At 69.0% G+C, this 111483-nt stretch carries 113 protein-coding genes (1 of these 113 only partly in view); 41 read left to right on the top strand and 72 right to left on the bottom strand.

The features are described 5' to 3' along the window. Nucleotides 1-69: the 3' portion of a copper-binding protein gene (locus AAFO60_RS11590; protein WP_347956352.1), read on the top strand. 630 nt of this gene lie to the left of the window's left edge; 69 of the gene's 699 nt are visible here — the last part of the coding sequence; its start codon lies beyond the left edge, outside the window; its stop codon occupies nt 67-69. 183 nt (nt 70-252) lie between these two features. After that, entirely contained in the window at nt 253-1635 is a 1383-nt protein-coding gene (gene radA, locus AAFO60_RS11585) for a DNA repair protein RadA (RefSeq protein ID WP_347956351.1), read from the top strand. Between the two features lie 34 nt (nt 1636-1669). On the opposite strand, the gene AAFO60_RS11580 is transcribed toward radA, so the two are convergent. Then, the gene (locus AAFO60_RS11580; RefSeq protein ID WP_347956350.1) at nt 1670-2215 is read right to left on the bottom strand and encodes a PaaI family thioesterase; all 546 of its coding nucleotides are present in this window, start codon (nt 2213-2215) and stop codon (nt 1670-1672) included. Nucleotides 2216-2250: 35 nt separating this feature from the next. Between AAFO60_RS11580 and disA the strand changes: the two genes are divergently transcribed. Beyond that, nucleotides 2251-3333, top strand: a complete 1083-nt coding sequence (gene disA, locus AAFO60_RS11575; RefSeq protein ID WP_424308450.1) for a DNA integrity scanning diadenylate cyclase DisA — start codon at nt 2251-2253, stop codon at nt 3331-3333. 38 nt (nt 3334-3371) lie between these two features. Here the strand turns inward: disA and AAFO60_RS11570 are convergent, their stop codons facing one another. Continuing rightward, nucleotides 3372-4124: a hypothetical protein gene (locus tag AAFO60_RS11570; RefSeq protein WP_347956348.1), complete on the bottom strand. Its 753-nt coding sequence runs from the start codon at nt 4122-4124 to the stop codon at nt 3372-3374. A gap of 71 nt (nt 4125-4195) precedes the next feature. Continuing rightward, on the bottom strand, nt 4196-4813 hold the full coding sequence (locus AAFO60_RS11565; protein ID WP_347956347.1) for a carbonic anhydrase: 618 nt from the start codon (nt 4811-4813) through the stop codon (nt 4196-4198). Between AAFO60_RS11565 and AAFO60_RS11560 the strand changes: the two genes are divergently transcribed. Further along, nucleotides 4812-5732 carry an A/G-specific adenine glycosylase gene (locus AAFO60_RS11560; protein WP_347956346.1) on the top strand — a complete coding sequence of 307 codons (921 nt, stop codon included), beginning with the start codon at nt 4812-4814 and terminating at the stop codon, nt 5730-5732. The two genes, AAFO60_RS11565 and AAFO60_RS11560, sit on opposite strands and share 2 nt — an antisense overlap. Here AAFO60_RS11560 and AAFO60_RS11555 read toward each other — a convergent pair. Beyond that, a complete protein-coding gene (locus AAFO60_RS11555) occupies nt 5687-6520 on the bottom strand; it encodes an alpha/beta fold hydrolase (RefSeq protein WP_424327130.1) in 834 nt (277 codons plus the stop codon). The two genes, AAFO60_RS11560 and AAFO60_RS11555, sit on opposite strands and share 46 nt — an antisense overlap. Before the next feature lie 61 nt (nt 6521-6581). On the opposite strand from AAFO60_RS11555, the gene AAFO60_RS11550 reads away from it, so the two are divergent. After that, nucleotides 6582-6887 carry an antibiotic biosynthesis monooxygenase family protein gene (locus AAFO60_RS11550; RefSeq protein ID WP_347956344.1) on the top strand — a complete coding sequence of 102 codons (306 nt, stop codon included), beginning with the start codon at nt 6582-6584 and terminating at the stop codon, nt 6885-6887. 80 nt (nt 6888-6967) lie between these two features. After that, entirely contained in the window at nt 6968-8422 is a 1455-nt protein-coding gene (locus AAFO60_RS11545; RefSeq protein WP_347956343.1) for an aldehyde dehydrogenase, read from the top strand. A 908-nt stretch (nt 8423-9330) separates the two neighbouring features. Here AAFO60_RS11545 and AAFO60_RS11540 read toward each other — a convergent pair. From AAFO60_RS11540 to AAFO60_RS11485, 12 genes are all read right to left on the bottom strand, one after another. Next, complete coding sequence (locus AAFO60_RS11540) at nt 9331-9924, bottom strand: hypothetical protein (RefSeq protein WP_347956342.1); 594 nt, start codon at nt 9922-9924, stop codon at nt 9331-9333. After that, on the bottom strand, nt 9924-10799 hold the full coding sequence (locus AAFO60_RS11535; protein WP_347956341.1) for a hypothetical protein: 876 nt from the start codon (nt 10797-10799) through the stop codon (nt 9924-9926). Before AAFO60_RS11535 ends, AAFO60_RS11540 begins: the two co-directional genes overlap by 1 nt. Next, on the bottom strand, nt 10763-12187 hold the full coding sequence (locus tag AAFO60_RS11530; protein WP_347956340.1) for an MCE family protein: 1425 nt from the start codon (nt 12185-12187) through the stop codon (nt 10763-10765). Before AAFO60_RS11530 ends, AAFO60_RS11535 begins: the two co-directional genes overlap by 37 nt. Next, nucleotides 12187-13437 (bottom strand): MlaD family protein, encoded by a 1251-nt coding sequence (locus AAFO60_RS11525; RefSeq protein ID WP_347956339.1) that lies wholly within the window; start codon nt 13435-13437, stop codon nt 12187-12189. Before AAFO60_RS11525 ends, AAFO60_RS11530 begins: the two co-directional genes overlap by 1 nt. Further along, the gene (locus AAFO60_RS11520) at nt 13437-14693 is read right to left on the bottom strand and encodes an MCE family protein (protein WP_347956338.1); all 1257 of its coding nucleotides are present in this window, start codon (nt 14691-14693) and stop codon (nt 13437-13439) included. The genes AAFO60_RS11525 and AAFO60_RS11520 overlap by 1 nt, the downstream gene beginning before the upstream one ends. A 1-nt stretch (nt 14694) precedes the next feature. Beyond that, nucleotides 14695-15933, bottom strand: a complete 1239-nt coding sequence (locus tag AAFO60_RS11515; protein ID WP_347956444.1) for an MCE family protein — start codon at nt 15931-15933, stop codon at nt 14695-14697. Between the two features lie 26 nt (nt 15934-15959). Further along, entirely contained in the window at nt 15960-17015 is a 1056-nt protein-coding gene (locus AAFO60_RS11510; RefSeq protein WP_347956337.1) for an MCE family protein, read from the bottom strand. Then, nucleotides 17008-18192, bottom strand: coding sequence for an MCE family protein (locus tag AAFO60_RS11505; protein ID WP_347956336.1), 1185 nt, complete (start codon nt 18190-18192; stop codon nt 17008-17010). The genes AAFO60_RS11510 and AAFO60_RS11505 overlap by 8 nt, the downstream gene beginning before the upstream one ends. 5 nt (nt 18193-18197) lie before the next feature. Further along, the gene (locus tag AAFO60_RS11500; RefSeq protein WP_347956335.1) at nt 18198-19049 is read right to left on the bottom strand and encodes an MlaE family ABC transporter permease; all 852 of its coding nucleotides are present in this window, start codon (nt 19047-19049) and stop codon (nt 18198-18200) included. Between the two features lie 2 nt (nt 19050-19051). Then, a complete protein-coding gene (locus AAFO60_RS11495) occupies nt 19052-19816 on the bottom strand; it encodes an MlaE family ABC transporter permease (protein WP_347956334.1) in 765 nt (254 codons plus the stop codon). 95 nt (nt 19817-19911) lie between these two features. Continuing rightward, nucleotides 19912-20802, bottom strand: a complete 891-nt coding sequence (locus AAFO60_RS11490; RefSeq protein WP_347956333.1) for a 3-oxoacyl-ACP reductase — start codon at nt 20800-20802, stop codon at nt 19912-19914. Between the two features lie 84 nt (nt 20803-20886). After that, nucleotides 20887-21081 (bottom strand): ferredoxin, encoded by a 195-nt coding sequence (locus tag AAFO60_RS11485; RefSeq protein WP_347956332.1) that lies wholly within the window; start codon nt 21079-21081, stop codon nt 20887-20889. Nucleotides 21082-21204: 123 nt separating this feature from the next. Here AAFO60_RS11485 and AAFO60_RS11480 point away from each other — a divergent pair, with 123 nt between their 5' ends. The 3 genes from AAFO60_RS11480 to AAFO60_RS11470 are packed head-to-tail and all read left to right on the top strand — an operon-like array spanning nt 21205 to nt 25086. Then, on the top strand, nt 21205-22392 hold the full coding sequence (locus tag AAFO60_RS11480; RefSeq protein ID WP_347956331.1) for an acyl-CoA dehydrogenase family protein: 1188 nt from the start codon (nt 21205-21207) through the stop codon (nt 22390-22392). 27 nt (nt 22393-22419) lie between these two features. Further along, a complete protein-coding gene (locus AAFO60_RS11475) occupies nt 22420-23532 on the top strand; it encodes an acyl-CoA dehydrogenase family protein (protein WP_347956330.1) in 1113 nt (370 codons plus the stop codon). Nucleotides 23533-23559: 27 nt separating this feature from the next. Further along, nucleotides 23560-25086 (top strand): AMP-binding protein, encoded by a 1527-nt coding sequence (locus tag AAFO60_RS11470; protein ID WP_347956329.1) that lies wholly within the window; start codon nt 23560-23562, stop codon nt 25084-25086. A gap of 593 nt (nt 25087-25679) precedes the next feature. Here the strand turns inward: AAFO60_RS11470 and rpsR are convergent. From rpsR to rpmB, 4 genes are read right to left on the bottom strand one after another with little or no spacing between them, the layout of a single operon-like run. Beyond that, entirely contained in the window at nt 25680-25910 is a 231-nt protein-coding gene (rpsR, locus tag AAFO60_RS11465) for a 30S ribosomal protein S18 (protein WP_347956328.1), read from the bottom strand. Then, nucleotides 25910-26215: a 30S ribosomal protein S14 gene (gene rpsN / locus AAFO60_RS11460; protein WP_347956327.1), complete on the bottom strand. Its 306-nt coding sequence runs from the start codon at nt 26213-26215 to the stop codon at nt 25910-25912. The genes rpsR and rpsN overlap by 1 nt, the downstream gene beginning before the upstream one ends. Further along, nucleotides 26215-26385 carry a 50S ribosomal protein L33 gene (gene rpmG / locus AAFO60_RS11455; RefSeq protein ID WP_347956443.1) on the bottom strand — a complete coding sequence of 57 codons (171 nt, stop codon included), beginning with the start codon at nt 26383-26385 and terminating at the stop codon, nt 26215-26217. The genes rpsN and rpmG overlap by 1 nt, the downstream gene beginning before the upstream one ends. Next, entirely contained in the window at nt 26382-26618 is a 237-nt protein-coding gene (rpmB, locus tag AAFO60_RS11450; protein WP_347956326.1) for a 50S ribosomal protein L28, read from the bottom strand. The genes rpmG and rpmB overlap by 4 nt, the downstream gene beginning before the upstream one ends. 100 nt (nt 26619-26718) lie before the next feature. Between rpmB and mrf the strand changes: the two genes are divergently transcribed. Both mrf and AAFO60_RS11440 read left to right on the top strand, forming a co-directional pair. Beyond that, a complete protein-coding gene (mrf, locus tag AAFO60_RS11445; protein WP_347956442.1) occupies nt 26719-28035 on the top strand; it encodes a ribosome hibernation factor-recruiting GTPase MRF in 1317 nt (438 codons plus the stop codon). Further along, nucleotides 28032-28277, top strand: coding sequence for a type B 50S ribosomal protein L31 (locus tag AAFO60_RS11440; protein WP_347956325.1), 246 nt, complete (start codon nt 28032-28034; stop codon nt 28275-28277). The genes mrf and AAFO60_RS11440 overlap by 4 nt, the downstream gene beginning before the upstream one ends. A gap of 1 nt (nt 28278) precedes the next feature. Here AAFO60_RS11440 and AAFO60_RS11435 read toward each other — a convergent pair whose 3' ends face one another. Continuing rightward, on the bottom strand, nt 28279-29412 hold the full coding sequence (locus AAFO60_RS11435) for an NAD(P)H-dependent flavin oxidoreductase (protein WP_347956324.1): 1134 nt from the start codon (nt 29410-29412) through the stop codon (nt 28279-28281). Nucleotides 29413-29458: 46 nt separating this feature from the next. Beyond that, nucleotides 29459-31084: an acyl-CoA synthetase gene (locus tag AAFO60_RS11430; RefSeq protein ID WP_347956323.1), complete on the bottom strand. Its 1626-nt coding sequence runs from the start codon at nt 31082-31084 to the stop codon at nt 29459-29461. Between the two features lie 61 nt (nt 31085-31145). Between AAFO60_RS11430 and AAFO60_RS11425 the strand changes: the two genes are divergently transcribed. Then, the gene (locus tag AAFO60_RS11425) at nt 31146-31961 is read left to right on the top strand and encodes a crotonase/enoyl-CoA hydratase family protein (protein ID WP_347956322.1); all 816 of its coding nucleotides are present in this window, start codon (nt 31146-31148) and stop codon (nt 31959-31961) included. A 47-nt stretch (nt 31962-32008) separates the two neighbouring features. Here AAFO60_RS11425 and AAFO60_RS11420 read toward each other — a convergent pair whose 3' ends face one another. Next, a complete protein-coding gene (locus AAFO60_RS11420) occupies nt 32009-32647 on the bottom strand; it encodes a zinc ribbon domain-containing protein (protein WP_347956321.1) in 639 nt (212 codons plus the stop codon). 182 nt (nt 32648-32829) lie between these two features. On the opposite strand from AAFO60_RS11420, the gene AAFO60_RS11415 reads away from it, so the two are divergent. Beyond that, nucleotides 32830-33306 (top strand): hypothetical protein, encoded by a 477-nt coding sequence (locus AAFO60_RS11415; RefSeq protein ID WP_347956320.1) that lies wholly within the window; start codon nt 32830-32832, stop codon nt 33304-33306. 155 nt (nt 33307-33461) lie between these two features. Then, a complete protein-coding gene (locus AAFO60_RS11410) occupies nt 33462-34283 on the top strand; it encodes an endonuclease domain-containing protein (RefSeq protein WP_347956319.1) in 822 nt (273 codons plus the stop codon). Nucleotides 34284-34341: 58 nt separating this feature from the next. Here AAFO60_RS11410 and AAFO60_RS11405 read toward each other — a convergent pair whose 3' ends face one another. Continuing rightward, nucleotides 34342-35370 carry an LLM class F420-dependent oxidoreductase gene (locus AAFO60_RS11405; protein ID WP_347956318.1) on the bottom strand — a complete coding sequence of 343 codons (1029 nt, stop codon included), beginning with the start codon at nt 35368-35370 and terminating at the stop codon, nt 34342-34344. Nucleotides 35371-35429: 59 nt separating this feature from the next. On the opposite strand from AAFO60_RS11405, the gene AAFO60_RS11400 reads away from it, so the two are divergent. The 3 genes from AAFO60_RS11400 to AAFO60_RS11390 are packed head-to-tail and all read left to right on the top strand — an operon-like array spanning nt 35430 to nt 38682. Further along, the gene (locus AAFO60_RS11400) at nt 35430-36443 is read left to right on the top strand and encodes a Zn-ribbon domain-containing OB-fold protein (RefSeq protein ID WP_347956317.1); all 1014 of its coding nucleotides are present in this window, start codon (nt 35430-35432) and stop codon (nt 36441-36443) included. Nucleotides 36444-36469: 26 nt separating this feature from the next. Further along, on the top strand, nt 36470-37513 hold the full coding sequence (locus tag AAFO60_RS11395) for a thiolase domain-containing protein (protein ID WP_347956316.1): 1044 nt from the start codon (nt 36470-36472) through the stop codon (nt 37511-37513). Then, nucleotides 37513-38682, top strand: coding sequence for a thiolase domain-containing protein (locus tag AAFO60_RS11390; protein ID WP_347956315.1), 1170 nt, complete (start codon nt 37513-37515; stop codon nt 38680-38682). Before AAFO60_RS11395 ends, AAFO60_RS11390 begins: the two co-directional genes overlap by 1 nt. Nucleotides 38683-38804: 122 nt before the next feature. Here the strand turns inward: AAFO60_RS11390 and AAFO60_RS11385 are convergent, their stop codons facing one another. Further along, nucleotides 38805-39140 carry a winged helix-turn-helix transcriptional regulator gene (locus tag AAFO60_RS11385; protein WP_347956314.1) on the bottom strand — a complete coding sequence of 112 codons (336 nt, stop codon included), beginning with the start codon at nt 39138-39140 and terminating at the stop codon, nt 38805-38807. Nucleotides 39141-39269: 129 nt separating this feature from the next. Between AAFO60_RS11385 and AAFO60_RS11380 the strand changes: the two genes are divergently transcribed. Continuing rightward, nucleotides 39270-39719 (top strand): DoxX family protein, encoded by a 450-nt coding sequence (locus AAFO60_RS11380; RefSeq protein WP_347956313.1) that lies wholly within the window; start codon nt 39270-39272, stop codon nt 39717-39719. Nucleotides 39720-39820: 101 nt separating this feature from the next. On the opposite strand, the gene AAFO60_RS11375 is transcribed toward AAFO60_RS11380, so the two are convergent. After that, entirely contained in the window at nt 39821-40261 is a 441-nt protein-coding gene (locus AAFO60_RS11375) for a nuclear transport factor 2 family protein (protein ID WP_347956312.1), read from the bottom strand. After that, nucleotides 40258-41484 carry a cytochrome P450 gene (locus AAFO60_RS11370; RefSeq protein ID WP_347956441.1) on the bottom strand — a complete coding sequence of 409 codons (1227 nt, stop codon included), beginning with the start codon at nt 41482-41484 and terminating at the stop codon, nt 40258-40260. The genes AAFO60_RS11375 and AAFO60_RS11370 overlap by 4 nt, the downstream gene beginning before the upstream one ends. A 199-nt stretch (nt 41485-41683) precedes the next feature. Between AAFO60_RS11370 and AAFO60_RS11365 the strand changes: the two genes are divergently transcribed. Both AAFO60_RS11365 and AAFO60_RS11360 read left to right on the top strand, forming a co-directional pair. Continuing rightward, nucleotides 41684-42847 (top strand): steroid 3-ketoacyl-CoA thiolase, encoded by a 1164-nt coding sequence (locus AAFO60_RS11365; protein ID WP_347956311.1) that lies wholly within the window; start codon nt 41684-41686, stop codon nt 42845-42847. Nucleotide 42848: 1 nt separating this feature from the next. Further along, nucleotides 42849-43328 (top strand): nitroreductase family deazaflavin-dependent oxidoreductase, encoded by a 480-nt coding sequence (locus AAFO60_RS11360; RefSeq protein WP_347956310.1) that lies wholly within the window; start codon nt 42849-42851, stop codon nt 43326-43328. 665 nt (nt 43329-43993) lie between these two features. Here the strand turns inward: AAFO60_RS11360 and AAFO60_RS11355 are convergent. After that, nucleotides 43994-44245: a ferredoxin gene (locus AAFO60_RS11355; RefSeq protein ID WP_347956309.1), complete on the bottom strand. Its 252-nt coding sequence runs from the start codon at nt 44243-44245 to the stop codon at nt 43994-43996. Between the two features lie 2 nt (nt 44246-44247). Next, the gene (fadD8, locus tag AAFO60_RS11350) at nt 44248-45864 is read right to left on the bottom strand and encodes a fatty-acid--CoA ligase FadD8 (protein WP_347956308.1); all 1617 of its coding nucleotides are present in this window, start codon (nt 45862-45864) and stop codon (nt 44248-44250) included. A gap of 166 nt (nt 45865-46030) precedes the next feature. On the opposite strand from fadD8, the gene AAFO60_RS11345 reads away from it, so the two are divergent. Beyond that, entirely contained in the window at nt 46031-46687 is a 657-nt protein-coding gene (locus tag AAFO60_RS11345; protein WP_347956307.1) for a GNAT family N-acetyltransferase, read from the top strand. An 88-nt stretch (nt 46688-46775) separates the two neighbouring features. On the opposite strand, the gene AAFO60_RS11340 is transcribed toward AAFO60_RS11345, so the two are convergent. Beyond that, the gene (locus AAFO60_RS11340) at nt 46776-47369 is read right to left on the bottom strand and encodes a TetR/AcrR family transcriptional regulator (protein ID WP_347956306.1); all 594 of its coding nucleotides are present in this window, start codon (nt 47367-47369) and stop codon (nt 46776-46778) included. A 297-nt stretch (nt 47370-47666) separates the two neighbouring features. Between AAFO60_RS11340 and AAFO60_RS11335 the strand changes: the two genes are divergently transcribed. The 7 genes from AAFO60_RS11335 to AAFO60_RS11305 all read left to right on the top strand — a co-directional run bounded on the left by AAFO60_RS11335 (nt 47667) and on the right by AAFO60_RS11305 (nt 56024). Further along, complete coding sequence (locus AAFO60_RS11335; protein ID WP_347956305.1) at nt 47667-48521, top strand: SDR family oxidoreductase; 855 nt, start codon at nt 47667-47669, stop codon at nt 48519-48521. Continuing rightward, nucleotides 48505-50556, top strand: a complete 2052-nt coding sequence (locus AAFO60_RS11330) for an acetate--CoA ligase family protein (RefSeq protein WP_347956304.1) — start codon at nt 48505-48507, stop codon at nt 50554-50556. The genes AAFO60_RS11335 and AAFO60_RS11330 overlap by 17 nt, the downstream gene beginning before the upstream one ends. 54 nt (nt 50557-50610) lie before the next feature. Next, the gene (locus AAFO60_RS11325; RefSeq protein ID WP_347956303.1) at nt 50611-51807 is read left to right on the top strand and encodes an acyl-CoA dehydrogenase family protein; all 1197 of its coding nucleotides are present in this window, start codon (nt 50611-50613) and stop codon (nt 51805-51807) included. 5 nt (nt 51808-51812) lie between these two features. After that, nucleotides 51813-52580, top strand: coding sequence for an enoyl-CoA hydratase/isomerase family protein (locus tag AAFO60_RS11320; protein WP_347956302.1), 768 nt, complete (start codon nt 51813-51815; stop codon nt 52578-52580). Then, complete coding sequence (locus AAFO60_RS11315) at nt 52577-53980, top strand: MFS transporter (protein ID WP_347956301.1); 1404 nt, start codon at nt 52577-52579, stop codon at nt 53978-53980. Before AAFO60_RS11320 ends, AAFO60_RS11315 begins: the two co-directional genes overlap by 4 nt. Before the next feature lie 8 nt (nt 53981-53988). After that, nucleotides 53989-54615: an NUDIX hydrolase gene (locus tag AAFO60_RS11310; RefSeq protein ID WP_347956300.1), complete on the top strand. Its 627-nt coding sequence runs from the start codon at nt 53989-53991 to the stop codon at nt 54613-54615. Between the two features lie 1082 nt (nt 54616-55697). Beyond that, complete coding sequence (locus AAFO60_RS11305; RefSeq protein ID WP_347956299.1) at nt 55698-56024, top strand: GIY-YIG nuclease family protein; 327 nt, start codon at nt 55698-55700, stop codon at nt 56022-56024. A gap of 134 nt (nt 56025-56158) precedes the next feature. On the opposite strand, the gene AAFO60_RS11300 is transcribed toward AAFO60_RS11305, so the two are convergent. From AAFO60_RS11300 to AAFO60_RS11285, 4 genes are all read right to left on the bottom strand, one after another. Then, nucleotides 56159-56959, bottom strand: a complete 801-nt coding sequence (locus tag AAFO60_RS11300) for a crotonase/enoyl-CoA hydratase family protein (RefSeq protein ID WP_347956298.1) — start codon at nt 56957-56959, stop codon at nt 56159-56161. 24 nt (nt 56960-56983) lie between these two features. Next, nucleotides 56984-57352, bottom strand: a complete 369-nt coding sequence (locus tag AAFO60_RS11295; RefSeq protein ID WP_347956297.1) for a hypothetical protein — start codon at nt 57350-57352, stop codon at nt 56984-56986. After that, nucleotides 57339-58235: an SDR family oxidoreductase gene (locus AAFO60_RS11290; RefSeq protein WP_347956296.1), complete on the bottom strand. Its 897-nt coding sequence runs from the start codon at nt 58233-58235 to the stop codon at nt 57339-57341. The genes AAFO60_RS11295 and AAFO60_RS11290 overlap by 14 nt, the downstream gene beginning before the upstream one ends. Nucleotides 58236-58443: 208 nt before the next feature. Continuing rightward, nucleotides 58444-59220: an SDR family oxidoreductase gene (locus AAFO60_RS11285; protein ID WP_347956295.1), complete on the bottom strand. Its 777-nt coding sequence runs from the start codon at nt 59218-59220 to the stop codon at nt 58444-58446. Nucleotides 59221-59298: 78 nt separating this feature from the next. Between AAFO60_RS11285 and echA20 the strand changes: the two genes are divergently transcribed. Genes echA20 through AAFO60_RS11265 form a run of 4 tightly spaced genes read left to right on the top strand, consistent with a single transcriptional unit; the run spans nt 59299 to nt 62817 of the window. Further along, the gene (gene echA20 / locus AAFO60_RS11280) at nt 59299-60063 is read left to right on the top strand and encodes a (7aS)-7a-methyl-1,5-dioxo-2,3,5,6,7,7a-hexahydro-1H-indene-carboxyl-CoA hydrolase (protein ID WP_347956294.1); all 765 of its coding nucleotides are present in this window, start codon (nt 59299-59301) and stop codon (nt 60061-60063) included. Nucleotides 60064-60068: 5 nt separating this feature from the next. Next, nucleotides 60069-60974, top strand: coding sequence for a CoA transferase subunit A (locus AAFO60_RS11275; protein WP_347956293.1), 906 nt, complete (start codon nt 60069-60071; stop codon nt 60972-60974). Next, nucleotides 60935-61726 (top strand): CoA-transferase subunit beta, encoded by a 792-nt coding sequence (locus tag AAFO60_RS11270; RefSeq protein WP_424309669.1) that lies wholly within the window; start codon nt 60935-60937, stop codon nt 61724-61726. Before AAFO60_RS11275 ends, AAFO60_RS11270 begins: the two co-directional genes overlap by 40 nt. After that, nucleotides 61723-62817 (top strand): NAD(P)H-dependent flavin oxidoreductase, encoded by a 1095-nt coding sequence (locus AAFO60_RS11265; protein WP_347956291.1) that lies wholly within the window; start codon nt 61723-61725, stop codon nt 62815-62817. The genes AAFO60_RS11270 and AAFO60_RS11265 overlap by 4 nt, the downstream gene beginning before the upstream one ends. Nucleotides 62818-62988: 171 nt before the next feature. Here AAFO60_RS11265 and AAFO60_RS11260 read toward each other — a convergent pair whose 3' ends face one another. From AAFO60_RS11260 to AAFO60_RS11240, 5 genes are all read right to left on the bottom strand, one after another. Then, the gene (locus AAFO60_RS11260; RefSeq protein WP_347956290.1) at nt 62989-63879 is read right to left on the bottom strand and encodes a type IV toxin-antitoxin system AbiEi family antitoxin domain-containing protein; all 891 of its coding nucleotides are present in this window, start codon (nt 63877-63879) and stop codon (nt 62989-62991) included. 101 nt (nt 63880-63980) lie between these two features. Next, complete coding sequence (locus tag AAFO60_RS11255; protein ID WP_347956440.1) at nt 63981-64946, bottom strand: sigma-70 family RNA polymerase sigma factor; 966 nt, start codon at nt 64944-64946, stop codon at nt 63981-63983. 122 nt (nt 64947-65068) lie between these two features. Beyond that, on the bottom strand, nt 65069-65506 hold the full coding sequence (locus AAFO60_RS11250) for a VOC family protein (protein WP_347956289.1): 438 nt from the start codon (nt 65504-65506) through the stop codon (nt 65069-65071). Nucleotides 65507-65601: 95 nt separating this feature from the next. Continuing rightward, the gene (locus tag AAFO60_RS11245) at nt 65602-66144 is read right to left on the bottom strand and encodes an MOSC domain-containing protein (RefSeq protein ID WP_347956288.1); all 543 of its coding nucleotides are present in this window, start codon (nt 66142-66144) and stop codon (nt 65602-65604) included. Between the two features lie 28 nt (nt 66145-66172). Further along, nucleotides 66173-66553, bottom strand: coding sequence for a nuclear transport factor 2 family protein (locus AAFO60_RS11240; RefSeq protein WP_347956287.1), 381 nt, complete (start codon nt 66551-66553; stop codon nt 66173-66175). 70 nt (nt 66554-66623) lie between these two features. Here AAFO60_RS11240 and AAFO60_RS11235 point away from each other — a divergent pair, with 70 nt between their 5' ends. After that, a complete protein-coding gene (locus tag AAFO60_RS11235; protein WP_347956286.1) occupies nt 66624-67511 on the top strand; it encodes a LysR family transcriptional regulator in 888 nt (295 codons plus the stop codon). Here AAFO60_RS11235 and AAFO60_RS11230 read toward each other — a convergent pair. After that, a complete protein-coding gene (locus AAFO60_RS11230; RefSeq protein ID WP_347956285.1) occupies nt 67474-68751 on the bottom strand; it encodes a multidrug effflux MFS transporter in 1278 nt (425 codons plus the stop codon). The genes AAFO60_RS11235 and AAFO60_RS11230 overlap by 38 nt on opposite strands. 64 nt (nt 68752-68815) lie before the next feature. On the opposite strand from AAFO60_RS11230, the gene AAFO60_RS11225 reads away from it, so the two are divergent. Continuing rightward, nucleotides 68816-69922 (top strand): class I SAM-dependent methyltransferase, encoded by a 1107-nt coding sequence (locus AAFO60_RS11225; RefSeq protein WP_347956439.1) that lies wholly within the window; start codon nt 68816-68818, stop codon nt 69920-69922. Between the two features lie 62 nt (nt 69923-69984). On the opposite strand, the gene AAFO60_RS11220 is transcribed toward AAFO60_RS11225, so the two are convergent. The 10 genes from AAFO60_RS11220 to AAFO60_RS11175 form a co-directional block, all read right to left on the bottom strand. Beyond that, nucleotides 69985-70878, bottom strand: a complete 894-nt coding sequence (locus tag AAFO60_RS11220) for an alpha/beta hydrolase (protein WP_347956284.1) — start codon at nt 70876-70878, stop codon at nt 69985-69987. 162 nt (nt 70879-71040) lie between these two features. Then, complete coding sequence (locus AAFO60_RS11215) at nt 71041-71985, bottom strand: helix-turn-helix domain-containing protein (RefSeq protein WP_347956283.1); 945 nt, start codon at nt 71983-71985, stop codon at nt 71041-71043. A 63-nt stretch (nt 71986-72048) separates the two neighbouring features. Then, nucleotides 72049-72651, bottom strand: a complete 603-nt coding sequence (locus AAFO60_RS11210) for a TetR/AcrR family transcriptional regulator (RefSeq protein ID WP_347956282.1) — start codon at nt 72649-72651, stop codon at nt 72049-72051. A gap of 229 nt (nt 72652-72880) precedes the next feature. Then, nucleotides 72881-74407 carry an aldehyde dehydrogenase family protein gene (locus tag AAFO60_RS11205; RefSeq protein WP_347956281.1) on the bottom strand — a complete coding sequence of 509 codons (1527 nt, stop codon included), beginning with the start codon at nt 74405-74407 and terminating at the stop codon, nt 72881-72883. 99 nt (nt 74408-74506) lie between these two features. Next, a complete protein-coding gene (locus AAFO60_RS11200) occupies nt 74507-75493 on the bottom strand; it encodes an alpha/beta hydrolase (protein WP_347956280.1) in 987 nt (328 codons plus the stop codon). A gap of 84 nt (nt 75494-75577) precedes the next feature. Beyond that, nucleotides 75578-76285 carry a hypothetical protein gene (locus tag AAFO60_RS11195; RefSeq protein WP_347956279.1) on the bottom strand — a complete coding sequence of 236 codons (708 nt, stop codon included), beginning with the start codon at nt 76283-76285 and terminating at the stop codon, nt 75578-75580. A gap of 11 nt (nt 76286-76296) precedes the next feature. Beyond that, nucleotides 76297-76419: a hypothetical protein gene (locus AAFO60_RS11190; RefSeq protein ID WP_347956278.1), complete on the bottom strand. Its 123-nt coding sequence runs from the start codon at nt 76417-76419 to the stop codon at nt 76297-76299. A 281-nt stretch (nt 76420-76700) separates the two neighbouring features. Then, entirely contained in the window at nt 76701-77858 is a 1158-nt protein-coding gene (locus tag AAFO60_RS11185) for an acetyl-CoA C-acetyltransferase (protein ID WP_347956277.1), read from the bottom strand. 44 nt (nt 77859-77902) lie between these two features. After that, the gene (locus tag AAFO60_RS11180; RefSeq protein WP_347956276.1) at nt 77903-78709 is read right to left on the bottom strand and encodes an SDR family oxidoreductase; all 807 of its coding nucleotides are present in this window, start codon (nt 78707-78709) and stop codon (nt 77903-77905) included. Further along, entirely contained in the window at nt 78706-79968 is a 1263-nt protein-coding gene (locus AAFO60_RS11175) for an acyl-CoA dehydrogenase family protein (protein WP_347956275.1), read from the bottom strand. The genes AAFO60_RS11180 and AAFO60_RS11175 overlap by 4 nt, the downstream gene beginning before the upstream one ends. 41 nt (nt 79969-80009) lie before the next feature. Here AAFO60_RS11175 and AAFO60_RS11170 point away from each other — a divergent pair, with 41 nt between their 5' ends. After that, nucleotides 80010-81554, top strand: coding sequence for a FadD3 family acyl-CoA ligase (locus AAFO60_RS11170; RefSeq protein WP_347956274.1), 1545 nt, complete (start codon nt 80010-80012; stop codon nt 81552-81554). A gap of 66 nt (nt 81555-81620) precedes the next feature. Here AAFO60_RS11170 and AAFO60_RS11165 read toward each other — a convergent pair whose 3' ends face one another. Continuing rightward, nucleotides 81621-83159, bottom strand: coding sequence for an AMP-binding protein (locus AAFO60_RS11165; protein ID WP_347956273.1), 1539 nt, complete (start codon nt 83157-83159; stop codon nt 81621-81623). 47 nt (nt 83160-83206) lie between these two features. Between AAFO60_RS11165 and AAFO60_RS11160 the strand changes: the two genes are divergently transcribed. After that, entirely contained in the window at nt 83207-84082 is an 876-nt protein-coding gene (locus AAFO60_RS11160; protein ID WP_347956272.1) for a helix-turn-helix transcriptional regulator, read from the top strand. 36 nt (nt 84083-84118) lie between these two features. Here the strand turns inward: AAFO60_RS11160 and AAFO60_RS11155 are convergent, their stop codons facing one another. The 3 genes from AAFO60_RS11155 to AAFO60_RS11145 all read right to left on the bottom strand — a co-directional run bounded on the left by AAFO60_RS11155 (nt 84119) and on the right by AAFO60_RS11145 (nt 86972). Further along, nucleotides 84119-84883: a GAP family protein gene (locus tag AAFO60_RS11155; protein ID WP_347956271.1), complete on the bottom strand. Its 765-nt coding sequence runs from the start codon at nt 84881-84883 to the stop codon at nt 84119-84121. Between the two features lie 96 nt (nt 84884-84979). Then, complete coding sequence (gene lysS / locus AAFO60_RS11150) at nt 84980-86485, bottom strand: lysine--tRNA ligase (protein ID WP_347956438.1); 1506 nt, start codon at nt 86483-86485, stop codon at nt 84980-84982. A gap of 73 nt (nt 86486-86558) precedes the next feature. Beyond that, nucleotides 86559-86972 carry a rhodanese-like domain-containing protein gene (locus AAFO60_RS11145; RefSeq protein WP_347956270.1) on the bottom strand — a complete coding sequence of 138 codons (414 nt, stop codon included), beginning with the start codon at nt 86970-86972 and terminating at the stop codon, nt 86559-86561. Between the two features lie 554 nt (nt 86973-87526). Here AAFO60_RS11145 and AAFO60_RS11140 point away from each other — a divergent pair. Both AAFO60_RS11140 and AAFO60_RS11135 read left to right on the top strand, forming a co-directional pair. Continuing rightward, on the top strand, nt 87527-89194 hold the full coding sequence (locus AAFO60_RS11140; protein WP_347956269.1) for a TIGR03767 family metallophosphoesterase: 1668 nt from the start codon (nt 87527-87529) through the stop codon (nt 89192-89194). Nucleotides 89195-89855: 661 nt separating this feature from the next. Continuing rightward, a complete protein-coding gene (locus tag AAFO60_RS11135) occupies nt 89856-90440 on the top strand; it encodes a TetR family transcriptional regulator (protein ID WP_347956268.1) in 585 nt (194 codons plus the stop codon). Nucleotides 90441-90472: 32 nt separating this feature from the next. Here the strand turns inward: AAFO60_RS11135 and AAFO60_RS11130 are convergent, their stop codons facing one another. The 13 genes from AAFO60_RS11130 to hpt all read right to left on the bottom strand — a co-directional run bounded on the left by AAFO60_RS11130 (nt 90473) and on the right by hpt (nt 102186). After that, nucleotides 90473-90922, bottom strand: a complete 450-nt coding sequence (locus AAFO60_RS11130) for a MaoC/PaaZ C-terminal domain-containing protein (RefSeq protein WP_347956267.1) — start codon at nt 90920-90922, stop codon at nt 90473-90475. After that, on the bottom strand, nt 90919-91725 hold the full coding sequence (locus AAFO60_RS11125; RefSeq protein WP_347956266.1) for a type III pantothenate kinase: 807 nt from the start codon (nt 91723-91725) through the stop codon (nt 90919-90921). The genes AAFO60_RS11130 and AAFO60_RS11125 overlap by 4 nt, the downstream gene beginning before the upstream one ends. Before the next feature lie 14 nt (nt 91726-91739). Continuing rightward, on the bottom strand, nt 91740-92165 hold the full coding sequence (gene panD, locus AAFO60_RS11120; RefSeq protein ID WP_347956265.1) for an aspartate 1-decarboxylase: 426 nt from the start codon (nt 92163-92165) through the stop codon (nt 91740-91742). A gap of 6 nt (nt 92166-92171) precedes the next feature. Next, nucleotides 92172-93077 carry a pantoate--beta-alanine ligase gene (gene panC, locus AAFO60_RS11115; protein WP_347956264.1) on the bottom strand — a complete coding sequence of 302 codons (906 nt, stop codon included), beginning with the start codon at nt 93075-93077 and terminating at the stop codon, nt 92172-92174. Then, complete coding sequence (locus AAFO60_RS11110; RefSeq protein WP_424326081.1) at nt 93074-93979, bottom strand: Rossmann-like and DUF2520 domain-containing protein; 906 nt, start codon at nt 93977-93979, stop codon at nt 93074-93076. The genes panC and AAFO60_RS11110 overlap by 4 nt, the downstream gene beginning before the upstream one ends. Before the next feature lie 852 nt (nt 93980-94831). After that, the gene (locus AAFO60_RS11105; RefSeq protein ID WP_347956262.1) at nt 94832-95845 is read right to left on the bottom strand and encodes a DUF6779 domain-containing protein; all 1014 of its coding nucleotides are present in this window, start codon (nt 95843-95845) and stop codon (nt 94832-94834) included. 116 nt (nt 95846-95961) lie between these two features. Beyond that, on the bottom strand, nt 95962-96510 hold the full coding sequence (locus AAFO60_RS11100) for a DUF3180 domain-containing protein (protein WP_347956261.1): 549 nt from the start codon (nt 96508-96510) through the stop codon (nt 95962-95964). Continuing rightward, a complete protein-coding gene (gene folK, locus AAFO60_RS11095) occupies nt 96507-97028 on the bottom strand; it encodes a 2-amino-4-hydroxy-6-hydroxymethyldihydropteridine diphosphokinase (RefSeq protein WP_347956260.1) in 522 nt (173 codons plus the stop codon). The genes AAFO60_RS11100 and folK overlap by 4 nt, the downstream gene beginning before the upstream one ends. Beyond that, nucleotides 97025-97423, bottom strand: a complete 399-nt coding sequence (folB, locus tag AAFO60_RS11090) for a dihydroneopterin aldolase (protein WP_347956259.1) — start codon at nt 97421-97423, stop codon at nt 97025-97027. Before folB ends, folK begins: the two co-directional genes overlap by 4 nt. Continuing rightward, nucleotides 97416-98288, bottom strand: a complete 873-nt coding sequence (gene folP / locus AAFO60_RS11085) for a dihydropteroate synthase (RefSeq protein WP_347956437.1) — start codon at nt 98286-98288, stop codon at nt 97416-97418. Before folP ends, folB begins: the two co-directional genes overlap by 8 nt. A gap of 53 nt (nt 98289-98341) precedes the next feature. Further along, nucleotides 98342-99016, bottom strand: coding sequence for a GTP cyclohydrolase I FolE (gene folE, locus AAFO60_RS11080; protein ID WP_347956258.1), 675 nt, complete (start codon nt 99014-99016; stop codon nt 98342-98344). Between the two features lie 14 nt (nt 99017-99030). Further along, a complete protein-coding gene (gene ftsH / locus AAFO60_RS11075; protein WP_347956257.1) occupies nt 99031-101391 on the bottom strand; it encodes an ATP-dependent zinc metalloprotease FtsH in 2361 nt (786 codons plus the stop codon). Between the two features lie 231 nt (nt 101392-101622). Further along, the gene (gene hpt, locus AAFO60_RS11070; RefSeq protein ID WP_347956256.1) at nt 101623-102186 is read right to left on the bottom strand and encodes a hypoxanthine phosphoribosyltransferase; all 564 of its coding nucleotides are present in this window, start codon (nt 102184-102186) and stop codon (nt 101623-101625) included. A gap of 239 nt (nt 102187-102425) precedes the next feature. On the opposite strand from hpt, the gene AAFO60_RS11065 reads away from it, so the two are divergent. Then, complete coding sequence (locus AAFO60_RS11065; RefSeq protein WP_347956255.1) at nt 102426-103187, top strand: hypothetical protein; 762 nt, start codon at nt 102426-102428, stop codon at nt 103185-103187. A 328-nt stretch (nt 103188-103515) separates the two neighbouring features. Next, nucleotides 103516-104247 (top strand): hypothetical protein, encoded by a 732-nt coding sequence (locus tag AAFO60_RS11060; protein WP_347956254.1) that lies wholly within the window; start codon nt 103516-103518, stop codon nt 104245-104247. 1 nt (nt 104248) lies between these two features. Here AAFO60_RS11060 and tilS read toward each other — a convergent pair whose 3' ends face one another. Genes tilS through dacB form a run of 3 tightly spaced genes read right to left on the bottom strand, consistent with a single transcriptional unit; the run spans nt 104249 to nt 107728 of the window. Continuing rightward, nucleotides 104249-105208 (bottom strand): tRNA lysidine(34) synthetase TilS, encoded by a 960-nt coding sequence (gene tilS / locus AAFO60_RS11055; RefSeq protein ID WP_347956253.1) that lies wholly within the window; start codon nt 105206-105208, stop codon nt 104249-104251. Between the two features lie 37 nt (nt 105209-105245). After that, a complete protein-coding gene (locus AAFO60_RS11050; RefSeq protein WP_347956252.1) occupies nt 105246-106319 on the bottom strand; it encodes a zinc-dependent metalloprotease in 1074 nt (357 codons plus the stop codon). A gap of 20 nt (nt 106320-106339) precedes the next feature. Beyond that, the gene (gene dacB, locus AAFO60_RS11045; RefSeq protein WP_347956251.1) at nt 106340-107728 is read right to left on the bottom strand and encodes a D-alanyl-D-alanine carboxypeptidase/D-alanyl-D-alanine endopeptidase; all 1389 of its coding nucleotides are present in this window, start codon (nt 107726-107728) and stop codon (nt 106340-106342) included. Nucleotides 107729-107831: 103 nt separating this feature from the next. On the opposite strand from dacB, the gene AAFO60_RS11040 reads away from it, so the two are divergent. Next, the gene (locus tag AAFO60_RS11040; protein WP_347956250.1) at nt 107832-108311 is read left to right on the top strand and encodes an inorganic diphosphatase; all 480 of its coding nucleotides are present in this window, start codon (nt 107832-107834) and stop codon (nt 108309-108311) included. Nucleotides 108312-108858: 547 nt separating this feature from the next. Here the strand turns inward: AAFO60_RS11040 and AAFO60_RS11035 are convergent. Both AAFO60_RS11035 and AAFO60_RS11030 read right to left on the bottom strand, forming a co-directional pair. Further along, nucleotides 108859-110556, bottom strand: a complete 1698-nt coding sequence (locus AAFO60_RS11035) for an MDR family MFS transporter (RefSeq protein WP_347956249.1) — start codon at nt 110554-110556, stop codon at nt 108859-108861. Next, nucleotides 110553-111116, bottom strand: a complete 564-nt coding sequence (locus tag AAFO60_RS11030) for a MarR family winged helix-turn-helix transcriptional regulator (RefSeq protein ID WP_347956248.1) — start codon at nt 111114-111116, stop codon at nt 110553-110555. Before AAFO60_RS11030 ends, AAFO60_RS11035 begins: the two co-directional genes overlap by 4 nt. Nucleotides 111117-111483 lie beyond the last annotated feature (367 nt).

Here is a 111483-nt window from a genome sequence, read left to right as displayed (position 1 = left end):
GTCGACGGCGGCCCCGACATGGACCGTCAGGACATCGTTCGTGACGTGCAGGGCGGCGCCGGACACTGATCCGACCCTTCACCAGCGGTGTCCCGGTCGTTCAGACCGGGGCACCGCTGTCTTGTTCGATGGACTGCTGACGCCAAACGTCCCCCTCACGGCGTCTGCCGGACGCATTGTCCGGCAGACGCCGTGAGGGGGACGTTTGCGTCGGTGGATCTGGATGTCAGAGCCTGCGCCTACTGTGAACGCGTGGCTAAGGCGAAAGCGATCTTCCGGTGTTCGGCGTGCGGTTACCAGGTGCCCAAGTGGTTGGGCCGGTGCCCCGACTGCGGCGAGTGGGGAACCATCGCCGAATCGGCCGCCGCCGCTGCCCGTTCCGGCACCGCCTCGGTGGCCCCCTCGAGTCCGGCTCGCCGAATCACCGACATCGCCTCCGACTCCGCGAACGCCTGCCCCACCGGGATCGCCGAGTTCGACCGCGTCCTCGGCCGCGGCGTGGTCCCTGGATCGGTCATCCTGTTGGCGGGCGAACCCGGCGTCGGCAAGTCGACGCTGCTGCTCGAGACGGTGAAGCACTGGGCGGCGCAGGGCAAGACCGCACTGTATGTGACGGGCGAGGAGTCGGCCGGGCAGGTGCGGCTGCGCGCCGAGCGGACCGATGCGGTCCACGAGAACATCTACCTGGCCGCCGAGACCGACTTGGCGACGGTCCTGGGCCACGTCGACGAGGTCGCCCCGACCCTGCTGATCGTCGACTCGGTACAGACCATGGTCGCCACCGGGACCGACGGCGTCACCGGCGGCGTCACCCAGATCCGCGCGGTCACCACCGCTCTCGTCTCACTGGCCAAGACCTCGGGCATCGCGGTGATCCTGGTCGGGCACGTGACCAAGGACGGCAATGTCGCGGGCCCCCGCTCCCTCGAGCATCTGGTCGACGTCGTCCTGGCCTTCGAGGGCGACCGACACTCGTCCCTGCGCATGGTCCGCGGCATCAAGAACCGCTTCGGCCCGTCCGACGAGGTCGGCTGCTTCGAACAGCGCTCCGACGGCATCCATCAGGTCAGCGACCCGTCCGGAATCTTCGTCCACCAGCACGAGTCGGACGTGCCCGGCAGTGCGGCGCTGGTCGCGATGGACGGGCGGCGCGCGATGGTCGGACAGATCCAGGCCCTCCTCAACGACACCCAGATGAGCTCTCCGCGGCGCGCGGTATCCGGCCTCGACTCGGCGCGAGTGGCGATGATGCTCGCGGTGGCCGAGAAGCACGCGGGGATCAAGGCCAGCAGCAAGGAGGTCTACGCCTCCACCGTCGGCGGGATGAAGGTCACCGAACCCGCGGCCGATCTGGCGATCTTCCTGGCCCTGTACTCCTCGCACCGCGACGTCGCCGTGCCGTCGTCGACCGTGGCGATCGGCGAGGTGGGGCTGGCCGGCGAGGTGCGGCGCGTGCCGTCGGTGGCGCGCCGGGTCGCGGAGGCCAAGCGGCTCGGCTTCCAGCACGCCATCATTCCGGCGGGGAGCCAGGACGAGGAGATGCCGAGAGGCATCCGAATCACCCGGGTCAGCAATCTGCTCGAAGCCCACTCCGCGGCCACCGCACGCCTCGGTCTCGTCGACGCACCGTTCTGACCGCCGAACCGCACCGCTGCCGCTCAGGCGGGCCCTAGGCGCGGGCGCGGATCGACTGGTCCGCCCCGCTCACCGCCTTGTCCAGATAGTCGGCGAAATGCTGTTCGACATCGATGGTGATGAACAGCGCGTGCGCCGCGGCGACCGGACGCTCCGGATCGCCGAGATGGGCGACGGCGCGGGTGTAGACCTTGCGCCGGACGCCGCCGAGCACCTCCCCGGTGAAGTGCAGGGTGCTGCCCAGCGGGATCGGCGCGGCGAAGTCGATCTCCAGATGGCCGGTGACGACGGCCTTCCCTGCCATCAGCGGCGAGGTGCCCATCACCTCGTCGAACGCCGCGGAGAGCACGCCGCCGTGGATCACGCCGGGGCCGCCCTGCATCCAGTCGACGACGTCCAGGCTCGCATTCACGGTCACTCCCTCACCGGCGATCACCGCCAGGCGCAGGCCGACCGGAGCGTCGGGGCCGCAGCCGAAGCAGGTGTTGTGGTGGAGTGCGATCCGCTGTCCCACCGGGGTCGCCTTCGGGTGACGGCCGAGCGGCTGAGAGTCAGCGGGCAGCACGAATGACGTCTTCACGTACAGCTACGCTAGTCCAGGTGAACGATTCCCTGATGCCCGAGCCCAGCCGCAGTGAGCAGATCCGTTCGGCACTGCGCCGGGTGGCACCCGGCACCGGGCTCCGCGACGGCCTGGAGCGGATCCTCCGAGGCGGAACCGGCGCCCTGATCGTTCTCGGTTACGATGACGAGACCGAGCGTCTCTGCGACGGCGGCTTCCATCTCGACGTCGAGTTTGCGCCCACCCGGCTGCGCGAGCTCGCCAAGATGGACGGAGCCGTGGTCCTGTCCGCGGACGGCAAACGGATCGTGCGCGCCAACGTCCAGCTGGTTCCCGACCCGTCGATCCCCACCGAGGAGTCGGGCACCCGGCATCGGGCGGCCGAGCGCACGGCCATCCAGACCGGGGTGCCGACCATCTCGGTGAGCTCGTCCATGTCGATCGTCAGCGTGTACGTGGCCGGGCAGCGGCGCGTGGTGGAGAACCCCGACGCGATCCTCTCGCGCGCCAACGTCGCACTGGCGACGCTGGAGCGCTACAAGTCGCGGCTCGACGAGGTCAGCAGCCAGCTCTCACGCGCGGAGATCGAGGACTACGTCCTGCTGCGCGATGCGATGAGCGCCGCGCAGCGCATGGAGATGGTCCGACGCGTGTCGGTCGAGATCGAGGAGTACGTCCTGGAGCTGGGCGTGAACGGCCGCCAGGTGTCGCTGCAGTTGGAGGAGCTGATCAGCGACAGCGACACCATGCGCGAGCTGCTGGTCCGCGACTATCACGCGAGTCCGGAGCCGGCCAGCACCGAGCAGGTGCGGCAGATCCTCGAAGCCGTCGAATCCCTGTCCGACGCCGACCTGCTGGATCTGACGATGGTCGCGGGGGCCTTCGGCTACCCCACCTCGCTCGAGGCGCAGGACACCGCGATGAGCCCCCGCGGATACCGGCTGCTGGCGCGCATCTCCCGCCTGCAGTTCGGTCACATCGACCGGCTGGTCAGACACTTCGGCACGCTCCAGTCGCTGCTGGCGAGCAGCGCCGCCGACCTGCAGGCCGTGGAGGGCATCGGCAGCATCTGGGCCCGACACATCCGCGAAGGACTGTCCCGGCTGGCCGAGAGCAGCATCGAACGCTTCGACTGACCGCTCCCGCCGAACTGACCGCTGCCGCCGCCCGACCGCTACTGCTGGGACGGCGCCTGGGCCGGGGCGACCACGTTGAAGGTGATGGGCGCCGATTCACGCTCGCCGAGCTTCCCGGTGGCCTGGTAGGCGCCGGCCGCGATCTGCACGCGCTTGGCCTTGCATCCCGGGCTGCTGGTGGTCCCCGACCAGGTGATGGTGTCGGTGGTCTGCTGACCCGGCTGCAGCGCCTGCACGTTGACGGCCTTGTCGGGCGCGCAGTCCTGCGCCGACCACAGCGTCCGGCTGCCGTCGAGGGTGCGGACGATGACGTTCTGCGCCGCCTTGCCGACATCGCGCGAGCACGCGGCCAGACCGCCGTTGGTGGTGACGATGGTGAACACCGGCTGATCGCCGATGGTGTAGGTCGGCTTGTCGGTGTAGAGCACGACCGACAGGCTCTGGTCCGAGCAGGGCGCGACGCCGGGCAGAGCCGGTGCGGGTTCGCTCGCCGACGTCGGCTCGGGAGTGCGGGCGGGGCTCGGGTCGCCGCCTGCGCCGTGATCGCCGCCGCCGCTGGGCGCCTCGCTGGTCGCCGGCGCACTGGGCGTCGTCGACGGTGCGGGCGGCACGGCGGCCGCGGCCGACGACTTGGCGGCGGCGTTCTCCGAGTTCGGGGCACTGCCCGCCCCGCTGCCCATCCAGATGATCAGAACGATGATCGCAATGACCGCCACAGCGGCACCCAACCCGGCGACCAGACGTCGCCGCCAGTACACCTCGGGTGGCAGGGGGCCCTGTGGTTCAATCACACCCTCCACGGTAACGTCGGAGCCCCTCGCCAGTGGTGATGGGCTCCGGCGTGTCGTGGATTGGTGTGCGACTACTCGCCGATGTCGCCGATCGCCTCGACGAACTCGACCTGCCCGTCTTCGAGGCGGTACGTGAGGCCGACGAGCGCCAGCGTGCCCGCCTCGACGCGTTCGGCGACGATCCGGCTGCGGTCCATCAGCAGGTGCAGGGTCTCCTTGACGTGCCGTCCGACGAAGCCGTAGTAGTCGGTGATGCCCTCGGCCCGTCCGGCGAGCACGCTAGGAGTCACCTTCTCGACGATCGCGCGGACGTACCCGTTCGGGAGGGTGTTCTCGTCGAGCGCCTTGAGGGTGGCGCCGACGGCGCCGCAGCTGCTGTGTCCGAGGACGACGATCAGCGGCACGTTCAGGACGTCGGGACCGAACTCGATGGTTCCGAGCACGGCCTCGTCGAGGACGTGTCCGGCGGTGCGGACCACGAACATGTCGCCCAGGCCCTGGTCGAAGATGATCTCGGCGGCCAGTCGGGAGTCGCCGCAGCCGAAGAGCACGACGTGCGGGGTCTGGCCGGAGACGAGCGCCGCACGCTCGTCGCTACCCTGGTTCGGATGGAGTACCTCGCCGCGAACGAAACGCTCGTTTCCTTCCTTGATGACCTGCCATGCCTGCGCGGGAGTTAAGTTGTCCATGACTGGAAGTATGCCACCGGCCACACTCGTGAATTGGTTCGGCTCGGCTCACCGCGACCTGCCGTGGCGCGAGCCGGGCATTTCCGGCTGGCAGATTCTGATCTCGGAGATCATGCTCCAGCAGACGCCCGTCGCCCGCGTCATCGAGCCCTGGACGCAGTGGGTGCAGCGGTGGCCGGTGCCGTCGTCGATGGCCCGCGAGACGAGCGGCGAAGTGGTCCGGGCCTGGGGAAAGCTCGGCTATCCGCGTCGGGCGATGCGCCTGCACGAGTGCTCGCGGATCCTGGCCGCAGAGCACGGCGACGTCGTACCCGCCGACGTCGACGTCCTGCTCACGCTGCCGGGAATCGGCGACTACACGGCGCGCGCCGTCGCATGCTTCGCCTACGGGCAGTCCGTCCCGGTGGTCGACACCAACGTCCGCCGGGTGATCGCTCGCGCCGTGCACGGCCGCGAACAGCCCGGCAATCCCGCCCGACGCGACCTGGCCGACGCCGCCGCACTGCTGCCCGCCGACGACACGGCACCGATCTTCTCCGCCGCGGTGATGGAGCTTGGCGCCCTGATGTGCACCGCACGCAACCCGCGGTGCGACGAGTGCCCGCTGCTGGGCACCTGCCGGTGGGTGGCTCGCGGCCGGCCGGCGCACGACGGCCCGGCCCGGCGCACGCAACGCTACGACGGGACCGACCGTCAGGCGCGCGGCCGGCTGCTCGATGTCCTGCGCGATACCCGCGGCCCGGTGGAGCGCGCCCGGCTCGACCTGGCGTGGACGACCGACACCGCCCAGCGCGACCGCGCCCTCGACTCGCTGCTGGTCGACGGCCTGGTCGAGATCGACGACGACGGCCTGTTCTGCCTGGCGGGCGAAGGTCAGTCGGCGAGCCCCGACAGGAACGCCTCCACCGCACCCCGGTAGACCTCTGGCCGGTCGTCGTGCACGAGGTGCCCCGCACCGGCGACCGTCAGGTACGCGGACTGGTCGTGGCGTCGATGCAGTCCGCGTGCGGCCATCTGCGCCATCTGCCCGGACGGGGTCACCGAGTACTCGGCCTCGATCAGCAGCGCCGGCGCGTCGACCGCGTCCCACTGCGACCAGAACTCGCGAGTCCCCCACTCCTCGGCGATGGCACCCCACACCGGGATGCTGCCGTGCAGGTGACCGTCGTCGAAGGCCTCGTAGAAGTAGCGGCCGGCGATCGGACCGAACATCGCGACCGCCTCGTCGAGGTCGGCGAACCGGTCGGGCCAACTGCTGAACCAGGGTGCCCAGTCGCCGATGGTGCGTCCGCGGTAGTCGGGCGCCATGTCCTCCACCACGAGCGCGCTCACCAGTTCGGGGAACTGCGCGGCCGTGCACCAGGCGTGCAGTCCGCCCATCGAATGCCCGATCAGCACCACCGACCCGCGGTCGATCCAGGTGATCAGTTCGGCCACGTCGGCGACGAACCGCTCGGTGGCGATCTCCTTCGGCGGGATCGGGTCGGGCGCATCGAAGGCTCCCTGGTGGAAGGCGGCGTCGAAGGTGAAGACGTGGCCGTACCGCCGCAACCACGGGATCTGTCTGCGCCAGGTGCACCCTCGGCCCATCAGTCCGTGGAGCAGGACGATCGCACCGTGCCCGCCGTCGGCGCGGCTGCGGCCACCGTGGTCGAGGAGTCCGTTCACGATGTTCGACCTTAATCGGACGCGCGTGGCACGCCGCATACCGCCGCGGGCGAGATCTGGCGCCGGCTCGATGTCGGTGCCGGTCAGTAGGGTGGGCCCCATGGCAATTGTGAAGATCAATGCGATTCAGGTGCCCGAGGGCGCAGGTCCCGAACTCGAGAAGCGGTTCGCCGCTCGCGCGGGTGTGGTCGACGAGGCCGAGGGCTTCCTCGGCTTCCAACTGCTGCGGCCGGTGCAGGGCGAGGACCGCTACTTCGTCGTCACCCAGTGGACCGACGACGAGAGCTACCAGGCGTGGGCCGGCGGCGACGCCCGCGCCGCGCACAAGAGCGACCGCAAGCCGGTCGCCACCGGTGCCAGTCTGCTCGAATTCGAGGTCGTCCTCGACGTCGCGCCGAAGCCGTGACGACCCGTCGCATCCCCTAGTCTCGTTTTAGAACGTGTTCTAGTATCGAGGGAACGGTTCCCCGATACCTAGGAGCATGTATGACCGACCCCATCGAGACCACCGAGCTCTACCTCGGCGGCAAGTGGGTGCAACCGCATTCCGACCAGGTGCTCGACGTCTTCTCGCCGGCCACCGGAGAGAAGGTGGGGTCGGTCCCCGCGGCCGATGCGACCGACGTCGACACCGCCGTCCGCGCGGCCCGCGCCGCCTTCGACTCCGGCGTCTGGCGCAACACTCCCCCAGCCCAGCGAGCTGCGGTGATCCGCCGCGCAGCCGAGCTGATCAACGAACGCGGCCCGCAGATCGGCGCGCTCGTCTCGGCCGAGATGGGTGCCACCCCCGGCGACGTCGCGACGCTGCAGCAGTTGGCCGGCGTCGGCTGTCTGAACGCCTACGCCGACGCCGCTGACGCCTACGACTGGGAGGAGAAGCGGACCGGCCTGTTCGGCGAGACCCTCGTCGTCCGTGAGCCGGTCGGCGTGGTCGGCGCGATCATCGCCTGGAACGTGCCGCTGTTCCTCTTCTGCAACAAGTTCGGGCCCGCCCTGGCGGCCGGTTGCTCGATCGTGCTCAAGCCCGCGCCCGAGACTCCCCTCAACGCGAACATGCTCGCCGAGATCTTCACCGAGGCGGGCGTCCCCGAGGGCGTCATCTCCATCGTGCCGGGCGGCGTCGAGACCGGGCAGGCGCTCGTCGATCACCCCGAGGTCGACAAGATCACCTTCACCGGATCCACCGCCGCCGGTCGGGCGATCGCCGCGCGCTGCGGCGACCAGCTCAAGCGGTGCTCGCTGGAGCTCGGCGGCAAGTCCGCGGCCATCGTTCTGGAGGACGCCGACATCGCCGCCAGCGCTCCGATGCTGGTCTTCTCGGGCCTGCTCAACTCCGGCCAGGCGTGCGTCGCCCAGACTCGCGTGCTGGTTCCGCGCAGCAAGCAGGACGAGATCGTGAAGGCCATGGTCGATGTGGCCTCGACCTTCACTCCCGGTCTGCCCGACGATCCGGCGACCAAGGTCGGACCGATCATCAACGACCGCCAGCACGAGAAGGTCACCGGCTACATCGCCAAGGGCAAGGAGGAGGGCGCAACCGCGGTCCTCGAGGTGCCCGCGCCCGAGGTCGGCACCGGCAACTTCGTCGGCCCGACCATCTTCACGGGTGTCACCAACGACATGACCATCGCCCGCGAGGAGATCTTCGGCCCGGTCATCAGCGTCATCGCCTACGACGATCTCGACGAGGCGATCGCGATCGCGAACGATTCCGACTACGGTCTGGCCGGCTCGGTCTGGACCGCCGACGTCGCGAAGGGCATCGAGGTCGCCAAGCAGGTCCGCACCGGCACCCTGGGCATCAACTGGTACGCCATCGACCCGTCGTCGCCCTTCGGCGGCTACAAGAACTCGGGCATCGGCCGCGAGAACGGCCGCGAGGGCCTGGAGAGCTACCTGGAGCACAAGGCCATCCTGATGCCGATGGGCTACACCTCGTAGGTTCCATCCGCGTCCGACGACGGGGCCGCGCAGCCGCCCGCTGCGCGGCCCCGTCGCCTCCCTCACTCTCGTACGCCCCCAAACAGGCTGGTCGAGGACGCCACCCCGGCAACACCCCAAACAGGCTGCCGGCAACACCCCAAATGGGCTGGTCGAGTAAGCGACCGGAGCGAAGCGCAGGACGCGCATCGAGACCACGGCGGCCTCGACACCCCACCCTCGCACGCCCCCAAAACAGGCTGGTCGAGTAAGCGACCGAAGCGAAGCGCAGGACGCGCATCGAGACCCCCGCACCCCCACAAGGCCTCGATACGCTCGCTCACTACGTTCACGGGCTACTCGACCACCCTGACAGATCGAACAACCGCCTGAGGTCTCGATACGCCGCCTCGCTGGCGCTCGGTGGCTACTCGACCACCCTGAAAGCCCGCCCCAGCACGCGACCCAAGCGCAGAATCCCGCAAAGCCCCCAAAACAGGCTGGTCGAGTAAGCGACCAGAGCGAAGCGCAGGACGCGCATCGAGACCCCCGCACCCCCACAAGGCCTCGATACGCTCGCTCACTACGTTCACGGGCTACTCGACCACCCTGACAGATCGAACGACCGCCTGAGGTCTCGATACGCCGCCTCGCTGGCGCTCGGTGGCTACTCGACCAGCCTGAAAGCCCACCCCAAGCACAGGACCCCGCCAAGCCCCAAAACAGGCTGGTCGAGTAAGCGACCGAAGCGAAGCGCAGGACGCGCATCGAGACCCCGCACCCCCACAAGGTCTCGATACGCTCGCTCACTACGTTCGCGGGCTACTCGACCAGCCTGACAGATCGAACAACCGCCTGAGGTCTCGATACGCCGCCTCGCTAGCGCTAGGTGGATAAGCGACCGGCCTGGTGCACCCGGGCTGGGCGAATCAGCCGGCCGGGGTCGGCGGCGTCGACGACGCGCCCGGGATCGGGACGGCGGTCGACGGCGGCGTCGCGTCGGACATCTGCATGCGGTCGCGCAGGTTGTTGTCGTCGAGGACGTCGATGGAGTTGATCTTCCACTCGCCGCCCTGCTTCTCCATTCCGAAGATCAGGCGGCTCTTGTCGACCTGCACCTCGGAGACGTCGTTGCGGGTGGACGACTGGTTGACGAAGACCATCACCTTGGCGGTGTCGCGGGTGTTCTCGATGACGCCGACGCCCTGGACGGTCAGCGCCGTCGTCACGCCCTGCGCCTTGACCTGATCGCCGACCTTCTCACTGATCACGCGCGACTGGTAGTCCTTCTTGGCCTGCCCGGTCAGTCGGCCCATCGTCGTGTTGATGTGGGCGTCGACGTTCTTGGGATTCCACGCGAACATGTCGACCACGTAGGTCTGCGCCGCATCCTGGGCCGACGCGCGCGCCTTCTCCTCGGCGGAGGCATTCGCATAGCGGACACCGAGAAAGACCGTGACGCCGACGACGACCACGACGATCGCGACCAGCACGGGCAGCAGCCAACGCTGCAGTCGACTCATCACGCCACCCAATCGAAGTACGTCATCTTCAGCTCACCGTTGATCCGCGTCATGTCCACACGCGCCCGGAAGGTGGCGAAGTCGGTGTTCTTGGTGTCGTTCTTCGGGTGCCCCTGCCAGGCGTACACCACCAGGACCGACCCCTCGTCGGGCTCGGACTTCGAGACCGCGTCGGCGACGATCGTCGTCTTGGTGACCATGTCGCCCTTGCGGACCATCTCGGCGACCTGCTTCATGTTCTCCTGGAACATCTGCCGGGCCCGACCACTGGTCTTCTCCATCGCGTTCTTGTACATCTGATCGGCGTTGTCGGGGTTGAGGGTGCTCATCGAGACCACCATCTGCTGGGCGAAGGTGGAGTACTCGGCCCGCAGCTGCCGCTCCTGCTCGATCTTGTGGTACTGGTAGCCGAAGACCGCGGACAGGACGACGCCCACCACGACCACCAGCGCGGTCAGGGACACCGCGACGATCACCAGTCGGGAACCGTCGCCCGCGGCCCGCTCACCGGCCGACCTGCGGACCACCGCGCGCTTGCGTCGACGCTCGCGATAGACGGCCGAGGCGGCCAGCTCGTCGCCGTCCGGTTCGACGGCCGACGCCTGCGCGACCTCCGCCTCATCGGACTGCTCACCCTCGCCGGCGGTCGCTGCGGCCGGCCGCGGCTTCTTCTTGCGTCCGCCCAGCGGGCTCGAGCGCAGCACCTGCGGGCTCGACGGCTCGTCGGGCCCGGCCTCGGTCGCCTCCACCCCGACGGCCGACTGCTCGTCGGTCGCCTGCAGCGGCGCGTTCTCCTCCGACGTCTCGGACCGGTCGTCCGGGGTCGGCTCGGTGGGAGTCAGTTCTCCACCGTCTTCGTGATCAGGTCGTACCATTTCTTCTTCTGGCCCTGCGACTTCTGGTTCTGGTCGGTCACATAGGTCTTGCCGTCGGGTCCGATGAACTCACCCGTCTCCGGGTCGTAGGTGGTCGCATAGACCGCCGGTTCCGCACTGTAGTCGGTCGGCGTTCCCGGGACCACACGCCCTGCCGGCTGCTTGGGCAGGTTGGTGCCGGGGAAACCGTTCGGAAGTGCGACGTTGTCCTTGTTCGACGGCTTGAAACCGGTCTTGCACTCGGCCGGCGTCGGCGCGCGACGTCCCGGGTACTCGACGCACGGGAAGTTGCGCGCACCGCGGACCGACGACTGCGCGTCCTGCGGCAGCCGGCACAGCAGCCCCGGCGGCAGATCGCGCGCGTCCTGCTCGGACGGGAACCGCCACTGCTCGGTCGGCAGGAAGCCGACGGTGCACGTCGGCGGATCCTGGAAGCCGAGGGTGAAGTTCACGTTGGGCCCGTGCCGGTTGCTGCCCGAGTTGATCGCGGTGATCAGCGCCGACAGCACCCGCGGGTACAGCACGATCGTCTGCTGCAGGTTCGGCAGGTACACCGCCTGGGTGCGGGCTGCCACCTGCAGGTTCGAGATCGCCAGCGGGAACGACTGGTTCATGTCCTCGAACAGCTTCTGACTCTGGGCGGCCACGCCCGGACCGTTCTTGAGGATGTCGGTGATGTCGGGTCGGCTGGCCCGCATCTGGTCGGTGACCGTGGTCATGTCCTTGGTCCACGACCGGATCGCGTCAGCGGTCCGATTCTGCGTGTTCAGCAGCGGCCCCGCCTCACGCACCAGGTCGATGGTGGTGTCGACGTTCTTGTTCAGCTCACCGACGAACAGCGTCATCGAGTCCATCAGCCGCTGCAGGTCCTGGCCGGTTCCGTTGAAGGCCAGGAAGGCCTCGTCCATCACCGACCGGAGCTTGCTGTCGCTGACCTCGGCCAGCAGGGCATCGGCCTGATCGAGCATCGCGGAGATCTCCACCGGCACGTCGGTCGAGGTGACGGTGGCCCCGCCCGAGAGATTGTCGCCGGACGGGTTCGCCGGCGGCGTGAAGTCGACGAACTGCTCGCCGACCGCCGACACGCTGCGCACCGACGCCGCCGAGTCGACTGGGATCTTGGTGCTCGAGTCGATCTTCAACGTGGCGGCGACGCCGTCGGGGGTCAGCGACACCGACGTCACCTTCCCGACGTTGGCACCGCGGTAGCTGACGTTCGCGTTCTCGTACAGGCCGCCGGTCGACGGCAGCTTCAACGTCACGTCGTAGCTGCCGATGCCGAACATCTGCGGAATCCGAATGTAGAACACGGCCATCGAGACCATCGAGATCACCGTGACGATGCTGAAGATGATCAGCTGCATCCGAACGAAGTGAGTGATTTTCATCAGTTACCGCCCCTGAGTCCCGGCAGCAGATCCTGAAGCGTCGGATTGGCCGGATTGCTCTGCTTGCGCTGCGTGGTGCCCTTCTTCAACGGCGCCGAATAGGGATCGGCGCCGGTCTTGGATCCGCCGGCCGGCTTGCCGACCATCGTCTCCGGCCCCACCGCGGCGACCGAGGCCACCAGGGTCTGGTTCAGTCGCTTCCAGGTCAGGTCGAGCACCAGGTCGGAGTTGACGTAATCGCCCTTGACGACGGTCGGGATGAGCTCCTCGATGAACGGGAAGGTCAGCAGGATCCGCAGCGAGTTCGCCAACGCCGGACCGGTCATGGACAGCTGGTCGAGCAGCTCTCGCATGTTCGGGACGATCGTCTTGATGTCGTCGGTGTTGGCGGCCAGCACGTCGTTGACGGTCTTGGAGAGCTTGCCGACGCTGTCCATCGCGCCGGTCAGGTTCTTCCGCTGATCCACCAGCAGCTGCAGGATCTTGGGCGAACTCTCCAGCGCCCGCTGGATCGTCGGCGTCTGCCGGTTCATCGTCGCCGACAGTCGATCGAGCCCGTCCATCGCGTTGATGATGTTGTCGGTCTGCGTGTTCAGGTCCGTCACCAGCGTGTTCAGCCGGGGAACGAGCTTCTTCAGGGTGTCGGCGTTGCCGCCGAAGACCTGGTTCAGCTCGTGGACGACGTCGCCCATCTGCGAGAGCCCGCCGCCGTTGAGCACCACCGACAGCGAGCTGAGAACCTGCTCGGTGGTCGGGTACATGCACGGGTCGACGGTCTGCGCCGAAGTGATGTCCGGAACCTTCTTCGCGTCGGTCTGCGCGATCTGCTGCTCGGGGCAGTTCGGCAGGACCAGCGAGCCGCCGGCGGCGAGGTACTTGCCGCTCGGATGCTCCGGGGCGACGATCGCGATGTGCGACGAACCCAGCACGCTGGTCATGCCGATCATGGCGTGCGAACCGACCGGCACCTTGACGCCGGGGTCCAGACGCAGGGTCAGCTTCGCGTGCCAGTCGTCGATGGTGATGTCGCCGACGCTGCCGACGGTCGCGTCGTTCATCATCACCGGAGCATTCCGGACCAGCCCCGCCGCAGACGGGATCATCGCGTTGATCTCGTAGGCGTCCGCGCCGGTGCCCGCCGCGCCGATCGCCGAGATCGTGGAGATGGTGTTGCTGCTGCAGCCGGCGGTCACCGGGACCGCGAGCAGGCACGCCGCGGCGAGTGCCGCGACCGTCTTCTTCGACCTCATCAGCCCTGACCCCCGAACGGAACGAGAAGTTTGGCGAGCGGATCGGACATTCCCTTGCGGGAGTTCGCGTCCCGTTCCTGCACGCCCGCCTGGGCCCGCGCCTTCACGTCCGCGTTCTGGTACGTGATCTGGTCGGGCTTGGCGGTGCGGCCGATCACCGGGTTGGCGAGGAAGGGCGGGTAGTTCACCACGATGCCCGACATCACGGGCGCGATGACGTCGACGCACTTCTCGATGTCCTTCTCGGTGTCGCCGGGCCGGGAGGTGGCGGCCATCGACCCGCACAGCAGGGTGATGAGGTTGTTGCCCATGCCCAGACCGAAGACGCCGTCGAGCGAGCCGGTCAGCGGGTTGTAGATGTTGAAGAAGTTGGCGAGCTGGTTGGGCGCCGAGTGCAGCAGGCCGCGCAGCTGCTCGTCCTTGCGCTTGAGCGTGCCCGTCAGCTGCGCCAGCTTGTCCATCGTGGAGACCACGGTGTCGCTGTTGGTGCCGAGGAATCCCTCGAGCTGACCGATGGCCTCGTTCAGGTTGGTCATGGCGGCGCCGAGGTCGTCGCTGCTGCCGGCCAGGACATCGCTGACGCTGGCCATCCGCCCGTTGAACTGCACGAGCTGTTCGTGGCTGGTCGACAGCGCGTCGGTCAGCTTCTGCAGGCTCTTGATGGTCCCGAAGACGTCGTCGCGGTTGTCGGACAGGGTGCCCATCACCGTCGACATCTGCTTGATCGACTCGGCCATCGCCTTGCCGTTGCCCGACAGGTTCTTGTCCATGACGTCGATCGCCGCTGCGGCGGTGCCGCGGTCGGCGCCCTTGGGGCCGACGGCGTTCGACAGCTCGTCGAGCTGCTTCTTGACGTCGTCCCACTCCATCGGCACGGCGGTGCGCTCCATCGGGATGGTGGCGCCGTCGGCCAGCTGCTCGCCCTTCGAGTACACCGGGGTGAGCTGGATGAACCGGCCCGACACCAGCGACTGCGCGACGATGACCGCGCGGGCGTCGGCCGGGATCGAGGTCTTGTTGTCGATCCGCATGGTGACCTTGACGTCGCCGCGGCGGGTCTCGATCGAGGAGACCTTGCCGATGTTCACGCCGATCACTCGGACCGGGTCGCCGCTGTAGAGCCCGTTCACGGACGGGAAGTACGCGGTGACGGTGCGCGTGGTGGCCTTCTGGACGCCGAAGAAGACTCCGACGGCCAACAGGATCAGGACCGCGGCGCCGGCGACGCCGACCCAGATGCGACGGTTGCGTCCCATGTCAGCCTCCAGTTCCATGTCGGTCGGCGGGGTTCAGGTTCTTGTTGTTCTGCGGCTGCTGAGGGATCGGCGTCGGGTAGGCCCGCTTGGGCAGCGGACGGCCCACGTCCGGGGTGTTGGTGCTCGGTCCCTGACTCCAGTTCTGCGGGATCAGCGGATTGCCGGAGTACTCGAGGAAGTACCGGGCGGCCTCGGGGTACTTGCGCTGCATCACCTTCAGGAAGGTGCCCATGTAGTCGCCCCAGGTCGGCAGACCGACCAGCGAGGAGAAGTACGGACCCGAACTCACGGCCTCGCCGAGGATGTTCGCGTAGGGACCGAGGTTGTCGATCGCCTTCGAGAAGTTCTCCTCGTTGTCGTTGAGGATGTTCAGCACCCCGTTGAACTTGTCGAGGACCGGCTTGAGCTGCGCATTGTTGTCCTCGATGAAGCCGGTGATCTCGGCGGTGACGTCCTTGGTCCCCTTGATCACCTGACGCAGCGCGGCGCGCCGCATGTTCAGCTCGCCGACGAGCGCGTTCGCGTCGACGAGCATGTCGCGGATCTGGTTGCTGCGCTCGCCGACGATGTCGGTGACGCCGCGGGCCCGACGCAGCAGGTCGCTGAGTGCGTTGTCGCGGTCGGCGATCGCCTTCGACAGTCGGCTGACGCCCTCGACCGCACCGCCCATGTTCGCCGGCGTCTTCGAGAAGGTCTCGGTCAGCGTCTCCAAGGCGCGGTTGAGCTCGTCGGTGTCGGTCTTGGCCAGCGTGGTCGTCGCGTCTTCGAGTGCATCGGTCAGCGAGTACGGGGAGACCGTCGACTCGACCGGGATGAAGCCGCCCGGCTTGATACGGCCGGTGCCGATCGGGGTGATCGTCAGATTGCGCCGTCCCAGGACGGTCTCGGTCTTGATGGCGGCGCGGGTGCGGTCGCCCAGCAGCACGGTGTCGTTAAGTCGGAAGTTCACCTTGGCCTTGAGGCCGTCCTTCGTCTCGGCGAGCGAGATGCCTTCGACGGCACCGACCTTGACGCCGGCCACCATGACGACGTCGCCGGCCACCAGGCCGCCCGCGTCGTCGAAGTAGACGTCATAGGTGCTCACCTGGGCCAGGTACGGCAGTCGGTCCATCTGCATGGCCATCACCACGATCATCGCCGTGATGAGGACGCCGACGATGCCGACCTGGTACTTGGGCCGTCCGGCGCGCGCGAAGGGCTTCGGCGGCGCCTGGGTGGGATCGGTCGGATCGGGGTTCACCGGGGTCTCCGAATTCGTGTCGTCGCTCAACTCGCACACCTCCCGCCGGCGGACGTCTTGTCGCCCATCGCATCGATGGCCGTGAAGTAGTACTGGGTGTTGCCCGGACCGGGCAGCAGCAGCCGGATGCGGCAGAAGTAGATCTGCAGCCAGGCGCCGTAGCTGCCCAGGTTCGACAGCATCTTGAAGTCACCCGGGAGTCGGCCCAGCAGGTCGCGGATGAAGGCCTCGGACTTGAGGGCCTCGCCGCTGGTGCGGCCGAGCGCGGTGATCGTCTCTTTGAGGTCGGGGCGGGTCGTGTTCATCAGGCTCGCGAGCCCGGTGGTCGCCTTGCCCGCCTGGGTGATCGACTCGCCGATCACGGACCGGTCCTGCGACAGGCCGGTGATCAACTGCTGCATGCGATCCACGCTCTGGTCCAGCCCCTTGTGGTCGGCCTCGAGGGTGCCGAGGGTCTGATTGAGGTTGTCGATCACGCTGCCGATGAGCTGATCGCGGTCGGCGATCTTGTTCGTGAACTCCGAGGTGCTGGCCAACAGATTGTTCAGCCCCGCGCCCTGCCCCTGGAAGACGGCGATCAGCGCCGACGACAGCTGGTTCACCTCGCCGGCGTCCAGCGTGCGGAACAGCGGCTTGAAGCCGCCGAGCAGCTTGTCGAGGTCGAGGGCCGGCTCGGTCTGCCCGATCGGGATCTCGCCGCCGGCCGAGAGCGTCTTGTTGATGTCGCCGGAGCCGGGCTGCAGCTCCAGGTATCGGTCGCCGGTGAGGTTCTGGTACCGGATGAGCGCCTGCACCGACGTGGGCAGCCGGTAGTTGTCGTTGACGGTGAAACTGACCCGGGCCTTGTTGTCCTCGGTCAGCTGCACCGAGCTGACGGCGCCGACGTCGACGCCGGCGATCTTCACCACGCTGCCGGCCTTCATCGCCGAGGCGCTGGTGAACAGGGCGGTGTACTTGTCCGTGCCGCCGCCCTGGTAGCGGCTGAAGACCATCACCAGACCCACCAGGACCAGGATCATGGCGAGCGCGAAGGCGCCCAGCTTGATGACCGTCGCACGGAATGCGCGTGCGCGACTATCCACGGGGGGTACCTCCGAACAGCAACTGGAAGAGCTTCTGCGGCTGCACCTTCGCGGTGGTGCGCGGCTGGTACGGCTGCGGTGCGTTGTCCACGACGTAGAACGGGATGTGTTCCTTGGACTGGACGTTCGACAGCCCGGCCTGGCAGGTCGGCGGACCGTCGCCGCGGACCTCCGGCAGATCCTGCGGCCAGCGGTACGGATCCTGGCCGGGGATCAGGCCGGCGTCGAGCAGCAGCATGCCGTTGCGGCCGCCGAGCAGCGGGGTGGCGATGTCGGTGGCGTCCGAGGCGCCGGTGATGAAGCACCGCAGGCCGGGAGCCTGCCGACCGAGCAGCCGGGTGACCGGGTTCAGGTCGGTCAGCGTCGAGATCAGGTTCTTCTTCGACGCCGACAGCACGCCGTTGACGGTGTTGCCCATGCCCGTGACGTTGATCAGGAGGGCGTCCAGGTTGGTGGCGTTGTCGACGAGGGTGTTGCCGACGACGGTCGCGTTGTCGACGATCCGCATCAGGTCGGGCATCGCGTCGGCGTACGTGTTCGTCGCCTGCGAGGCCTCCCGGAGCAGCCGGTTGAGCTCGGGCAGGTGCGGGTTCGTCTTGCCGAGGATGTCGGTGAGCTGGACCAGCGCGTCGCCGATCTGCTTGCCGCGCCCGGACAGCGCCTCGTCGACCGCACCGATCATCACGTTCAGCTTGTCGGGCTGCAGCTGCGCGAGCACGTCCACCAACTGCTGGTAGACGGTGTTCAGCTCCACCACCACGTGGTCGGCCTCGATGACCGATCCGGCCGACAGCTGCCCTTGCGGCCCCGACGCGGGGATCACCAGGTTGACGGCCTTGGCGCCGAAGATGGTGTTCGACTTGATGTCGGCGTAGACGTTCGCCGGCACGAAGTGCAGCTGGTCCGAAGCCATGTCGAGCTTCAGCTCGGCCTTGCCGCCGACGCTGGTGACCGACTTGACCCGCCCCACCTCGACGCCGCGCAGCTTGACCTTCGCGTCCGGGTTCATCACCAGGCCGGCGCGCGGCGCGAACAGGGTGACGGTCTTGGTGCTGTTGAACCAACCGAGGAACTGCCCCGACGCCAGCGCGATGATCCCGACCAGCAGGCCGACCATGATCAGGGCTGCCAGCTTGCGTGTGCTGTTCCGGTAGCCCTTGTTGCTCTTATTCGCCATCCGATTCAGCCCGCCAGGTTGAACTTGCCGTCGGCGCCGTAGATCGCGAGCGACGTGAGAAGAGTGATGACCACGACGACCACGAGCGACGCGCGAACCGCGTTGCCGACGGCCACGCCGACGCCCACCGGTCCGCCGGAGGCGTTGAAACCGTAGTAGGTGTGGATGAGCATGACGGCCACGGCCATGCAGATCGCCTGCACGAAGGACCACAGGATGTCGGACGGGATCAGGAAGGTCGAGAAGTAGTGGTCGTAGACGCCGGACGACTGTCCGTAGAGGAACACCGTCGCGAATCGACTGGCCAGGAAGGAGGCCAGGGCCGCCAACGAGTACAGGGGGATGATCGCGACGAGGCCGGCGATGATCCGGGTGCTGACCAGGTACGGAACCGAGGCGATCGCCATCACTTCGAGTGCGTCGATCTCCTCGGAGACGCGCATGGCGCCCAGCTGGGCTGTCGCTCCTGCGCCGATGGTCGCGGCGAGGGCGATGCCGGCGATCACCGGGACCGCGATGCGCACGTTGATGAAGGCCGAGAAGAAGCCGGTCAGCGCCTCGACGCCGATGTTGGCCAGCGAGTTGTAGCCCTGGACGGCGATGGTGCCGCCGGTGAACAGGGTGAGGAAGCCGACCACCACGACCGTGCCGCCGATCATGGCGAGGGCGCCGGTGCCCATCGAGATCTCGGCGATCAGGCGCAGCGTCTCCTTCTTGTACAGACGGAGCGCGCGCGGGATCGAGATGATCGCGTCCCAGTAGAACAGGGCTTGATCGCCGATCTTGTTCCAGTCCTCGCCGGCGCGTTTGAGCGCGACCCGGGCGGTGAGCAGACGTGTAGTACCTGGAAGAACCATCTTTATCCCATCGTCGCCTTGAGACCGACCGCCGTGACGACCACGTTCACGACGAACAGCGCCATGAACGAGTAGACGACGGTCTCATTGACGGCGTCGCCGACGCCCTTCGCTCCGCCCTTCACGTTGAGGCCGCGGTAGCAGCCCACGAGTCCGGCGAACAGGCCGAAGAGCGCGGCCTTGATCATCGAGATCACCAGCTCGCCGAGCCCGGTGAGCAGGGTGAGGTTGGCGATGAAGGCACCCGGGTTCACGTCCTGCAGGTACACCGAGAAGACGAAGCCGCCGGCGATGCCGATGGTGCAGACCAGGCTGTTGAGCAGCAGAGCCACCCCGGTGGAGGCGATGACGCGGGGCACCACGAGCCGGTGCACCGGGTTGATGCCCAGCACCTCCAACGCGTCGATCTCCTCGCGGATGGTGCGTGCGCCGAGGTCGGCGCAGATCGCCGTGGCGCCCGCGCCGGCGACGATCAGCACCGTCACGATCGGACCGATCTGGGTGATGGTGCCGAGCGCCGCACCGGCACCGGACAGGTCCTGCGCACCGATCTCGCGGAGCAGGATGTTCAGGGTGAAGCTCACCAGCACGGTGAACGGGATGGCGACCAGCAGGGTCGGCACCAGCGAGACGCGGGCGATGGCCCACGACTGCTCCACAGTCTCTCTCCACTGGAACGGGCGGCGGAACAGTTCGCGTGCCGACGCTACACCGAGCGCGACGAACTCCCCCACACCGTTCATCGGGGCTGCGAGTTTACTCGACAAGACCCCTCCTCCCGCTCCGATGCTGGCAACCTATCACGTACACGAAACTGTGCTCGGCGTTACAAGCCGAGCAGACGAACCCTATGGAAATGCCGCTATTCCATCAAATCTGACGCGGAAAACGTGCCCGTGTGGTCCGGCGATGCAAAGTAACTGGTCATCGTGTCACTTAGCGAATCGGACTCCCACTTGTCGCCGTCGGCGAGGAAGACCTCGGCGACCTTCGGCGCAGCCATCAGACTGACCTTCGGGCCGTAGACGACGAAGATCTGGCCGGAGACGTTCTGGGCGGCCGGGCTGGCGAGATAGCGGACGAGGGTCACCACGTGCTCCGGCGACAGCGGATCGACCGAGTCCTCGGGGGCGTCGCCGAAGACGTCGGCGGTCATCGCCGTGCGGGCGCGCGGGCAGATCGCGTTGGCGGTGGCCCCGTAGCGGGCCAGCGCGCGGCTCGCCGAGACGGTGAGCATCGAGATGCCCGCCTTGGCGGCCGAGTAGTTGGCCTGCCCCGCACCGCCGAGCAGCGCCGCCTCCGACGAGGTATTGATGAGACGACCGAAGATCGGCGCACCGGCCGCCTTCGACTCCGCGCGCCAGTAGGCGGCCGCGTTGCGGTTGAGCAGGAAGTGGCCGCGCAGGTGGACACGCTGCACCAGGTCCCACTGATCGTCGGTCATGTTGAAGAGCATCGCGTCGCGGGTGATGCCCGCATTGCTCATCACCACGTGCAGCCCGCCGAGGTCTTCGGTGGCGACCCGCATGATCTCGGCGGCGGTCGCCGAATCCGAGATGTCGCCGGCCACCGGCACGGCCTTGCCGCCCAGCGCCGCGATCTCGTCGAAGACGTCCGAGGTGTCGAGCGCCTGCTGCAGATCGTTGATGATGACGGTGGCCCCGTCGCGAGCGAGGCCGATCGCCTCCGCCCGCCCGAGGCCGGCACCGGCACCGGTGACTACTGCTACCCGACCATCCAACGACTGACTCACGTGCATCCCTTCAGAGCTTCAAAAGTAGAACTTGTTCTAACACAGTTCTTCCCGACCGGCCACCCGATCGGGAAGAACACGTTGTTAGTCGTCGACGATCGACAACGCCGACCGCGGGCAGCTGGCAACCACCTGACGCATCTCCTCGCGGCGCGTCTCGGCGACGTCGTCCTGCAGAATCACCAGGTAGTCGTTGTCATCGAGCTCGAACACGTCGGGAGCCATGCCGACACAGACGGCGTTCGACTCGCACAGATCGTAGTCGCATTTGATGTGCATCTGCTTCTCCTCCGATCGCGGCCCGCACAGTTGACGGGCTCGCCTCCTACACGTTAGAACGTGTTTCAATACTAGGAAAGCAGTATTGCGCCCCGATCGGGAAACGGCAACGGCGGGAGAGCCATGCACATCGCGTACACCCAGGACCAAGAACAGCTTCGGCGTGAGCTCCGCGCCTACTTCGCAGACCTGATGACCCCCGAACGACGGGCCGCGCTCAGCGGCGGCGACGGTGAGCTGGGCGAAGGCGACGCCTACCGCGACGTGGTCCGGCGCATGGGCAAGGACGGCTGGCTCGCGCTCGGCTGGCCCGCCGAGTTCGGCGGCGCCGACCGGTCGATGATGGATCAGCTGATCTTCACCGACGAAGCGGCGATCGCGGGCGCGCCCGTCCCGTTTCTGACGATCAACTCGGTCGCGCCGACCATCATGCATTACGGCTCCGACGAGCAGAAGCAGTTCTTCCTGCCCAAGATCGCAGCGGGCGACCTGCACTTCTCCATCGGTTACTCCGAACCCGGCGCGGGCACCGACCTGGCCGCCCTGCGCACCAGCGCCGTCCGCGACGGCGACGAGTACGTCATCAACGGCCAGAAGATGTGGACCTCGCTGATCCCCTACGCCGACTACGTGTGGCTCGCCTGCCGCACCGACCTCGACCCCGCGGCCAAGAAGCACAAGAGCATCTCGATGATCATCGTGCCGACGACCGCCGAGGGATTCTCCTACACCCCGGTCCACACCATGGCGGGCGTCGACACCAGCGCCACCTACTACCAGGACGTGCGGGTGCCGGTGACCAACCTCGTCGGCGAGGAGGGCGGCGGCTGGGGCCTGGTGACCAACCAGCTCAACCACGAACGCGTCGCGCTCTGCAGCGCCGCGCCGATCCAGACCGCACTGCGCGAGACCCTCGACTTCGCCACGCGCGAGGTCGACGGCGTCCGCCTCGCCGACCAGGCGTGGGTGCGCGCCAACCTGGCGCGCGTGCACGCGAAGGTGGAGTTCCTCAAGCTGGTGAACTGGAAGATCGCCTCGATCGCCGCTTCCGGCGGATCGCCGTCGCCCGCCGACGCCTCCGCGACCAAGGTGTTCGGCACCGAGTTCGCCACCGAGGCCTACCGACTGCTGATGGAGGTCGTCGGTCCGGCCGCCACCCTGCGCGCCGGCAGCGAGGGCGCCCACCTGCTCGGACGCCTGGAACGCTTCGCCCGCACCTCACTCATCCTCACCTTCGGCGGCGGCACCAACGAGGTCCAACGCGACATCATCGGCATGCTCGCGCTCAAGCTGCCGCCCGCCCGTCGCTGACCGCGCCAGTCACTTAGGAGACACCCCATGGACTTCACTCCCACCGAAGCGGCGACCGAACTGGCGCGGCTGACCGCAGACATCGTCGGCCGGCTCAGCCCGGCCGACCGCGTCGCCGAACTCGAATCAGACCGCGCCCAGATCGACGAGCGGCTCTGGGCCGAGCTCGCAGCCGCCGGCCTGCTCGGTCTGACAGCCCCCGAGGACGCCGACGGCGCAGGCCTGTCGACCCTCGAAACCGTCGCTGTCGCAACTGAACTCGGTCGCGCGCTGGCCCGAGTCCCGTACGGCCCCCACGCGGTTGCCGGGGTTCCGCTGATCGCCGCGCACGCGAGCGCCGAACTGGCCGCGCAGGTGTTGGCTCCGGCCGCCGCCGGCCGGGTCGTGCTCACCGCGGCCGTCGAAGAGGACCGCAACTTCGATGCGGCGGCACCGCGCACCGCCTTCGACGGCGAGCGGTTGTCGGGCACCAAGATCAACGTTCCGTACGCCGCGGCGGCGTCGACCCTGCTGGTGATCGCGGCTGCGGCCGACGGCCCGGTGGTGGTGGCCGTGCCCGCCGACCGCGCGGGCGTCCGCGTCGTCGAGACACCGTCCACCGGCCTGAGCCCGGTCCACCAGGTCACCTTCGACGCGGTCGCCGTCGCACCGTCGGAGGTCCTGGCCGGCGGTGCCGGCACCGTGCAGCACGCACTGGAACTGCTGCGCCTGGCCGTGTGCGCCGATCAGGCCGGCGTCGTTGCGGCGGCCCTGGACGCGACGGCGGAGTACGCGCGCGAACGCGAGCAGTTCGCCCGCCCCATCGGCTCCTTCCAGGCCGTCGCGCAGCGGCTCGCCGACGGCTACATCGACGTCCAGGCCGCCTCGCTCACCCTGACGCAGGCCGCGTGGCTGCTGTCCGGTCGCGCCGACGCGTCGGCCGCCGAGGTCGCCGACGCCGTCGACACCGCGAAGTTCTGGGCCGCCGAGGCCGGCCATCGCGTCGCGCACACCGCCGTCCACGTGCACGGCGGGGTCGGCCTCGACACCAGCCATCCCCTGCACCGCTTCTTCCTGCGCGCCAAGCAGAACGAGTTCACCCTGGGCAGCGCCCCGGCTGTGCTCGACTGTCTCGGTGAGCGGTTGGTCGCGGCCCGCTGACCCCCGAGGACTGCCACAATGCCCGACATGCTGAATGCTCCGGCCGCCCCCGCCCCGTCGTCGGTCACCGATCCGCGCTGCCTGCCCGAACTCCTGGCACCGCTGGCGGACGTGACCGATCGCGGACTGTTCTTCGAGGACGAGTTCGTCTCGTGGCGCGATCATCTCGCCGCGAGCCGGCGGCGGGCGGCCGCGATCGGCGCGAAGCTCGACGGCGTCGCGCCGCGTCATGTCGGGGTGCTGCTCCCGAACGTTCCCGAGTTCAGCTATCTGTTCGGGGCTGCCGCTCTCGGCGGGTTCGTGATCGTCGGGCTCAACAGCACTCGGCGGGGGCCGGCGCTGGCTGCCGACATCGCCCGCGCCGACTGCCGGCTTGTCGTCGTTTCGGATGAAACTGCCGGGCTGATTCCCGAAGGCTCGATTTCCGTGCCGACGATCAACGTCGACGGCACCGAATGGTCGGAGCTGCTGGCGTCGGTGTCGCCGGACGACTTCGTCGCGCCGACTGTCGGCCCCGACGATCTGCTGATGTTGATCTTCACCTCGGGCACCACCGGCGACCCGAAGGCCGTCCGGTGCAGCCAGCGGAAGTTCGCCGCGCCCGGCGTCATGTTGGCCGAGCGTTTCGGCCTCGGCCGCGACGACGTCTCCTACCTGTCGATGCCGATGTTCCATTCCAACTCGCTGATCGCCGGTTGGTCGGTGTCCGCGGCGGCGGGGGCCTCGATGGTGTTACGGCGCAAGTTCTCGGCGTCGGGCTTCTGCGACGACATCCGCCGCTACGGCGTCACCTACGCCAACTACGTCGGCAAGCCGCTGCACTATGTGCTCGCGACGCCGGAACGGCCCGACGACGGCGAGGTGTCGCTGCGACTGGTTTACGGCAACGAGGCCGGGGCCGCCGATCGCGCGGAGTTCTTCCGTCGCTTCGGCGCGCGCGTCGTCGACGGTTTCGGGTCCACCGAGGCCGGCGTGTCGATCACCCGGACCGCGGACACCCCCGACGATGCTCTCGGACCGCTCACCGCGCCGAACGCCGTGGTGAACCCCGCGACTCTGGAGCCGGTCGCCGTCGGCGAGATCGGCGAGATCGTCAACGCCTCGGGGCCCGGACTGTTCGACGGCTACTACGGGGACGAGGCCGCGACCGCCGAACGGATGCGCGGCGGGATGTACCGCACCGGCGATCTCGGCTGGGTCGACGACGCAGGCTACGTTCACTTCGCCGGCCGCCTGGGCGACTGGCTGCGCGTGGACGGCGAGAACCTCGGGACCAGGCCGATCGAGAAGATCCTGTTGCGTCACCGGCTCGTCTCCGACGCGACGGTGCTCGGGATCCCCGCCGAGATCGGCGACACGGTCGGCGCGGTGCTGGTCGCGCCGGGGCTGACGAAGGAGTCGTTGGTCGATTTCCTCGCCGCCCAGCCCGATCTGGGCCCGAAGCAGTGGCCGACGACCGTCTGGCTCACCGACTCCCAGCCGGAGACCGCCACCTTCAAGACTGCGCGAGCCGCCCTCGCCGCGTCCCTGGGCGAGCCGACCTGGCAGCTGTAACGGCTCCGGGTCTCGATGCGCTCCCCCGCTCCGCTCCTCCGCTTACTCGACCACCCTAGAAACACGCGGACAGTCCTTAACGACCCCCGAAAACGCCTAGCCCTCCGGCTGATCGAGTAGCCCGCGAACGAAGCGAAGACCCAGCCCCAGGCTGATCGCGTAAGCGACCCGAGCGAAGTGAAGGCTAACCCCCGGCTGATCGCGTAAGCGACCGAAGCGAAGTGAAGGCCGGCCCCAGGCGGATCGAGTAGCCCGCGAACGCAGTGAAGGCCGGCCCCAGGCTGATCGAGTAGCCCGCGAACGAAGTGAGCGAGCGTATCGAGATCCCCACCCCCGCAACCAGCACCCCCACCGACCACCGCCGGCACATTGCCGGAGACACCCCGTCAGACTCCTGCTCACGACAGCACTCCACGCACCCCGGCCTCGATGCGCTCCCCCGCTCCGCTCCTCCGCTTACTCGACCACCCTAGGAACGCCCGACCCCAGGCTGATCGAGTAAGCGACCGGAGCGAAGCGACGGCCGCGCATCGAGATCCCGAAACCGCCCAGCCCCAGGCTGATCGAGCGAGCGCATCGAGATCCCCGCGCCGTCACCCCGAGTACGACAGCAGGGCCATCTCCCGTGCATTGCGCACTGCGAGCGCGAGTCTGCGCTGCTGCTGCACGGACAGTCCGGTGACCTCGCGTTTGCGGATCCGCCCCCGGTCGGTGAGGTAGCGGCGCAGGACCTCGGTGTCCTTGTAGTCGAACGTCAGGTTCGGGTCGGCCTTGCGGCGGCCCGCCTTCCGGGCGGCGCCCGAACGCTTCTCTCGCTTCGCCATCACCAGCTCGCCTTCGTGATTCCGGGCAGTTCGCCGCGATGAGCCATCTCCCGGAACCGGACGCGCGACAGTCCGACCTTCCGCAGGTATCCGCGCGGGCGACCGTCCACTGCGTCTCGATTGCGGAGCCGGGTTGCGCTGGCGTCGCGCGGCTGCCGCGACAGTTCCGCCTGCGCGGCGGTGCGGACCTCGCGGGTCGAGGTCGGGTCGGCGATGATCGCCTTGAGTTCGGCGCGCCGCGCCGCGTACTTCTCCACCACCGCCATCCGTTGTCGGTTGCGCGCGATCTTCGACTTCTTCGCCATCAGCGGTCCTCCTTGAACTCCACGTGCCTGCGCACGATCGGGTCGTACTTGCGCAGCACGAGCCGGTCGGGGTCGTTGCGGCGGTTCTTGCGGGTCACGTACGTGTATCCGGTGCCTGCGGTGGACCGCAGCTTCACCACCGGCCGCAGATCGGTGCTCTTGGCCATCAGACCCGCTCCCCCTGCTTGATCATCCGCGCGACGACCGCGTCGATCCCGTCCCGATCGATCATCTTGATCCCGGTCGCGCTGACCCGCAGCGTCACGCGGCGCCCCAGGGAGGGCACCCAGTAGGTCTTGCGGAACAGATTGGGACGCCACTGGCGCGACGTGCGCCGATGCGAGTGAGACACCTGTTTTCCGTACCCGGGTACCTTGCCCGTCACTTGGCATCTGGCCGACATCCGAACTCCTTACTGGCAACGATTCGCAATAATTCCGTCGGCAACGCTACAGTGAACTCAAGGATTAATGAAAACCATTACGAATAAGGAATGAGTCGTGATGCCCCCAGACCTGCCCGATCGCACGCCGCTGACCCTGGTCACCGGACTCGACCGCGCCCTCTCCGCGCGGATCGCGCACACCCTCACCACCCCGGGAACCGTGGTGGTGAGCCACGATCTGCGCGACGTCGAGCACGGCCGCGTGGTCCGCTCCATTCACCGGATGGACGCCGACGGCACCGACCACTACAGCCTCGACGACGTCGAGCTGGAGCACGGATGCGTGTCGTGCACCCTCCGCCTGGACCTGCTGCCGCTGCTGCGGACCCTGCACCGGGAGACCGTGGCGCGGATCGTCGTCGTCCTGGACCCGGTGGTCGAACCCGAACACGTGGCGCTCGAGATCAAGAGCACCGTCGTCGAGGTCCCCGGGCTAACACCCGCGCCGGCCGGCGACGACGTGGCCCTGCTGCACACGGTGTGCGGCGTCGACGCAGCACGCTGGCTGGCCGACGCCACCGGCGACGTCACCCTCGCCGAGGAGGGACTGGGAGTGGGCGAGGACGAACGCACGCTCGCGCAGGTGGCGGTCGGCCAGGTGCGCTTCGCCGACACCCTGATCGTCGAACGCGCCGACGCCGTCGACAGCGCCTGGGATCTCGCCCGGTTGCACGCGGTCCTCATCCGCCTCGCGCCGGGTGCGGGGATGCGGACCCTCAACAGTCAGCAGTCGCTCGACAGCGCGCTGATGGCCGGCGCCCTGTCTTCGGGGACCACCCACTCGCCGCACGGCCGGCCGCGCCGCCCGTTCGATCCCCTGCTGGCCGGCCGACCCGACCTGACGGCCGACTGCGGCGTCGAACTGTTCGTCTACGAGGCGACGCGCCCCTTCCATCCCGGCCGCCTGCACGATGCGCTCGACGCACTGCTCGACGGCGTGGTCACCGCACACGGCCGGCTGTGGGTCGCGGCCAATCCCGACGACATCCTCTGGCTCGATTCCGCGGGCGGCGCCCTGGGCATTCTCCGGGTGGGCAGCTGGCTGGCCACCGATCCCGAGGCCGAGGCCGACGACGACCACCGCGCGGTCGCCTCGATGATCTGGGACGAGACCTACGGCGACCGACACTCCAGCCTCGCCGTCCTGTGCCACCGGGCCGTGCCCGACGAGATCCGCAGCGCCCTCGACGGCGCCCTGGTCACCGACGCCGACCTCGCCGGTGGCCCCGAGTACCTGGCCGCACTGCCGTCGCCCTTCGGCACCGAACACCACGATCCGTGCGACGACCTCGAACTGAGCGACCGCTCGTCGGCCGTCGCCCAGGGCGCCGCCGAGCAGACCACCACCGACCACCGCGAAGGAGACGACCGATGAAGTCTGGAATCCACCCCGAGTACCGCCCCATCGTCTTCCGCGACGCCACCACCGGAACCTCGTTCCTGACCCGTTCGACGGCCACATCCGAGGTGACCGTCGACTGGTCGGACGGCAACACCTACCCCTTGATCACCGTCGACGTGACCAGCGATTCGCATCCGTTCTGGACGGGCACGCAGCGTCTCGTCGACGCCGAGGGGCGGGTGGAGCGCTTCCGCCGCAGGTACGGTCTCGCCTGAGTCAGTCGAGCGTGGCGTTCATCCGCGCGACGGCGTCCCGGTACTCGGCCACCAGATCGTCGATCAGTTCCTGCACGGGCGTGATCGCATTGCACCGGCCGACGATCTGGCCGGCGGGCATCGCGACGACCTTGGGGTCGTCGGACGCCGAGATCCGGGCGTGCGCCTCCCCGACCAGCAGGTTCTGCAGCGGCATCGGCAGCGGCTCCGGGGCGCCCGGAGCGTCCCAGGCGTCGGTCCACGCGGTCTTGAGCAGCCGCGCGGGCTTGCCCGAGTAGATGCGGCGGCGCACGGTGTCGCGCGAGGTCGCGGCCAGCAGGGCCTGCTGCACGGTCGTCGGTTCGCCCGGCTCGTGCGCCCCCAGGTTGTATTCGGCGGCGGTGAGCCAGTAGGTGCCCATCCACACGCCCTGCGCGCCGAGCGCGATGGCGGCGGCGATCTGCCGTCCGCTGCCGACGCCGCCGGCGGCCAGGACGGGGTGGTCGCCGACTGCGTCGACCAGTTCGGGCCACAGGATCATCGAGGTGACCTCGCCGGTGTGGCCGCCGCCCTCGTAGCCCTGGGCGATGACGATGTCGACGCCGGCGTCGACGTGGTGCAGGGCGTGCTCCTTGGCGCCGGCCAGCGCCGCGACGGCGACACCGTTCTCATGCGCCAGGTCGATGACGTCCGCGGGCGGCGAACCGAGCGCATTGGCGATCAGCTTGATCTGGCCGTACTTACGGGTGTGCTCCATCGCGATGTCGACGTGCGAGCGCGCCACCGAATGCAGCCATCCGAGCACGCCGGTGTTGACGCGGCCGCCGTTGTCGGGCAGCGGCGGGACGCCGAGGTCGTCGAGGACTCGCTCGACGAAGGCGCGGTGCTCGGGCGGGATCATGGAGTCGAGGTCGGTCTTGGACCCCTCGGTGGGGATCTTGGCGGGCATCACCACGTCGACGCCGAAGGGCTTGCCGTCGGTGTTCTCGTGCATCCATTCCAGGACGGCGTCGAGTTCGTCGGGCTCGTTGAATCGGACGCAGCCCAGCACGCCGAGACCGCCGGCGCGGCTGATGGCCGCGGCGACGTCCTGGCTGGGGGTGAAGCCGAAGATCGGGTACTCGATCCCGAAGCGTTCGCACAATGGAGTTTTCATCGGTGTCCTTGGTTGACGGGTCTTGCAGATTCCGGGGCCGGAGGCGCTAACGCGCGTGGTCGGGTTCGCGGGAGTCGGTCACCTCGCGCGCCCACCGGTAGTCGGGCTTGCCCGCGGGCGAGCGCTTGATCTCGTCGACGAACCACACGCTGCGCGGACACTTATAGCCGGCGAGATCGGCGCGGACCGCCTCGCCCAGCGAGTCCAACGTCGGACGCCGACCGTCGCGGACCTGCACGATCGCCGCCACTCGCTGACCGAAGCGGTCGTCGGCCACCCCGACGACCACGGTGTCGAAGACGTCGGCGTGCGACTTCAGCGCCGCCTCCACCTCTTCCGGGAACACCTTCTCGCCGCCGGTGTTGATCGACATCGATCCGCGCCCCAGCATGGTGATGGTGCCGTCGGCCTCCAGGGTCGCGAAGTCGCCGGGCATCGAGTAGCGCACCCCGTCGTAGACGACGAAGGTCTCGGCCGACTTCGCCGGGTCTTTGTGGTAGCGGAGCGGAATGTGGCCCGACCGCGCCAGCCGGCCGACCTCGCCGCTGCCCGGCTCGAGCAGTCGGCCGTCGTCGGCCAGCACATGGGTGTTCGGATCGGCCTTGACCGTCGGCGCGCCGACCCGGCTGGCCCCCTTGGCGGCCACGCCCATCCCGCCGAAGCCGGTCTCCGACGAACCGATGGCGTCGACGATGACCGCGTTCGGGAAGGCCTCCAGGTAGCGTTCCTTGACCGCGGCCGAGAACAGCGCGGCCGATGAGGCCACCGAGACCACCGTCGAGGTGTCGTAGTCGCCGGCTTCGAGCGCCTCGATCATCGGCCGGGCCATCGCGTCGCCGGTGATGAAGACGACGTGCACGCCGTGTCGCTCCACGGCCTCCCACACGGCGACCGGATCGAAGTCGGGGTAGACGACGGCCTTCCCGCCGGCGAACAGCGACTGGAACACCGCCCACTGGCTGCCGCCGTGGATGAAGGGCGGGATCGCGAAGCGGACCAGCTGGCCGCCTTCGGCGCCGGCCCGCGCGTGCTCCCATTCGTCTTCGATCGGTCGGCCGGTGTACCAGTCGATGCCGCCGCCGAGCACCCGCCAGATGTCCTCCTGCCGCCACACCACGCCCTTCGGCTTTCCGGTGGTGCCGCCGGTGTAGAGCATGTAGAGGTCGTCGCTGGAGCGTTCTTCGAAGTCGCGCTCGGGCGAGCCTGCGGCGATCGCCTGCTCGAATCCGCTCACCGCGTCGTCGTCTCCGCACTCGATCGGCACCTGCGAGCCGTCGTCGGCGACGATCCGGTGTGTGATGTCGGTGGTCGATTTCGATAACACGTTGCACACCAGCGGCGTGTACTGCCGTTCGTGGATCAGCACCTTCATCTGCGAGTCGACGAAGATGTGCTCCAATTCGCTCTCGACGTACCGGTAGTTGACGTTCACCATCACGGCGCGGGCTTTGAAGATGGCCAGCATCGCCTCCACCGATTCGATGGTGTTTCTGCTGTACAGGCCCACCGCATCCCCGGGCTGCACACCCAGTTCGCGGAGCCGGTGCGCCAGCGCGTTGGCGCGGGCGTCGAGCTCGGCGTAGGTCCGCGAACGGTCTCCCGATTCCAGGGCGACGCGGTCGGGCATCAGATCGACCGCATGCTCGAACAGGTCTGCAACAGTGAAGGCCATGCGTCAAAACTAGAACGTGTTACTGTTCGCGGCAAGGATTTCCGCGACACCAGGAGGAAAGATGACCGCAGAGGGCACAGAAGCGACCATCGACGCCCCGGAATGTCTCGTCGAGAAGCGCGGCCACGTGCTGATCGTGACGATGAACCGTCCGCAGGCACGCAACGCGCTCTCGGGGCCGATGATGCGGATCATGGAGCAGGCCTGGGATCAGGTGGACGCCGACCCCGACATCCGCGTGGCGATCCTGACCGGCGCGGGCGGCTACTTCTGCGCCGGCGCCGATCTCAAGGCGATGAATCAGTCGGCGCCCGGCGACAAGTTCGCCAAGGGCGGCTGGGACCTGACCAGGCTCCCCGCGTTGCTGAAGGGACGGCGACTGTCGAAGCCGCTGATCGCGGCCGTCGAGGGCCCAGCGATCGCCGGCGGCACCGAGATCCTGCAGGGCACCGACATCCGCGTCGCCGCCCAGAGCGCGAAGTTCGGCGTCTCCGAAGCCAAGTGGGGCCTGTTCCCGCTCGGCGGCAGCGCCGTCCGCCTCGTCCGGCAGATTCCGTACACGATCGCCGCCGACATCCTCCTGACCGGCCGCCACATCACCGCCGACGAGGCCAAGGAGTACGGCCTGGTCGGCTACGTGGTGCCCGATGGCACCGCGCTCGACAAGGCCCTCGAGATCGCCGACCAGATCGCCGCCAACGGCCCCCTCGCCGTCCAGGCCATCCTCAAGACCATCCGCGACAGCGAGGGTCTGCACGAAGAGGAGGCCTTCAAGATCGACGCCGAACTCGGCGCCAAGGTCTTCCAGTCGAAGGACGCCAAGATCGGTCCGCGCGCCTTCGCCAACCGGCAGAAGCCGGAGTTCACCGGGGAGTAGGCGCCCGGGCTCCGTCCGTCGCCGGCCGGAACCCGGATCCGTCCGGGTCAGATCAAGCCGTGGCCGCACTCCGAGCAGAAGACCGCGCCGGGCGGATTCGACGCCTGGCACCCGCCGCAGGAACGCGTCGGAGCCAACGCCGAGCCGCAGCTGCCGCAGAACTTGCCGCCCGACGCGGCCGCCTGACAGCTGGGGCAGCGGGTGACCGACTGCTGCGCCACGTCGACGCCGTCGATCAGCGAGGTGTTGCGCAGCGCGTCGCGCAGTTGCTCCTGCCGCGCCTGGGCCTGCAGCTGCGCCAGCTGCTCGGCTTGAATCGGGCTGCAGCGAGCGCACTGCCCCACCGCGTCGTTCCAGCAGATCTGCCCGCACACCCAGTCGCCGCAACCGCGGCACTGGGTGAACTGCGGCGAGATCTCCTCGACGGCCACCCGCATCGCCGAGTCCTTCTCGGTCGAGTTGGTGCCGCGGTCGAGGGCCGTGCTCGCCTGGTAGGCCAGCGACGCGGTGCGGCCGCCGAGGAAGCCGCTCACCCCGCGCAGCAGCGCACCGCCCGTCTTGCGCATGCTGCGACGAAACGCCGACCGGTAACCGTTGCCGCACCGCTCGCATCGGAACTCGAACTGGTAGCCGTCACTGTTGGAGAGGTCCCGATAGTTGTCGGTGAACGGTAGCGAAGAGGACATCGACATTCCTTCTCAAAGGGGATTATTTCCTCGAATCGTATCGACCATTCGGCCGACGCGACGCCCGCCGCGACCGAGATCGCCAACGGCTGTCGGCCGAACGGGCTAACATCGACACATTCGAGAACGACATACCCGGCACGAAGCAGAACACACCCGAAGCACCCGCTGAGGAGAGATCCATGCCTTCACGCACCCGCACCCGATTGGCGGCGCTGGTCGTCGCCGCAGCCACCACCGCTTCCACCTTCACCTCCGTCACCGCTGGTCAGGCACGCGCCGACGCCCGTGAGTTTCCGCTCCACGGTTGCGCGAACATCAGCCCGAACATCGTCGACCTCCCCTACCTGCCCTCGCGCGCGATCGTGTCCGACTACGCGGGCACCACCTATCTCCAGATCGATTACGGCAGCCTCTGGATCGGCGTCGGATACGATTCCGTCGCCCGCCTGTCCTGGCACAATCTTCAGACCGGTCGGCACGGAACTCTCGTCGACCACAGTCGCGTTCGCCCGCCCAACACCGGCGTGCACAACTTCTCCCTCCCGACCGCCGAGTTCGGCCCCGGAAAGGTGAAGCTGACGCTGAGCACCGTCAATCGCAACGCCCTCTGGTCGATCCCCGCGCGCACCTGCGGCGGGACCGTCGTCGCCCCCTGACTTCGCATTACCAACGCGTATGTGGCGCCGTCTCGACCGAGCCCTCTCCGATTCTCGCCGGATTACGCATTGGTAGTGCGCGGACTCTATCCACAGATTCCGGCCGAACCCAGCGAATGACCGACTGAGCCGCGCCGATGGCGCACACTGCCTCCATGAACACGGGGGTATTCAGGTGGGGACAGCTGTGCGCGCTTGCGCCGCGAAGCGAGATCGACAAGGCGATTCGAGACGGCAGGCTGCTCAAGCTGCGTCACGGTTGGTACGCGACCCCCGACGCGGATCCGGAGACCGCCCGCGCCGTCTCCGCCGGCGGGGTGTTGAGCTGCGCGTCTGCGCTGGCGAAGTTCGGTGTCTGGACACCGCCCACCGACCGCACGCATCTCCGGGGAAATGACGCCGTCGCACGACTGCATCCGACGTGGTGCCGCCGGGCGGGACGCCAGCCCGCGGAGGCCGGCGCCGTCGACGATCTGACCACCTCACTGCAGCACGCGGCCAAATGCCTTCCGTCGGAGGACTTCGTCGTGGTGTGCGACTCCGTACTCAATAAGAGGCTGGTGTCGCCGATCGAACTCGCCACACTGTTCACCGCCGCGTCGCGACGACTGCACGAGACCCTCGACCGGTGCGACGGCCGAGCGGAGTCCGGCACGGAGTCGATGGTGCGGTTGCGCATCGCCCGGCCGAATCTGCGAATCCGCCCGCAGGTGAACATCGTCGGCGTCGGCCGGGTCGATCTGCTCGTCGGCGAGTCGCTCATCATCGAGGTCGACGGCTACGCCTATCACGCCGATCCGGACACGTTCGAGAACGACCGGCTCCGCGATCTGCGCGCACACGCTCTCGGCTACAACGTCGTCCGCCTGACATTTCAACAGGTCGTCTACCAGTGGCGTCTCATCGAGCCGCTGCTGATGGAACTGATCCGCCGCCGGGTCCACCTGCGGCCGTTGCCCCGCATTACCAACGCGTAATTCGGCGAGAAGGCCACTTCTGCGCCAGACCTCGCCACATACGCGTTGGTAGTGCGAGCTACACGAGCTCACCCAGCGCCCGGACCGTCGCGACGTCCTTGGTCGTCACCATCAGCATGGTGACGCCGGCAGCCTCCCAGACCTTGATCTGCTCGCGGACCTCGTCGGCGGTGCCGACCAGCATCGTCTCGCGCACCATCTCGTCCGGGACCGCGGCCAGCGCCTCGTCCCGGCGGCCGGCGCGGAACAGGCGACCGATGTCGTCGACGACGGCGCCGTAGCCCATTCGGCGGTACAGGTCGGCGTGGAAGTTCTTCCCCGCCGCCCCCATCCCGCCCACGTACAGCGCGGTCGACGGCCGGTAGCGATCGATCGCGGCGGCGACGTCGTCGGTGATCACGCACTGCACGGTCGCCGAGATCTCGAAGTCGGCCCGCGACCGCCGGGCGCCCGAGCGGGCGAATCCCTCGTCGAGCCATTCGTCGTACATGCCCGCCAGTCGCGGCGTGTAGAAGATCGCCAACCACCCGTCGGCGATCTCCGCGGTCTGCGCGACGTTCCGCGGCCCCTCGGCACCGAGCCAGATCGGGATGTCGGCGCGCAGCGGATGGGTGATGGGCTTGAGCGGCTTCCCGAGGCCGGTCGCCGACTCGCGCAGCGGCAGCGGATAGTGCGGACCGTCGTTGACCACGGCCGATTCCCGCGCCAGGACGTCGCGCACCACCTGCACGTATTCGCGGGTGCGGGCCAGCGGCTTGCCGAAGGGCTGCCCGTACCAGCCTTCGACCACCTGCGGTCCGGACACGCCGAGGCCGATGATGTGCCGGCCGCCCGACAGGTGGTCGATCGTCAGCGCGGCCATCGCCAGGGTGGTCGGCGGCCTGGCCGACAGCTGCGACACGGCGGTCCCCAGCCGCAGGGTCGACGTGGCCGCGCCCCACCAGGCCAGAGGCGTGTAGGTGTCCGACCCCCACGACTCGGCGGTGAACACCGCGTCAAACCCTGCGCCCTCCGCCGCCGAGAGCAGTTCGGGCACGTCAGCAGGCGGCTGCGCGCCCCAATAACCCAGTTGGAGGCCGAGTTTCATCTGGACACCTTTCCGACAAATGCTTGCGGCAAGCAACTAGAACATGTTCTAGTTGTTGAGTGTCCCATAGTGCAATCCCCACCACACCCGAGGTGCAGGTACCCGAGCCGCAGTCACCGATCCTGTCCGCGGAACTCACGAACACCTTCGCCTACACGCGCTCGCTCGGACCGGTCCTGTCACAGTTCGCCCTCGCCCTGCGCGACGGACGCCTCCTGGGCAGTCGCGGCTCCGACGGTCGCGTCACCACCCCGCCCGACGAGTTCGACCCGATCACCGGCGCCCTCAGCACCGACCTCGTCGAGGTCGGCAGCGTCGGCACCGTGCAGAGCTGGTCGTGGGAGCCGACTCCGCTGCCCGGCCAGCCGCTCGACCGGCCGTTCGCCTTCGCGCTGATCAAGCTCGACGGCGCCGACACCGCCATGCTGCACGTGGTCGACGCGCAGAGCCCCGACCAGATGAGCGTCGGCGCCCGCGTGCACGCCGTCTGGAACACCGTCCGTACCGGCGTCATCACCGACATCGCGCACTTCAGCCTCGGCGAACAGGCCTCGCAGGCGCCCGCGCCGACCGGCGAGATGACCGTCGACGACGCCGGGAACGTGATCACCCAGACGCCGATCACCACGACGATCATGCACTCGGCAACCGAGGCCGAGACCTGGTACCTGGAGGGTCTCAAGGCCGGCGAGTTCATCGGCGGACGCGTGCAGACCGGCGAGGTCTACTTCCCGCCCCGCTACGTGAGCCCGTCCGACGGCAGCCCCACGGTGGAGCGGGTGACCTTGGCCCAGACCGGCACCATCACCACCTTCTGCATCGTCAACGTGCCCTTCCTGGGTCAGCAGATCAAGCCGCCGTACGTCGCGGCCTACGTGCTGCTCGACGGCGCCGACATCCCGTTCCTGCACCTGGTGCTCGACACCGCGGCCGAGGACGTCCGCATGGGCATGCGTGTGAAGGCCGTGTGGCGTCCCGAGGCCGAATGGGATCACACGATGCGCAATGTCAGCCACTTCGCCCCGAGCGGCGAGCCGGACGCCGACTTCGAGTCGTACCGGAACCACCTCTGACGCTCGGAAGGAAATCAGGCATCGAAATGAGCAATTCACAACTGCCCCGCATCGCCGTCGTGGGCTTCGCGCACAGCGCCAACGTCCCCGCGACCACCGGCACCACCAACGGCGTCGAGATGCTGGTCCCCTGTTTCAGCAAGCTGTACGACGACCTCGGCATCAGCCGCACCGACATCGACTTCTGGTGCAGCGGCTCGTCCGACTACCTCGCCGGCCGCGCGTTCTCGTTCATCTCGGCGATCGACGCGATCGGCGCCGTACCGCCGATCAACGAGTCGCACGTCGAGATGGACGGCGCGTGGGCGCTGTACGAGGCGTGGATCAAGATCGCCACCGGCGAGGTCGACGTCGCCCTGGCCTACGGTTTCGGCAAGTCGTCGGCCGGCGACTCCGACCGCATCCAGGCCATGCAGACCGACACCTACAACGTGGCCCCGCTGTGGCCCGACGCCCGCTCGCTGGCGGGCCTGCAGGCCCGCGCCGGTCTGACCTCCGGCGCCTGGACCGAGGCCGACATGGCCGGCGTCGCCGCACGCACCACCGGCCGGTCGGTCGACGAGCTGCTGGCCACCGACTATGTGGCCGACCCGCTGCGCGCCCACGACATCGCGCCCTACGCCGACGCCGGCGCCGCGGTGATCCTGGCCTCGGAGGACCGGGCCCGCGAACTGGTGGCGAACCCCGCCTGGATCACCGGCTGGGATCACCGCATCGAGACGCCGAACTTCGGCGCCCGTGACCTGACCCGTTCGGAGTCGACGGCCAAGGCCGCCTCCGTCGCCTTCGGCGACCGTTCGCGCGACGTCGACGTCGCCGAGATCCACGCGCCATACACCCACCAGGAGCTGATCGTGGCGCGCGAGCTCGGCTTCGGCGAGGGCACCCGGGTGAACCCGTCGGGCGGCGCACTGACCGCGAACGCCCTGTTCACCGCCGGTCTGCAGCGCATCGGCTATGCCGCGCACGAGATCCTGACCGGCAATGCGGGCACCGCCGTCGCACACGCGACCGCCGGACCGCTGCTGCAGCAGAACATGGTCGTCGCACTTGCAGGAGGAGAGAACTGATGGGCCGCAATCGCGTCGCCGTCCTGGGCACCGGACAGACCAAGTACGTCGCCAAGCGCGGCGACGTCACGATGGCGGGCATGGTCCGCGAGGCCATCGACCGTGCCCTCGCCGACTCCGGGCTGACGATGGCCGACATCGACGCCGTCGTCATCGGCAAGGCGCCGGACATGTTCGAGGGCTCGATGATGCCGGAACTGTCGATGGCCGCGTCCATCGGCGCCGTCGGCAAACCGCTGATCCGCGTGCACACCGCCGGTTCGGTCGGGGCCTCCACCGCCGTGGTCGGCTCGTCGATGGTCGGCAGCGGCATCCACCGCCGGGTGCTCGCGGTGTCGTGGGAGAAGCAGTCGGAGTCGAACGCCATGTGGGCGCTGTCGATCCCGGTGCCGTTCACCATGCCGGTCGGCGCCGGCGCGGGCGGCTTCTTCGCCCCGCACGTGCGCTCGTACATCCACAACTCCGAGGCGCCGGCGCACATCGGCGCGATGGTCGCAGCCAAGGATCGCCGCAACGGCGCCCGCAATCCCCTCGCGCACCTGCATCAGCCCGACATCACCGTCGAGTCGGTGATGGCCTCGCAGATGCTGTGGGACCCCATCCGGTTCGACGAGACCTGCCCGTCGTCCGACGGCGCCTGCGCGGTCGTTCTGGGCGACGAGCGCAGCGCCGACGACTCGCTCGCCGAGGGCCGCCCGGTGGCGTGGGTCCATGCCACCGCGATGCGGACCGAGCCGCTGTCGTACTCGCACCGTAACGTGGTGAGCCCGCAGGCCGGACGCGATGCGTCGGCGGCACTGTGGCGCGACGCCGGCATCACGAACCCGCTCGAGGAGATCGACGCGGCCGAGATCTACGTGCCGTTCTCCTGGTTCGAGCCGATGTGGCTGGAGAACCTGGGATTCGTGCCCGAGTACGAGGGCTGGAAGCTCACCGAGGCCGGCGAGACCGAGATCGGCGGCAAGCTGCCGGTCAACGCCTCCGGCGGCGTCCTCTCGTCCAACCCGATCGGCGCGTCGGGGATGATCCGCTGCGCCGAAGCCGCCATCCAGGTGATGGGCAAGGGCGGCGATCACCAGGTGCCCGACGTCCGCAAGGCCTTCGGCCACGCCTATGGCGGCGGCTCGCAGTACTTCTCCATGTGGGTGGTCGGCGTCGACAAGCCCTGACGGCCCGGCGCTCGCCGACAGTCGCGACCCCCGCCCACCCGCGCGTTTGACGAATGCGTGCGGGACGGGCGGGGTCGCACCCGTCGGCAACCCCGACCGACGCTCCCGACCGACCGACGCCCCTAATCGACCGCAGGCGCGGGCATGTTGTCCTGCACCGCGACCACCAGTGCACGCACGGCGTGCGCCACTTCCGCGCCCGCGGCGGTGAGCGCGTACTCCGGATGCGACGGTCGGCCGTCCGACATCGTCCGAGCGACGAGACCGTCGTTGACAAGGGTCTTCAGGGTCTGCGTCAGCATGCGATCGCTGATCCCTTCGATTTGCACACGCAATTCACAGAAACGCTGCGGCTCCGGTGTCAGCCGGCCCAGCACGAGCGACCCCCAACGTCCCGTGACATGCGAAAATACCTGCCGCGACGGGCAGTTCTTCGCGAACACGTTGAACGGAATCATGGCTCGACTCTAGCTCCGACCGGTTGAACTTACGAAAAGTAAGTGTTTGAATCTCAGGGATTCCGAATCTTCGGATAGGGGGCGCCCCTCGGCGACCACCGAACCTGAACCGCAAGGAGACTGCTCGCCATGACCGCTGTCAAGACCGGCCAGAACCTGGCAACCACCATCGCCCGGGTGATTCTCGGCGTGATCTTCCTGGCCCACGGATGCCAGAAGTTCTTCGTCAACGGCATGGACAACGTCGCCGCGGGCTTCGACGCGATGGGCGCGCCGCTGCCCACCGTCTCGGCATGGCTCGCCGCCCTGGCCGAGACCGTCGGCGGCGCGCTGCTGATCGTCGGCCTCGCCGTTCCGGTCGTGTCGGTGATCCTGATCCTGGACATGATCGGCGCCATCCTCATCGCGCACGTCGACGCCGGCTTCTGGGCCTCCGACGGCGGCTACGAGCTTCCGCTCGCACTGATCGCCGGCCTCATCGCCGTCGGCTTCGTCGGCCACGGTGTCCTGGCCGCCGACACCCATCTGCTCAAGGCCGCCACCGGCAAGGACGCCGACCGGGCGACGGCCGTCGAGTAGGCACCCCGCGAACGCCGTGAGGCCCGACGACCATCTCGGTCGTCGGGCCTCACGGTGTCTCGCGCCGGGCTGACGGGTGATGCGCCCGGGCACGTTCGGTCCTACTGCGGGCGCAGCGACTTCATCGTCGCCTCGACCTCCCAGAAGGCGCGGAGTGCGACCAGGTCGCCGGCGGTGTCGGCCTTGTAGGTGAACACGCCGTCCGACTCGGTGATGTGGCCGCCGATGTAGGTGACGATCTTGCCGATGTAGGCGACCTCGTCGCCGCAGATGATCTCCTTGTCGAAGACGAAGTCGATCTTCTCGGTCGTGCCGATCGTCTTGTCCCAGAACGCCGACAGTTCCTCGGCGCCCCGGTGGCCCCTACCCTCTTCGTCGAACATCGACGGTCCCACCGGGTCCTCCACGGACCCGTCGGCGGCGAAGTTCGCCAACCAGGCCGCCTTGTCGCGTGCCTGCACGGCCTCCCGCGAGCGTCGCCCGGCCAGGACGGCCGGATGACGCTCGCGGTCGATGTTCAGGTAGGCGGGCGCCTCGGTCACTTGCCCGTCCCGTAGTCGACCTGGAGTTCCTTGATGCCGTTGATCCAGCCGTGACGCAGGCGGCGCGGCGAGTCGAGCTTGGTGATGTCGGGAACCAGGTCGGCGAGCGCGTTGAACATCAGGTTGATCTCCATGCGGGCCAGGTTGGCGCCGATGCAGAAGTGCGTGCCGTTGCCGCCGAAACCGACGTGCGGGTTCGGGTCGCGCAGGATGTTGAACGTGAACGGATCGTCGAAGACGTCCTCGTCGAAGTTCGCCGAACCGTAGAACATGCCGACGCGCTGGCCTGCCTTGATGTCGACGCCGCCGACGACGGTGTCGCGCTTGGCGGTCCGCTGGAAGACGTTGACGGGGGTCGCCCAACGGACGATCTCGTCGACCGCGGTGGCGGGCCGCTCCTTCTTGAAGAGCTCCCACTGATCGGGATTCTCCAGGAAAGCGTTCATTCCGTGGGTGATCGCGTTGCGCGTGGTCTCGTTGCCTGCGACCGTCAACAGAATGAAGAAGAAGCCGAACTCAGCCTCGGTCAGACCGTGACCGTCGATGTCAGCTTCGATGAGCTGGGTGACGATGTCGTCGGCCGGGCAGGCCTTGCGCTCTTCGGCCATCTTGTAGCCGTAGCCGAGGATCTCCATGTTCGCGACCAGCGGGTCGGTGGTGAACTCGGGGTCGTCGGCGTTCATCATCGAGTTGGACCAGTCGAACAGCTTCATCCGGTCTTCCTCGGGCACGCCGAGGAGGTCGGCGATCGCCAGGAGCGGCAGGTCGACGGCCACCTGGTGCACGAAGTCGCCCTTGCCCTCGTCCGCGGCCTTCTGCACGATCTTGCGCGCGGCCTCGTCGAGCTTCTCCTCCAGCGCGTGGACGGCCTTCGGTGTGAAGGCGCGCGAGACGACCTTGCGCAGGCGGGTGTGCTCGGGCGGATCGTGGTTGATCAGCAGCGCCTTGGTGACCTCGATCTGCTCGGGGTCCATGTCGTCCTCGAAACGGATGATGACGCCGTTCTCGTTCGCCGACCAGTCGTCCGCGTTCTTGGAGATCTCACGGATGTGTTCGTGCTTCGTGATGGCCCAGTAGCCGCCGTCGTGGAAGCCGCCGCCCTTTCCGGGGAGCTGAGCGTTCCACCACACGGGGGCGGTCTTGCGCAGCTCAGCGAACTCCTTGACCGGAATGCCCTCCATCAGCAGGTCCGGGTTGGTGAAGTCCCAGCCCTCCTGATGCATGAACGGACACGTGCCGGACGCGCTGTCGTTCTGCGTCTGGGTCACGTCATCACCTCGTTTCTCTTGCCAAGTACAGGCCCCCGGACAGAACGAGAACCCGTTACAATTTGCGTAACTGACACTCTGCCACACTGGATAGACGTGAACAAGAACTTGTTCTAGTTTTGACTCAGAAGACGATTTTTTCGAAGGAGATGGCATGGGCGTACCAGTGATCGTCGAGGCGGTTCGCACCCCGATCGGCAAGCGCAACGGATGGCTGTCGGGCCTGCACGCAGCAGAGATCCTCGGCGCCGCACAGCGCGGTGTCATCGAGCGCGCGGGCATCGACCCCGCACTCGTCGAGCAGGTCATCGGCGGCTGCGTCATGCAGGTCGGCGAGCAGGGCAACAATGTCACGCGCACCGCGTGGCTGCACTCGGGACTGCCCTGGCAGACCGGCGCGACCACCGTCGACTGCCAGTGCGGTTCGGCGCAGCAGGCCAATCACCTGATCGCCGGCCTGATCGCCACCGGCACCATCGACGTCGGCGTCGCCTGCGGCGTCGAATGCATGTCGCACGTGCCGCTGGGCGCCAATGTCGGCACCGAGGCAGGCCCGCGTCGTCCCGCATCGTGGGACATCGACATGCCCAACCAGTTCGACGCCGCCGAGCGCATCGCCAAGCGCCGCGGGATCACGCGCGCCGACGTCGACGCCCTGGGCGTCCGCTCGCAGGCCAACGCCAAGCGCGCGTGGGACGAGGGCCGGTTCGACCGCGAGGTCCTCACCGTCAAGGCCCCCGAACGCACCCGGGAGGGCGAGCTCACCGGCCAGATCCTCGAGGTCAACCGCGATCAGGGCCTGCGCGAGACCACCCTGGAATCGCTCGGCAACCTCAAGGCGGTCATCGAGGGCGGCATCCACACCGCCGGCAACTCCTCGCAGATCTCCGACGGTGCCGCCGCCCTGCTGATCATGGACGAGGACAAGGCCAAGGCGCTCGGCCTGACCCCGCGCGCCCGCTTCGTCAGCCAGGCGCTGGTCGGCGCCGAGCCGTACTACCACCTCGACGGTCCGGTGCAGTCCACCGAGCGCGTGCTGGAACGCTCGGGCATGAGCCTGAACGACATCGACGTCGTCGAGATCAACGAGGCCTTCGCCTCCGTCGTCCTGAGCTGGGCCCAGGTCTTCGACGCCGACATGGACAAGGTGAACGTCAACGGCGGCGCCATCGCTCTCGGTCACCCGGTCGGCAGCACCGGCTCGCGCCTGCTCACCACCGCGTTGCACGAGCTCGAGCGCAGCGACAAGCAGACCGCGCTGGTCACCATGTGTGCAGGCGGCGCCCTGTCGACGGCCTCGATCATCGAGCGCATCTGAGTTGGACCCGAATTCGCGCCCCTCGCAACTCGATTCGCCCATCGTCGCGCACCTGATCAAAGTCGGGTCACGACTCAACACCCGGCTCTATCGGCTCACGCGCGGCAAACTGGGCGGAACCTGGCGGGTGGGCGCGGCCCTGAGCAAGCCGGCCCCGGTCTGCCTGCTCACCACCGTCGGACGCCGCTCGGGACAGGAGCGGACCGTGCCGCTCCTGTTCCTGCGCGACGGCGACGCGATCGTCCTCGTCGCCTCGCAGGGCGGTTTCCCGAAGAACCCGTCCTGGTACTACAACGTGCGCGACGAACCCGCGGTCCGCATCCAGATCGGCGACGACGAGCGCGCCTACCTCGCCCGGATCGCCGACGACGCCGAACGCGCCCGCCTGTGGCCGCAGTTGGTCGAGCTCTACGCCGACTTCGACACCTACGCCGCCTGGACCGACCGCACCATCCCGGTAGTCGTCTGCGCCCCCGCGTAGTCGCCCCGGGGTAGGGACGACGCACCCCGCAGGGTTGTCGAGTAGCCACCGAGCGCAGCGAGGCGGCGTATCGAGACGACCAGCCGCATCTCGATACGCCCGATGACTTCGTCCTCCGGCTACTCGATAACCCTGGGGACGACGCACCCACAGGCTTGTCGAGCAGCCAGGGACGACGCGCCCCCACAAGCTTGTCGAGCAGCCAGGGACGACGCGCCCCCACAAGCTTGTCGAGCAGCCAGGGACGACGCGCCCCCACAAGCTTTCCGAGCAGCCTGGGGGCTCAACGACGCATCCCCACAGGGTTGTCGAGTAGCCACCGAGCGCAGCGAGGCGGCGTATCGAGACGACCAGCCGCATCTCGATACGCCCGATGACTTCGTCCTCCGGCTACTCGATAACCCTGGGGACGACACACCCCAAAGGCTTGTCGAGCAGCCAGGGACGACGCACCCACAAGCTTGTCGAGCAGGCTGGGAGGACGCACCCCCACAGGCTTGTCGAGCAGCCTGGGGGCTCAACGACGCATCCCCACAGGGTTGTCGAGTAGCCACCGAGCGCAGCGAGGCGGCGTATCGAGACGACCAGCCGCATCTCGATACGCCCGATGACTTCGTCCTCCGGCTACTCGATGACCCTGGGGACGACCCGCCCCCGAATCCAGGTCAGGGAAGTTCGACGGGCTTTCCGTCGGCGAGGAGGGTCAGCGCAGATTTGGGACAGCGGCGCACGCCGGCGATGACCCGACCCTCCGCCTCGGGCGGGACGTGCGGATCGGCGATCGAGACGAAGCCGTCGTCGTCGAACGCGTAGAACTCCGGCGCCGCCTTCACGCATTCGCCGTAGCCTTCGCACAGGTCCATGTCTGCGACCACCGTCAGCTCCGGTCCGGCCGGGTCGGTCTCCTCGTCGGCCACCGTCAGCCCACCGCCCGTCCGCGCTCACCCCAGAATCGGGCCCGCAGCGCCTTCTTGTCGGGCTTGCCGAGCGCCGTCAGCGGCAGCGCGTCGTCGAAGATCACCTGCTTCGGCGCCTGCACGGCCCCCTTGCGCTCCTTGACCGCCGACTGCAGGTCGGCGGCGATCTGCGCTCTGCCCGCCTCACTCGAATCGGCGTCGGCCCGCAGCACGACGACGGCGGTGACGGCCTCGCCCCACTTCTCATCCGGGACGCCGACGACGCCCACCTGCGCGACCGCCGGATGCTCGGCGATCACGTCCTCGACCTCGCGCGGAAAGACGTTGAATCCGCCCGAGACGATCATGTCCTTGGTGCGGTCGACGATGAACCAGAAACCGTCCTCGTCCTCGCGGGCGACGTCGCCGGTGTGCAGCCAGCCGTCGGTGAAGGTCTGCGCCGTCTGCTCGGGCAGGCCCAGGTAGCCGCCGGCCAGCAGCGGTCCCGACACGCAGATCTCGCCCGGCTCGCCGCGCGGCACGCGATTGCCCTCGGCGTCCAACAGCGCGGTGCGCAGAAACGCCGACGGTCGGCCGCAGCTGCCCAGGCGCGCCTTGTCGTGCTCGTCTCTGCGCAGGTAGCTGATGACCATCGGGGCTTCGGACTGCCCGTAGTACTGGGCGAAGATCGGCCCGAACCGCTCGATCGCCTCCGCCAGCCGCACCGGGTTGATGGGCGAGGCCCCGTAGTACACCGTCTCCAGCGACGACAGGTCGCGCGTGTGCGAATCCGGATGATCCATCAGCGCGTAGATCATCGACGGCACCAGCATGGTCGCGGTGATCTTCTCCCGCTCGATGGTCTCCAGCACCTCGGCCGGATCGAACTTCCCGAGGACGACCATCGTGCCGCCCTTGATCAGGGTGGGCGAGAAGAACGCCGCGCCGGCGTGCGAGAGCGGGGTGCACATCAGGAACCGCGGACGCTCCGGCCACTCCCACTCGGCCAGCTGGATCTGGGTCATCGTCGACATCGCGCGCGCGGTGCCGATCACTCCCTTCGGCTTGCCGGTGGTGCCGCCGGTGTAGGTGATGGACACGACGTGTTCGGGCGGCAGGACCGCGGCGACGAGCTCCTGCGGCCGATACGTGGCCGCGGCCTCGATGATGTCGTGGCCGACGTCGGCGAGCTCGGTGGGCACCGGTCCCAGGGTGAGGACCTGCTTGAGGCTCTCGACGCGCTCGACGAGCGCGACGGCGCGTTCGACGAACATCGGATTCGGGTCGATGATCAGCGTCGACACGCCGGCGTCGGACAGGACGTAGGCGTGGTCGTCGAGCGAACCGAGCGGGTGCAGCGCGGTCCGTCGCCAGCCCTGCGTCTGGCCGGCGCCGATCACGAAGAGCACCTCGGGCCGGTTCAGGGCCAGCAGTCCCACCGCCGTTCCGGTGCCGGCGCCCGCGGCTTCGATCGCCTGGATGTACCGGCTGATCTGCTCGGCCATCTGCGCGCCGGTGAGCTCGGTGCTCCCGAGCCGGAGAACCGGTTTGTCGCGGTGACGACGCAGCGCGGCGACCATCAAGTCGCCGAGATGGACGGGGTTGTACAGCAGATCGTCGACACCGCAGGCAGGTTCCATGAACCGCATACTAGAACGTGTTCTAGTATTTCGGAAGGTCTTGCGCGAATTCGATTGTCCGACAACAAGTGACGGCATTTCCCCTTCTCGCCGCCGGCCTGCGCGGAACACGCCTGCTCGCCACAAAGGTCTGCCGCTCGGCCGTGATCGGACCTACTATCGAGATATGACTGATCTGGACCAGGCAGCAACCCGCCGAGACATCACCGATGCCCTGTTGACCGCCCTCGAGCGCCGCCACGAGGTCCTTGACGCCATCGTGGACGCCGAAGACCGCACGGCCGCCGTCGCCGCGATCGCCGACCTGCTCGGCAAGTCCGAGCTGGGTGCCGAAGCGGTGCTGAACATGTCGTTCTACCAGCTCACCAAGGCCGAGCGGCGCAGCAATCAGGCCGAGCTCGACAACCTCAACGAGGCCATCACCTTCACCCTCGCCGAGCGCCCGGCCAGCTCCGGCGACACCCTCGATCTGCGCCCCTTCTCCGCCGACGAGGACGCCGACCTGTTCGCCGAGCGGACCGCCGAGCAGGGCGTCGCGGGCGACGGTTCCGGCGCACCGGCCGGCGATGTGGGCGACGAGATCGCGAAGGGCGTCGACCGCGTCGACGCCGAGGACGCGGTCTGGCTGGTGGCCATCGAGGGCGCGACGAAGATCGGCTTCGTCTTCGGCGAACTGAACAACGGCGAGGTCGACGTCCGCATCTGGATCCGCCCCTCGGCACGCAAGCACGGCTACGGCACCGCGGCCCTGCGCAAGTCCCGCTCGGAGATGGCCGCCCTGTTCCCGGGCGTCCCGATGGTGGTTCGCGCACCCAGCGCCTGACTCAGAACCCGAACGGGGCCCGGTCCGCATCGCGGATCGGGCCCCTGGTCGTTTCGGCAGTCGACCACCAGACGGCGGCGCCGCGAGGTCACGGCAGCAGCGACTCCTGCACGAATCCGACCAGGATCTCGCGCATCGCGGTCACGTTCATTCCCGGCGCGCCGGTGAGGACCTGGATGGCGCAACCGTCGGTGAGCGCGGTGAGCCGGTGCGCGACCAGATCCGGATCGACGTCGGCGCGGAAGACTCCGTCGCGCCGACCGCGTTCGACGATGCGACGGATGGTGTCGCGCCACCGCCCGTAGAACTCGTTGTGAATGGGTCGCAGCTCGGCACGGATGGTGGCCTCGGCCCAGAACTGAACCCACACCGACCACTCGTCGCGGACCTCCCCCAGCCTCGGCAACTGCATGTCGATCAGCGTGAGCAGCCGCTGATAGGAGTCGGCGATCCCCCTCAACTCCGCACCCTGACGCGTGAACGCGTTGTCGATCGCGTGTTGCAGTGCCGCGGTGAGGACGTCGTTCTTCCCGGGGAAGTAGTAGTGCACCGAGCCGGTGGACGTCCCGACCTCCTTGGCGATGTCGGAGATCCGCACCGCGTGGTAGCCGCGGTCGGCGATCAGCCTTGCCGCGGCGCTGAGAATCGCGTCGCGTCGCGAGTCTTCGAGCTGTGCCGTCATTCCTCGCTCCTTCCGTTGAGCCTCGAATCGAGGCGGCTAACTCAGTCAACCACAGAACGCAATCTGACGCACGCGTCAGACATTCCATCGAACGATTTCGGATTTGCTGAAAATTCTTCAACCGGCGAGTAACACGCTTCTGCCTGCGCATTTGTCGACTTCGATCGCACCTCGCGGCACATTCTTGCGTGAGCCCAACCATGCAAAGCTTGACTTAGGGCATAGGTCACAGGATACAACTGATGCGTCAGTCAGACACCAGCTGCACGACAGCGACGACCCGAACGAGGAGGACGAATGGAGCCCCGTGGATCGGCTGCCGACACCCCCGGCGCCATCGATGCCCTGAACCCCCGCCTGCACCAAGGCAAGGTGGCTCTGGTCACCGGGGGCGGCACCGGCATCGGCCGGGCCATCGCACTCGACCTGGCGCGCTGCGGCGCCGACCTCGTCATCGCCGGACGACGCCCCGAACCCCTCGCGGAGACCGCCGCCGAGATCGCCGCCCTCGGCGGGCAGGTCCTCACCGTCTCCGCCGACATCCGCGACGAGGAGCAGGTCGCCGACATGGTGACCCGGGCCCTCGACCGCTTCGGTCGGATCGACATCCTCGTGAACAATGCGGGCGGCCAGTTCTCCGCTCCCGCCGAGGACATCTCGATCAAGGGATGGCGAGCGGTGCACCGGCTGGCCGTCGACGGCTCGTGGACGGTCACCCGCGAGGTCGCGGCGCGCACGATGATCCCGCAGCGCAGCGGCGTCGTCTTCTTCATGGGCTTCTCTCCGCGCCGCGGCATCGCCTCGATGGTCCACGCGACCTCGGCGCGCGCCGCGCTCGAGAACCTGGCCTCCGGCCTGTCCCTGGAGTGGAGCCGCTACGGCATCCGCACCATCAACATCGCCGCGGGCACCATCGCCACGCCCGGCATGGAGGGCAACTACACCGCCGAGGACCGCGCCGGCTGGGAGGCCGGGGTCCCGATGGGCCGGCTGGGCACCGCCGAAGACATCTCCACCGTCATCGCCTTCCTCGCCTCCCCCGCCGCCGGCTACATCACCGGCACCACCATCGCCATCGACGGCGGCGCCGACAACTGGGGCGTCGCCCACCCCGCACCCAAAATGGAGACCTCAGATGACCAGCACGCGTGACCTGACCGCACTCTTCGACCCCAAGTCGGTCGCGATCGTCGGCGCCAGCAACGACGAGACGAAGTACGGCAACTGGCTCAGCGTCCAGGCCCTGCGCATGCCCGGCGATCGTCCGGTCCATCTGGTGAACCGCCGCGGCGAGCAGGTCCTCGGCCGCGACACCGTCACCGCCCTGTCGGAGCTGTCCGAGCCGGTCGACCTGGTCGCGATCGCCGTCCCCGCCGCAGGCTTCGAGGCGGCGGTCGACGACGCCCTCGCCGCCGGCGCGCGCGCCATCGTCGGTGTCACCGCCGGATTCGCCGAGCTGGGCGCCGAGGGTCGGGCCGTGCAGGACAAGATCGTCGCCAAGGTCCGTGACGCCGGCGCCCTGCTGCTGGGACCCAACTGCCTCGGTGTCCTGGACACCACCACCGGCCTGTTCCTGGCGTCGAACGAGCTGCCCGCCGGCCGGGTGGCGCTGCTCTCGCAGAGCGGCAACATGGCGCTGGAACTGGCCGGCTTCCTCGCCGAACGCGGCCACGGCTTCTCCCGGTTCGTCTCGCTCGGCAACCAGGCCGACCTCAACGTCGCCGACGTGGTCCGCGACTGCGCCGCCCACGAGGGCACCGACGTGATCGCCGTGTACTGCGAGGACTTCGGCGACGGCCGGGCCTTCGTCGACGCCGCCGCCGCGGCCGCCGCGGCGGGCAAGCCGGTCCTGCTGCTCACCGTCGGCGGCAGCGCCGCCTCGATCCGCGGCGCGGCGTCGCACACCGGCGCCCTCACCTCGGGCACCGCGGTCATCGCCGCGGCGTGCCAGGCCGCGGGCGTGCGCCGGGTGTCGAGCCCGCGTCAGCTCGCCGACGCGGCCGCGGCCCTGCTCAGCTTCGGTTCGCGCCGCGTCGCCACGGTCGGTGTGCTGGCCGACGGCGGCGGTCACGCCGGCGTCGGGTCCGACGTCGTCGACGCCACCGGCCTGCAGGTCCCCGAGTTCGCCGAGCAGGTGTCGGCGGCGCTGCGCGCGGAGCTGCCGCCGTCGGCCGCGGTCAGCAATCCCGTCGATCTCGCCGGCGCCGGAGAGCAGGACATCACCTCCTTCGCCCGCGTCCTGGACACCATCCTGAGCGACGACGCCATCGACGCGGTGCTGGTCACCGGCTACTTCGGCGGCTACGGCGGGTACGGCGAAACCCTGGCGCGCCAGGAGATCGAGACCGCCCACGAGATGGCCGCCGTGGCCGCCCGCCACGGCAAGCCGGTGGTGGTGCACACCATGCACCACGCCAGCGAAGCCGCGAAAGCGCTCGCCGCCGCAGGCATCCCGGTGTTCAGCGCCGTCGAGGACGCCGCTCGCACCCTGGCGATCTTCGGCGACGGACTCGCGCCGCGCTGCCCCGGCGCCCTGGCCCGGGTGGCGCAGACCCCCGCCGAGTCGGACAGCTACTGGGAATCGCGCGAACTGTTCCGCGCCGCCGGCGTCGACTTCGGTGCCGCCGCCCTGGTCGAGACCGCCGACGAGGCGGCCGCGGCCGCCGAGCAGATCGGCTTCCCGGTCGTGGTGAAGGCGATGGGTCTGCTGCACAAGTCCGACTCCGGCGGGGTGGCCCTCGGTCTGGCCGACGCCGCCGCCGTGCACGCCGCCGTCACCGACATGCAGACGCGACTGTCGCCGCCGTCGTTCTGCGTCGAGGAGATGGCCGACCTGAGCAGCGGCGTCGAACTGATCGTCGGCGTGCAGACCGATCCCCGCTTCGGCCCCATCGCGATGGTCGGACTCGGCGGCATCTTCACCGAAGTCCTCAAGGACGTCGCCTTCGCCCTGGCGCCGGTCGAGGTCGACGACGCCCGCAGGCTCCTGGAGAGCCTGCGCGCCGCGGCCCTGCTGCACGGCGTCCGCGGCCGCGCGGCGGTCGACCTCGACGCCGCGGCGCGCGCCGTCGCCGCGATCACCGCCGTCGCCGCCGACCATCCCGAGATCGCCGAACTGGAGATCAACCCGCTGCTGGCGACCTCGACCGGCGCCCAGGGCCTCGACGCCCGCATCGTCCTCGCCTGACCCCCTGCCCCCGCAATCATCAATCCCCCAACCCTTTTCGGAAGGAAAGAACCCATGGAATTCGCCTACACCCCGCGTCTGGCCGAGCTGAAGAAGCGCGCCCGCGCCCTGACCGAGGCGATCATGCCGTTCGAGCTCGAATGCGAGCAGAACAACGGCCTGTCCGACGAGTCCCACGCCATCATCAAGGCCGCCGTCCTCGACGCAGGCATGCAGGCCATCAACACCCCCGTCGAGTACGGCGGCGCCGGCCTCACCGTGCTCGAGCAGGTCGTCGTGCAGGACGAGTTCGGCAAGCTGACCGGCGCCCTGTGGGACGCCATCTGGCGGCCGGCCAACCCGCTGGCCCACGCCACCCCCGAGCAGATCGAGCGCTACCTGATCCCGGGCGCCAAGGGTGACCGTCGCGACGCCGTCGCCATCTCGGAGAAGGACGCCGGCTCGGACTTCTCGTCGGCCACCACCTCCGCCACCCCGGACGGCGACGGCTACCTGATCAACGGTGAGAAGTGGTTCGTCACCGTCGGCGACGTCGCCGACTACCTGATCGTGCTGGCCTACGTGCAGCCCGAGAACGCGCCGACCATGTTCCTGATCGACAAGGACACCCCCGGCGTCAGCATCAAGCACGTCCCCCGCTTCACCCACACCTTCGTCTACGAGCACCCCGAGTTCGTCTTCGACAACGTCAAGGTCGGTCCCGAGGCCGTCCTCGGCGGCATCGGCGAGGGCCTGGACCTGACCCGCGACTGGTTCACCGAGGAGCGCCTGATGATCGGCGCGCGCACCATCGGTGCCGCCGAACGCGCCCTGACCCTGGCCGTCGACTGGGCCAAGAACCGCGTGCAGGGCGGCGAGCCGCTGATCAACTACCAGCTCATCCAGGGCATGATCGCCGACTCGGTGGCCGACATCGCCACCAACCGCGCCCTCACCCACCAGGTGGCGTGGGAGTTCGACAACTCCGACCTGTCCGACCCGGACGTCCGCAAGACCCTGCACGCCAAGGCAGCCACCGTGAAGCTCGCCGCTTCGGAGGCGTCCAACCGGGTCGCCGACCGCGCCGTCCAGATCTTCGGCGGCCGCGGCTACATCCGCGAGTACCCGGTCGAGCGGCTGTGGCGCGAACTGCGTGTCGACCGCATCTGGGAGGGCACCTCGGAGATCCAGCGCCTGGTCATCGCCAACGAGGCGAACAAGCGCGGTCTGGAGAACCTGCTCAGCTTCCCGTTCGCCGCGGACGGGAACTGATCGAGATGGCGGCCGGGACCACTCCCGTAGACGGCACCGTCGACGTTCGGCGCGAAGGGGATGTCGCCGTCGTCACGCTGAACCGGGAACGCAAGCTCAACGCCCTGTCGACCCACATGGAGGGACGACTGCTGCAGGCTCTGAACTCCGACGAGGTGACCGGCAGCCGCGCCGTCGTCGTCACCGGCGGAGACAAGGTGTTCTCCGCCGGCGCCGACACCGGCGAACTGCGCGAGATGACCCCGGCCGCCATCGCCCGCTACTACCGGGAGACCGGGCACGTCTACGAGACCTTCGCAGCGCTGCCCCAGCCCACCGTCGTCGCCGTGGCGGGCTACTGCCTCGGCGGCGGGTTGGAGCTGTCCCTGGCCGCCGATGTGCGGGTCGCCGATCCCAGCGCCGTGTTCGGCTTCCCCGAGGTGGCCATCAACATCCTCCCCTCCTCCGGCGGCGTCACCCGGGCCAACCGGGTGCTCGGCGCCGGCCGGGCCCGCGACCTCGTCCTGCGTGGACGCCGGATCGACGCCGCCCGCGCCGACGCCTGGGGGCTGATCACCGAACTCAGCGCCCCCGGCGAACACATCCCCACCGCGATCGACGTCGCTCGCGAACTCTGCCAGTACCACCCCATGACCATGTCTGTCACCAAGCAGGTGATGCAGGCCAGTCTCGACTCCTCCCAGTCAGCCTCGTTGCTGCTCGAGCAGATCTCCTACGCCCTGCTCAACAACTGCATCGACGACGGCACCTCGAACGATGGAGACAATCAATGAATCCACTCGACGTCATGGACCGGCCCGCCAAGCGCGGGTTCATGGCCAAACTCCTCGTCGCCTGCTGTGGCGGCCCGTTCCTCGACGGCTACGTGATGAGCATCATCGGTGTCGCGCTCATCGGCCTGGCCACCGACCTCAATCCGTCGACCACTGAGTCGGGCCTGATCGGTGCCGCGTCGCTGATCGGCATCTTCTTCGGCGCGACGGTCTTCGGCGCCCTGACCGACAAGATCGGTCGCGAGAAGATGTACGCCCTGGACCTGACGGTGCTGGTGGTGGCCTGCGCCATGTCGGTGTTCGTCACCGAGGCGTGGCAGCTGATCGTGCTGCGCTTCATCATCGGTGCCGCGATCGGCGCCGACTACCCGATCGCGACGTCGCTGCTCACCGAGTTCACGCCGAGCAAGAAGCGCGGTGCGATGGTCGGCATGTCGGCGGTCGCATGGTCGGCCGGTGCCGTGGCCGCCTACATCGTCGGCGCCGCTGTCATCGCCACCACCGGCGGCAACCAGAACTGGCGTTGGCTGCTCGCCTCGAGCGCCATCCTGGGCGTGATCGTCGTGATCATCCGCCGCGGCATCCCCGAGTCGCCGCGCTGGCTCATGCAGAACGGCCGCGTCTCCGAGGCCGAGGACGTCATGGAGAACATCTACGGTGTGCGCCCCGACCTCACCGTCGCCGCCGCCCAGGCCGTCGAGTCGAAGAAGGACATCAAGATCGCGGCCATGTTCCGCGGCGAGTACGGCAGACGCCTGCTGATGTGTTCGGCCCTGTATCTGGCCGTGGTGACCCCGCTGTACGCCCTGCTCACCTTCCTGCCGGTCATCCTCGAGGGATTCTCGATCTCCGGCGACGGCCCCACCGGCCTGATGGTCGAGACGGTGATCATCGGACTCATCGTCGCCGGCTCCATTCCGGCGCTGTGGCTGGTGGAGCGGGCGGGTCGTCGACCCGTCGCGGTGATCCCGCTGTTCCTGATGATCGTGCCGCTGGCCGGTCTGTGGCTGTGGGCCGGCGGTCCGCTGTGGTTCGTCGTCGCCGCCTTCTGTGCCTACGCGTTCATCTCCGGCGGACCCAGCATCCTGGTCTGGATCTACCCGAACGAGTTGTTCCCCACCGAGATCCGCGCCAGCGCCGTCGGACTGGCCACCGGCATCAGCCGCTTCGGCGCCGCCACCGGCACGTACCTGCTGCCGCTGAGCATCGCGAAGCTGGGCATCGGCACCACCATGCTCTTCGGTGCGATCCTGACCGCCATCGCGGCCGTGATCTGCCTGTTCATGGCGCCGGAGACCAAGGGCCGCTCGCTCGAAGAGGTCTCGGAGCTTCCCGAGGAGACCGAGGTCGCGACTGCCGCAGGCTCCTTCGTCCCGCTTCAGCAGCGCCCGGCGATCTGATGACCGCGATGATGACGACACCCGACACCTCCGACCTGGCGGCGACGATCTCGGCGAACCTGGCCGACTTCCCCCGCCGCGCCGCGGCCGACCCGCGCCGCCGTGCCGCGGTCGTCGTGTGCGTGCTCACCGGCACGCCCGGACGCACCGAGCCCAAGTTCCTGGTGATCAAGCGAGTTCCCAAGGGACTCAACGCCGGTCAGTGGGCGCTGCCGGGCGGCAAGGTCGACGCGGACGAGACCGACGTGCAGGCCGCCTTGCGCGAGCTGCACGAGGAGGTGGGACTGGCCGTCGACGAGACGTCCGTGGCCGGTCTGCTCGACGACTTCGTCACCGACTCGGGTTTCGTCATCACCCCGGTGGTGGTCGTGGTGGACGGCGCGCCCAAGCTTCGTCGCGATCCGACGGAGGTGCATTCGATCCACCCGATCCCCGTGCGGCGACTGCTGGCCGACGGCGTCCCCCGCTGGACGCGCGGCGAGGGCAGCGGCCCGCTCCTGCAGATGCCGCTGCGACACGACATGGTGATCCATGCGCCCACCGGCGCGATCCTCCTGCAGTTCCGGGAGGCGGCCCTGCTGGGCAGGCACACCCGGGTCCACGATCTGCTGCAACCGGAGTTCACCAGGGTGTGAACCACCCGCCATCGACGTCGCCCGGCCGAGTGACCCTCGGCCGGGCGACGTCGTCTGCGCTGGTCGAGTAGAGGTCCCAGGCCGGTCGAGTAGTCACCGAGCCCAGCGAGGCGACGTCCCAGGCTGGTCGAGTAGTCACCGAACCCAGCGAGGCGACGCCCCAGGCTGGTCGAGTAGTCACCGAGCGCAGCGAGGCGACGTATCGAGACCCCCGCCGGATCGGACATCTCGATACGCTCGCTCACTTCGTTCACGGGCTACTCGATAACCCTGAAACGCACACCGAAGCCTCACACCCAGACCCCGTCACACCCCCAGGCCGATCGAGTAGTCACCGAGCGCAGCGAGGCGACGTATCGAGACCCCTGCCGTGCCGGACATCTCGATACACTCGCTCACTTCGTTCACGGGCTACTCGACAACCCTGAAACGCACACCGAAGCCCCACACCCAGACCCCGTCACACCCCCAGGCCGATCGAGTAGTCACCGAGCGCAGCGAGGCGGCGTATCGAGACCCCCTGCCGCGTCGGACATCTCGATACGCTCGCTCACTTCGTTCACGGGCTACTCGATAACCCTGGAACGCACACCGAAGACCCGCACCCAGCCCCGTCACAACCCCAGGCCGGTCGAGTAGTCACCGAGCCCAGCGAGGCGACACCCCAGGCTGGTCGAGTAGTCACCGAGCGCAGCGAGGCGACGTATCGAGACCCCTGCCGTGCCGGACATCTCGATACACTCGCTCACTTCGTTCACGGGCTACTCGACAACCCTGAAACGCACACCGAAGCCCCACCCCCAGACCCCGTCACCACCCCAGGCCGATCGAGTAGTCACCGAGCGCAGCGAGGCGACGTATCGAGACCCCCGCCGTGCCGGACATCTCGATACACTCGCTCACTTCGTTCACGGGCTACTCGACAACCCTGAAACGCACACCGAAGCCCCACCCCCAGACCCCGTCACCACACCAGGCCGGTCGAGTAGTCACCGAGCCCAGCGAGGCGACGTATCGAGACCCCGCCCCACCCTGTGGACAACGACGTTGCCGACGCGCACCCGCACGCCGACACTCGATGCATGCGCGGCTACTTGTACATCCTCAGATGCGCGGACGGCAGCTACTACGTCGGAAGCACCCGGGACGTCGACCACCGTTTTGAACAGCATCAGTCGGGGCGAGGTGCGCGGTACACCCGTGACCGAAGACCCGTCGAGCTCGTCCTCTCCGAAGAGTTCGAATCGATCGAAGAAGCTTACGGGATGGAGAAGCGGGTGCAGAAGTGGTCGCGAGCCAAGCGCGAGGCGCTGATCGCCGGCGACTTCGGCGCGCTTCATCTGGCTTCCAAGAAGGGCTTTCGGCCGCCGCGACCTCCAGGTTCGTCGAGTGGTCGGCGCACGAAGTGAGCGAGCGTAGCGAGACGGGAACGGGGTCTCGATACGTCGCCTCGCTGCGCTCGGTGACTACTCGACCAGCCTAAGGACCTCCGCCGACAACTCGACCGGCCTGCGGCCCTCCGGCCTGAGGGCCCTCGGCCGCCCTACTTCCCCTGCCAGTCGGGCTTGCGCTTCTGCGCGAACGCCGTCGGCCCCTCGAGAGCGTCGGCCGAGGTGAGGACCTTGGCGCCCAATACTTCGTTGACCGCCCACGGATCCTCGGCGCCCCAGGCCGGATCCCACTCCGACAGCGCCGTCTGCGTCCGATACATCGCCTGCTTGGTGTACTGCACCGACAGCGGCGCGTTCTCGGCGATCTTGCGCGCCAACTCCAGCGCGGCGTCGAGCACCTGCTCGGCCGGGACCACCCGGTTCACCAGGCCCCAGTCCAAGGCGGTCTGCGCCTCGATGCCGTCGCCGGTCAGCGCCAACTCCAGCGCCCGCTTCATGGGCAGCTGCCGTTGCATCCGGATCACGCCGCCACCTCCGGCGATCAGGCCACGCTTGACCTCGGGCAGTCCGAACACCGCGGTGTCGGCGGCGACCACCAGATCGCACGCCAGCATGATCTCCGTGCCACCGCCCATCGCGAAGCCGTTGACGGCGGCGATCACCGGCTTGTCGACCCAGTGCTGGACGATCCCGGCGAAGCCTCGCTCGGGATGGGCGTCGTCGACGATCGGCTCCCCGCGGGCGACGGCCTTCAAGTCCGCGCCCGCGCAGAAGGCGCGACCGTTGCCGGTCAGGACCACCGCGCGGACCTGCGGGTCCGCCGACGCCTGCGCCAGCGCATCACCCGCAGCGGTGGCGAGAGCCGCGTTGACCGCGTTCATCGCCTCGGGCCGGTTGAACGTGAGGACGGCGACGCCGTCGCGCACCTCGTAGAGAACGACAGTGTCGGACACTCCGGTTCCTTTCGTCGGCGATGCTCACGCCTTGCGGCGCGACACCGAGAAGCCGGCGACGATCGCGGTGATGGCACCGGAGTCGTCGACGTCGAATGATTCGGTCACCCGTGCGGCCAGGCCGAGCGGCTTCGGGTGGACGTGCACGTAGTAGGTGGTGTGCACGACGGCGCCGTCGACGCGGGCCTCGAAGTCGCTGATCCGGTGGATCAGCTTGAACTGCGGCCCGCCTTCGAGGCTGCGGCGGATGTGGTCGCCGCTGCGGCCGGTCTTGACGCCGAGCTCGATCCGGGTGCACCCCGGATCGAGCCGGACCGCCGACGCGTCATGGCTGACCAGTGCGTCGACGTAGGCGCGAGCGGCGGCGATCCGGTCGGCGTCAGCGAGCGCCATAAGCCTTCACCTGTGCGGGCGACGCGGCGATCAGCTCGGCGATCACCGGCGTCAGCTCGGCGACCTCCCAGCGGGCGCCCTTGTCGCGCGAGGCCGCACGCTGCCAGCCGTCGAGCACGGTGACGGTCCCGCCCTCGACCTCGAAGAGGCGTCCGGTGACCTCAGCCGAGGCAGGCGAACCGAGCCACACCACCAGCGGCGAGATGTTCGCCGGATCCATCGCGTCGAACGAGCCGTCCTCGGGCGCGGCCATCTGCGCGGCCATCGCCTCGCCGGCGCCCATCGTCATCTGGGTGCGCGCCGCCGGAGCGATGCCGTTGACGGTGACGCCGTAGCCGCCCAACTCGGCGGCCGCCTGAATGGTCAGCTCGGCGATCGCCGCCTTCGCGGCGGCGTAGTTGCCCTGCCCCACCGAGCCGAAGATGCCCGCGCCCGAGCTGGTGTTGATGATGCGGGCGCTGACCTGCTCACCGGCCTTGGCCTGTGCGCGCCAGTGGGAGCCGGCGTGCCGCAGCATCACGAAATGACCCTTGAGGTGCACGCGGACCACCGAATCCCATTCCTCCTCGCCCAGCGAGAGGAGCATCCGGTCGCGCAGGAAGCCGGCATTGTTGACCAGTACGTCGAGGCGGCCGAAGGTGTCGATCGCGGTCTGCACGATCGCTGCGCCGGTGTCCCAGTCGGCCACGTCGCCCGCGGCGACGACGGCTTCGCCGCCCGCAGCCTTGATCTCGTCGACGACGGTTGCGGCCGAATCGGCGGCGTAGTCGTTCACGACCACCTTGGCGCCGTCGGCGGCGAAGGCGTGCGCATGCGCCCGGCCGATGCCCTGCCCGGCACCGGTGACGATGACGACGCGACCTTCGTTCAGTTTGTTGCTCAAGTTCTTGTTCCTTCTGTTCTAGTTTCTTGGTGATGCTGGGGGCGTCGTCTCGATACGCCGCCTCGCTTCGCTCGGTGGCTACTCGACAACCCTGGGGGGTGCCGTGTCGCGTATCGAGAGGCAGCGGTCTCGATACGCCGCCTCGCTACGCTCGGTGGCTACTCGACAACCCTGGGGTGCCGCGCCGCGCAGGCGTGTCGAGAGGCGGTCAGTCGTTGCCCGCATTGGCGGCTGCCAGGAAGGCGGGCTTCTCGCCGCCGCCGTGGACGGTGACGATGGAGCCGGTGATGAACTCGGCCAGCGGCGACAAGAAGAACGCCACCGCGTTGCCGATGTCGGCGGGCAGGGCCAGCCGGCCCATCGGGATGGTCTCGCCGACGGCGGCGATACCCGCGTCGTCGCCGTAGTGCAGGTGCGACTGCTCGGTGTGGATCGGTCCGCACACCACCGAGTTCACCCGGACTGTGGGCGCCCACTCCACCGCCAGCGACCCGGTCAGGTTGTCCAGCCCCGCCTTGGCGGCACCGTACGCCGCGGTCCCGGGCGACGGCCGGTGCCCGCTGACGCTGGAGACGTTGACCACCGAACCGCCGCCGGGCTGCCCGGCCATCACCTTGTAGGCGGCCCGCGCGACGATCAGCGGCGCCACCAGGTTCAGCTCGATGATCTTGCGCGAGTAGTTGTCCGAGGCGTCGGCGGCCAGCGCGAACGGCGAACCGCCCGCATTGTTCACCACGCCGTCCAGACGACCGTGCCGCTCGACGATCTTGTCGATCATCTCGGCGACGGCGTCGCTGTCGCGGACATCGCACGGATAGAACTCGCGGTCGTCGTCGCCGGGCCGCCGGGCGCAGACGACGGGGTTGGCCCCCAGCTCGTCGAGCACCTGCGCGATGCCCGCACCGACGCCGCGGACACCGCCGGTGATCAGGATCGTTTTCCCAGCCAGCCCCAGATTCACCGGACTGTGCACTGCATTGGTCATGGTGCTACTGTAACAAACAACCAAGCATTTGCTTGGGCGACTTGTTCAAGCCCCTGCCACCACAACGAAGGAGCCGGTGTGCCGATCACCACCGCCCGCGTCGAATCCGGCATCGTCACCGTGACGGTCGACTTTCCGCCGGTCAACGCACTCCCCAGCGCCGCCTGGTTCGAACTCGCCGACGCGATCGAAGCCGCGGGCACCGACCCCGAGACCACCGTGGTGATCCTGCGGGCCGAGGGCCGCGGCTTCAACGCCGGCGTCGACATCAAGGAGATGCAGCAGACCTCGGGCTTCACCGCCCTCGTCGACGCCAACAAGGGCTGCGCCGCCGCCTTCGCCGCGGTGTACGACTGCGCGGTCCCGGTGATCGTCGCCGTCAACGGCTTCTGCGTCGGCGGCGGCATCGGCCTGGTCGGCAACGCCGACGTCATCGTCGCCTCCGACGACGCCGTCTTCGGCCTGCCCGAGGTGGATCGCGGCGCACTCGGCGCCGCCACCCACCTGGCCCGACTGGTGCCCCAGCACATGATGCGCACGCTGTACTACACGGCGCAGAACGTGACCGCCCAGCAGCTGGTCCACTTCGGCTCCTGCTACCAGGCAGTTCCCCGCGAGGAACTGCTCGAGGCCGCGCTGGAGGTCGCCCGGCAGATCGACGCCAAGGACACCCGCGTCATCCGCGCCGCCAAGGCCGCCATCAACGGCATCGACCCCGTCGACGTCAAGACCAGCTACCTGCTCGAACAGCGTTACACGTACGAACTGAATCTGGCCGGTGTGGCCGACGAACACCGCGACGCCTACGTCGCGACTGGCAAGACTCTGAAAGAGGGGAAGTAACTGGCATGGCTGCCAAGACTGATAAGCGCTCGACGCTCGACGAGGTCGTCGCCGAGCTCCGCGACGGAATGACGATCGGCCTCGGCGGGTGGGGCTCGCGCCGCAAGCCGATGGCCCTGGTCCGCGCGATCGCCCGCTCGGACGTCAAGGACCTCACGGTGGTCGCCTACGGCGGCGCCGACATCGGCTTGCTGTGCGCCGCAGGCAAGGTCAAGCGCGCCTACTACGGCTTCGTCTCACTCGACGCCGCCCCGTTCTACGACCCGTGGTTCGCCAAGGCCCGCACCTCCGGCACCCTCGAGGCCCGCGAGATGGACGAGGGCATGATCAAGTGCGGTCTGGAGGCCGCGGCCGCACGACTGCCCTTCCTGCCGATCCGCGCCGGCCTCGGCTCGGCCGTGCCCGACTTCTGGGAGGGCGAGCTCAAGACCGTCGAGTCGCCGTACGCCGACGCCGACGGCCGCACCCAGACGCTGATCGCGATGCCCGCGCTCAAGCTCGACGCGGCCTTCGTGCACCTGGACATCGCCGACATCCACGGCAACGCCGCGTACACCGGCGTCGACCCGTACTTCGACGACCTGTACCTGGCGGCCGCCGAGCGCCGCTACGTCGAGGCCGACCAGGTGGTCTCCACCGAGGAGCTGGTCAGCTCCGTCGCCCGCGAGCGGCTGATCGTCAACCGGATGAACGTCGACCGGGTGGTGCACGCGCCGAACGGCGCCCACTTCACGTTCGCCGGCGGCTACGGCCGCGACGACGCCTTCCTGCGCCACTACGCGGCCTCGGCCGCCGACGACGAGTCGTGGTCGGCGTTCCGCAGCCGGTTCCTCGACGTAGACGAGGCCACCTACCAGACCGAAGTCGCCGCATGGCAGGCAGAGCAGACCCAAAAGGAGACCTCCAAGTGACCGCACAGGACATCACGCGGGCCGAGTACTGCGTCGTCGCCTGCGCCGACATCTTCACCGGCGCCGGCGAGATCATGGCCTCTCCGATGGCCACCACCCCGCTGATCGGCGCCCGACTGGCCCGGCTCACCACCGAGCCCGACCTGCTGATCACCGACGGCGAGGCCCTGATCCTGGCCGACGCCCCGGCCGTCGGCCAGTCCGGGCCCATCGAGGGTTGGATGCCCTTCCGGAAGGTCTTCGACGTCGTCGCCTCGGGGCGTCGCCACGTGGTGATGGGCGCCAACCAGATCGACCGCTACGGCAACCAGAACCTGTCGGCCTACGGCCCGCTGCAGCACCCGACGCGGCAGATGTTCGGCGTCCGCGGCGCACCCGGCAACACCATCAACCACCCGACCAGCTACTGGGTGGCCCGCCACACCGCGCGCGTGTTCCCCGAGCAGGTCGACATCGTCTCCGGCGTCGGCTTCGACAAGGTCGACGAGCGCAACCCCGCCTACGACGACCTGAACATCCACCGCGTCGTCACCAACCTGGGCGTCTTCGACTTCGGCGGCCCCGGCCACACCATGCGGGCGCTGTCGCTGCACCCGGGCGTGACCGCCGCCGAGGTCGCCGAGAACACCGGCTTCCCGGTCGCCGATCTGGAGTCCGCTCCGGTCACCGCGACCCCGACCGACGAACAGCTGCACCTGATCCGCGAGGTCGTCGACCCGCGCGGCGCCCGTGATCGCGAGGTCCGGTCGTGACGACGGCGTCGGAGCCCGCAGCACCCATCGCCACCCGGTTCACCGAGATGGTCGGGATCGAGTACCCGATCGTCCAGACCGGCATGGGCTGGGTGTCGGGGCCGTCGCTGACCGCGGCCACCGCCAACGCCGGCGGCCTGGGCATCCTCGCCTCGGCGACGATGACCTACGACGAGCTCGAGTTCGCGATCAAGAAGACCAAGTCGCTGACCGACAAGCCCTTCGGCGTCAACCTGCGCGCCGACGCGACCGACGCCGCGGAGCGCGTGGATCTGATGATCCGCGAGGGCGTCAAGGTGGCCTCGTTCGCGCTGGCTCCCAAGAAGGAGCTGATCAGCAAGCTCAAGGACAACGGCCTGGTGGTGGTGCCGTCGATCGGCGCCGCCAAGCACGCCGTGAAGGTGGCCTCGTGGGGCGCCGACGCGGTGATCGTGCAGGGCGGCGAGGGCGGCGGGCACACCGGCCCGGTGGCCACCACGCTGCTGCTGCCGTCGGTGGTCGACGCGCTCGGCGGCAACGACGGTCCGACGTCGATCCCGGTGATCGCCGCCGGCGGCTTCTTCGACGGCCGCGGCCTGGTCGCGGCCCTCGCCTACGGCGCCGACGGCGTCGCGATGGGCACCCGGTTCCTGCTCACCTCCGATTCGGCGGTGCCCGACAGCGTGAAGCAGGAGTACCTGAAGCGCACGCTCAACGACACCGTGGTCTCGCTCAAGGTCGACGGCATGCCGCACCGGGTGCTGCGCACCGAGTTGGTGGAGGCGCTCGAGAGCGGCTCGCGGGCCAAGGCTCTGCTGGCCGCCGCCCGCAACGCCAACGAGTTCAAGCAGATGACCGGCATGCGCTGGACCGCGATGCTCCGCGACGGCGCCTCGATGAAGAAGTCGGGCGAGCGCACCTGGCAGCAGATCATCATGGCGGGCAACACCCCCATGCTGCTCAAGGCCGGCCTCGTCGACGGCAACACCGAAGCCGGTGTGCTGGCGTCGGGCCAGGTGGTCGGCATGATCGACGATCTGCCGTCCTGCCGCGAGCTGATCCAGACGATCATGACCCAGGCGCACGCACGGCTGGCCGCGCTGCCCCGGTAGCGCGCCCACAACAGACCCAGGCCCGGTCGGCGACGTCCCCTCGCCGGCCGGGCCTGTTCCAATTCCCGCCCTGTCTCACCTTCACCGTGCGCCGCCCGCGCCGCGAGGCGGATCTGCGTCGGCAGTTGTATCCCTGGGCGACAACTCCCGACGCAGATCCGCGCCCACCGGTCACATCGCGACCACCCCGCGCGAGTTCAACAGGTCGATGACCTGTTGAACGCAGTCTTCGCCGCTGTCGGCGAGCATGTGCCAGTCGAACTGCAGCTCGCGCCACTGGATGTGCTCGAGATGGTTCGCCTTCGCGAAGTCGTTGCCGTGCCGGCGCGGGTCGCGATGAAACGCCCAGCCCGAGATCTCGACGGCGACCCGGTACTCGGGCCACGCGAAGTCCAATCGCCAGCGCCCGTACCACAACTGCTGCACCCACCCGGTGACGCCCCGTCGCTGCAGCAGGCGAACGAACAGCCGCTCGGCCGCCGACTCGCTGTCCGAGCTCGCCACCGCGACGAGTCGGCGGGCTTCGACGATCCCGTGCATTCCCGCGGCCTCGGCGACCACGCGCTCCAACTCCGCAAGTTGCACCTGTCCCACCTGCAGCATCCGGTCGAGGAAGACGCTGCCGTCGGGCAGTTCGACTGCGGCGAGCAACGCCGTCAAGGGCTTCCCGGTCAAGGGCAGCCCCCGGACCTCGGTCAGCCACTTCGGGCGCAGGCTGCGACGACTCGTCCGAACCTGCACCGGCAGGTCCACCGCCGCAGGTTCGGATGCACACGAGACCGTCAGCGGCGTGGGCAGCGTACGCACCATGCCGTGCCACCACGCCGCGGTGGTACCGTCGGCCACGCCCCGGTGAGCGAGGACGACGATGCGGACCATCGCCGCCTCGCTGAACTCGTGGGAGGCGGATCGAAAGAGTCCCGGCACCACTCGAATCCACTCTCCGCGCATCACCCGCCCGCGGATCCGAGCACGGCTGAGCCCGCCCGCCAATGCCTGCCCGGCCGTGATGACCCCGTCATGTGCTGCGAGAACCGCTGCGATCTCCCCGTAATCCCCCACACCTCTTTAGACGCACCGGGCCGGCGATCGGTTCCGCCCGGATTCGCGTCGGGAGTTGTCGCCTGCAGGTACAACTCCCGACGCAGATCAACCGAGACCGCTCACAGCACCTCCGGCAGCCCCGCCATCGTGAACAGTGCGGGCTCGAAGAAAGCACCGACGTGGACGATCTGGCCGCCGACGATGCTGAGCACGTCGAGTTGGAAGCGACGCCAGAGCTCGCCGTCGCGCATGTACATGCCCGCGGCCGGCCGGCCGTTGCAGGTGGTCTTGACCATCTTGATGTCGCCGGGAGCCTTGGCCGGGCACTGGGTCAGGCTGAGCACACCGATCGCGTCGGCGCCGACATACCAGCCCGGGAACGGCGGCATCTCCCAGATCGCATCGGCGGCAAGGACTTCCACGACCCCGGGGATGTCGTGCCGCTCGAAGGCGGAGCAGAAGTCGTCCCACACGCGCCGCTCGCGCTCGGTGAGTTCGGCGGCCCGGCGCCCGTCCTGCCGGGCGCCGTCGCCGAGGGTCTTGCGCGCTCGGGCGAGCGCGCTGTTGGTCGCGGCGACGGTCATGTCGAGGGACTGCGCGGTCTCGGCCGCGCTGAAGGCGAGGACGTCGCGCAGGATCAGTGCGGCCCGCTGCCGCGGCGGCAGCTCCTGCATCGCCGCGACCATCGCGAGGCCGACGCTCTCCCGCGCGGTCACCTCCACCGCAGGGTCGCCCGCCGCCCGATCGCCCAGCACACCGTCGGGCAGCGGCTGCAGCCACCGGATCTCGGTGTTCGCGACCACCGGCTCACGCGGATCCGACGACTCGGTGCCGAGCCCGGTGGGGAGCGGTCGCCGCGCCTTGCCCTCCAGCGCCGTGAGGCAGGTGTTGGTCGCGATCTTGTACATCCAGGTCCGGACCGACGACCGGCCCTCGAACCGGTGAAAGGCCTGCCAGGCGCGCAGGTACACCTCCTGCAGCACGTCCTCGGCGTCGGTCGCCGAGCCGAGCAGGTGATAGCAGTGCACCAGCAGTTCGGCGCGCAGCGCCCGGGTGGCCTCGTCGAAGGCGCGGTCGTCGGTCATCGCTTCCCCAGTTCCCATCCTGCCGAGTCTCCCGGTGCCGCCGGTTCCCAGTCGAACCCGGTCCCAGTCGAACCCGGTGCCCCAGTCGAACCCGGTGCCCCGAGTCCGCGTTCGCGCGGTGCTCAGCCCTCCTGGGCGGCGGCGTAGGCCTCCGGGCCTGCTTCCACGGCTTCCGGGGCCATCCACATGATCTCCCAGCCGTGGCCGTCGAGGTCGTAGAACGAGCTGCCGTACATGAATCCGTGGTCCTCGGTGTTGCCGAAGGTCGCGCCGGCCGCGACGGCCTTGTCGACCAGTCCGATCACCTCGTCCTTGCTCTCGGCGCTGAGGCAGAGGATGGCGCCGCTGGTCGTCGTGGCGTCGATGATCTCCCGGCCGGGAACGAAGGTCTGGTAGAAGTCGCGCTGCAGAAGCATCGCGACGATGGTCTCGCCGAGCACCAGCGCTGCGGCCTTCTCGTCGCTGAAGCGGTCGTCGAAGGTGTAGCCCAGCTTGCCGAAGAACTCGCGTGAGGCGGCGAGGTCGGCGACGGGCAGGTTCACGAAGATCATCTTGTGCATGGCGGATTCCTCTCGTCTGCGGCATCCCGGTGGGAGCCGTCATAGAGGTAGACCGCCGCCGCGACCGAAACTGATCGGTGTCGGCGAAAAAACTTTCAGCGCGGTGAGACGTCGCGGATCGTCGGGGCGCCGGCGGGCACGTGCAGCACCGTGATCTCGTCGCCGGCGGCGATGGTTCCCCGTTCGACGACGCGCAGGTACGGGCCCACGCGCTGCTCTTGCGCGAACCGCTTCACCCAGCCCCGACCGTCGTCGCCCATCCACCGCGCGAAGGTCTGGCAGGGGATGCGCGGCGCGGTCACCTCGACGACCACCTGCGCACCGAGGCGCCAGCGTTCGCCGATCCGCGCACCGTTGACGTCGATGCCGACCGTGCGCAGGTTCTCGCCGAAGACACCCGGCGGCAGATCGCGCCCGAGTTCGGCCGCCCAGAAGTCGATGTCCTCCTGCGCGTACGCGTACAGCGCCTTGTCGGGACCGCCGTGGTGCTTGCGGTCGGCCTGCACGTCGGCGTAGGCGCCGTACTCGCCGATGCGGACCGGGCCGTCGACCGGCCGCTTGTCGATCGCGGTGGTGCCGACCTTCCCCGCGTCCGGGTGCAGCCGGGCGACCACGCAGATCGCCGTCACCTGTGCCATGCGGGTCAGATTACCGCCGGCCCGCCGGTCAGCTCGCGGCGAGGATCCCGCGTGGATCGAAGGTGACGTCGACCCGCGTGATGAGTCCGTTCTCGACGTGGGTCCAATTGGCGACGGCGGTGACCGGGGCGCCGCTCATCCCGAGGTCGAACCAGGTGATCACGTCGGTGTCGTCCGCGAGGCGCTTGCGGACGACGAAGCTGTCGGTGGCGGCGGCCATGCCGGCCAGGCCGGCCAGGAACTCCTCGGGTCCCGAGGCGGTGCCGAAGACGCCGGTGAACCGGCAGTCGTCGGACAGGTGTCTGCGCAGATCGGTGAAGTCCTTGCGACGCCAGCAGTCGGCATACAGTTCGGCGATCCGAAGCGGGGAGAGTGCGGCCTTCGTCGGCGAAGTTGGTGTGCTGTTCATGCCTCAACTCTGCGCCACCTGCCGGCATACGTCCAACAGCTGGTTGTGCTGAAAACTATCATCAACAGTCATGGAACTGCATCAGCTGCGCTACCTCGTCGCGGTGGCCGACCGCGGGTCGTTCACGGCTGCGGCCGCGGAGCTCAACGTCAGCCAGTCGGGGGTCAGCGCGCAGATCGCCAAACTCGAACGCGAACTCGGCCACCGCCTGTTCGACCGGTCCGGCCGCACGGTGACGCCGACGGCGGCGGGAGCGGCCGTCCTGCGCCATGCGCGGGCCGTCCAGGGCTCGATCCAGGCCATCGCCACCACCGCCGACGAGCTGTCCGGCCTGGTGCGCGGGCATGTGCGGCTGGGCACCGTCATCGGCTGCACGATCCCCGGCTATCTCCGGGGCTTCGCCGACTTCCGTCTCGCCCACCCCGAGGTGTCGGTGGCGGTGACCGAGGCGAACTCCGACGAGATGATCGCCGACCTGGCGCGCGGCCGGCTCGACGTCGCCATCGTCGCGCACGCCGACCCGCTGCCGCCGACGATCACTCACACCACGCTGATCCGCGAGCCGCTGGCGGCCGTGGTTCCGACCGACCATCCGTGGGCCGGCCGGGACCGGATCGCCCTGGCCCGGCTGGCGGAGGTCACCGTGCTGTCGCTGCCCGACGGGACCGGGGTGCGGGCCGCCCTGGCCGCCACCGCCGTCGCTGAGCGGGCGACGGTGACGCCGGCGGTCGCCGCCTACTCGCCCGAAACCGTCCTCGCGCTCACCGAACTCGGCGGCGGCGTCGGCCTGCTCACCGCGTCGATGGCCGGCGGCCGCGACGGACTGGTGGCGATCCCGATCGCGCAGTCGCGCCCCACCGTGCTGTCGCTGGCCTGCCGAGCCGATCCCTCGGCCGCCGCCCGCGCGATGGTCGCGGTGCTCACCGAGCGGCTGCGTCCGACGGCCGGGAGCCGCTGACCCGACCGCCCGGGTGCCGCAGCGTCGTCGTGAACGCTCCCGCCGCGAGCACCGTGCAGGTGAAGATGACGATCGCCATCGGCAGCACGCTGGTGGAGCCGCCGATCCCCACCAGCGGCGAGACGACGGCGCCGACGGTGAACTGCAGGGTGCCGAGGACCGCCGAACCGGCGCCCGCGCGGTCGCGGACCTGCCCCAGCGCCAGGGCGGTCGCGTTGCCCGCGGTGAACCCGAAGGTCGAGGTGAGGCAGAACATCAGCACCAGCAGCAGCCAGTGGACGTCGGCCGCGACCAGCGCGACGACGAGCATCGCCGCACCGACCACCAGCAGGACGCCGACCCCGATCGCCAGCAGGGTCTGCGGCCGGAGTCGGCCCACGAGGCGGGTGTTGGCGGTGCCCGCCGCCCCGATTCCGAGCGCGTTGATCGCGAACAGGACCGAGTACATCCCGGGCGAGAAGCCCATCAGGTCCTGGATGACGAACGGTGAGGCCGAGATGTATCCGAACATCGCGCCGAAGCCGATCCCGAAGGTCAGCGTGTACCCCAGGTACAGGCGGTCGCCCAGGACCGAACCGAAGCTCCGCGCGATCACCCGCGGCTGCACCGGGTGCCTGCGTTCGACGGGCAGGGTCTCGGGCACGAAGCGGGCCACGGCCAGCAGCATCACCAGCGCCAGTCCGGTGAGGACGTAGAACACGCCGCGCCAACCGATCGGCCCCACCAGCGCGCCGCCGAGCAGCGGCGCCACGACCGGGGCGGCGCTGGTGATGATCATCATGATGCTGAACAGCTTGGCCGCCTGGTCGCCCTCGGTGCGGTCGGCGATCACCGCGCGGGCGACCACCACGCCCATGCCGCCGGTGAGCCCCTGCAGGAAGCGGACCGCGATCAGCACCCCGATCGACGGCGCCACCGCGCAGCCCAGCCCGGCCAGGGTCAGCAGCACCGTGCCGACCAGCAGGGGTCGGCGTCGTCCCACCCCGTCCGACAGCGGCCCCATCAGCAGCTGTCCGGCCGCGAGCCCCAGCATGAAGCTGGTGAGCGTCAACTGAACCGCCGACGGCGACGCCGCCAACTCGTCCACCACCCGCGGCAGACCGGGCAGGTACATGTCGGTGGCGAGCGGCGCGATGGCCGACAGCAGGGCCAGGCTGAGCAGCATCGGCACGGGGATCGCCCGGGGCCTGCGACCCGCTCCCGTCGTCGGGGCGGACAGGGGCGATGAATCCGACAGCATGCCCTCGACGCTACCGTCGCCGCGGATTCCGGAACTCGCGGCGGTCGACGGTAGCCTCCTGGTGGTGGACTTCTCCCTGCTTCGACGCGATCCGGACGTGACCGGCCCCGACCTGGCCGCCTCCGACGCCGCCGACCGGCTCATCCTCGACGAGGCCGCCGCCCACCTGTCGGGCCCGGTCGCGGTGATCGACGACGGGTACGGAGCGCTGGCGATCGGGGCCGCGCTGGCCGGTGCGGATCCGGTTCGCAGTCACCAGGATCTGATCACCGGCGAACGCGCCCTCGCCGCGAACGCCGACCGGTACGGTGTCGCGGTTCAGCAGTCGCCCTTCAGTGCCGACGTGGTCCGCGGGGCGCGCACCGTCCTGCTGCGGCTCCCCCGCGGTCTGGATCGGCTCGCCGAGGTCGCCGCGTTGATCGCCGCGCACGCCGACCCCGAGGTGATCGTGGTGGCGGGCGGCCGGATCAAGCACATGTCGCCGACCATGAACGGCGTCCTCGGCGAGGTCTTCGAACGGGTGGACGTCACCCATGCGCGGCAGAAGTCGCGGGTCCTGCTGGCGCGCGGACCGCGCCCCGACGTCGCCGCGGCACAGCTGCCGACCTGGCCGCGGCACGAGCGCCACGACGATCTCGGTCTCACGATCGCCGCGCACGGCGGAGTCTTCGCGGGCACGCGCCTCGACGTCGGCACCCGGTTCCTGCTCTCGGTCGCCGGCTCCGCGGTGCCCGACGCATCGTCGGCCGTCGATCTCGCCTGCGGCAACGGCGTGGTGGCGGCCGCCCTGGCCACCGCCCGACCCGCGATCTCGGTACTCGCCACCGACCGCTCGGCAGCCGCCGTCGCCTCGGCTCGCGCGACCGCCGCGGCCAACGGGGTCGCCGACCGCGTCCGCGTGGAGCAGGCCGACGCGTTGGAGACGGTGTCCGGCGGTGCCGCCGAGCTGATCCTGCTCAATCCCCCGTTCCACAGCGACGCCGCACTGTCGACGGGCATCGCCCGGCATCTGTTCGCCGACGCCGCCCGCGCTCTCGCGCCCGGCGGGGAACTGTGGTGCGTGTGGAACTCGCACCTGCGGTACCGGCCGACGCTGGAGCGCACGGTGGGGCCGACCCGACAGATCGCGCGCAACGCGAAGTTCACGGTGACCGCGTCGACGAAGGCCTGAGACCCGGCCGCAGCCGACCCCGATGCTGCGGCCGCCCCCGCAGCGCCCGAACCGCGCCGGGCTCAGCCCAGGTGCTCGACGAACCACTCCCGGGCCAGGGAGCTGGATCGGTCGAAGCCGTCGAGGTAGACGTCGAAGTGTCCGCCCGGCAGGATCTCGAGCCGTTTGGGCTCGCGGGCCCGTTCGTAGGCGGCCAGCGCCAGCTCGGTCGGGCACAGCACGTCGTCGCTCGCGGGCAGCATCAGCAGCGGGGTGGGCCCGATCTTCTCGATGAAGTCGGCGGGCACGTACTCGCCGAGCATCTCGACGCTGCGCAGCGTGATCTCGTTGCGCCATGCCGGTGCGACCGTCGCGGCGCTCTCGGTGAACCAGACGTACGAATCGGCGGTCGGGAGTGCTGACGGCGCGAGCGGGTTCTCGTCGACCACCGGAACCATCGCGGGCGGCTCGCCGGCGAACCGGGCGAGGCGGTCGGCGTCGAAGGCCGCGCGCGAGCCGACGAGGAAGTCGGGGCGGGTCAGCCGCCGCAGGTTCTGGTAGCCGTCGACCATGCAGCCCTGACTGACGACGGCTTTGACGCGGCGGTCGAGGGCGGCGACGACGAGGACGTGTCCGCCGGAGTAGCTCGATCCCCAGACGCCGATGCGGTCGACGTCGACCTCTGGCAGCGTGCTCGCATAGGTGATCGCATGCCGATAGTCGCGGACCTGCTGCCACGGGTCGATCTCCTGCCGCGGCTCGCCGTCGCTGGCGCCGAAGTTCCGGTTGTCGAAGACCAGCGCATTCAGTCCAGCGGCGGCGAAGACCTCCGCGTACCGGTCGAGGTACTGCTCCTTGACGGCCGAGAATCCGTGCGCCATCACGATCGTCGGGCGGGTCCGGTCGCCGTGCCCGGGGTAGAACCAGCCGCGCAGAGCGACCCCTTCCGCACTGAACTCGACGTCACGACGTGCCATGACCGAACACTTCCCTTCGACCGCAGATGATGAGATTCGGGACAGCCCGCTCGAGGGACGGGGCGCCTCGAGCGAGCTGTGATTGGAAGTCTCTCGTGATCGGCGGGGTCGCTGGAATGTTCAGTTCGGCCATCCTGTGGAATCTGCGCGCCAACCGGCGCCTCAGGGAACGCGGGCGCCGCGGAAATCGCTGGGCGAGGTCCCGTAGAACGACTTGAAGGTCCGGCTGAAGTGACTGGCGTCGGCGAAGCCCCACTTGTCGGCGAGTGCGGCGATCGGTGTGTCCGAGACCGCGAGTTCGTCTCGGGCGCGGGCCAGCCGCCGGATCCGGATTGTGTCGCGGACCGTCTGCCCCGCGGCGTTGAACACCCGGTTCACCGTGCGCACCGACACTCCGTGGGCGCACGCGATCATCCCCGGCGACAGCGCGCGGTCGAGCAGATTGCTCTCGATGAAGCGGTCCATCGCATCGTGCAGGGCCGGTCCGGCCTGCGATCCGATGCCGTCGGTGTCCGGGCGCAGGGCACCGGCCAGCAGCTCCAGGGTGGCGTTGCGGGCGGCCGTCGTCGCACCGGCCGACAACCGCGGCAGCGAACCGGCGAGCGTGTCGAGGTAGCCGACGAGCAGTTGGGTCGCGGCAGCGTCCGGCCGGATGAAACCGGGCCGGGCCCAGGGCAGGCAGCCCACCTCTTCCAGCGCCGACCGGGGTATCACCAGGCTGCGCTTGGACAGTTGTTCCAGGACCGCGAACCGCGCGGGCGTGTCGCTGTCCCACGCGAGGATGTCACCGGGTCCCAGCTCGATCGCCGTCTCGCCCTGGCTGACCGACTCCCGGCCGCTGCGCGTCATCAGGACGACGAAGAACTCGCCCTCGGTCGCGCCGATCTGCCTGCGCTGCCGGGTGCCCGAGCACGGTGAGCAGTCGCAGTCGACGAGCGCGAGGTCCCCGATCCGCCATCGTTCGATGTCGGCTTCGAAGGGTTCCGGGCCGGGGTCGATGCGCGTGGTCCACGGCATGTGCGTCAGCGACAGCATCTCCTGCCAGCGGTCGTTCGGGTCGTCGCCCCCGGCACCCAGCGAATAGCGTTCTTCCCTCGTCACCGGCATCGTCGACCTCCAACCGCTCCAGGACCTTCGACCCTACGCGGCGCAGGCCCGCCGGGGAGGGTGTCAGCGCGGGAGGATTCCGTCGAGGACGATCGACAGGTACTGATCGGCGATCTGCTCGACGGTCTTCGAGCCGCCGGGCTGGTACCAGCGGACCGCGACCCAGACGGTGTCGCGCATGAAGCGGTAGACCAGGTCGATGTCGAGGTCGGCCCGGAAGTCGCCTTCGTCGACGCCGCGGCGCAGCACGGACTCCCACAGCCTGCGGAACTCGAGGTTGCGTTCGCCGATGTACTCGAAACGCTCCTGACCGGCCAGTTGTCGCGCTTCGTTCTGGTAGATCGCCACCGCGGTGTGGCGCGAGTCGATGGCCTCGAAGGAGGCGATGACGAGCTGGCGGATGGTGTCGGTGGCCGACGTTCCCGCATCGGTGATCTCGCGGTAGCGGGCGAACAGTGCGTCGAGGAAGTCGCGCAGCAGCTCGTCGACCATCGATTCCTTGGAGTCGAAGTGGTGGTACAGGCTGCCCGACAGGATCCCTGCGGCGTCGGCGATGTCGCGGACCGTCGTCGACCGCAGACCGCGGTCGGCGAACAGCTGTCCGGCGATCCCCAGCAGTTCTTCTCGACGACTGAGTCCGCTCGCCGATGTCTTCGCCGCCACCATGCCTCCTCGTACGACTCCCTCCACCCTAACAAATGCTTGGTTGGTAACGCCGGTGACCCCGGAGTCGAGGCGCGGGTGGACACCGGCCGACGCGGCCCGGCCGACCCGCCGCGCGACCCAGACATGGTCGCACACGCGCCGTCGGCGGGAACGACGGTGCGCCCCGCCCGAACAGCGAACACTGCTCAGACGGGGCGCACCAACGTACGGGCTGACGGACGGGCTGCGATCAGCGTTTCCCGGCGGCCCTCCGCTTGGCCGACTTCTTCATGGCACGACCGTTGAGGAAGCGCCAGAACTTCATCTGCATCTCGGTCGAGCGCTTGTCGCGCTTGGTGAACGGCGCGACCATCAGCTCGGCGAACGAGATCGGCAGCGTCGAGACGGTGACGGCCCGCGCGTGGCTGAAGGTGTTGAAGCCGAACTCGCCGTGGTAGTTGCCCATGCCCGAGCGGCCGACGCCGCCGAAGGGCAGCCCCTGCGACAGCAGGTGCAGCGCGAAGTCGTTGCCCGAGATCGAGCCGCTGCGGGTGTTGTCGGCGACCGTCTTGAGGTTCTCGTTGTCCTCGCCCACCCAGTACAGGGTCAGCGGATGCCCGGCGGAGTTGATCTTGTCGATCGCCTCCGACAACTCGCGGTACGGATACACCGTCAGCACCGGGCCGAAGACCTCGTCGTCCTCGATCTTCATGCCCGCCTTGACGCCGGTGAGCAGCGTCGGCGGGATCTTGCGCGCGGCTGCGTTCGGGAGCTCCTCGCCCGCAGGCTTGACCTGCAGCTTGGCGGCGCCGAGGGTCTCGGCGTCCTCGATCAGCCCGACGATGCGGTTGTAGTTCTTCTCGTTGATCGTCGAGGTGTAGTCCTCATTGGCGACGATGGTCGGGAAGTTCTTGGTCCAGCGCGCGATCACCTTCTCGGTGAACTCGCCGACCTTCTCCTCCGGCACGAACACGTAGTCGGGGCATAGGCACACCTGGCCGCCGTTCACCATCCGCGCATCGGCCAGGAAGGTGGCCGCCTTGCCGATGTCGGTGGTCTTGTCGACGATCGCGGGGTTCTTGCCGCCCAGTTCGAGGGTGACCGGGACCAGGTTCTTGGCCGCCTCCTGCGCCACGGACGAACCGACCTCCGGCGAGCCGGTGAAGAACATGTGGTCGACTTTGAGCTTGGCGAAGTCCGACCCGCCGCCGTGCTTGCTGGTGATGACCGCCAGCTCCTCGATCGAGAAGTAGTCCGGCGCCACCCGCGCGATCACATCGGTGGTCTTGGCGGTGATCGACGACGGCCGCATCAGCACGCGGTTGCCCGCGGCGAAGGCCGAAGCGGCCGGCACGATCGTCAGCTGCAGCGGGAAGTTCCAGGGCCCCATGATGCCGACGACGCCGAGCGGGTCGCGCCGCAGCCGCTGCTTGAAACCGAGCAGACCGGCCACCTTGGCGACGTTGGTCTCCTTCATCCACTTCTCGGCTCCCCGCCGCTGGTGGGCGAGGTCGATCATGCAGCCCGCGACGTCGGCGGCGATCGACAGATCCCGCGGACGGGTCCCGAAGTCGGCGGTCAGCGCCTCGGTGATCTCGTCGGCGTGGTCGAGCAGCAGCTGGCCGAGCCGGTTGATGCGGTCGATGCGCGTCGCGGCGTCGGGGATCCCGTCCCGGAGGAAGGCCGCCTTCTGGATCTCGAGCAGTTCTTCCATCGTGTGCGACTCCGACGACACCTTGTCGCCCGCGCGCACCACCACGTCTGCCGGTTTGGTCATGACACTCTCCCACTCACGAGTCACTCGAACACTTTGAGACGAATTCCCTCAGTCATCCCAAGTGTAGCCACGTGGTGGTTCGAATCACAGTGCCGAAGGTCAGCGGATCGCCCGGGAGAGCTGCGGCCACGACTTGTGCAGCTGGTCCTGCCAGTAGGGCCACGAGTGGGTGCCCGCGATCGGCCGGTCGACGGTCGCCGGGATGTTGAGCTGCTGCAGCCGCGAGGCCAGCTCCTCGGTGCACAGCTTGGTGGCCGCCTCGATGGCCCCGCCGACGATGATCCGGTCGCCCAGCTTCGACACGTCGGGGACCTCCGCGAGGTTGTCGTGCTCACCCGGCAGGCCGGTCGCCGTGCTCAGGTACAACGACAGTCCGCGCAGACCCGCCGCGTTGAGCACCGGATCGTTCTTCTTCCACAGCGGGCCGTCGTACGGTCCCCACATGTTCCGGGTGTCGGCCTCGCCGCGGACCTCGGTGACGAGCCGGATGAACAGCTGTCCGTACTCGGTCGACGTGCTCGCGCACCCGCTGTACGAGCCGACCGCCTTGTACAGGCCCTTGTTCTGGATGGCCAGGTTCAGCACCGAGGTGGCCGACGACGAGATCCCGGCGATCGCGTTCTTGCCGGTGGTCCGGTAGCGCCCGTCGATCGCCGCCGGGAGCTCCTTCGCCAGGAAGGTCGACCACTTGTTGACGCCGAGTCGCTCGTCGGCCTTGATCCAGTCGGTGTAGTAGGTGAAGGCGCCCTGCATCGGGATCACGACGTACACGTGCTTGTCGGCGAAGAACTTCACGACGTCGGTGTTGCGCTGCCAGGTCGCGGAGTCCTCACCGCCGCCGGCGCCGTTGAGCAGGTACAGCACGGGGGCCGGGCGCGAGGTGTCCTTCGGCGAGAGCACGGTCAGCGGGATGTCGCGCCCCATCGCCGCGGAGTGGACGGTGATGTCGCGCTCCTGCTGGCCGGCGGCCGGCGTCGCGGCTGCGACGCCCGCGCCCGCGGACACCAGTCCGACGGTCGCCGAACCCATCAGGGCGGCCGCGCTGACCAGGACGGCCGAGAGACGTCGACGGTGCTTGAACTTCACAGTTTTCTCCTTCACGCGAATCGTCGCGCGGCGTAGTGCTGGCGGTGCCGACCGTCGGCGCCGCGGGTGCTGTCCGGGCGGCCCTCACGTCCGGACGGCGAGGGGTGCGATCTCACTGACGAGACCGTACAGTGCGGTGCCGTCGCCGAGTTCGACTCGGTCGAATTCCGTCAATCGCCAACCGCGCGCAAATGCCTCACGCAGCTTCTCGACGCCGGTCCAGACGTAGAACGAGCAGTCGCGCTCGGTGCAGTACTCCTCGACCGGGCGGACGAGGGAGGCCAGCAGGTCGCCGCCGCGCGAGTGCGGCGCCAGCGCGGCGATCGGGATGCTCACCGAGGTCGGGGCCGGTGCGGGCATCAGGTCCCGTCGCCAGAGTTCGACGAGGCGGCGCGCCATCCCCGGTCGGGCCATCAGTCGTTCGGCGTCGGCCCGCAGTGCCGCGGGGTCGGGCGCGCTCCCCTCATCCGGCGGCTGCCAGGCGAGGACTCCGACCAGCCGGCCGTCGCCGCTCCCGCGCACGCCGAGCATCCGCCCGGCGGCGGCCATCGGCGCCAACAGCACCTCGGCGAGCAGTTCGCGCGCGGCCAGGTCGTCGGCGGACTCGCCGAGCACCCAGTCGAACACGGGCACCTCCACGAGCGCGTCGCCGACCAGCGCGGCCGCTTCGGCCAGTTCGCCGACCGACATGATCTGCACCGGCGGCAGATCATCGCGGCCGCCGCGCGCGGAGACGGCCGGGCCGCGACCCCCGTGGGGAGTCGCGACCCGGCCGCGGTCCGTCGACGTCATAGCGTCAGACCTCAGGCTGCGCCGCCGCCTTCGTTGCTGATGCCGTAGCTGCCACCCTCGCTGGTGGAGCCGGCGTCGCCCAGCACCGCGTTGATGGTCTTCGCCAGGTCGAGCAGGGGATCGATGTTGCCCATGACAATTCCTTCCAGATCATTGGTATCGAGCGGTGATGCACAAAATCCACATCCGACGGATTGGACGTGAATCACACTTTCTGCATCCGTTCGGACGATACGCGGCAGGTGGACACAGCACGTAATCGTGCCCCTTTCGCCCAAAACGGATCAGTCACGGAATTGTGTAACGAATGCGAACCGCCCCGGTGCGCGTGGCTCCGGGGCGGTTCGGGGGTCGGCAGATTCGTTTCGCCGTCGTGGGTGTCGGCTCAGGCGCTCAATGCCGTCCTGGGTGCTCGTCAGCCCAGGCGCTCGATGATGGTGACGTTGGCGGTGCCGCCGCCTTCGCACATGGTCTGCAGGCCGTAGCGGCCGCCGGTGCGTTCGAGTTCGTTGAGCAGCGTGGCGAACAGCTTGGCGCCGGTGGCGCCGAGGGGGTGGCCGAGGGCGATGCCGCCGCCGTTGGGGTTGACGCGCGCGGGGTCGGCGCCGGTCTCCTTGAGCCAGGCCAGGACGACGGGCGCGAAGGCCTCGTTGATCTCGACGACGTCGATGTCGTCGATGCTCATGCCGGTCTTCTCCAGCGCCCACTTGGTGGCCGGGATGGGTGCGGACAGCATCATGACGGGGTCGTCGCCGCGGACGGTCATGTGGTGGATGCGGGCGCGCGGGGTGAGCCCGTACTCCTTGAGCGCCTTCTCGGAGACGACGAGGGTGGCCGAGGCGCCGTCGCAGATCTGCGAGGCGACGGCGGCGGTCAGGTCGGAGCCTTCGGCGAGGACGTCGAGGGAGGCCATCTTCTCCAGCGAGGTCTCGCGCGGGCACTCGTCGACGACGCAGTCGCCGAGCGGGACGTATTCATTGTCGAAGTGCCCGGCGGCGATGGCGGCCTTGGCGCGCTGGTGGCTCTGCAGCGACCACTGCTCCATGTCGAGGCGGCTGATGCCCCACTTCTTGGCCATCATGTCGGCGCCGACGAACTGGCTGATCTCCTGATCGCCGAAACGCTCGGTCCAGCCCTTCGACTCGGCGGTGGGGGTGGTGAAGCCGAGTTCCTGGCCGGCGATCATGGCCTGGCTGATGGGGATGGCGCTCATGTTCTGGACGCCGCCGGCTAGGACCACGTCCTGGGTGCCGCTCATGACGCCTTGGGCGGCGAAGTGGATGGCCTGCTGGCTCGATCCGCACTGGCGGTCGACGGTGGTGCCGGGGACGCCGAGGGGCATGCCTGCGGTGAGCCACGCGGTGCGGGCGATGTTGCCTGCCTGGGGGCCGACGGTGTCGACGCAGCCGAAGACGACGTCGTCGACGACCTCGGGGTCGATGCCGGTGCGTTCGACGATGGCCTTGATGACGTGGGCGCCGAGGTCTGCGGGATGGACTTCGGCGAGGGAGCCGCGTCGCTTGCCGACCGGGGTGCGGACGGCGTCGACGATGTAGGCCTGGGGTGTGCTCATGAGGTTCTCCTAATGGGGCGGGAGGTGGCGGGGCGGGATCGCGGTCAGGCGCGCTGGCTGGAGATCGAGACGATCTCGCCGGTCAGGTAGGTGGTGTAGTCGCTGGCCAGCATCGCGATGGTCGCGGCGATCTCCCAGACCTCGGCGGCGCGACCGTAGGCCTCGCGGGAGGCCAGTTCGTCGAGCAGTTCGTCGGTGGTGACCTTCGCCAGGAAGGGGTGCTTGGCGATCGACGGGGCGACGGCGTTGATGCGGACGCCGTAGTCGGCGGCCTCGACGGCCGAGCAGCGGGTCAGCGCCATGACGCCGGCCTTGGCTGCGGCGTAGTGGGCCTGTCCGCGCTGGGCGCGCCAGCCGAGGACGGAGGCGTTGTTGACCAGGACGCCGCCGTGACCGGCGTCGCGGAAGTAGCGCAGCGCCGCGCGGGTGGCGCGGAAGGTGCTGTTGAGCGTGATGTCGACGACGCGATCCCACTGCTCGTCGGTCATGTCGGCGACCGGCGTCTCGCCGCCCAGGCCCGCGTTGTTGACCATCACGTCGATGCGGCCGAGCTGCTGCGCGGCCGATGCGACGAGGGCGTCGACCTGCTCGGTGCTGGAGACGTCGCACACGAACGAGGTGACCTGCCGGTCGGCGAACTCGGCGGACAGCTTCTCGACGGTCTCGCCGAGGCGTCGCTCGTGGAAGTCGGAGACGAGGACGTCGGCGCCTTCCAGGAGTGCGCGGCGGGCGGTGGCGAAGCCGATGCCGGTGCCCGCGGCGGCGGTGACGACCACCTTCTTGCCTGCGAGGAGGTTGTGTCCGGGGATCTCTTCCGGCGGGGTCGCGAGGGGGGAAACGGGTCGGGTCACGGGCGTGCCTCTCGGGGAAGGCCGAGCACGCGCTCGGCGATGATGTTGCGCTGCACTTCGTTGGAGCCGCCGTAGATGGTGTCGGCGCGGGTGAAGAGCAGGAGTCGTTGCCATTCGTCGAGTTCGACGTTCTCGGGGTCGGCGATGTCGTTGGCCCGACCTTCGGTGGTGGCGGCGGGGCCGATGAGCGACGGCGCTCCGACCACGGCGACGGCGAGTTCGCCGAGGTCGCGGTGCCAGTTGCCCCACAGCAGCTTGGTGACGGAGGCGGCGCCGGCTTCGGAGACGATGTCGCCGGACAGTGTGCGCTTGGCGTTGGCTTCCATGACAGTGAGCCCGACCTTGGCGCGACGCAGTCGCGTCGCGATCTCGGGGTCGTCGATGGCGCCGTTGGCGCGGGCGATGTCGATGATGTTGTCGAGTTCGCGCCGGAAGCCGACCTGTTGGCCGAGGGTGGAGACGCCGCGCTCGAACTGCAGCAGTCCCATCGCGACCTTCCAGCCGTCGCCGGACTGTCCGACGATCAGGTCGGCGTCGGTGCGGGCGTCGTCGAAGAAGACCTCGTTGAACTCGGACGTGCCGGTGATCTGCTGGATGGGGCGGATGGTGACGCCGGGCTGGTCGAGCGGGACCAGCAGGAAGCTCAGGCCCTTGTGCCGGAGCGAGCCCTTCTCGGTGCGGGCGATGACGAAGCACCACTGCGACAGGTGCGCGAGCGAGGTCCAGATCTTCTGTCCGTTGATCTTCCACTCGTCGCCGTCGAGGACGGCCGAGGTCGCCACGCCGGCGAGATCGCTGCCCGCGCCGGGTTCGGAGTAGCCCTGCGCCCACAGCTGCGTGACGTTGACGATGCCGGGCAGGAAGCGCTGCTGCTGCTCGGGTGTGCCGTACTCGATCAGCGTGGGGCCGAGCAGTTCCTCACCGAGGTGATTGACCCGCGCGGGGGCGTTGGCGCGCGCATACTCCTGGTGGAAGATGATGCGCTGCTCGATGGTCGCGCCGCGGCCGCCGTGTTCGACGGGCCAACCCAGGCACGTCCAGCCGGAGGCGGCCAGGTGGCGGTCCCACTGCAGCCGCTGCTCGAAGAACTCGTGTTCGCTGCCCGGGCCGCCGCGGCCGCGGAGTTCGGCGAACTCGCCGACGAGGTTGTCGGTGAGCCATTCGCGCACGGCCTCGGCGAAGACTGTTCCGGCATCGCGCGTCGCCGCTGCCCATTCGCCCAGATCGACGGTGCGATCGGCGAGATTGATCGTCGTCATACCGCTAGCTTAACCTACCAAGCATTTGCTAGGTTTTGGATATGCTCCCGAACCCGTTGACCACCCCCGCCGCCCTGCATCGTGCCGAAACGCAGTGGCCCGACGGCGTCGCGATCGTCGACGACCAGTGGGGTGAGCCCGTCTCGCTCACCTGGCCCCAGCTGGCCGACCGCGTCCGAGCGTTCGCCGCCGGCCTGATCGACCTCGGCGTCGGCCACGGCGACCGCGTCGCGCTCTGGGCGCCCAACAGCTACCACTGGCCAATCGCCGCGCTCGGCATCCAGTACGCGGGCGCCGTCCTGATCCCGCTCAACACTCGCTACACCGTCAGCGAGGCCTCCGACATCATCGATCGATCGGGCGCGAAGGTCGTCGTCGTCTCGGGTGAGTTCGCCGGCATCAACCGGCTCGCGGAGGTGCTGGGGTCGTCGATCCCCGACGGTCGGACCATCGTCTCGATCCCCCTCGACGACGACGCGGCCGCCGACGGCGCCCTGACCTGGGACGCCGTCATGGGTTCGGCGACGCCGGAGCTGATCGGGCAGGCTCGCGACCGCGCCGCCGCCGTCCGCGAGGACGATCTGTCCGACATCCTGTTCACCTCCGGCACCACCGGCGCGCCGAAGGGCGTGATGGCCGAGCACCGGCAGACGGTGCACGGCTCGCACGCCTGGGGCGCCAACGGCCGGCTCACCGAGACCGACCGCTATCTGATGGTGAACCCGTACTTCCACACCTTCGGTTACAAGGCGGGGATCCTGCCGTCGCTGCTGTTCGGCACCGCGATGTACCCGCTGGCGGTCTACTCCCCCAGCGTGTCGATGAAGAAGGTGGCCGCCGACCAGATCACCGTCTTCCCGGGCGCGCCGACCATCTTCCAGACCATCCTCGACGACCCCGCCCGCGCCGACTACGACCTGTCGAGCCTGCGCCTGATCGTCACCGGCGCGACCATCGTGCCCGTCGTCCTGATCGAGCGACTGCAGTCCGACCTCGGCGTCGAGACCGTCGTGACCGCCTACGGGCAGACCGAGACCAGCGGATTCATCACCACCTGCCGGCCCGACGACGACGCCGTCACCGTCGCGACCACCTGCGGCCGGGTGTTCGACGGGATGGAGGTGAAGCTGTCGGACCAGGGCGAGGTGCTGACCCGCGGATTGATGGTGATGCGCGGCTATCTCGACAACCCCGAGGCGACCGCCGAGACCATCGACGCCGACGGCTGGCTGCACACCGGCGACATCGGCGAGCTCGACGACCGCGGCAACCTGATGATCACCGACCGCCTCAAGGACATGTACATCTGCGGCGGCTTCAACGTCTACCCGGCCGAGGTGGAGCAGGTGCTGACCCGCTTCCCTGGCGTCACCGAGGCCGCGGTCATCGGCGTTCCCGACGACCGGCTGGGCGAGGTTGGCAAGGCCTTCCTGACCGTCAAGGAGGGCGTGCGGATCGACCCCGCCGCGGTGATCGCCTACGCCCGCGAGCACCTGGCGAACTTCAAGGCCCCGCGCGTCGTCGAGGTCGTCGACGCCTTCCCCCGCAACGCCTCGGGCAAGATCCTCAAGCGCGACATGAGCTGAAACGCATGAGACTGTCGTTCGGTGCCACAGGTGGCACCGAACGACAGTCTCATCCGTCTGAAACCGTTATGCGCCTTCGCGACGCAGGATGAACCGCTGGATCTTGCCGCTCGGCGTCTTGGGCAGCGAGTCGACGAAGTGCACGGTCCGCGGGTAGGCGTGCTTGGAGTACTCGTCGCGGACCAGCTTCTTGAGTTCGTCGGCCAGGGCGTCGTCGCCGACGAAGCCGCTGCGCAGCACGACGAACGCCTCGACCACCTCGCCGCGGATGCCCTCCGGGTCGGGGCGGCCGACGACGGCGACCTCGTTGACCGACGGATGTCCGGCCAGCACGCTCTCGACGTCGAACGGCCCGATGCGGTAGCCGGCGGCCAGGATGACGTCGTCGTCACGCGAGGTGAAGGCGAAGTAGCCCTCGTCGTCGACCTGCCCGGTGTCGGCGGTCAGGTACCAGCGCCCGTCGGCGGTGTAGCGTTCGGCGGTCTTCTCGGGGGCGGCGTCGTAGCCGGAGAACCACAGCAGCGGGCTGCCCGGCACGTCGATCGCGATCTGCCCGTCGACGATGCCCGCGGCGTACCCGGGCATCGGCTGCCCCATGGAGCCGGGCCGGAGCGGCTGCGCCAGTTCGGGATGCCAGTGGTTGCCGATCACCATGCCGAGCTCGGTCTGGCCGTACTGATCGCGCACCTCGCAGCCGAGTTCGGCCACGCCCCACGCGACGATGTCCGGGGTCAGCGGCTCACCGGCCGACGACGCGCGGCGCAGCGTGATGCCGTCGAGGTCCGACCCGGCGCGCATGGCGCGGTAGATGGTGGGCGCCGCGGCGAAGTTGGTGACACCGAAACGACGGATCACCTCGACCGTCGACTCGGGTGTGAACCCCTGGTTCAGCAGCAGGCTGGTGCGACCGGCGACCATCGGCGCCAGCAGCGCGTAGTAGAGGCCGTATGCCCAGCCGGGGTCGGCGGCGTTCCAGAAGACGTCCTCTTCGGTCACGTCGAGCGAGTAGTGCAGGTAGGTCTGGAACGACGCGAGGCAGAACAGCGGCACCGGCACGCCCTTCGGCTTGCCCGTGGTGCCCGAGGTGTACAGCTGCACCAGCGTCCCGTCGCCGCCGATCGCGACCGATTCGGCGAGCGGCTCGGCGGTGGCGGCGCGCGCCACCAGCTCGTCGGCGTCGAGGACGGTGACCGCGTCGATCGGATCGACCTTGCTGCGCTGCGAGGCGTCGGTGACCACCAGCTTCGCGCCCGACCCCTCGGTCCGCAGTTCGACCGCGCCGGTCGCGAACGCGGTGAACAGCGGGACGTGCACGGCGCCGAGGCGCCAGAGCGCGAGCAGCGTCACCACCAGGGCGCGGCGCTTGCCGAGCAGCACCGGAACGCACTCGCCGCGCTGGACGCCCTCGGCCGCCAGAACGGTCGCCATCCGGCGCGACTCGTCGGCCAGCTGCCCCCAGGTCATCGACTCCGCCGACAGGTCCGGCTCCACCAGGGTGAACGCGACGGCGTCAGCGGGGTGCCGGTCGCACAGCAGGTGAGCGGCACTCGCCTGCGGTGACCGGTACTCGGTCAGCCACGCTCGGGTCTGCTGTTCGGCGTTCATCGGACTCTCCACTCGGATAGACGGCAGGATCTGGGACAATCATCGTTGTGACCCGAAGCACCGGCAACCCTCCGAAGAGGGGTGCACCCCACGACGAGCTCGCCCGGCAGCTGCGCCGACCGCTGGAACGGCTGCGCAGACACAGCGGCGCGAGTCTGGCCTTCGCCGGCCGCGTCGTGTCCGACACCCAGCAGCCCGCACCCGAGGCGACCATCGAGCTGAGCTACTTCGACGGCGACGTGGTGGGACCGCTGCGCGGCGTCCGACTCGATTACGGTCACGGACTCGGCGGGCGCGTCCTGGACCGTCGGCGCGCGACCGCGCTGCACGACTACATCGAGTCGCCGCTGATCACCCACACCTACGACGCGATCATTCGCGCCGAGCGGCTCTACTCGATGGTCGCCGCGCCGATCATCGTGGGCCGCAAGCACATCGGCGTTCTCTACGCCGCCAAGCGGTTCCGGCACGATCAGCTCGACCTCGCCCTCGACGCCGTGGCCGACGAGGCGCGCGCCGTCGAGCAGCAGCTCACCGTCTCCGATGTCCTTGGTGTGTTGCACGATGACGCCGAGGAACGCGAGCTGAGCGCGTGGCGCACCCGCGTGCAGGACTCCCACGCCCGGCTGCGGAGCCTGGCCGACAACGTCGACGACGAGTCGCTGCGCCTGCAGATGCTCGAGATCGCCGCCGAACTCGCCGGTCAGGCACCCGTCGAACCGGTCGCCGTCCGGCTCACCGCGCGCGAACAGGATGTGCTGAGCCTGCTCGGCGTCGGCCTGAGCAATCCGGCGATCGCCCAGCGTCTGGGCATCGGCCTGTACACCGTCAAAGGTCATGTGAAGTCGTTGATGGGCAAGCTCGACGCCGCCACCCGCTTCGAGGCCGTCGTCAACGCCCGGCGGATCCGGCTGATCCCGTAGGTCGCGCTCTCTACTCGCGTCGGGGGTGGGGCCGGTTCACCCGGCGACGCCGAGCCCCTGCCCGAGGAAGATCACGCCGACCACCAGCAGCACGACCAGCGTGATCGCGGTCATGTTGGCCTCGATCCACCGCCGCCACTCGCGCAGCGCGTCATCGACTCTGGCGCCGCCGAGCACCGACACGAGCAGCGGAAGCAGCAGGGTCAGCGAGGCGAGCACCGCGAAGACGAGCACCGACACCACCTGTCCGGCGTCGGTCAGGTCGGTCGCGCCGAGCGCGGAGCCCGCGCTGATGCCCAGCGGAATGTCTTTGAGGATGATGATCGCCTGCGCGATGCCCAGACCGAGGCACGCCCACACCCCGAGGTCGTCGATCCGCGACAGGAAGCCCTTCTTGTCGGAGGGTTCCAGGTCGACCGCTTCATGGACGAGCGCATCGCGCCTCGGGTCGGTCGCCTCGGCCCCCACGGGCGCCGGTTCCGCGGCGTGGACGCGATCGTGGGCGGGACGTTTGATCCACGTGATGACGGCCAGGATGAAGAAGACCGCGGCGAAGACCAGGTGCAGCACGTCCAGGCCGGTCTCGGTCCCCGACGGATCGTCGTCGTGCGCGACGTCGGTCAGCAGCATCGGGACCAGCGTGATGACGAAGACGCCGATGAACCACCCGATGGCGAAGACGAAGCCGCGCAGGTGGCCGCGTCGCTCGCCGGTCAGCAGGACCAGGATCGTGGTGATCGCGATGGGGCTCAGAGCCAGCCCCATCGCGTATCCGAACGTACCGCCCAACGCACCCAGCATGAATGTGCTCCGTTCCTCTTTTCAGAAAAACGTACCGTATGTCGGCCTTGCCCCTTCGGGTTCGGTGCGACTTCTGCCCCGGTGCGGGGCACCGGGTCAGCTCTGGTGCGGCTTCACCAACGGGAACAGGACGGTCTCCCGGATCCCGAGACCGGTCAGCGCCATCAGCAGACGGTCGATACCCATGCCGGTGCCTGCGGTCGGCGGCATCCCGTGCTCCATCGCGGCCAGGAACTCCTCGTCGAGAACCATCGCCTCGTCGTCGCCGGCCGCAGCCAGACGAGCCTGGTCGACGAACCGTTCGCGCTGGATGATCGGGTCGACGAGCTCGGAGTAGCCGGTCGCCAGCTCGAACCCGCGCACGTACAGGTCCCACTTCTCCACCACGCCCGGGATGCTGCGGTGCGCGCGGACCAGCGGCGAGGTCTCGACCGGGAAGTCGCGGACGAAGACAGGCTCGTCGAGCTTGTCGCCGACGAGGTGCTCCCACAGTTCTTCGACGAGCTTGCCGTGCCCGTAGCCCTTGTCCTTCGGGACGTCGAGGCCGACGCGGTCGGCGATCTTCAGCAGGTCCTCCACCGAGGTCTGTGCGGGGACGATCTCCTCGCCCAGCGCCTCCGACAGCGACGGGTACATCGACAGCGTGGTCCACTCGCCCGACAGGTCGTAGGTGCTGCCGTCGGGCATGGTCGGGGTCAGGGTGCCCAGCGCGCCCATCGCCACGGACTGCACCAGTTCGCGGATCATGACGGCGGCGTCGTCGTAGGTGCCGTAGGCCTGGTAGGTCTCGAGCATCGCGAACTCGGGCGAGTGCGTGGAGTCGGCGCCCTCGTTGCGGAAGTTGCGGTTGACCTCGAAGACGCGCTCGATGCCGCCGACCACGCAGCGCTTGAGGAACAGCTCCGGCGCGATCCGCAGGTAGAGGTCCATGTCGAAGGCGTTGGAGCGGGTGACGAAGGGGCGGGCCGCGGCGCCGCCGTGCAGGGTCTGCAGCATCGGCGTCTCGACTTCGAGGAAGCCGCGGTCGGTCATGAACTTGCGCAGTTGCGACATCACCTCGACGCGCGTGCGGGCGATGGCACGGGCCTCGGGGCGAACGATGAGGTCGACGTAGCGTTGACGGACGCGCGACTCCTCGTTCATCTCCTTGTGCGCGACCGGCAGCGGGCGCAGCGCCTTGGACGCCATCTCCCACGAGTCGGCCATGATCGACAGCTCGCCCGTCCGGGAGCTGATCACTTCGCCGTGGACGAAGACGATGTCGCCGAGGTCGGTGTCGGCCTTCCACCGCGCGAGCGCCTCTTCGCCGACGCCGTTGAACGAGATCATCGCCTGCAGCTGGGTGCCGTCGCCCTCCTGGAGGGTGGCGAAGCAGAGCTTGCCCTTGTTGCGCAGGAAGATGATCCGGCCGGCGACGCCGACCTTGTCGCCGGTCTCGGTGCCTGCCTCCAGGTCGGGGTAGGCGGCGCGGATCTCCGCGAGGCTGTGCGTGCGCGCCACCGAGACCGGGTACGCCTGACGACCTTCGTCGAGGATGCGCTCGCGCTTCTCCTGGCGGACCCGCACCTGTTCGGGCGTCTGGTCGGCGGCGGATTCGGTCATCGGGGCGCTGGAAACCTGGTCAGTCACGCACCCCAGGTTATGCGGCCCACCAGGGGCAAGACCAATCAGCGGGTCAGTGTGTGTCGAACAGGCCGAGCGCGTCGTCGCCGATGCTTCCGCCGACCCGCGCCGACCGCAACGCCGCGTGCCCGCCGACGACGAACTGGGCGCCGCGCACACCCCGCGCCTGCAGGTGCCAGGCGAGCATCTCGGCGTCGTAGCCGTCGTCGGAGATGAGCAGCCAGCGCGCGTCCGCGGTCGCAGCGCGCAGCCGGCGGTCGGAGTCGGGAGCCAGCAGGTCGAGCGCCTCGTCGACGTCGACGGCGAGCGCGCCGATCAGTGCGCCGCCCGCACTCCGGTCGGCCGTGCTGCGCAGGTCGACGGCCGTCGCGCCGGCGGCGACGGCGGAACGGTACTGGTGGGCCTGCAACGACAGCGGGACCGGGCGGTACGAGGTGGTGACGGGGGCAGAGAATGCGAGAGTCATGGCGAGGGAGTCCTCAGAGGTGATCGAGTCGAGCAGGGGTTGGCGAAGATCGGCCGACCGCTCGGCGTACGACGCCGGGCGCGGTTTCAGCCGCGACAACACTCCTGACAGCTCTTGATCACGAGCAACAGTCTGCCACACCCCTCCGCCCCCGACCAGCCCTTTCCCTCACCCTGATTCTTATCCGAGCGGCCCCCAGGCCGGTCGAGTAGCCCGCGAACGAAGTGAGCGAGCGTCCCAGGCCGGCCGAGTAGCCCGCGAACGAAGTGAGCGAGCGTATCGAGACCCCACCCCCGCGGAAGTCATACCCCCAGGTCTCGATACTCCCTCGGCTAGCGCCTCGGCCTACTCGACCACCCTAAAAAGCCCGCCCCAGCCCGGCCGAGCGCGAGCGAGCCCTCCCCAGGCTGGTCGAGTAGCCCGCGAACGAAGTGAGCGAGCGTATCGAGACCTCGCACGCACCCGCACGCGCTTGAACAGCGCACAAACGCAGCATGACACGGAAGTGATCCACCAGGTCCGGATCGGCTGTGCGCCCGGTTACAGTGACAGCCATGTCGAATCGCCTGTCTCGTCGTCAGTTCCTGCGCGCGAGCGCCGCGACCGCGGGTGCGGTCGCCGTCGGCGGCGCCGCCGCCGGGCACGTCCACGCCAATCCGGCGGCGACCGCGAACACCGCCGGAACGACCCTCGCGCAGGTCGCCGCCCCAGGCCGGGCACGCAAGGGCGGCTACCGTCCGCTGGTGGCCGGACGCGGCTGGCCGCTGTACATCCGACAGGAGCTCGCGACAGCGAAATCGGGCCGCGAGACGGCCCGCTCGGCGGTGGCGTCGTTCGTCCAGCTCACCGACATCCACATCACCGATGTGCAGAGCCCCGCGCGTTTCGAGTACGTCCACCCGATCCAGGCGCCGGCCTTCCGACCCCAGGAGTCGCTCGGCACGCAGGGCGCAGTCGCCCTGGTCAAACGGATCAACGCCGTCGCGCGCGGCCCGTTCACCGGCCGCGCCTTCGACTGCGTGGTCTCCACCGGCGACAACACCGACAACCACGAGATCGTCGAACTCGGCTGGTTCCAGCACATCCTGTCCGGCGGCACGATCACCCCCAACACCGGCGCGAAGAACCGGTTCGAGGGCTTGCAGGCGCTGGGTTCGTCGCTGTACTACCGTCCCGAACTCGATTCGTGGGACATCTACAAGGACAAGGGCTTCATCCAGATCCCGGGCATGTTGCACGCCGCGATCCGCAGCCACACCAGTCCCGGCCTGAGCATGCCCTGGTACGCAGTCTTCGGCAACCACGACGACCAGATGCTCGGCACCGTGCCGAACAACATCGTCGACTGGTTGTACCTGTCGAACGTGAAGTACGACCTGCCCGACACCGATCCGACCGCCGCCGCCATCGGCCGCGCGCTGAGCAAGGACCCGTCGCAGTTGGGGGCGTTGCTGGCCGGGCTGCGCACCACCGGTCCCGCGATCCCGGTGACGGCCGACGCGAGCCGCCGCCCGTTCTCGCCGCGCGAGTTCATCCGCCGCCACTTCGATCCGGCGGTCAAGGGGGCGGGGCCGATCGGCCACGGTTTCACCGATCCCGACGGCCCGTCGTGGTACAAGTTCCAGATCGCCGATGGCCTCCTCGGCATCGCACTGAACACCACCAACAGTCTCGGCATCGCCGACGGCTCCATCAGCCGGCGTCAGTTGGACTGGATGAACCGGACCATCGCCACCCACCGCGACCAGCTGGTGATGGTCTTCAGCCATCACACCTCCACGACGATGACCGCCAAGCTGCCGAACCCGGAGACGCCCGGCGAAGCGCAGTACGACGGCGCCCACCTGGTCGCGCAGTTGCACCGGCATCCGAACGTCATCGCATGGGTCAACGGTCACACCCACCGCAACGAGATGATCGCGCACCGCGGAAAGACGGCCAAGCACAGCTTCTGGGAGATCAACACCGCCAGCCACATCGACTTCCCGCAGCTCGCGCGCATCCTGGAGGTCACCGACAACCGCGACGGCACCATCAGCATCTTCACCCCGCTGATCGAGGCAGACAGCCGCTACACGGCCGATCCGTCCGACCTCTCGCAGGCCGGCCTCGCCAGCCTGTACCGCGAACTGTCGTACAACGACATCCACCGCGACGACGACCTGCTCGGCAAGCCGAACGACCGCAACTGCGAACTGCTGCTGACGAATCCGCTGCACTGATTCGGGGTTCCGGACCGGGGTCTCGATACGCCCTCGGCTAGCGCCTCGGCCTACTCGACCACCCTGAGGAAGCGCCGCCTCCCAGGCCGATCGAGTAGCCCGCGAACGCCATCCCAGGCTGGTCGAGTAGCCCGCGAACGAAGTGAGCGAGCGTATCGAGACCCCCGACTCCGTCGGAACTTGTACCCCAGACAACCAACAACCGACGCAAAAACCGCAGGTCTCGATACGCCCTCGGCTAGCGCCTCGGCCTACTCGACCACCCTGAGGAAGCACCTCTGCCACAGAGCAGCACGCGAACACCCTCCCAGGCTGGTCGAGTAGCCCGCGAACGAAGTGAGCGAACGTATCGAGACCCCCACCACCCAGAACTCCGTCCGAAGTTGTCCCCCAGACAACCAACAACCGACGCAAAACCCCCAGGTCTCGATACGCCCTCGGCTAGCGCCTCGGCCTACTCGACCACCCTGAGAAAGCGCCGCCCCCAGGCTGGTCGAGTAGCCCGCGAACGGAGTGAGCGAGCGTATCGAGACCCCCACCACCCGGCCCCCATCGAAACTCGCACCCCAGACAAATGGCTATACAAACGCACTGTAAGCGTTAGGCGAATACCGGCCAATGGTCCATCGTAGAATTCGCGAGGAGCCTAAAGGAGACAGCGATGATCGATCCCAGAGCCGGCGACGCGGACCTGACCGCCAAAGCGAAGATCCGCAACGCCGCCCTCGACCTGTACGCCGCGCTCGGCGAGGATCGGGTGTCGATGCGGGCGGTCGCCGCGGCTGCGGGTGTCACGGTCGGGCTCGTCCAGCACCACTTCAAGACCAAGGACGGTCTCCGCAAAGCCGTCGAAGAACTGATCGTCGACTACCACCGCGTCGCGATCGCCGCCGCGCCGACCGACGGCACGCCGGCCCGGGTCGCGGCCGCACGCGATGCCGCCGTCCGCGAGATGCTGAACCAGAATCCGCCGGTGGTGAACTACATGCGCCGCGTCCTGCTCGACTCGGCGGTCCCGCAGACCCTGCTGACCCAGCTCACCGAGTTGAGCAGGCAGGAAGTGGTGAAGATGCGCGACGCCGGACTGGCGTCGACTCGCCGCAGCGTCGCCGACCAGACCGTCGGCATGATGGTCCGCAACGTGGGAGAACTGTTTCTGCAACCGCTGGTCGACGCGATGTGGACTCAGCTCAACGACGACGCCGCCGCACAGAAGCCCGCGTTGTCGGTGGACGCGCGCGTCTGACGGCGGCTCAGCGGGAGAACGGCAGGCAGCGCTCAGTCGGTTGGAGCGGCGTGCATGTACGACGACCCTTCCAGCCGCAGCACCGGCTTGCCGCCGACCCTCAATTCCGACACCGTCTCGACGAGCGCACGATTGCGGTCGTCGAACTCGATGCCGGTGACGGTGATCGTCCCGGTCAGCACGTCGCCCGGGCGGACCGGCCGCAGGAACGACATCTGCCGCACCTCCTTGCCCGCGATCATCGCCCACTCGTCGTAGGCGCCCAGCACCGACAGCCGCTGCATGATGGCCATCGACTGGATCCCGCTGGCGATCAGGCCCCGGTAGACGCCGGCATCGGCGACGTCTTCGTCGATGTGGAAGCCCTGCGGGTCCCACCTGGTGGCGAACTCGACGAGATCGTCCTTGGTGAGGGTGTAGTCGCCGAGCCCGAACTCCTGCCCGACCGTCAGGTCCCGGCCGTACACGCGCGATCGGTTCACGCCCTGCCCCTTCCCAGCCGACGGCTGCGTTCGTAGACCCGCCGCAGCCCGTCGAGCGCCAGGTGCGGATGGTGGTCGGTGATGCTCTGGCATTCGTCGAGCATCAGCGGCGCGAGGAAACCCGTGGCGACGACGGTCACGTCGTCGCCGCCGAAGCCCGGCACCTCGCGCCGGATGCGCTCCACCAGGCCGTCGACCTGCCCGGCGAATCCATAGATGATGCCCGACTGCAGCGCCTCGACGGTGTTCTTGCCGATCACGCTGCGCGGCGCCATCAGCTCGACCTTCCGGACGGTGACGGTGTGCTCGCTGAGCGCCTCGACCGCCAGGTTGACCCCGGGCGCGATGACGCCCCCGAGGAACTCGCCCTTCGCCGAGATCGCGTCGACCACCGTCGCGGTCCCGAAGGCGACGACGATGCACGGGCCGTCGGGGTAGTTCTCGTGTGCGGCGACGCAATGCGCGACGCGGTCGGTCCCGACCTCTTTCGGGTTGTCGACCAGCAGCGGCACACCGGTGCGGACGCCGGGTTCGAGGAGCACGTGCGGCCCGTTGCCGAAGTAGCGCGGCAGCATCTCGCGCATCTCGCGCAGCAGCGCGGGCACCGTCGACAGCCCGGCGACGGCCGTCACCTGCTCGATGTCGGAGCCCAGCAGGCCGCGCAGTTGCAGCGCGAACTCGTCGGCCGTCAGGTGCGGCTGGGTGTGGATCCGCCAGTCACGCACCAGGCGGGCGTGGTCGCCGGAACCGGCGAATACCCCGAGTGCGATGTTGGTGTTTCCGACGGTGACGGTCAGCAGCACGGGCCCGGTGCGCCTTAAACCGAAGCGGTGGCGAGGCCGCGCGGATCCTTCAGGCCCGAGCCCTCGGGAACGTCGGCGGGGTCGTCGCCCAGGCTGATCGGGGTGTTGTCGGCGTCGACGAAGACCACGTGCGGCGAGTAGTCGGCCACCTCGGCCTCGTTCATGACGCCGTAGGCGATGATGATGACCAGGTCGCCGGGGTGAACCAGATGCGCTGCGGCACCGTTGATTCCGATGACGCCGGTGCCGCGCTCGCCGGCGATGACGTAGGTCTCGAGCCGGTTGCCGTTGTTTATGTCGACGATGCAGACCTGCTCGCCCTCGAGGAGGTCGGCGGCGTCGAGCAGGTCGGCGTCGATGGTCACCGAGCCGACGTAGTGCAGGTCGGCCTGGGTGACGGTGGCGCGGTGGATCTTCGATTTCATCATGGTGCGGAACATCGGTGGTTACCCCTCTGTGTTGTTTTCCAGTGCATTCGTGAAGCCGGTGCCGATGGCGACGCCGACGTTGTCGATGAGTCGTGCCGGTCCGACTCGAGCGGCCACCAGCAGGCGGCCGTCTCCGATCTCCGGCGGTTCTTCCAGTCCCCGACCGCGCAGTTCGAGGTAGTCGACCTCGATCTGCGGTGCGGTCGCCAGGACGGCCCGAGCGGCGGCGAGGATCGCGTCGCGTCCCCCCGCGGCAGCGTGTGTGCCTGCCAGCAGCGCGGCCGAGAGGACCGTCGCGACTTCTCGTTCGGCCGGCGACAGGTACCGGTTGCGTGAGGAGAGGGCCAGCCCGTCGGCCTCGCGGACCGTCGGCACCCCGATGATCTCCACGTCCATGTCGAGGTCGCGGACCATCTGGTGGATCAGGATCAGCTGCTGGTAGTCCTTCTCACCGAAGTACGCCGCGTGCGGCGCGACGATGTTCAGCAGCTTGTTCACCACGGTCAGCATCCCGGCGAAGTGCGTGGTGCGCGACCCGCCCTCCAGGATGGCTCCGACCGGTCCGGGCATCACGCTGGTGCGCGGACCATTGGGGTACATCGACGACGCGGTCGGCGCGAAGACCAGTTCGACGCCGAGCGGTTCGAGCAGCGCGCAGTCCTCGTCGAAGGTCCGCGGGTAGGCGTCGAGGTCTTCGTCGGCGCTGAACTGCAGCGGGTTGACGAAGATCGACACGATCACCACGTCGCAGCGCAGTTTCGCAGTCTTGACCAGCTGCAGGTGCCCTTCGTGGAGCGCGCCCATCGTCGGCACGAAACCGATGCGTTTGCCCGCTTTCCGGAGGGTCGTGGCGACGCGGTGCAGTTCGGCGGGGTCCCGGTGGACGGTCAGCCGACCGGGTGCGTACAGGGTCGGTGCGGTCACGGTCGGTCCTCCAGGGCGTCTCGAAGGTCGGGGCCCGCTCCGCTCTGGGCGGCGGCCCGCGCCGACAGGGCGCGGTAGCCGTCCACCAGTTCGGTGTCGGGCAGGGCGGCGAGGGCGGCCAGGTGTCGCCGCACGGTGGCGGCGTCGTCGCGGGCGACGGGCCCGGTCAGCGCGGCCGGCCCCATCTCCAGCACGTTCTCCAGGGACGCGCGCACCAGCGGGCCGAGCACTCGCTGCGCGATCCCGGGGTCGGCGCCGTCGACGGTCGCGGTGGCGCGGCGGTCGCCCACCGGGCCCTCGATCGCCACGGTCAGGGCGGTGAGTGCGTCGCTGATCAGCGCGATCAGGTTGTTGGCGCCGTGTGCCAGCGAAGCGTGGTAGAGGGTGCGGTCGGCTTCGGCGATCCGGACGGGGGTGGCCCCCATCTCCAGGACCAGCGATGCGGCGATGGCGTCGCCGATCTCGTCGGCGGAGGTGATGCCGAAGCACGACGACGCCAGTCGCGCGGTGTCGTCGTCGGTGCCGACGAAGGTCATGGCCGGATGCAGTGCGACGGTGATCGCGCCGAGCGCGGCCAGGGGTGCCAGGATGTCGACGCCGTGCGCGCCTGCCGTATGGGCGACGATGGTGCCTGCCGCGGGCCGTGCGGCCGCGAGCTCGTCGACGACCTCGGACAGTCGGGTGTCGGGGACGGCGAGCAGGATCAACTGAGATCCGGCGGCGATGTCGGGGATGTCGGCGACGCGGGCCGACGGGAGTCGCTGTGCGGCGCGTGCGGCCGACTGCGGGGAGCGGGCGACCACGGCGCTCACGTCGTGACCGGCGGCCAGCAGAGCTTGACCGAGTGCGGTGCCGACGCGGCCTGCCGAGACGATGCCGACACGAAGGCGTGCCGGAGACATCGGTGAATTCACCGCCGTTCCTCCCATTCGTTCCAGTCCCGACTCGATCCGAGCCCTTGGGTACCAGACGTTCGGGGACAACGATAGGCGCGCAGCCCCTCCCCCGGCTACGCCGTGTGACAACTTTCACCGCAGGTTCTCGACTGACCCCCGACGAAAGCCCCAGGTCTCGATACGCCCTCGGCCCTGAGAAAGCACCCCTCAGGCTGGTCGAGTAGCCCTCCCGGGCCCGTCGAGCAGAGCCGTCCCAGGCCGGTGAAGCAGCCCGCCCAGACCCGTCGAACAGAGCCCTCCCAGGCCGGTGAAGCAGCCCGCCCAGACCCGTCGAACAGAGCCCTCCCAGGCCGGTGAAGCAGCCTCCCAGGCCCGTCGAGCAGAGCCCTCCCAGGCTGGTCGAGTAGCCCGCGAACGAAGTGAGCGAGCGTATCGAGACCCCAAACGAAAGCAGGTCTCGATACGCCCTCGGCTAGCGCCTCGGCCTACTCGACCACCCTAGAAAGCAGCCCTCCCAGGCTATGAACTGCCCTCCCAGGCCCGTCGAGAGAGCCCTCCCAGGCCGGTGAAGCAGCCTCCCAGACCCGTCGAACAAGAGCCTCCCAGGCCGGTGAAGCAGCCTCCCAGACCCGTCGAACAGAGCCCTCTCAGGCTGGTCGAGTAGCCCGCGAACGAAGTGAGCGAGCGTATCGAGACCCCAAACGAAAGCAGGTCTCGATACGCCCTCGGCTAGCGCCTCGGCCTACTCGACCACCCTAAAAAGCAGCCTCCCAGGCCCGTCGAGCAGAGCCGTCTCAGGCCGGTCGAGTAGCCCGCGAACGAAGTGAGCGAGCGTATCGAGACCCCGGTCCAGCAGGCTCAGTTGCGGCGACGGCGGCCGCCGCGACCGGATTCGGCGGAGGCGCTGGCGCGCAGGCGGCTCAGCAGTTCGCTGGCGGGGCGACCGGCCGAGTGGGCGCCGTCGGCGTCGTCGACCTCGGGCTCGGCGGCGCCGCGACGTCCGACCGGCTGCGGTGCGACCGGGGGTTCGTAGGCCTGCGCGGTGTAGGCGATCCGGTCGGCGCGCTCGCCGGGCTCCGGCACGACCTCGGGCTCCGTCGGGCCCTGCTGCTCGTAGGCCGCAGCCTCGTGCCTGGCCTGCTGGTATCCGGCGGCGGCCGGCGCCTCCGGCACGACCTCCGGTACGACCTCGGGCTGCATCTCACCGTACTGACCCGCATGAGGGTCGTCGGTGACGACCGGAATGATCTCGGTCAGCTCGCTCGGATCCACTTCCTCGGCGTCCTGCGGCTCCTCCGGAACGTGGCGCCCGCCCTCCGCGGGCGGCGCGGTGGTTGCGAAGTCGCGGTCGGCGACCATCCGATCGTCGGCCGCGGCAGGGGTGAACCCGGTCCCCGTCCCGAGCTCGCGCGGGCGCTCCAGGCCGATCGCCGCGCGCATGTCGGGCAGCGGCGTGCCCAGCAACTGCTCCAGGTTCGCCCGCAGCGCGAGCACCTGGGTCTTGAGCTCTTCCAGTTCCACGTTGCGCTCGGCGGTCACCTCGTGGCGGATCGCCGCCTCCACGTCGGACTCGTACTGTCTGCGCGCGGCGATCTCACGCTCGAGCTGCAGTTCGTAGACCAGCCGCAGGTCCTTGCTGCGCGATTCGGCGACGTCGGCCTGCCGCCGGTACTTGGTCACCAGCACCGCGCCGATCACCGCCGCCCACAGCGCGGCGATCACTGCGAGCGTCGCGGGAATCGAGAAGTCCTTGCCGATCACCATCAGCAGGCTGGCCACCAACGCCAGCACCACGAACAGTCCGATGAGCCATTGTCCGGGCGAAGACGGTCGCTTCTTGCCGGCCTCTTCGGATCGTTCCTTAGTGGTCATGCAGGCCAACTTACCGTCCGCATCGGCGCGACAGGCGTCACCGCGGTGTCCGTGTCGGAGGATCCCCGGACTCGCGCCGGTCCGAGAGCGTCGGCGAGGCAGCCGACTCGGCCGGGTCAGGCCGGCGTCGGACTGCCGTCGGGAGCGGTGTCGGCGGCGTCCTGATCCGGGTCGTCGGGGGTCCGGCAGCAGTGCTCCAGCCACAGTGCGGCGGCGGCCAGGACGACGCCGCCCACCAGCCCGACCACCGCGCCGGGGCGGTCGGCGCGTGCGGCGTCGAGGATCCCGTTCTGCATCAGGAACACCAGCACGCCGGCCCAGCCGCCCGCCGCGACCGCGCCGAGCAGGGCCGACGCCTTCGCCAGCGCCACCAGGCGTGCGGCGTTGATCGGATGGAGCTGCCCGCGCGAGCGGCCGACGTCGCGGTCGGCGATCCGCTTGCGGACGATGAACGCGATGACGACTTCGAGTCCGGCCAGCACGTACAGCGAGATCCCCGACAACCAGGGCAGGCTCGGGAACGAGCCGTAGTTGTAGTGGATGAGGAGCCACAGCGCCAGGCCCGCGACGATCGCGACCGCGAGCAGATCACGGATCCGGGTGGGCCCGAGCTTGTGTCCCTCGTCCTCCCCCGGCGGTTTGGGGCCGGCCGACGGCCCGGTCACAGCGGGTCCTCACTGCGGCGCACCCCGGCGACGTCGGCGGGATCGAGTTCGGCCACGAGGTCGGCGACGCCGCGCTCACCCTCGGGGGTCCACAGCCGCGCGTCGGGCTCGATCTCCAGCCACGGCACCAGCACGAACGCCCGCTGCCACGCCCGCGGATGCGGCAGCGTGAGCTCTTCGTCGTCGGAGCGCAGCACCCGGCCGGCCTGTTCGACGCTGACCACGTCGACGTCGAGGGTCCTGGGTCCCCAACGGACTTCGCGGACCCGGTCGGCGGCCCGTTCCAGTTCCCAGCACAGTTCCAGCCAGTCGCGCGCGGTTCGGCGCCCCTCGGCGATGAGCGTGATGTTCGCGAAGTCGTCCTGTTCCACGCCGCCCCACGGCGGCGTCAGGTACACCCCGGAGACGGCCCGCAGATCGGCGCCGAGCGCGGCGACCACGCTGCGCAGATGCGCCCGGACGTCACCGATGTTCGATCCCGCCGACAGGACGGCGCGGGTGACGACCGGCTCGGTCACGGTTCGGCCCGCCGCGCGGCCGCGACCGACCGCGTCTTGACCGACCGCCGCGTGACGACGGCGACGTCGTCGAAGGCCAGCGGGATGGGCGCCGACGGTTTGTGGACGGTCACCTCGGCGGCCGAGATCCGCGCATCGCCCATGATGGCGTCGGCGATCTCCGCACCGACCGTCTCGATCAGATTGCGCGGTGTGCCTGCGACGATGTCGTGCGCGGTCTGTGCGAGCGACCCGTAGTCGACGGTGTCGGCGAGGTCGTCGCTGGCCGCGGCGGCCTGCAGGTCGAGCCACAGGGTGATGTCGATGATGAAGTCCTGGCCGTCGCGTCGTTCGTGGTCGAAGACGCCGTGGTTGCCGCGGACGCGGAGTCCGCGCAGTTCGATCCGGTCAGCCATGTTCCCTACCTCTCCGGCCGCCGCCCCGCCAGGCGTGGGCCACTTCGATCGCGTCGCGGCTGGCCGCGACGTCGTGCACGCGCACTCCCCACGCTCCGCCGGCCGCCGACAGCGCCGAGATGGCCGCCGTCGCCACTTCGCGGCCGGCCGGGGGCCGGTCGACGCCGTCGCGGGCCAGCAGCGAGCCGAGGAAACGTTTGCGAGAGGCACCGATCAGCACCGGGAAACCGAGCCCGACCAGGGTCGGCAGCGCGTGCAGCAGCGCCCAGTTGTGGTCGCCGGTCTTGGCGAACCCCAGACCCGGGTCGAGGATGATCTGGTCCGGATCCACCCCAGCGGCTACGGCCGCATCCACCTGTCCGAGCAGTTCGCCCGACACCTCGGCCACCACGTCACGGTAACCGCCGGCCTCGTCGACCCGGTGGGTGAAGTGCCGCTGCCCGCTGGGCGCGTCGGCGGCCGGCCGCCAGTGCATCAGGATCCACGGGACGCCGGCGCCGGCGAGCACCCGCCCCATCTCCGGATCGGCACGACCGCCGGAGACGTCGTTGATCAGGTGGGCACCGGCCGCGAGGGCGTCGGCGGCCACCGAGGCGCGCATGGTGTCGACCGACACCCGCGCGCCCGCCGCGACGAGCTCGCGGATCACCGGAACCACCCGCGCCGATTCGGTCGCCGGATCGACCCGCGCCGATTCGGTCGCCGGATCGACCCGGCTCGCGCCCGGCCGCGTCGACTCGCCGCCGACGTCGATGATGTCGGCACCGGCCGCCAGCAGTTCGTGTCCGTGCGCGACCGCGTGGTCCTGGCGCAGGAATCGGCCGCCGTCGGAGAACGAGTCGGCGGTCACGTTCAGCACCCCCATCACGAGGGTGCGCTGCGGCTCGTCGGTCACGATCTGCCCCGGCCGGTCGCCGCTCACCGGGTGATGAGGTCGAGCGCTTCGCCGCGGGACACGGCGCTGGTCTTGAACAGTCCGCGCACGGCCGACGTCGTCGTCCGCGCGCCCGGCTTGCGGATCCCCCGCATGGCCATGCACAGATGCTCGGCCTCGATGACGACGATCACCCCGCGCGGATCGAGCTTGCGGACCAGCGCATCGGCGATCTGGCTGGTCAGCCGCTCCTGCACCTGCGGACGCTTGGCGTACAGGTCCACCACGCGCGCCAGCTTCGACAGCCCGGTCACCTGCCCGGACGCGCCGGGGATGTAGCCGACGTGCGCGACGCCGTGGAACGACACCAGGTGGTGCTCGCAGGTGGAGTACATCGGGATGTCCTTGACGAGCACGAGTTCCTCGTGGTCTTCGTCGAAGACGGTGGCGAGCACCTCGTCCGGGTCGATGTACAGCCCGGCGAACATCTCGCGGTAGGCGTTGGCGACCCGGTGCGGCGTGCGCTGCAGGCCCGCGCGATCGGGGTCTTCGCCGACCGCCAGCAGCAGCTCGCGGACCGCCGCCTCGGCGCGCTCCTGGTCGAAGACGCGCTCGACTCCGGCCGCGGCCACCCGCAGCGGATCGACGCCGTTCTCACCGCGGCCGTCCGGGCCCGATCCGTTCACATTGTCCTCGGTCACGTCGACGCTGTTCGTCATCTCGCCTGTTCTCCTCATCGCCCGTCGCGCGGGTCGTCGGCCGGCGGCCATCCCGGTGCCGACCAGTCGCGCGGGGCGCCGTAATCCGGTCTGGTGCCGTGCCCGTGGCGCGACGCGTCCGGCTCCTCGGCCGGCGGTCGGCCGTGCTGCCGGTCGGCAGGCTCACCGTAGTACGGCGGGGCCGCGGGCGGCTGACCCGGCTGACCGTTCGGCACCGGCTGGTGGGTGCCGGGCTGGTTCGTCCCGCCGTGCGGCTGCCCCTGCGCCGGCTGCCCCTGCGGCGGCTGTCCGTACGGCTGCCCGTACTGGGGCGCCTGGCCGTACTGGGGTGCCTGACCGTACTGGGGCGCCTGGCCGTAGTCGGGCGTCGTTCCCGGTGCGGGCTGGGTCGGTGCGCCGGGAGCCGGGGGCGCGACCGGCACCGGCTCTTCAACCGGCGGCCACGGCTCGCCGCGTTCGGCGGCCAGCTCGCCCGGCGTCTTGATCGGCGGCTTGGTGCTGGGCGTGCGCTCGCCGAAGACGTCGAACTTGGTGATGCGGGGACGTTTGACGACCTCGTCGAGGATCGCGTCGAGATCCTTGCGGACCAGCGTCTCCTTCTCCAGCAGTTGCCCGGCGAGCACGTCGAGGACGTCGCGGTACTGGTTGAGGATCGACCACGCCTCGGTGTGCGCGGCCTCGATGAGGTCGCGGACCTCGGCGTCGATCTCGGCGGCGACGCCGGTCGAGTACTCGGGCGCCGAACCCATGCCGCGGCCCAGGAACGGATCGCCCTGCTCCTGTCCGTACCGGACGGCGCCGAGTTTGGCGCTCATGCCGTACTCGGTGACCATCGCGCGCGCGATCTTGGTGGCCTGATCGATGTCGGAGCTGGCGCCGGTCGTCGGCTCGTGGAACACCAGTTCCTCGGCGGCCCGACCACCCATCGCCATCACCAGACGCGCGATCATCTCCGACCGCGTCATCAGTTCCTTGTCCTGCTCGGGCACGGCCAGGGCGTGCCCGCCGGTGCGCCCGCGCGCCAGGATGGTGACCTTGTAGATCGGGTCCAGATCGGGCATCGCCCACGCGGCGAGCGTATGGCCGCTCTCGTGGTAGGCGACGACCTTCTTCTCGTGTTCACTGATCACGCGGCTCTTGCGGCGCGGTCCGCCGATCACCCGGTCGACGGCCTCTTCGAGCGCTTCACCGGTGATGACGGTCTTGTTCTCACGCGCGGTGAGCAGCGCGGCCTCGTTGATGACGTTGGCCAGATCGGCGCCGGACATGCCGGGGGTGCGCTTGGCCAGCCCGTCGAGGTCGGCGTCGGGCGCGATCGGCTTGCCCTTCGAGTGCACGTTCAGAATCGCCTTGCGCCCGGCGATGTCGGGGTTGCTGACCGGGATCTGCCGGTCGAAGCGGCCCGGGCGCAGCAGTGCGGGGTCCAAGATGTCGGGGCGGTTGGTCGCGGCCATCACGATGACGCCCGACCGGTCGCCGAAGCCGTCCATCTCCACCAGCAGCTGGTTCAGCGTCTGCTCGCGCTCGTCGTGACCGCCACCCATGCCCGCGCCGCGCTGACGGCCCACCGCGTCGATCTCGTCGACGAAGATGATGCACGGGCTGCTCTGCTTGGCCTGCTCGAACAGGTCGCGCACCCGCGAGGCGCCGACACCGACGAACATCTCGACGAAGTCCGAGCCGGAGATGGTGAAGAACGGCACCCCGGCCTCGCCCGCGACCGCGCGCGCCAGCAGTGTCTTGCCGGTGCCGGGCGGACCGTACAGCAGCACGCCCTTGGGGATCTTGGCGCCGAGTGCCTGGTAGCGGGCCGGATTCTGCAGGAAGTCACGGATCTCGTCGAGCTCTTCGACGGCCTCGTCCGCACCGGCGACGTCGGCGAAGGTGGTCTTCGGCATGTCTTTGCTGAGCTGCTTGGCCTTCGACTTGCCGAAGCCCATCATCCCGCCGCGGCCGCCCTGCATCCGGCTCATCACGAAGAAGAACAGGCCGAACAGGATCACCATCGGCAGCACGAACACCAGGATCGACTGCCAGATCCCCGAGTCCTTGGTGACGTTGGTCTGGTATTCGGCACCGCTCTGGGCGACGGCGTTGAAGATCCGCGGCGTCACCCCCGCCGGGTACTGGGTCGAGATCTTGGTCGGTGACGCGTCGCCGACCTTGACCGGGGTGTTGAGCGTGATCCGGAGGCGCTGCTCGCGGTCGTCGATCTGGACCGACTTCACGTTCTTCTTGTCCAACTGGGTCATCGCGATCGACGTGTCGACGTCGGTGTACTCGCGATCGGAACTCCGCATCAGACTGAAGCCCCAGATGGCGAACAGAATGACGGCCACGATGGCCAGATTCCGGAACAGTGTCTTGCGATTCATGCGTGCACGCGTGGGCGCGGGTCGACGTGTTGGTTGTTCACCACGTCGTCGCGCCCATTTGTCCTTCCCGTCGGCTCGGAATACGAGGCTACCTGTAGGCGGCCGGAACCCTGCCCTGCTGTCGTCGTCCTCGCAGCCGTCGACCGCACAGCGGTCGGCGCCGTCGGGTCCTGACTCCGGTCGTCGACCGAACGGTGAACGGTCGACGCGCGCCCGGAGTTCCGGGACCGGTCAGTTCGAGTACACCGACGGATGCAGCCTGCCGACGTACGGCAGATCGCGGTAGCGCTCGGCGTAGTCGAGGCCGTAGCCGACGACGAACTCGTTCGGGATGTCGAAGCCCACATCGGCGACCTCCAGGCTGGCGCGCACGGCGTCGGGCTTGCGCAGCAGCGTCACCACCTCCAGAGAGCGCGGCGACCGCGTCGCGAGGTTCTTGATCAGCCACGACAGAGTGAGCCCGGAATCGATGATGTCCTCGACGATCAACACGTCGCGGCCGGTGATGTCGCGGTCGAGGTCCTTGAGGATGCGGACCACGCCCGACGACGACGCGCCCGAGCCGTAGCTCGAGACGGCCATGAACTCCAGCTGCGACGGGATCGGCAGGGCCCGCGCGAAGTCCGTCATGAACATAACGGCGCCCTTGAGGACGCCGATCAGCACGAGGTCGTCGGGTCGGTCGCGGTAGCGCTCACCGACGGCGCGAGCCATCTCCACCGTTCGCGCTTGAATCTGCTCCTGGGTGATCAGGACTTCTTCGATGTCGTCGCCATAGCTGTCGTCGCGCTCCACCCCTACAGCTTCGCATGCCGCACCGAATCGCCGAGAGCGGGTTTGCCCAGACGCGGACAGATCTGAGGTCGGTGTCATCCGTTCGGATTCCGAACAGGCATTTCTGCGCCGAGAGGTCAATGAAATCCCATTTTTAGGCACGATTTCGACGCTCCGATTGGTACCACCCTAGGCGTCTTGGGATATTTGACGCATTCCTCAGCGGCCGCATCGGCCACTTCCTGCCGATGGAGGCAACCTTGTCATTCCCTGCGACGCCGTCGTTCCCCGCGCCACGCCGAGTCCTGCTCGCCCTGCTGGCCTTTCTCACCGCCCTGCCGCTGATGGCGACCTCGTTCGCCACCGGTGCCGCCAGCGCCGCATCCGACCAGGCGCGGGCCCAGGTCCGCACCGACGACCGCAGCGTGCTGGTCTCGGTCGCCAACGCGTCCGTGGCCACCGAGGACGGCCACCTCGTGTTCCGCGACACCGCGGGCGCCGTCGTGGAGCGGTTCCCGCTGACCTTCATCGGTCCCGACAAGCGCACCTACCCCATCGACGCCTCGGTGAAGGGGAACTCGGCCCGCCTGACGCCGTCGAAGGACCGCGCCCGCTCCGCCACGACCGACGTCGCGCTGCTCAAGCGCACCGAGGTGGCCGACGAGAACGGCTACAAGTCGCGCGACGAGCGCAACGACGCCGCACTCACCCGCCTCGGCAAGGAGGTGGCGATGGGCGTCACCGTCACCACCGTGATCGGCGCTGCGATCGGTGCGGTGCTGGGCGGCATCGTGGGCTGCGTGGCCGGACTGGCCGCCGGACCGCTGGGCTGCTTCTTCGCGGGCATCCCGCTCGGCGCCGCGGCAGGCACCGGCATCGGCGTGATCCTCGCCGGCGGCGTCGCCGGCGCGGCGGTGATCCGCTACTTCGACACCGTCACCAAGCCGTTCAAGCACGTGGAGACGCCCAAGAGCGAGAAGGCCAAGAGCGACAGCAAGACCGAGAGCAAGACCACGAACTGATCGAGTTTCGGAGCGCCTTGCGCTCCGCCTGACTCCGCACACGGGGCCCGTTCGCCGCACCTGGCGAACGGGCCCCGTTTCGTCGTGTCCGCACCCGGCTTCGGCGAGGTGCTCGGCAGCCTAGAAGAACGGGGCCGCCCTTACCAGACGGCGTCACCCTGATGAACGTCACCCGAACGGTGTCAAAATCACAGCATTTTCTCATCCTAACCCGGCGAACAAGTCAAACCAGACACGAAAAAGGTGTCTTTGTCGCACAGATCTGGCATATTTATCACGAACCCGCGTCGGGGCGGTCACAATTTTCACCAATGTGAGAGGGGGACTCATGTCTCTGAAGAATGCGTTACGCAACACACTCATCGCACTGCTTGCGGTGATCACAGCCCTACCGTTCCTGGTTTCGCCTGCGCACGCGGCGCCGAACAACGGTGCCGTCAAGGTCACGGCGGAGGTCTACAACAATCCGCAGACCTTCAACAGCCCCAAGACCTATAACGGCGAAGTGCGACTCAACGTCCTCAATGGCAGCGTTGACATCAAGGACGGCTACCTGCGCTTCCTCGACAAAAAGGGCAAGGTCCTCGAGCAGTACCCCCTGAGCTTCATCGCACCCGACAACCGGACCTACCCGATCGACGCGACCGTGAAGGGCAACACCGCCACGCTGGTGCCGGTGAAGGACGTTTCGCGTTCGGTCAAGACCGATGCGGCTCTGCTCGCGAAGACGAACGTTGCGGACAAGGACGGCTACGCATCGAAGAAGGCTCGCGATGATGCAGCCCTTGCCCGGCTCAATCAGGAGTTGGCAGCAGGCGGCACCATCTCGGCGCTGATCGGTACTGCGGTTGGCGCGGTCATCGGGGGATTCCTTGGCTGTGCGTTCACTGCAGTTACCCTCACCCCGCTCGCTTGCGTTCTGGTGGGTATCCCCGCCGGTGCTGCCGCAGGCGCGATCATCGGTACCGTCGCGATCGGCGGCCCCGCTGCATTGGTCTCGATCCAGCGTTACTTCGACACGATCAACAAGCCGTTCAAGGACGTGACGCCGAAGCGCTGATCTACCTCGGCACGCGCTTCACTCGAAGTTCCCCGGCCCGCCTCGTCACGACGAGGCGGGCTTCTTCGTCTCCGCCGACGGCCACCGGCCCCTGGCCGTGCCAGTCGGTGACGAGGTCGTCGACCGCGGTGACCACGCGGAACGCAGGCTCGGGAGCGCCCACCGACCGCAGCCAGTCGCGCAGCACCCGGGTCCGCACGGCGGCGGGCGCGTCCGACAACGGTTCCAGATCCAGAACGCGGCCGTAGGCGCACTCGGCGAGCAGTTCGGCGGCCGGTGCGTCGAGGGCGTCCCCGTCGTCCTGCAGTTGCCGCGCCGTGCGGGCCAGCGCCTGCGGCACTCCCCCGCCGAGCACGTCGTCGAGCAGCGGCAGCACCTCGCGGCGCAGTCGTACGCGGGTGAACCGCGGGTCGTCGTTGTGGGGGTCGTCCCACACCGGCAGCGACCACTCGGCGCAGGCCGCGCGGGTCTGGGCGCGGCGGACTCCGAGCAGCGGCCGGCCCCACGGCGCACTCCACTCGCGCATCCCGGCCAGTGAGCGAGCACCCGATCCGCGGCCCAGGCCCAGCAGAACCGTCTCGGCTTGGTCGTCGAGGGTGTGGCCCAGCAGGACCGGTCGCCGGGCGCGGGCCTCGCGCAGCGCCGCATACCGCGCGCGGCGGGCGGCCGCCTCCAGTCCGCCGGCGCCGTCGACGGTCACCGCGCACACCTGCGCCGACGCCCCCAGCGTCTCGGCCGCGCGGGCGGCCCGCCGGGCCACCTCGGCCGAACCGGCCTGGAGCCGATGGTCCACCACCACCGCGTGCACCGACAGTCCGGCGTGGACGGCCGCGGCGGTCAGCGCCAGGGAGTCGGCGCCGCCGGACAGGGCCACGCACACCGAGGCGTCGTCGAGGTGCTGTTGCGCGAAGCGTCGCACCGCGCCGATCAGCGCGCGCTGCGTCGCCGACCCGGACGTCATCGGTACCGCCTCGTGCGGCTCGCCGCGGTGCGGCGGCTCAGAGCACTCGTTCGATCCACTTGTCGGGCTCGTCGATCTCCGCCATCAGCGGCAGCGTCTCCGGCGAGGTCCACACCGTGTTGAAACGCTCCATCCCCACCTTGTCGACCACGTGGTCGACGAAAGCCTTGCCGCGCACGTATTGCGCGATCTTGGCGTCCATGCCGATGAGGGCTCGGATGAGTCGTTGCAGCGGGTTCTTGGGGCCGCTGCGACGGTGGTCGAAGGCCGCGCGGATCGATTCGACGGTCGGCACCTGGGCGGGGCCGACGGCGTCCATCACGTGGTCGGCGTGCCCTTCCAGCAGGGTGCCGAGCACCAGCACGCGTTCGAAGGCTTCGAACTGCTCGGGCGACTGCAGCAGCTGCATGAGCCCGATGACGCCCTTCTCGCGCGGCTTGCCGCTGCGCAGCGACTCGGTGATCCGGCCGACGAGTTCGGTCACCGACTCGTTGTCCTCACCGGTCAGCAGGCCGATGTTGGTGCGCATGTAGTCGGGCAGCCACGGGTTGGCCGAGAACTGCACGCGGTGTGTCACCTCGTGCAGGCACACCCAGAGGCGGAAGTCGGACGGGTCGACGCGCAGTTGCCGTTCCACGGAGATGATGTTCGGCGCCACCAGCATCAGGACGCCGGGCTCGCCGGTCTGCGGGTCGAGGCTGAACGGGTCGTACTGGCCCAGGATGGCGCTGGACAGGAAGGCCAGCAGCCCGCCGGCCTGCACGCCGGCGAGTTTGCCGGTCACGCCCCGCCCGGCGGGCTGGTCGTGGCCGTCGGCGGGGCCGAGCATCGCGGGCATCGAGCGGGCGGCGGCGTCGATCCAGCCCGACCTGTCCAGGATCTGCGCGGTCGGCACGGCCAGCCCGTCGGCCAGACCGGTCACCTCGCGGACGGGCGCTTCGGCGCGGACGGCGGCGTCGGCCAGTTCGGCGTACGCCTGCTCGGCCGTGTAGCGGGTGATCCGCGGGCCGGGGCGGGCGACGCGTTTGCCGACGGTGGCCGCCAGACCCCAATCGATGTTCTCCACCGGGCTGTGCTCGGAACCGTCCGATTCCACGGCAACGCTGTTCACAGTTGTTCCTTCCGGTCGTCTCACCCGCGGCAGCCGCAGTCGCGGAGCGCGCCGACCACCGCGTCGACGGCGGGTCGGGCGTCTGCGGGCGAGGTGCCGCCGGAGATCATGGCGAAGGCCAGCACGCGGCCGTCGACGGTCTGCACTACTCCGGTCAACGAACTCACGCCGGTCAATGTTCCGGTCTTGCCGCGCACCCAGCCCGCGCCGGCGGTCGCCTTGGGGTCGAACCGGTCGGCGAGGGTGCCGGTGCCGTGCGCCACCGGCAGCGAATCGAGCAGTGAGCGCATCTTGGGGTGTCCCGCGCTCGCGGCCGCCGACATCAGCTCGTCGAGCAGCGAGGCCGGGACGCGGTCGGAGTACGAGAGCCCGGAGGCGTCGACCAGGGTGGCGTCGCCGACGTCGAATCCGTTGCTGCGCAGGGTCTTCAGCACCGCGTCGGCGCCGCCGGCGATGCTGGGCTCGTTGCCGGTCGCCTGCGCGAGTTCGATCGAGAGGGTTTCGGCGAGGATGTTGTCGCTGAATCGCATCATGTCGCCGACACGGACCGTCAGCGGCGCCGACTTCACCGAGGCGACGGTTTGGGCGGTCGACGGCGCGGTCACCTCGTCGACCTTGCCGTTGAGGCCGAGCGCCTGCGCGAGTGCCCGGCCGGCCGCGACGGCCGGTTCGTCGGTGCGCGGCGAGTACTCGTCGCTCGGCTTGTTGCGGGCGCCGTCGATCATCAGCGAGGTGATGGGGGCGATGTCGCCGCCTTCGACGTCACGGCGGTCCCACGTCTTCTGCATCGTCGGACCGGTGTAGAGCGAGGTGTCGACGGCCACCGAAGTGACGTGGCGGCCCGACCGTTTGATCTGCGCGGCGAGGTCGTCGATGCGTGCGGGGTCGGAGTAGAACGACGATTCGTCGGCGGGGGTCGAGGTGAGGGTCGGGTCGCCTGCGCCGACGAGGATCGCCTGCCCGTCGTCGCCCATCACCACCTTGGTGGTCAGGCGTGCGTCGTGCGGCAGCGCCAGCAGCACGGCGGCGGCGGTGAGGATCTTGGCGTTCGACGCCGGCACGCGCGGCTTGTCAGCGCCCTTGGACCACAGCACCTGCCCGGTCAGGGGGTCGGACACCTGGCCGGTGAACTCGCCGAGCGCCGGGTCCTTCAGCGGCGCGGCGAGTGCTTTCTGCACTCCGCGCGGGGTCGGCTCGGGTGCGTTCCGCGAGACGGGCACGATGCTCGGTTCCACGACGATCGGGCCGGGCTGCGCGGGTGTGCCGGCGGGGATCGGGTCGGCCCGATTCTGGTAGATCCACCAGCCGACACCGGCGCCGGCGACCAGCACGATCACCAGGAGGAAGATCAACGTCCATCGCAGGACTCTGCGACGCACAGGCGCGGTGGTTGTTGTCGGCTGGGCCACTTATCCTCCGGTCTGTGGTCGGCGATCGCCGTCGTTAACAGTATCCTTGACAGCCGTTGAAGCAATTTCTGGACAGTCCGAGATGCAACACGTAGGAGGCAGCATGGAGTTCGAGGTCACGATCGAGATCCCCAAGGGTGGTCGCAACAAGTACGAGGTCGACCACGAGACCGGGAAGATCTACCTGGACCGCTACCTCTACACCCCGATGGGTTACCCGGCCGACTACGGCTACATCGATCACACCCTCGGCGAGGACGGCGACCCGCTGGACGCGATGGTGCTGCTGCCCGAGTCGGTGTTCCCGGGCGTCATCGTCAAGGCCCGCATCGTCGGCATGTACACCATGACCGACGAGGCCGGCGGCGACGACAAGCTGCTCGCCGTGCCCGCCGACGATCCCCGCTGGGACCACATCCAGGACGTGAGCGACGTCAACGAGTTCGAGCTGAAGGCCATCGCGCACTTCTTCGAGCACTACAAGGACCTCGAGCCCGGCAAGGAGGTCACCCCCGGTGGCTGGGTCGGCAAGGACGAGGCCGCCAAGGTCGCGCAGGCCGCGGTCGACCGCTACCAGCCCTGATCCCCGCATGAAAGAACCGGCCGGCCCCTTGGCCCGGCCGGTTCTTCGCATCCTGCCCCCAGCTCCGCCGCGCGTCTCCTCGCCCCGACGGCCTCACCCCAGGCCGCGTCCTAGGCTGGTCGAGTAGGCCGAGGCGCTAGCCGAGGCCGTATCGAGACCCCCGCACTGAGCGAGCATCCCAGGCTCACCGAGTAGCCCGCGGCCCATCAGGCTGGTCGAGTAGGCCGAGGCCCTAGCCGAGGCCGTATCGAGACCCCCGCACTGAGCGAGCATCCCAGGCTCATCGAGTAGCCCGCGGCCCATCAGGCTGGTCGAGTAGGCCGAGGCCCTAGCCGAGGCCGTATCGAGACCCCCGCACTGAGCATCCCAGGCTCATCGAGTAGCCCGCGGCCCATCAGGCTGGTCGAGTAGGCCGAGGCCCTAGCCGAGGCCGTATCGAGACCCCCGAACTGAGAGCCCCCAGGCTCATCGAGTAGCCCGTGGCCCATCAGGCTGGTCGAGTAGGCCGAGGCGCTAGCCGAGGCCGTATCGAGACCCCCGCCCCAACTCAGCCCGCGACCACCGGCTTGGGGTCGTCGTCCTTCTCGGCGGAGTCGGGCGGGCGTCGCAACGACACCTCCGTCCAGGTGATGGTCCCGATGATCGACAGGATCGACACGATCGACACCGACAGGAAGACCTTGTCCATCGAGTCGGTGAACCCCTTCTTGATCGGATGCGACAGCGCCGCGGGCAGCCGTTCGATCACCGACGTGTCCTTCATCGCACTCTCGGCGCCGCCTCCGGTGCCTGCGGGATCGTGCGCGGCCGCGATCAACGACCTGCCGAATGCCGCGACCTGCGGGTCGCTGCTCGACGCCGCCTCCTGCACGGCGGCTTGGAATGCGGGAGTCTTCGCGGCCGCCTGCATCTCGTTCGAGATGTTCGGTCCCATCGTGGAGAACAGCAGTGAGAAGAACACTGCGACGCCCAGCGTGCCGCCGATCTGGCGGAAGAACGTCGCCGTGCCGGTCGCCATCCCGGTGTCGCGGACCGGCAGGATGCTCTGCATCGCCAGCATCAGCGGCTGCATCAGGTTGCCGAGGCCGAAGCCGAGTCCGGCGGCGGCGAGCATCACCAGGTACAGCGGCGTCTCGGTGCTCACGTAGTGCAGCAGGAACGACATCACGGTGATGAGGATCGATCCGACCACCGGGAACACCTTGTAGCGACCGGTGCGGGAGATCAATTGTCCAGCCATGATGGAGCCGGTCATCATGCCGACCACCATCGGCAGCATCTGCAGGCCGGCGACCATCGGGCTCGACCCGCGCAGCACCTGGAAGTACTGCGGCAGCATCGAGATGCCGCCGAACATCACCGCGCCGACGACCAGCGACACGACGATGCCCTGCACGAACACTCGGTTGCGGAAGACGCGCAGCGGGATGATCGCCTCGTCGCCCATCCGGTGCTCGATGGCGATGAACGCGGCGACGCCGATCAGTCCGATCGCGTAGCAAAGAATGCTGTTCACCGAGGTCCAGCCCCAGTCGCGGCCCTGCTCGGCGACGATCAACAGCGGCGCGACGGCCACCGCGACCGCAGTGGCACCCCAGTAGTCGGTGCGGTGTCCGGCCAGCTTCTGCTGCGGGTAGTTCAGGACGCGGTACACGACGACGAGGGCGACGAGGCCGATCGGCACGTTCACCAGGAAGACCCAGCGCCAGCCGGAGACGCCGAGGATGGAGTCGGCGCCGGCGAGGAAGCCGCCGAGCACCGGTCCCAGCACGCTGGACGTGCCGAACACTGCCAGGAAGTATCCCTGGTACTTGGCTCGTTCGAGCGGTGTGACGATGTCGGCGATCGTCGTCAACGCGAGGGTGAACAGGCCGCCGGCGCCGAGTCCCTGCAGGGCGCGGAAGGCGGCCAGCTCATACATCGACGTCGCCATGCTGCACAGGAGCGAGCCGACGATGAAGATGGCGATGGCGAGCAGGAAGAATTGCTTGCGCCCGTAGATGTCCGACAGTTTGCCGTACAGCGGTGTCACGATCGTCGACGTGACCAGGTAGGCGGTGGTCACCCACGCCTGCAGGTCGTAGCCGTTGAGGTCGTCGGCGATGGTGCGGATGGCGGTCGAGACGATGGTCTGGTCGAGCGCGGCCAGGAACATGCCGATCATGAGGCCGCTCATGATCGTCAGCACCTGACGGTGGCTGAGGTGCTTTCCGGGGAAGTCCGCGGACTTGGATGGTGAGGTCATGAGTCACCCTTCGGGGTGCTGGGACGGTCGTTGGTGGGCGGGTGCCCCGCTGGGCGGCCCGGGACCGGGCCGTCGTTCGGGTTCGGGTTCGGGTCGCAGGCGACGATCCGGTCGGCGACGGCGCGCTCTTCGAGTGCCGTGACGAACCGGTCGAGCAGGTGAACGAAGGTGACGAACTCGTCGTCGGTCCAGTCGGCGACGGTCTCTCCGACGAGCCGCCGACGCGACTGCGCGATGGCTTCGACTTTGGATCGGCCGGCGTCGGTCAGTACCAACTGCGAGGCGCGTCCGTCCTGCGGGTGCGCCTCGCGTCGCACATAGCCTTCGTTCACCAGTTGCGCGACGTGTCTGCTGGTGGTCGACGGATCGGTCACCAGCCGTTCGGCGAGGTCGCGCGACCGCATCGGGCCGTGCCGCAGGACGAACAATGCGCGGTAGGCGGCGGTCTCGACCACCGACCCCTCGCCGGCCCACGACCCGGTGTGCAGCGCGCGGTCGCGCAAGCGCGCGTATCGACTCAGCGCGACGAACATCTCGTCGAGTCGTTCCGCTCTCGCCATGAGCCGCACTCCCGCCGCCGATGTTCTCGATACTTGCAGTCCGCAATCAGTTGCGGACTGCAAGTATGCGACCGCGCCGCCGCCTCCTGCAACCATCTTCTTCCCGCCGAAACCGACGCTCCTCGCGTACGACGCGCCCGCAGGAGGTCGCGGCGCTACCCGAGCTCCCCAGGCTGGTCGACCGAGGTGCGAGCCGAGTCCCCACAGGCTGGTCGAGTAGGCCGAGGCGCTAGCCGAGGCCGTATCTCTAATGGGTATTGGCTGGTCTGGTGCTAGCTGGAAGGCTTGGTTCTAGCTCCTTGTCCGAGTGGGACTGGTGTCGTATGTGCGGCCATCATGGTGGGCTTCGTCTCGACTTGTCAGCTCG

Source organism: Gordonia aichiensis (genome assembly GCF_039946255.1).
Taxonomy (GTDB): Bacteria; Actinomycetota; Actinomycetes; order Mycobacteriales; family Mycobacteriaceae; genus Gordonia; species Gordonia aichiensis_A.
This window is presented reverse-complemented; position numbering and strand designations above follow the sequence as displayed.

Coding starts and splice junctions, on each gene's coding strand:
- panD (WP_347956265.1), bottom strand. CDS start 92,165: ATGTTCCGCACCATGATGAAATCGAAGATCCACCGCGCCACCGTCACC.
- AAFO60_RS11105 (WP_347956262.1), bottom strand. CDS start 95,845: ATGACCACTAAGGAACGATCCGAAGAGGCCGGCAAGAAGCGACCGTCT.
- AAFO60_RS11220 (WP_347956284.1), bottom strand. CDS start 70,878: ATGGCACGTCGTGACGTCGAGTTCAGTGCGGAAGGGGTCGCTCTGCGC.
- AAFO60_RS11140 (WP_347956269.1), top strand. CDS start 87,527: ATGTCGAATCGCCTGTCTCGTCGTCAGTTCCTGCGCGCGAGCGCCGCG.
- AAFO60_RS11415 (WP_347956320.1), top strand. CDS start 32,830: ATGCCTTCACGCACCCGCACCCGATTGGCGGCGCTGGTCGTCGCCGCA.
- AAFO60_RS11390 (WP_347956315.1), top strand. CDS start 37,513: ATGGGCCGCAATCGCGTCGCCGTCCTGGGCACCGGACAGACCAAGTAC.
- AAFO60_RS11035 (WP_347956249.1), bottom strand. CDS start 110,556: ATGACCTCACCATCCAAGTCCGCGGACTTCCCCGGAAAGCACCTCAGC.
- AAFO60_RS11560 (WP_347956346.1), top strand. CDS start 4,812: ATGACTGGAAGTATGCCACCGGCCACACTCGTGAATTGGTTCGGCTCG.
- AAFO60_RS11175 (WP_347956275.1), bottom strand. CDS start 79,968: ATGACGACGATCAATCTCGCCGATCGCACCGTCGATCTGGGCGAATGG.
- lysS (WP_347956438.1), bottom strand. CDS start 86,485: ATGACCGAATCCGCCGCCGACCAGACGCCCGAACAGGTGCGGGTCCGC.
- AAFO60_RS11310 (WP_347956300.1), top strand. CDS start 53,989: ATGATGACGACACCCGACACCTCCGACCTGGCGGCGACGATCTCGGCG.
- AAFO60_RS11505 (WP_347956336.1), bottom strand. CDS start 18,192: ATGGCGAATAAGAGCAACAAGGGCTACCGGAACAGCACACGCAAGCTG.
- AAFO60_RS11245 (WP_347956288.1), bottom strand. CDS start 66,144: ATGGCACAGGTGACGGCGATCTGCGTGGTCGCCCGGCTGCACCCGGAC.
- rpsN (WP_347956327.1), bottom strand. CDS start 26,215: ATGGCGAAGAAGTCGAAGATCGCGCGCAACCGACAACGGATGGCGGTG.
- mrf (WP_347956442.1), top strand. CDS start 26,719: ATGCCCCCAGACCTGCCCGATCGCACGCCGCTGACCCTGGTCACCGGA.
- AAFO60_RS11500 (WP_347956335.1), bottom strand. CDS start 19,049: ATGGTTCTTCCAGGTACTACACGTCTGCTCACCGCCCGGGTCGCGCTC.
- ftsH (WP_347956257.1), bottom strand. CDS start 101,391: ATGAATCGCAAGACACTGTTCCGGAATCTGGCCATCGTGGCCGTCATT.
- AAFO60_RS11285 (WP_347956295.1), bottom strand. CDS start 59,220: ATGACCAATGCAGTGCACAGTCCGGTGAATCTGGGGCTGGCTGGGAAA.
- AAFO60_RS11345 (WP_347956307.1), top strand. CDS start 46,031: ATGACTGATCTGGACCAGGCAGCAACCCGCCGAGACATCACCGATGCC.
- AAFO60_RS11275 (WP_347956293.1), top strand. CDS start 60,069: ATGGCTGCCAAGACTGATAAGCGCTCGACGCTCGACGAGGTCGTCGCC.
- AAFO60_RS11530 (WP_347956340.1), bottom strand. CDS start 12,187: ATGAAAATCACTCACTTCGTTCGGATGCAGCTGATCATCTTCAGCATC.
- AAFO60_RS11430 (WP_347956323.1), bottom strand. CDS start 31,084: ATGGCCTTCACTGTTGCAGACCTGTTCGAGCATGCGGTCGATCTGATG.
- AAFO60_RS11470 (WP_347956329.1), top strand. CDS start 23,560: ATGCTGAATGCTCCGGCCGCCCCCGCCCCGTCGTCGGTCACCGATCCG.
- AAFO60_RS11040 (WP_347956250.1), top strand. CDS start 107,832: ATGGAGTTCGAGGTCACGATCGAGATCCCCAAGGGTGGTCGCAACAAG.
- AAFO60_RS11380 (WP_347956313.1), top strand. CDS start 39,270: ATGACCGCTGTCAAGACCGGCCAGAACCTGGCAACCACCATCGCCCGG.
- AAFO60_RS11210 (WP_347956282.1), bottom strand. CDS start 72,651: ATGGTGGCGGCGAAGACATCGGCGAGCGGACTCAGTCGTCGAGAAGAA.
- AAFO60_RS11540 (WP_347956342.1), bottom strand. CDS start 9,924: ATGAGTCGACTGCAGCGTTGGCTGCTGCCCGTGCTGGTCGCGATCGTC.
- folB (WP_347956259.1), bottom strand. CDS start 97,423: ATGGCTGACCGGATCGAACTGCGCGGACTCCGCGTCCGCGGCAACCAC.
- AAFO60_RS11110 (WP_424326081.1), bottom strand. CDS start 93,979: ATGTCTCCGGCACGCCTTCGTGTCGGCATCGTCTCGGCAGGCCGCGTC.
- rpmB (WP_347956326.1), bottom strand. CDS start 26,618: ATGTCGGCCAGATGCCAAGTGACGGGCAAGGTACCCGGGTACGGAAAA.
- AAFO60_RS11425 (WP_347956322.1), top strand. CDS start 31,146: ATGACCGCAGAGGGCACAGAAGCGACCATCGACGCCCCGGAATGTCTC.
- AAFO60_RS11030 (WP_347956248.1), bottom strand. CDS start 111,116: ATGGCGAGAGCGGAACGACTCGACGAGATGTTCGTCGCGCTGAGTCGA.
- AAFO60_RS11255 (WP_347956440.1), bottom strand. CDS start 64,946: ATGACCGACGACCGCGCCTTCGACGAGGCCACCCGGGCGCTGCGCGCC.
- rpsR (WP_347956328.1), bottom strand. CDS start 25,910: ATGGCGAAGCGAGAGAAGCGTTCGGGCGCCGCCCGGAAGGCGGGCCGC.
- AAFO60_RS11165 (WP_347956273.1), bottom strand. CDS start 83,159: ATGAACGCCGAACAGCAGACCCGAGCGTGGCTGACCGAGTACCGGTCA.
- folE (WP_347956258.1), bottom strand. CDS start 99,016: ATGACGAACAGCGTCGACGTGACCGAGGACAATGTGAACGGATCGGGC.
- AAFO60_RS11235 (WP_347956286.1), top strand. CDS start 66,624: ATGGAACTGCATCAGCTGCGCTACCTCGTCGCGGTGGCCGACCGCGGG.
- AAFO60_RS11170 (WP_347956274.1), top strand. CDS start 80,010: ATGCTCCCGAACCCGTTGACCACCCCCGCCGCCCTGCATCGTGCCGAA.
- AAFO60_RS11155 (WP_347956271.1), bottom strand. CDS start 84,883: ATGCTGGGTGCGTTGGGCGGTACGTTCGGATACGCGATGGGGCTGGCT.
- AAFO60_RS11195 (WP_347956279.1), bottom strand. CDS start 76,285: ATGACGTCGACGGACCGCGGCCGGGTCGCGACTCCCCACGGGGGTCGC.
- AAFO60_RS11410 (WP_347956319.1), top strand. CDS start 33,462: ATGAACACGGGGGTATTCAGGTGGGGACAGCTGTGCGCGCTTGCGCCG.
- AAFO60_RS11525 (WP_347956339.1), bottom strand. CDS start 13,437: ATGAGGTCGAAGAAGACGGTCGCGGCACTCGCCGCGGCGTGCCTGCTC.
- AAFO60_RS11420 (WP_347956321.1), bottom strand. CDS start 32,647: ATGTCCTCTTCGCTACCGTTCACCGACAACTATCGGGACCTCTCCAAC.
- AAFO60_RS11340 (WP_347956306.1), bottom strand. CDS start 47,369: ATGACGGCACAGCTCGAAGACTCGCGACGCGACGCGATTCTCAGCGCC.
- AAFO60_RS11335 (WP_347956305.1), top strand. CDS start 47,667: ATGGAGCCCCGTGGATCGGCTGCCGACACCCCCGGCGCCATCGATGCC.
- AAFO60_RS11565 (WP_347956347.1), bottom strand. CDS start 4,813: ATGGACAACTTAACTCCCGCGCAGGCATGGCAGGTCATCAAGGAAGGA.
- AAFO60_RS11440 (WP_347956325.1), top strand. CDS start 28,032: ATGAAGTCTGGAATCCACCCCGAGTACCGCCCCATCGTCTTCCGCGAC.
- AAFO60_RS11270 (WP_424309669.1), top strand. CDS start 60,935: ATGGCAGGCAGAGCAGACCCAAAAGGAGACCTCCAAGTGACCGCACAG.
- AAFO60_RS11480 (WP_347956331.1), top strand. CDS start 21,205: ATGCACATCGCGTACACCCAGGACCAAGAACAGCTTCGGCGTGAGCTC.
- AAFO60_RS11555 (WP_424327130.1), bottom strand. CDS start 6,520: ATGCGGCGTGCCACGCGCGTCCGATTAAGGTCGAACATCGTGAACGGA.
- AAFO60_RS11320 (WP_347956302.1), top strand. CDS start 51,813: ATGGCGGCCGGGACCACTCCCGTAGACGGCACCGTCGACGTTCGGCGC.
- AAFO60_RS11365 (WP_347956311.1), top strand. CDS start 41,684: ATGGGCGTACCAGTGATCGTCGAGGCGGTTCGCACCCCGATCGGCAAG.
- AAFO60_RS11405 (WP_347956318.1), bottom strand. CDS start 35,370: ATGAAACTCGGCCTCCAACTGGGTTATTGGGGCGCGCAGCCGCCTGCT.
- AAFO60_RS11485 (WP_347956332.1), bottom strand. CDS start 21,081: ATGCACATCAAATGCGACTACGATCTGTGCGAGTCGAACGCCGTCTGT.
- AAFO60_RS11060 (WP_347956254.1), top strand. CDS start 103,516: ATGTCTCTGAAGAATGCGTTACGCAACACACTCATCGCACTGCTTGCG.
- tilS (WP_347956253.1), bottom strand. CDS start 105,208: ATGACGTCCGGGTCGGCGACGCAGCGCGCGCTGATCGGCGCGGTGCGA.
- AAFO60_RS11240 (WP_347956287.1), bottom strand. CDS start 66,553: ATGAACAGCACACCAACTTCGCCGACGAAGGCCGCACTCTCCCCGCTT.
- AAFO60_RS11520 (WP_347956338.1), bottom strand. CDS start 14,693: ATGGGACGCAACCGTCGCATCTGGGTCGGCGTCGCCGGCGCCGCGGTC.
- AAFO60_RS11315 (WP_347956301.1), top strand. CDS start 52,577: ATGAATCCACTCGACGTCATGGACCGGCCCGCCAAGCGCGGGTTCATG.
- AAFO60_RS11535 (WP_347956341.1), bottom strand. CDS start 10,799: ATGGTACGACCTGATCACGAAGACGGTGGAGAACTGACTCCCACCGAG.
- AAFO60_RS11370 (WP_347956441.1), bottom strand. CDS start 41,484: ATGCATCAGGAGGGCTGGGACTTCACCAACCCGGACCTGCTGATGGAG.
- AAFO60_RS11185 (WP_347956277.1), bottom strand. CDS start 77,858: ATGAGCACACCCCAGGCCTACATCGTCGACGCCGTCCGCACCCCGGTC.
- AAFO60_RS11435 (WP_347956324.1), bottom strand. CDS start 29,412: ATGAAAACTCCATTGTGCGAACGCTTCGGGATCGAGTACCCGATCTTC.
- AAFO60_RS11135 (WP_347956268.1), top strand. CDS start 89,856: ATGATCGATCCCAGAGCCGGCGACGCGGACCTGACCGCCAAAGCGAAG.
- AAFO60_RS11395 (WP_347956316.1), top strand. CDS start 36,470: ATGAGCAATTCACAACTGCCCCGCATCGCCGTCGTGGGCTTCGCGCAC.
- AAFO60_RS11385 (WP_347956314.1), bottom strand. CDS start 39,140: ATGATTCCGTTCAACGTGTTCGCGAAGAACTGCCCGTCGCGGCAGGTA.
- folP (WP_347956437.1), bottom strand. CDS start 98,288: ATGGGGGTGCTGAACGTGACCGCCGACTCGTTCTCCGACGGCGGCCGA.
- AAFO60_RS11145 (WP_347956270.1), bottom strand. CDS start 86,972: ATGACTCTCGCATTCTCTGCCCCCGTCACCACCTCGTACCGCCCGGTC.
- AAFO60_RS11295 (WP_347956297.1), bottom strand. CDS start 57,352: ATGGCGCTCGCTGACGCCGACCGGATCGCCGCCGCTCGCGCCTACGTC.
- AAFO60_RS11325 (WP_347956303.1), top strand. CDS start 50,611: ATGGAATTCGCCTACACCCCGCGTCTGGCCGAGCTGAAGAAGCGCGCC.
- AAFO60_RS11475 (WP_347956330.1), top strand. CDS start 22,420: ATGGACTTCACTCCCACCGAAGCGGCGACCGAACTGGCGCGGCTGACC.
- AAFO60_RS11205 (WP_347956281.1), bottom strand. CDS start 74,407: ATGACCAAACCGGCAGACGTGGTGGTGCGCGCGGGCGACAAGGTGTCG.
- AAFO60_RS11215 (WP_347956283.1), bottom strand. CDS start 71,985: ATGCCGGTGACGAGGGAAGAACGCTATTCGCTGGGTGCCGGGGGCGAC.
- AAFO60_RS11250 (WP_347956289.1), bottom strand. CDS start 65,506: ATGCACAAGATGATCTTCGTGAACCTGCCCGTCGCCGACCTCGCCGCC.
- fadD8 (WP_347956308.1), bottom strand. CDS start 45,864: ATGGAACCTGCCTGCGGTGTCGACGATCTGCTGTACAACCCCGTCCAT.
- AAFO60_RS11545 (WP_347956343.1), top strand. CDS start 6,968: ATGACCGACCCCATCGAGACCACCGAGCTCTACCTCGGCGGCAAGTGG.
- AAFO60_RS11550 (WP_347956344.1), top strand. CDS start 6,582: ATGGCAATTGTGAAGATCAATGCGATTCAGGTGCCCGAGGGCGCAGGT.
- AAFO60_RS11305 (WP_347956299.1), top strand. CDS start 55,698: ATGCGCGGCTACTTGTACATCCTCAGATGCGCGGACGGCAGCTACTAC.
- AAFO60_RS11190 (WP_347956278.1), bottom strand. CDS start 76,419: ATGGGCAACATCGATCCCCTGCTCGACCTGGCGAAGACCATCAACGCG.
- AAFO60_RS11330 (WP_347956304.1), top strand. CDS start 48,505: ATGACCAGCACGCGTGACCTGACCGCACTCTTCGACCCCAAGTCGGTC.
- AAFO60_RS11230 (WP_347956285.1), bottom strand. CDS start 68,751: ATGCTGTCGGATTCATCGCCCCTGTCCGCCCCGACGACGGGAGCGGGT.
- disA (WP_424308450.1), top strand. CDS start 2,251: ATGCCCGAGCCCAGCCGCAGTGAGCAGATCCGTTCGGCACTGCGCCGG.